The organism is Celeribacter sp. PS-C1 (genome assembly GCF_019429625.1).
GTDB lineage: Bacteria > Pseudomonadota > Alphaproteobacteria > Rhodobacterales > Rhodobacteraceae > Celeribacter.
Genome location: NZ_JAHXRW010000004.1, coordinates 170,277 through 285,619, shown reverse-complemented (window position 1 = coordinate 285,619; position 115,343 = coordinate 170,277). Strand labels below are relative to the sequence as shown.

General features: G+C 59.9%; 102 protein-coding genes, 1 tRNA gene and 1 pseudogene (2 of these 104 cut by a window edge). 53 read left to right on the top strand and 51 right to left on the bottom strand.

Annotation, left to right across the window (positions count from 1 at the left end):
• The 4 genes from J5Y17_RS08150 to J5Y17_RS08135 form a co-directional block, all read left to right on the top strand.
• Positions 1-57, top strand: the end of a protein-coding gene (locus J5Y17_RS08150) for a homocysteine S-methyltransferase family protein (protein ID WP_219784738.1). It extends 909 nt beyond the left edge of the window; only the last 57 of its 966 coding nucleotides appear in the window; its start codon lies off the left edge, out of view; the stop codon is at positions 55-57.
• 127 nt (positions 58-184) lie between these two features.
• Positions 185-853 carry a phosphoribosylformylglycinamidine synthase subunit PurQ gene (gene purQ, locus J5Y17_RS08145; protein WP_219784737.1) on the top strand — a complete coding sequence of 223 codons (669 nt, stop codon included), beginning with the start codon at positions 185-187 and terminating at the stop codon, positions 851-853.
• Positions 854-1,014: 161 nt separating this feature from the next.
• Positions 1,015-2,742, top strand: a complete 1,728-nt coding sequence (locus J5Y17_RS08140; RefSeq protein WP_219784736.1) for an ATP-binding protein — start codon at positions 1,015-1,017, stop codon at positions 2,740-2,742.
• Positions 2,743-2,818: 76 nt separating this feature from the next.
• Complete coding sequence (locus J5Y17_RS08135; protein WP_219784735.1) at positions 2,819-4,153, top strand: sigma-54 dependent transcriptional regulator; 1,335 nt, start codon at positions 2,819-2,821, stop codon at positions 4,151-4,153.
• A gap of 84 nt (positions 4,154-4,237) precedes the next feature.
• Here J5Y17_RS08135 and J5Y17_RS08130 read toward each other — a convergent pair whose 3' ends face one another.
• Positions 4,238-4,786, bottom strand: a complete 549-nt coding sequence (locus J5Y17_RS08130) for an NADPH-dependent FMN reductase (RefSeq protein WP_219784734.1) — start codon at positions 4,784-4,786, stop codon at positions 4,238-4,240.
• Between the two features lie 707 nt (positions 4,787-5,493).
• Between J5Y17_RS08130 and J5Y17_RS08125 the strand changes: the two genes are divergently transcribed.
• The 8 genes from J5Y17_RS08125 to J5Y17_RS08090 all read left to right on the top strand — a co-directional run bounded on the left by J5Y17_RS08125 (position 5,494) and on the right by J5Y17_RS08090 (position 16,698).
• Positions 5,494-8,496, top strand: a complete 3,003-nt coding sequence (locus J5Y17_RS08125; RefSeq protein WP_219784733.1) for a ribonuclease E/G — start codon at positions 5,494-5,496, stop codon at positions 8,494-8,496.
• A 165-nt stretch (positions 8,497-8,661) separates the two neighbouring features.
• Entirely contained in the window at positions 8,662-9,414 is a 753-nt protein-coding gene (locus J5Y17_RS08120) for a cytochrome c biogenesis CcdA family protein (RefSeq protein WP_219784732.1), read from the top strand.
• A gap of 60 nt (positions 9,415-9,474) precedes the next feature.
• A complete protein-coding gene (locus J5Y17_RS08115; RefSeq protein WP_219784731.1) occupies positions 9,475-10,695 on the top strand; it encodes a hypothetical protein in 1,221 nt (406 codons plus the stop codon).
• On the top strand, positions 10,692-12,071 hold the full coding sequence (locus tag J5Y17_RS08110; RefSeq protein WP_219784730.1) for a cytochrome P450: 1,380 nt from the start codon (positions 10,692-10,694) through the stop codon (positions 12,069-12,071). The genes J5Y17_RS08115 and J5Y17_RS08110 overlap by 4 nt, the downstream gene beginning before the upstream one ends.
• 151 nt (positions 12,072-12,222) lie before the next feature.
• Positions 12,223-13,269, top strand: a complete 1,047-nt coding sequence (locus tag J5Y17_RS08105) for a cysteine synthase A (protein ID WP_219784729.1) — start codon at positions 12,223-12,225, stop codon at positions 13,267-13,269.
• Entirely contained in the window at positions 13,266-15,728 is a 2,463-nt protein-coding gene (locus J5Y17_RS08100) for a DUF3772 domain-containing protein (protein ID WP_219784728.1), read from the top strand. The genes J5Y17_RS08105 and J5Y17_RS08100 overlap by 4 nt, the downstream gene beginning before the upstream one ends.
• Positions 15,725-16,477: an alanyl-tRNA editing protein gene (locus tag J5Y17_RS08095; protein ID WP_219784727.1), complete on the top strand. Its 753-nt coding sequence runs from the start codon at positions 15,725-15,727 to the stop codon at positions 16,475-16,477. Before J5Y17_RS08100 ends, J5Y17_RS08095 begins: the two co-directional genes overlap by 4 nt.
• 131 nt (positions 16,478-16,608) lie before the next feature.
• Positions 16,609-16,698 (top strand) — tRNA-Ser (locus J5Y17_RS08090).
• A gap of 305 nt (positions 16,699-17,003) precedes the next feature.
• On the opposite strand, the gene J5Y17_RS08085 is transcribed toward J5Y17_RS08090, so the two are convergent.
• The 11 genes from J5Y17_RS08085 to atpD are packed head-to-tail and all read right to left on the bottom strand — an operon-like array spanning position 17,004 to position 25,925.
• Positions 17,004-18,383, bottom strand: a complete 1,380-nt coding sequence (locus J5Y17_RS08085; RefSeq protein WP_219784726.1) for an MBL fold metallo-hydrolase RNA specificity domain-containing protein — start codon at positions 18,381-18,383, stop codon at positions 17,004-17,006.
• A gap of 11 nt (positions 18,384-18,394) precedes the next feature.
• Positions 18,395-19,369: an LOG family protein gene (locus J5Y17_RS08080; protein WP_219784725.1), complete on the bottom strand. Its 975-nt coding sequence runs from the start codon at positions 19,367-19,369 to the stop codon at positions 18,395-18,397.
• A gap of 29 nt (positions 19,370-19,398) precedes the next feature.
• Positions 19,399-20,250, bottom strand: a complete 852-nt coding sequence (locus J5Y17_RS08075) for a F0F1 ATP synthase subunit gamma (protein ID WP_219784724.1) — start codon at positions 20,248-20,250, stop codon at positions 19,399-19,401.
• Positions 20,247-21,779 carry a F0F1 ATP synthase subunit alpha gene (locus tag J5Y17_RS08070; RefSeq protein ID WP_219784723.1) on the bottom strand — a complete coding sequence of 511 codons (1,533 nt, stop codon included), beginning with the start codon at positions 21,777-21,779 and terminating at the stop codon, positions 20,247-20,249. Before J5Y17_RS08070 ends, J5Y17_RS08075 begins: the two co-directional genes overlap by 4 nt.
• Positions 21,772-22,506 (bottom strand): F0F1 ATP synthase subunit delta, encoded by a 735-nt coding sequence (locus J5Y17_RS08065; protein ID WP_219784722.1) that lies wholly within the window; start codon positions 22,504-22,506, stop codon positions 21,772-21,774. The genes J5Y17_RS08070 and J5Y17_RS08065 overlap by 8 nt, the downstream gene beginning before the upstream one ends.
• Positions 22,507-22,519: 13 nt before the next feature.
• A complete protein-coding gene (locus J5Y17_RS08060) occupies positions 22,520-22,768 on the bottom strand; it encodes a F0F1 ATP synthase subunit C (RefSeq protein ID WP_090059553.1) in 249 nt (82 codons plus the stop codon).
• Positions 22,765-23,472, bottom strand: a complete 708-nt coding sequence (locus J5Y17_RS08055) for a F0F1 ATP synthase subunit A (protein WP_370628897.1) — start codon at positions 23,470-23,472, stop codon at positions 22,765-22,767. Before J5Y17_RS08055 ends, J5Y17_RS08060 begins: the two co-directional genes overlap by 4 nt.
• Positions 23,469-23,741, bottom strand: a complete 273-nt coding sequence (locus tag J5Y17_RS08050) for an ATP synthase subunit I (RefSeq protein WP_219784720.1) — start codon at positions 23,739-23,741, stop codon at positions 23,469-23,471. The genes J5Y17_RS08055 and J5Y17_RS08050 overlap by 4 nt, the downstream gene beginning before the upstream one ends.
• Positions 23,738-24,022: an AtpZ/AtpI family protein gene (locus tag J5Y17_RS08045; protein ID WP_219784719.1), complete on the bottom strand. Its 285-nt coding sequence runs from the start codon at positions 24,020-24,022 to the stop codon at positions 23,738-23,740. Before J5Y17_RS08045 ends, J5Y17_RS08050 begins: the two co-directional genes overlap by 4 nt.
• Positions 24,019-24,501, bottom strand: a complete 483-nt coding sequence (locus J5Y17_RS08040) for a F0F1 ATP synthase subunit epsilon (RefSeq protein ID WP_219784718.1) — start codon at positions 24,499-24,501, stop codon at positions 24,019-24,021. The genes J5Y17_RS08045 and J5Y17_RS08040 overlap by 4 nt, the downstream gene beginning before the upstream one ends.
• The gene (gene atpD / locus J5Y17_RS08035; protein WP_370628896.1) at positions 24,498-25,925 is read right to left on the bottom strand and encodes a F0F1 ATP synthase subunit beta; all 1,428 of its coding nucleotides are present in this window, start codon (positions 25,923-25,925) and stop codon (positions 24,498-24,500) included. Before atpD ends, J5Y17_RS08040 begins: the two co-directional genes overlap by 4 nt.
• A 224-nt stretch (positions 25,926-26,149) precedes the next feature.
• Here atpD and ppsA point away from each other — a divergent pair, with 224 nt between their 5' ends.
• From ppsA to J5Y17_RS08015, 4 genes are all read left to right on the top strand, one after another.
• Complete coding sequence (ppsA, locus tag J5Y17_RS08030; protein ID WP_219784717.1) at positions 26,150-28,546, top strand: phosphoenolpyruvate synthase; 2,397 nt, start codon at positions 26,150-26,152, stop codon at positions 28,544-28,546.
• Positions 28,547-28,561: 15 nt separating this feature from the next.
• Positions 28,562-28,732 carry a hypothetical protein gene (locus J5Y17_RS08025; RefSeq protein ID WP_219784716.1) on the top strand — a complete coding sequence of 57 codons (171 nt, stop codon included), beginning with the start codon at positions 28,562-28,564 and terminating at the stop codon, positions 28,730-28,732.
• 435 nt (positions 28,733-29,167) lie between these two features.
• A complete protein-coding gene (locus tag J5Y17_RS08020; protein WP_219784715.1) occupies positions 29,168-29,767 on the top strand; it encodes a rhodanese-like domain-containing protein in 600 nt (199 codons plus the stop codon).
• A gap of 92 nt (positions 29,768-29,859) precedes the next feature.
• Positions 29,860-30,102 carry a hypothetical protein gene (locus tag J5Y17_RS08015; RefSeq protein ID WP_219784714.1) on the top strand — a complete coding sequence of 81 codons (243 nt, stop codon included), beginning with the start codon at positions 29,860-29,862 and terminating at the stop codon, positions 30,100-30,102.
• Between the two features lie 246 nt (positions 30,103-30,348).
• Here J5Y17_RS08015 and J5Y17_RS08010 read toward each other — a convergent pair whose 3' ends face one another.
• The 6 genes and pseudogenes from J5Y17_RS08010 to J5Y17_RS07990 all read right to left on the bottom strand — a co-directional run bounded on the left by J5Y17_RS08010 (position 30,349) and on the right by J5Y17_RS07990 (position 35,727).
• A complete protein-coding gene (locus tag J5Y17_RS08010; protein WP_219784713.1) occupies positions 30,349-31,773 on the bottom strand; it encodes an aminotransferase class V-fold PLP-dependent enzyme in 1,425 nt (474 codons plus the stop codon).
• Positions 31,774-31,779: 6 nt separating this feature from the next.
• Positions 31,780-32,115 (bottom strand): glutaredoxin domain-containing protein, encoded by a 336-nt coding sequence (locus J5Y17_RS19185; protein ID WP_255571975.1) that lies wholly within the window; start codon positions 32,113-32,115, stop codon positions 31,780-31,782.
• 120 nt (positions 32,116-32,235) lie between these two features.
• Positions 32,236-33,288: pseudogene (locus tag J5Y17_RS08005) on the bottom strand (PLP-dependent cysteine synthase family protein); the annotation flags it as partial.
• Positions 33,289-33,320: 32 nt separating this feature from the next.
• Complete coding sequence (locus J5Y17_RS08000; protein WP_219784711.1) at positions 33,321-33,893, bottom strand: OsmC family protein; 573 nt, start codon at positions 33,891-33,893, stop codon at positions 33,321-33,323.
• Positions 33,894-33,905: 12 nt separating this feature from the next.
• A complete protein-coding gene (locus tag J5Y17_RS07995; RefSeq protein WP_219784710.1) occupies positions 33,906-35,141 on the bottom strand; it encodes an NAD(P)-binding domain-containing protein in 1,236 nt (411 codons plus the stop codon).
• A gap of 28 nt (positions 35,142-35,169) precedes the next feature.
• On the bottom strand, positions 35,170-35,727 hold the full coding sequence (locus J5Y17_RS07990) for an OsmC family protein (protein WP_219784709.1): 558 nt from the start codon (positions 35,725-35,727) through the stop codon (positions 35,170-35,172).
• 264 nt (positions 35,728-35,991) lie between these two features.
• Here J5Y17_RS07990 and J5Y17_RS07985 point away from each other — a divergent pair, with 264 nt between their 5' ends.
• The 5 genes from J5Y17_RS07985 (at position 35,992) to nadC (ending at position 42,521) form a co-directional block, all read left to right on the top strand.
• The gene (locus J5Y17_RS07985) at positions 35,992-37,590 is read left to right on the top strand and encodes a winged helix-turn-helix domain-containing protein (RefSeq protein ID WP_219784708.1); all 1,599 of its coding nucleotides are present in this window, start codon (positions 35,992-35,994) and stop codon (positions 37,588-37,590) included.
• A gap of 587 nt (positions 37,591-38,177) precedes the next feature.
• Positions 38,178-39,062, top strand: a complete 885-nt coding sequence (locus tag J5Y17_RS07980; RefSeq protein WP_370628895.1) for a hypothetical protein — start codon at positions 38,178-38,180, stop codon at positions 39,060-39,062.
• A gap of 80 nt (positions 39,063-39,142) precedes the next feature.
• Positions 39,143-40,111 (top strand): quinolinate synthase NadA, encoded by a 969-nt coding sequence (nadA, locus tag J5Y17_RS07975; RefSeq protein WP_255571961.1) that lies wholly within the window; start codon positions 39,143-39,145, stop codon positions 40,109-40,111.
• A complete protein-coding gene (locus J5Y17_RS07970) occupies positions 40,111-41,670 on the top strand; it encodes an L-aspartate oxidase (protein WP_219784706.1) in 1,560 nt (519 codons plus the stop codon). Before nadA ends, J5Y17_RS07970 begins: the two co-directional genes overlap by 1 nt.
• Complete coding sequence (gene nadC, locus J5Y17_RS07965; protein WP_370628894.1) at positions 41,667-42,521, top strand: carboxylating nicotinate-nucleotide diphosphorylase; 855 nt, start codon at positions 41,667-41,669, stop codon at positions 42,519-42,521. Before J5Y17_RS07970 ends, nadC begins: the two co-directional genes overlap by 4 nt.
• A gap of 64 nt (positions 42,522-42,585) precedes the next feature.
• Here nadC and J5Y17_RS07960 read toward each other — a convergent pair whose 3' ends face one another.
• The gene (locus J5Y17_RS07960) at positions 42,586-44,166 is read right to left on the bottom strand and encodes a GMC family oxidoreductase (protein ID WP_219784705.1); all 1,581 of its coding nucleotides are present in this window, start codon (positions 44,164-44,166) and stop codon (positions 42,586-42,588) included.
• Positions 44,156-44,863, bottom strand: coding sequence for a FadR/GntR family transcriptional regulator (locus tag J5Y17_RS07955; RefSeq protein WP_219784704.1), 708 nt, complete (start codon positions 44,861-44,863; stop codon positions 44,156-44,158). Before J5Y17_RS07955 ends, J5Y17_RS07960 begins: the two co-directional genes overlap by 11 nt.
• Before the next feature lie 190 nt (positions 44,864-45,053).
• Between J5Y17_RS07955 and ppaT the strand changes: the two genes are divergently transcribed.
• On the top strand, positions 45,054-46,247 hold the full coding sequence (gene ppaT / locus J5Y17_RS07950) for a pyridoxamine--pyruvate transaminase (protein ID WP_219784703.1): 1,194 nt from the start codon (positions 45,054-45,056) through the stop codon (positions 46,245-46,247).
• A 69-nt stretch (positions 46,248-46,316) separates the two neighbouring features.
• On the opposite strand, the gene J5Y17_RS07945 is transcribed toward ppaT, so the two are convergent.
• From J5Y17_RS07945 to J5Y17_RS07910, 8 genes are all read right to left on the bottom strand, one after another.
• The gene (locus tag J5Y17_RS07945) at positions 46,317-47,360 is read right to left on the bottom strand and encodes a 2,5-dihydroxypyridine 5,6-dioxygenase (RefSeq protein ID WP_219784702.1); all 1,044 of its coding nucleotides are present in this window, start codon (positions 47,358-47,360) and stop codon (positions 46,317-46,319) included.
• Positions 47,361-47,373: 13 nt separating this feature from the next.
• Positions 47,374-47,892, bottom strand: coding sequence for a flavin reductase family protein (locus J5Y17_RS07940; RefSeq protein WP_219784701.1), 519 nt, complete (start codon positions 47,890-47,892; stop codon positions 47,374-47,376).
• Positions 47,889-48,995: an AbrB family transcriptional regulator gene (locus tag J5Y17_RS07935; protein ID WP_219784700.1), complete on the bottom strand. Its 1,107-nt coding sequence runs from the start codon at positions 48,993-48,995 to the stop codon at positions 47,889-47,891. The genes J5Y17_RS07940 and J5Y17_RS07935 overlap by 4 nt, the downstream gene beginning before the upstream one ends.
• Entirely contained in the window at positions 48,992-50,284 is a 1,293-nt protein-coding gene (locus J5Y17_RS07930; RefSeq protein WP_219784699.1) for an amidase, read from the bottom strand. The genes J5Y17_RS07935 and J5Y17_RS07930 overlap by 4 nt, the downstream gene beginning before the upstream one ends.
• Positions 50,281-51,720, bottom strand: coding sequence for an amidase (locus tag J5Y17_RS07925; protein ID WP_219784698.1), 1,440 nt, complete (start codon positions 51,718-51,720; stop codon positions 50,281-50,283). Before J5Y17_RS07925 ends, J5Y17_RS07930 begins: the two co-directional genes overlap by 4 nt.
• Positions 51,721-51,723: 3 nt before the next feature.
• Positions 51,724-52,125 carry a nuclear transport factor 2 family protein gene (locus J5Y17_RS07920; protein ID WP_219784697.1) on the bottom strand — a complete coding sequence of 134 codons (402 nt, stop codon included), beginning with the start codon at positions 52,123-52,125 and terminating at the stop codon, positions 51,724-51,726.
• A gap of 62 nt (positions 52,126-52,187) precedes the next feature.
• Complete coding sequence (locus tag J5Y17_RS07915; RefSeq protein WP_219784696.1) at positions 52,188-53,681, bottom strand: 4-hydroxyphenylacetate 3-hydroxylase N-terminal domain-containing protein; 1,494 nt, start codon at positions 53,679-53,681, stop codon at positions 52,188-52,190.
• Positions 53,682-54,284: 603 nt separating this feature from the next.
• Entirely contained in the window at positions 54,285-54,755 is a 471-nt protein-coding gene (locus tag J5Y17_RS07910) for a hypothetical protein (RefSeq protein WP_219784695.1), read from the bottom strand.
• Positions 54,756-54,860: 105 nt separating this feature from the next.
• Between J5Y17_RS07910 and J5Y17_RS07905 the strand changes: the two genes are divergently transcribed.
• The 8 genes from J5Y17_RS07905 (at position 54,861) to J5Y17_RS07870 (ending at position 66,091) form a co-directional block, all read left to right on the top strand.
• On the top strand, positions 54,861-55,898 hold the full coding sequence (locus J5Y17_RS07905) for a BMP family protein (protein ID WP_219784694.1): 1,038 nt from the start codon (positions 54,861-54,863) through the stop codon (positions 55,896-55,898).
• A gap of 78 nt (positions 55,899-55,976) precedes the next feature.
• Positions 55,977-57,560 carry an ABC transporter ATP-binding protein gene (locus J5Y17_RS07900; protein WP_219784693.1) on the top strand — a complete coding sequence of 528 codons (1,584 nt, stop codon included), beginning with the start codon at positions 55,977-55,979 and terminating at the stop codon, positions 57,558-57,560.
• Positions 57,557-58,642 (top strand): ABC transporter permease, encoded by a 1,086-nt coding sequence (locus J5Y17_RS07895; protein WP_219784692.1) that lies wholly within the window; start codon positions 57,557-57,559, stop codon positions 58,640-58,642. The genes J5Y17_RS07900 and J5Y17_RS07895 overlap by 4 nt, the downstream gene beginning before the upstream one ends.
• 1 nt (position 58,643) lies before the next feature.
• Positions 58,644-59,576, top strand: a complete 933-nt coding sequence (locus tag J5Y17_RS07890) for an ABC transporter permease (RefSeq protein WP_219784691.1) — start codon at positions 58,644-58,646, stop codon at positions 59,574-59,576.
• 318 nt (positions 59,577-59,894) lie between these two features.
• Positions 59,895-61,940 (top strand): prolyl oligopeptidase family serine peptidase, encoded by a 2,046-nt coding sequence (locus J5Y17_RS07885; RefSeq protein WP_219784690.1) that lies wholly within the window; start codon positions 59,895-59,897, stop codon positions 61,938-61,940.
• A gap of 72 nt (positions 61,941-62,012) precedes the next feature.
• Positions 62,013-64,352 (top strand): pyridoxal-dependent decarboxylase, encoded by a 2,340-nt coding sequence (locus tag J5Y17_RS07880; RefSeq protein ID WP_219784689.1) that lies wholly within the window; start codon positions 62,013-62,015, stop codon positions 64,350-64,352.
• 33 nt (positions 64,353-64,385) lie between these two features.
• A complete protein-coding gene (locus J5Y17_RS07875; RefSeq protein WP_219784688.1) occupies positions 64,386-65,279 on the top strand; it encodes a hypothetical protein in 894 nt (297 codons plus the stop codon).
• Positions 65,276-66,091: an adenylate/guanylate cyclase domain-containing protein gene (locus tag J5Y17_RS07870; RefSeq protein WP_219784687.1), complete on the top strand. Its 816-nt coding sequence runs from the start codon at positions 65,276-65,278 to the stop codon at positions 66,089-66,091. The genes J5Y17_RS07875 and J5Y17_RS07870 overlap by 4 nt, the downstream gene beginning before the upstream one ends.
• 57 nt (positions 66,092-66,148) lie before the next feature.
• Here J5Y17_RS07870 and J5Y17_RS07865 read toward each other — a convergent pair whose 3' ends face one another.
• Both J5Y17_RS07865 and glsA read right to left on the bottom strand, forming a co-directional pair.
• Positions 66,149-68,332: a SulP family inorganic anion transporter gene (locus J5Y17_RS07865; protein ID WP_219784686.1), complete on the bottom strand. Its 2,184-nt coding sequence runs from the start codon at positions 68,330-68,332 to the stop codon at positions 66,149-66,151.
• Between the two features lie 154 nt (positions 68,333-68,486).
• On the bottom strand, positions 68,487-70,346 hold the full coding sequence (gene glsA / locus J5Y17_RS07860; RefSeq protein ID WP_219784685.1) for a glutaminase A: 1,860 nt from the start codon (positions 70,344-70,346) through the stop codon (positions 68,487-68,489).
• Between the two features lie 340 nt (positions 70,347-70,686).
• Here glsA and J5Y17_RS07855 point away from each other — a divergent pair, with 340 nt between their 5' ends.
• The 3 genes from J5Y17_RS07855 (at position 70,687) to J5Y17_RS07845 (ending at position 72,387) form a co-directional block, all read left to right on the top strand.
• On the top strand, positions 70,687-70,992 hold the full coding sequence (locus J5Y17_RS07855; RefSeq protein WP_219784684.1) for a hypothetical protein: 306 nt from the start codon (positions 70,687-70,689) through the stop codon (positions 70,990-70,992).
• A gap of 82 nt (positions 70,993-71,074) precedes the next feature.
• Positions 71,075-71,521, top strand: a complete 447-nt coding sequence (locus J5Y17_RS07850; protein ID WP_219784683.1) for a DoxX family protein — start codon at positions 71,075-71,077, stop codon at positions 71,519-71,521.
• Positions 71,521-72,387 (top strand): VOC family protein, encoded by an 867-nt coding sequence (locus J5Y17_RS07845; RefSeq protein ID WP_255571960.1) that lies wholly within the window; start codon positions 71,521-71,523, stop codon positions 72,385-72,387. The genes J5Y17_RS07850 and J5Y17_RS07845 overlap by 1 nt, the downstream gene beginning before the upstream one ends.
• Positions 72,388-72,468: 81 nt before the next feature.
• Here J5Y17_RS07845 and J5Y17_RS07840 read toward each other — a convergent pair whose 3' ends face one another.
• Both J5Y17_RS07840 and pdxA read right to left on the bottom strand, forming a co-directional pair.
• On the bottom strand, positions 72,469-73,353 hold the full coding sequence (locus J5Y17_RS07840) for a dihydrodipicolinate synthase family protein (RefSeq protein WP_219784682.1): 885 nt from the start codon (positions 73,351-73,353) through the stop codon (positions 72,469-72,471).
• 3 nt (positions 73,354-73,356) lie between these two features.
• Entirely contained in the window at positions 73,357-74,331 is a 975-nt protein-coding gene (pdxA, locus tag J5Y17_RS07835; protein ID WP_219784681.1) for a 4-hydroxythreonine-4-phosphate dehydrogenase PdxA, read from the bottom strand.
• Between the two features lie 174 nt (positions 74,332-74,505).
• Between pdxA and J5Y17_RS07830 the strand changes: the two genes are divergently transcribed.
• Positions 74,506-75,540, top strand: a complete 1,035-nt coding sequence (locus tag J5Y17_RS07830; protein ID WP_219784680.1) for a four-carbon acid sugar kinase family protein — start codon at positions 74,506-74,508, stop codon at positions 75,538-75,540.
• A 7-nt stretch (positions 75,541-75,547) separates the two neighbouring features.
• Positions 75,548-76,282 carry a FadR/GntR family transcriptional regulator gene (locus J5Y17_RS07825; protein WP_219784679.1) on the top strand — a complete coding sequence of 245 codons (735 nt, stop codon included), beginning with the start codon at positions 75,548-75,550 and terminating at the stop codon, positions 76,280-76,282.
• Positions 76,283-76,354: 72 nt separating this feature from the next.
• Here the strand turns inward: J5Y17_RS07825 and J5Y17_RS07820 are convergent, their stop codons facing one another.
• On the bottom strand, positions 76,355-77,479 hold the full coding sequence (locus J5Y17_RS07820; protein WP_219784678.1) for an iron-containing alcohol dehydrogenase: 1,125 nt from the start codon (positions 77,477-77,479) through the stop codon (positions 76,355-76,357).
• A gap of 12 nt (positions 77,480-77,491) precedes the next feature.
• Entirely contained in the window at positions 77,492-78,667 is a 1,176-nt protein-coding gene (locus J5Y17_RS07815; protein ID WP_219784677.1) for an exo-alpha-sialidase, read from the bottom strand.
• Between the two features lie 326 nt (positions 78,668-78,993).
• Between J5Y17_RS07815 and J5Y17_RS07810 the strand changes: the two genes are divergently transcribed.
• From J5Y17_RS07810 to J5Y17_RS07790, 5 genes are all read left to right on the top strand, one after another.
• Positions 78,994-80,490 (top strand): ABC transporter substrate-binding protein, encoded by a 1,497-nt coding sequence (locus tag J5Y17_RS07810; RefSeq protein WP_219784676.1) that lies wholly within the window; start codon positions 78,994-78,996, stop codon positions 80,488-80,490.
• Between the two features lie 71 nt (positions 80,491-80,561).
• Positions 80,562-81,476, top strand: a complete 915-nt coding sequence (locus J5Y17_RS07805) for an ABC transporter permease (protein WP_219784675.1) — start codon at positions 80,562-80,564, stop codon at positions 81,474-81,476.
• A gap of 10 nt (positions 81,477-81,486) precedes the next feature.
• Entirely contained in the window at positions 81,487-82,428 is a 942-nt protein-coding gene (locus J5Y17_RS07800) for an ABC transporter permease (protein ID WP_219784674.1), read from the top strand.
• Positions 82,421-84,043, top strand: a complete 1,623-nt coding sequence (locus tag J5Y17_RS07795; RefSeq protein WP_219784673.1) for an ABC transporter ATP-binding protein — start codon at positions 82,421-82,423, stop codon at positions 84,041-84,043. The genes J5Y17_RS07800 and J5Y17_RS07795 overlap by 8 nt, the downstream gene beginning before the upstream one ends.
• 22 nt (positions 84,044-84,065) lie before the next feature.
• Positions 84,066-85,103, top strand: coding sequence for a DUF475 domain-containing protein (locus tag J5Y17_RS07790; protein ID WP_219784672.1), 1,038 nt, complete (start codon positions 84,066-84,068; stop codon positions 85,101-85,103).
• Between the two features lie 11 nt (positions 85,104-85,114).
• Here J5Y17_RS07790 and J5Y17_RS07785 read toward each other — a convergent pair whose 3' ends face one another.
• Positions 85,115-85,699 carry a glutathione S-transferase family protein gene (locus J5Y17_RS07785; protein WP_219784671.1) on the bottom strand — a complete coding sequence of 195 codons (585 nt, stop codon included), beginning with the start codon at positions 85,697-85,699 and terminating at the stop codon, positions 85,115-85,117.
• 148 nt (positions 85,700-85,847) lie between these two features.
• Here J5Y17_RS07785 and J5Y17_RS07780 point away from each other — a divergent pair, with 148 nt between their 5' ends.
• Complete coding sequence (locus tag J5Y17_RS07780; RefSeq protein ID WP_219784670.1) at positions 85,848-86,405, top strand: carboxymuconolactone decarboxylase family protein; 558 nt, start codon at positions 85,848-85,850, stop codon at positions 86,403-86,405.
• Here the strand turns inward: J5Y17_RS07780 and J5Y17_RS07775 are convergent.
• From J5Y17_RS07775 to J5Y17_RS07745, 7 genes are all read right to left on the bottom strand, one after another.
• Positions 86,402-87,205 (bottom strand): DNA-binding transcriptional regulator, encoded by an 804-nt coding sequence (locus J5Y17_RS07775; protein ID WP_219784669.1) that lies wholly within the window; start codon positions 87,203-87,205, stop codon positions 86,402-86,404. The two genes, J5Y17_RS07780 and J5Y17_RS07775, sit on opposite strands and share 4 nt — an antisense overlap.
• A gap of 44 nt (positions 87,206-87,249) precedes the next feature.
• Positions 87,250-88,092, bottom strand: coding sequence for a fumarylacetoacetate hydrolase family protein (locus tag J5Y17_RS07770; protein WP_219784668.1), 843 nt, complete (start codon positions 88,090-88,092; stop codon positions 87,250-87,252).
• 3 nt (positions 88,093-88,095) lie between these two features.
• Positions 88,096-89,601: a bifunctional 3-(3-hydroxy-phenyl)propionate/3-hydroxycinnamic acid hydroxylase gene (locus tag J5Y17_RS07765; RefSeq protein WP_219784667.1), complete on the bottom strand. Its 1,506-nt coding sequence runs from the start codon at positions 89,599-89,601 to the stop codon at positions 88,096-88,098.
• The gene (locus J5Y17_RS07760) at positions 89,602-90,594 is read right to left on the bottom strand and encodes a VOC family protein (protein WP_219784666.1); all 993 of its coding nucleotides are present in this window, start codon (positions 90,592-90,594) and stop codon (positions 89,602-89,604) included. It lies immediately after the preceding gene.
• Between the two features lie 119 nt (positions 90,595-90,713).
• Positions 90,714-91,721 (bottom strand): TRAP transporter substrate-binding protein, encoded by a 1,008-nt coding sequence (locus J5Y17_RS07755; RefSeq protein ID WP_219784665.1) that lies wholly within the window; start codon positions 91,719-91,721, stop codon positions 90,714-90,716.
• 19 nt (positions 91,722-91,740) lie between these two features.
• A complete protein-coding gene (locus tag J5Y17_RS07750; RefSeq protein WP_219784664.1) occupies positions 91,741-93,042 on the bottom strand; it encodes a TRAP transporter large permease in 1,302 nt (433 codons plus the stop codon).
• A complete protein-coding gene (locus tag J5Y17_RS07745) occupies positions 93,039-93,527 on the bottom strand; it encodes a TRAP transporter small permease (protein ID WP_219784663.1) in 489 nt (162 codons plus the stop codon). Before J5Y17_RS07745 ends, J5Y17_RS07750 begins: the two co-directional genes overlap by 4 nt.
• Positions 93,528-93,939: 412 nt before the next feature.
• On the opposite strand from J5Y17_RS07745, the gene J5Y17_RS07740 reads away from it, so the two are divergent.
• The 10 genes from J5Y17_RS07740 to allE all read left to right on the top strand — a co-directional run bounded on the left by J5Y17_RS07740 (position 93,940) and on the right by allE (position 103,940).
• Positions 93,940-95,583 carry a thiamine pyrophosphate-binding protein gene (locus tag J5Y17_RS07740; protein ID WP_219784662.1) on the top strand — a complete coding sequence of 548 codons (1,644 nt, stop codon included), beginning with the start codon at positions 93,940-93,942 and terminating at the stop codon, positions 95,581-95,583.
• Between the two features lie 108 nt (positions 95,584-95,691).
• Positions 95,692-96,723, top strand: a complete 1,032-nt coding sequence (locus J5Y17_RS07735; RefSeq protein ID WP_219784842.1) for an ABC transporter substrate-binding protein — start codon at positions 95,692-95,694, stop codon at positions 96,721-96,723.
• 3 nt (positions 96,724-96,726) lie between these two features.
• The gene (locus J5Y17_RS07730; RefSeq protein ID WP_219784661.1) at positions 96,727-97,794 is read left to right on the top strand and encodes an ABC transporter ATP-binding protein; all 1,068 of its coding nucleotides are present in this window, start codon (positions 96,727-96,729) and stop codon (positions 97,792-97,794) included.
• Positions 97,791-98,648 (top strand): ABC transporter permease, encoded by an 858-nt coding sequence (locus J5Y17_RS07725; RefSeq protein WP_255571959.1) that lies wholly within the window; start codon positions 97,791-97,793, stop codon positions 98,646-98,648. The genes J5Y17_RS07730 and J5Y17_RS07725 overlap by 4 nt, the downstream gene beginning before the upstream one ends.
• Positions 98,645-99,457: an ABC transporter permease gene (locus J5Y17_RS07720; RefSeq protein WP_219784660.1), complete on the top strand. Its 813-nt coding sequence runs from the start codon at positions 98,645-98,647 to the stop codon at positions 99,455-99,457. Before J5Y17_RS07725 ends, J5Y17_RS07720 begins: the two co-directional genes overlap by 4 nt.
• 33 nt (positions 99,458-99,490) lie before the next feature.
• On the top strand, positions 99,491-100,228 hold the full coding sequence (locus J5Y17_RS07715) for an aspartate/glutamate racemase family protein (protein WP_255571958.1): 738 nt from the start codon (positions 99,491-99,493) through the stop codon (positions 100,226-100,228).
• On the top strand, positions 100,225-101,130 hold the full coding sequence (locus tag J5Y17_RS07710) for a polysaccharide deacetylase family protein (RefSeq protein WP_219784659.1): 906 nt from the start codon (positions 100,225-100,227) through the stop codon (positions 101,128-101,130). The genes J5Y17_RS07715 and J5Y17_RS07710 overlap by 4 nt, the downstream gene beginning before the upstream one ends.
• A 4-nt stretch (positions 101,131-101,134) precedes the next feature.
• Entirely contained in the window at positions 101,135-102,073 is a 939-nt protein-coding gene (locus tag J5Y17_RS07705) for a polysaccharide deacetylase family protein (protein ID WP_219784658.1), read from the top strand.
• A gap of 2 nt (positions 102,074-102,075) precedes the next feature.
• A complete protein-coding gene (locus J5Y17_RS07700) occupies positions 102,076-103,206 on the top strand; it encodes a M20 family metallopeptidase (protein WP_255571957.1) in 1,131 nt (376 codons plus the stop codon).
• A complete protein-coding gene (gene allE, locus J5Y17_RS07695) occupies positions 103,203-103,940 on the top strand; it encodes a (S)-ureidoglycine aminohydrolase (RefSeq protein ID WP_219784657.1) in 738 nt (245 codons plus the stop codon). The genes J5Y17_RS07700 and allE overlap by 4 nt, the downstream gene beginning before the upstream one ends.
• Before the next feature lie 5 nt (positions 103,941-103,945).
• On the opposite strand, the gene J5Y17_RS07690 is transcribed toward allE, so the two are convergent.
• Positions 103,946-104,866, bottom strand: a complete 921-nt coding sequence (locus J5Y17_RS07690) for a LysR family transcriptional regulator (protein WP_219784656.1) — start codon at positions 104,864-104,866, stop codon at positions 103,946-103,948.
• Positions 104,867-104,914: 48 nt separating this feature from the next.
• Here J5Y17_RS07690 and J5Y17_RS07685 point away from each other — a divergent pair, with 48 nt between their 5' ends.
• Positions 104,915-106,330 carry an FAD-binding oxidoreductase gene (locus J5Y17_RS07685; protein ID WP_219784655.1) on the top strand — a complete coding sequence of 472 codons (1,416 nt, stop codon included), beginning with the start codon at positions 104,915-104,917 and terminating at the stop codon, positions 106,328-106,330.
• Positions 106,331-106,448: 118 nt separating this feature from the next.
• Here the strand turns inward: J5Y17_RS07685 and J5Y17_RS07680 are convergent, their stop codons facing one another.
• From J5Y17_RS07680 to J5Y17_RS07645, 8 genes are all read right to left on the bottom strand, one after another.
• A complete protein-coding gene (locus tag J5Y17_RS07680) occupies positions 106,449-107,465 on the bottom strand; it encodes an ABC transporter permease (RefSeq protein WP_219784654.1) in 1,017 nt (338 codons plus the stop codon).
• Positions 107,462-108,964 (bottom strand): sugar ABC transporter ATP-binding protein, encoded by a 1,503-nt coding sequence (locus J5Y17_RS07675; RefSeq protein WP_219784653.1) that lies wholly within the window; start codon positions 108,962-108,964, stop codon positions 107,462-107,464. The genes J5Y17_RS07680 and J5Y17_RS07675 overlap by 4 nt, the downstream gene beginning before the upstream one ends.
• A 67-nt stretch (positions 108,965-109,031) precedes the next feature.
• Complete coding sequence (gene torT, locus J5Y17_RS07670) at positions 109,032-110,093, bottom strand: TMAO reductase system periplasmic protein TorT (protein WP_219784652.1); 1,062 nt, start codon at positions 110,091-110,093, stop codon at positions 109,032-109,034.
• A gap of 132 nt (positions 110,094-110,225) precedes the next feature.
• Positions 110,226-111,197 (bottom strand): biotin-dependent carboxyltransferase family protein, encoded by a 972-nt coding sequence (locus J5Y17_RS07665; protein ID WP_219784651.1) that lies wholly within the window; start codon positions 111,195-111,197, stop codon positions 110,226-110,228.
• Positions 111,187-112,062, bottom strand: coding sequence for an allophanate hydrolase subunit 1 (locus tag J5Y17_RS07660; RefSeq protein ID WP_219784650.1), 876 nt, complete (start codon positions 112,060-112,062; stop codon positions 111,187-111,189). Before J5Y17_RS07660 ends, J5Y17_RS07665 begins: the two co-directional genes overlap by 11 nt.
• Complete coding sequence (locus J5Y17_RS07655; protein WP_219784649.1) at positions 112,059-113,435, bottom strand: acetyl-CoA carboxylase biotin carboxylase subunit; 1,377 nt, start codon at positions 113,433-113,435, stop codon at positions 112,059-112,061. Before J5Y17_RS07655 ends, J5Y17_RS07660 begins: the two co-directional genes overlap by 4 nt.
• Position 113,436: 1 nt before the next feature.
• Positions 113,437-113,670 (bottom strand): acetyl-CoA carboxylase, encoded by a 234-nt coding sequence (locus J5Y17_RS07650; RefSeq protein ID WP_219784648.1) that lies wholly within the window; start codon positions 113,668-113,670, stop codon positions 113,437-113,439.
• 29 nt (positions 113,671-113,699) lie between these two features.
• On the bottom strand, positions 113,700-114,479 hold the full coding sequence (locus J5Y17_RS07645) for a 5-oxoprolinase subunit PxpA (protein ID WP_219784647.1): 780 nt from the start codon (positions 114,477-114,479) through the stop codon (positions 113,700-113,702).
• A gap of 307 nt (positions 114,480-114,786) precedes the next feature.
• Here J5Y17_RS07645 and J5Y17_RS07640 point away from each other — a divergent pair, with 307 nt between their 5' ends.
• Positions 114,787-115,343, top strand: partial view of a LysR family transcriptional regulator gene (locus tag J5Y17_RS07640; protein WP_219784646.1) — the 5' portion only. 361 nt of this gene lie beyond the right edge of the window; only the first 557 of its 918 coding nucleotides appear in the window; the start codon lies at positions 114,787-114,789; the stop codon falls past the right edge of the window.

Below are 115,343 nucleotides of genomic sequence, written 5' to 3'. Positions count from 1 at the left end.
TTCGACCGAATTGCACACTATGTCCGCGAGGCGCGACAGGATCTGCAGCCCGCGTAAGGGAGGCCGCTGGAGCGACAAATTCAGTTCGCGCGAGGTTCGGCGTCGGATCACACTTGATCCAAGCGCCACCTCGGCGTATCAGGCCCCAAGTTATCTGCCGCTCATGCTGCCAAGGAGCTCCTCGATGAAAGCCGCCGTTCTGCAATTCCCCGGTTCCAACTGTGACCGCGACATGTATATGGCGCTCAAAAATGCGGGCGCCGATGTCACCATGGTCTGGCACAAAGAGGCCGATCTTCCGGCCGGTGTCGATGTGATCGGTGTTCCGGGCGGCTTTTCCTACGGCGACTACCTGCGTTGTGGGGCAATTGCGGCCAACTCGCCGATCACCAAAGCACTCAAAGCCCACGTCGAACGTGGCGGCTACGCTTTTGGCATCTGCAACGGCTTTCAGGTGCTGACCGAGGCGCGGCTTTTGCCGGGTGCGCTGTTGCGCAACGCCGGTTTGAAATACATCTGCCGCACAGTGGATCTCTCGGTCGAAACCACCGACAGCCCCTATACCTCTGCCTACACGCAGGGCCAGCACATTGGCATTCCGATCGCGCACCATGACGGCAATTTCACCGCCGACGAGGATACGCTCGACATGCTCGAAGGCGAAGGTCGGGTGGCGTTCCGCTATGTCAACAACCCGAACGGCTCCAAGCGCGACATCGCCGGCATCGTCTCGGAAAACCGCCGCGTGCTCGGCATGATGCCGCACCCGGAGCGCGCCGCAGAGCCCGCGCATGGCAATGAAGATGGCAAGCATTTCTTCACCTCGCTGATCGATGCGGTGGTTTCCGCCTGACACCTTTGTTTTCCGGCAAGAATTTGCTCAAAACGCCCCCAATCGGGGGCGTTGCTGCTTTGTGGGCTGATGGCTTCCCCTTGCGGGCGATGCCCACGGGCGCGTAATCTCTAAGTATGAGTGACACCGGGGGAAAATCTGAAGCGGGAAGATCCCGTACCATGGGCTGGACCGGGCGTCTGGCCTTGGTCGGTTTTGTCATGGCCGCAGTGGGTGTGGTCTGGGTGTCGAACCTGTTCCTGACCGAGCGCTACACCACCGTGACCCGCAACCGCGCCGAGGTGCGTCAGGCGCTTTACGCGGGTAACCTGATGAGTGAGTTGCAGCGAAACTCCATCGTGCCGACACTTTTGTCGCGCGACCCGGTGCTGGTTGGCGCGCTCACCTCGAATGATTTTCAGCAGACCTCGCAACACCTGATCACCTATGTCGACGAGATCGGCGCGGCGGGGATCACGTTGTTGGACGAAACCGGCCGGGTGGTCGCGGCCACGGATCGCTCGCTTTTGGGTACGAACAACCGCCAAAGCCCGAATTTTGTCGATGCCCTGCGCTCGAACGACACGATTTTCAAGGCGCTGCAACTCGACAATGGCGCCTATGAATTCACCTATTCGCGCCGGATCGACGTCAACGGGTCACTCGCAGGTGTCATCGTCGTCAAGGTTGACCTCGCCAAGTTCGAGAAAAGCTGGGCGGGCATTTCGGATGCGGTGATCGTGGTTAATTCCGAGGGCAATATCATCCTCTCGACCGAACCGCGCTGGCGCTCGAAATCTGAAAGCGAGGCCTTGGCCACCCGCGATGCGCCCACCGCCATCGAACGCGCGTTTCAGCTGACGACGGATTGGTCGGCAAGCCCGGATGAGACCTATTTGGGTGGCGAGGCGGTGATGCGTCTGGAAAGCCGTATTCCGTTTCGCGGCTGGCGCATGACGTCGTTCACCACCTACGCCTCGGTGCGCGAACGGGTGAACGGCTTTCTGGCGCTTGAGATCATGGGCTTTGCCATTCTTCTCTCCGGCGCTTTCTACATGACCTCGCGTCGTGCCGTGTCGCGTGCGGGTCTGTTCCAACGCGAAAGCGCCGAGCTGCGCCAGTTGAACGCGGCCCTGCAACGCGAGATCGCCGAACGCAAACGCGCAGAGAAGAGCCTTGAAGTCGCGGAGCAGACCTTGGCGCAATCGTCGAAATTGGCGGTGTTGGGCGAGATGTCCGCAGCTGTCAGTCACGAGTTGAACCAACCACTGGCCGCGATGAAAACCTATCTTGCAGGCGCGCGGCTGTTGATCAAACGCAAGCGCTCGGAGGAGGCTTTGGCCTCTTTCGGGCGGATCGACGATCTGATCGAACGCATGGGCGCGATCACCAAACAGTTGAAATCCTACGCCCGCAAAGGCTCGGATCAATTGCAGGAGATCGACCTGCGCGATTGCGTGTCCTCGGCGCTCTCGATGATGGAGCCGCAGTTCCGTCAGGGCGCGGTGGAGATCATCAAAAGCCTGCCGCCCGAACCTGTCATGGTCGACGGCGACCGCGTGCGGTTGGAGCAGGTGCTGGTGAATCTGTTGCGCAACGCTTTTGACGCCAGCAAAGCCTCCGAGGAGCCGCAGATCGAGATCATGGTCACCGGCGGCGTTTTGGGCGGCACTCAAGCAAGTGTGACCGTGCGTGACAACGGTACAGGCATCGAAAACCTCGACGATCTCTTCGAGCCTTTCTACACCACCAAGGCGCCGGGTGACGGGGTCGGGCTGGGCCTTGCGATCTCCTCGGGGATCGTGGCCGAACTGGGCGGGCGTCTGATGGCGCGCAACCGGCCAACGGGCGGCGCGGCCTTTGAGATGGTGCTTCCGCTGTCGCGCGAGGCACAGCACGCGGCGGAATAAACGACAGAATTTTGGGAACCAATCGGCTCTCTGAGACGTTTAGCCCAACGGGCTACAAGAAAAAGGAAGAACACCCATGGCGACGGCAATGAAGATCGCGATCGTCGATGACGAACAAGATATGCGCCAATCCATCAGTCAATGGCTGGCGCTGTCGGGCTTTGACACGGAGACATTTTCCAGCGCGGAAGATGCGGTCAAATCTTTGGGCCCCGATTATCCGGGTGTGGTCATCACCGACATCAAGATGCCCGGCATGGATGGCATGCAGTTTCTCAAAAAGCTGATGAGCACCGACAGCGGGTTGCCGGTCATCATGATCACCGGCCACGGCGATGTGCCGATGGCGGTGGAGGCGATGCGGATCGGGGCGTTTGATTTCCTTGAAAAACCGTTCAACCCGGACCGGATGACGGAACTGGCAAAGAAAGCCACCAACGCCCGGCGTTTGACGCTCGACAATCGGGCCTTGCGCCGCGAATTGTCTGACGGCACCGGCATCATGAACAAACTCATCGGTGCGTCTCCGGTGATGGAGCGGCTGCGCGAGGACATTCTCGATCTCGGCCAGGCTGACGGGCATGTGTTGATCGATGGCGAGACGGGGACGGGCAAGACCTTGGTCGCCCACGCTTTGCATGCGGTCGGCACGCGGGCCTCGAAGAAATTCATCACCTTCGCCTGCGCGGGGCGCGACGAGGCCGATTTGACGCGGCGGCTCTTTGGGCCGGACCCGGACGGGCAAATTCAACCGCTCATTGAGGAAGCGCGGGGCGGGACCTTGGTGCTTGAAGACATCGAGGCCATGCCAATGACGCTTCAGGCGCGTCTCTTGAAGTGGATCGACGAACAGGGCACGCCGCCGGAGACGCGCATCATCGCGATCTGTAACCTTCAGGAACAGGGGCGGACCTGTGAGTCTGCGCTACGTCCCGACCTCTATTTCCGTCTCGCCGCGATGAAGATCACCACGCCGCCGCTGCGCTCGCGTGGAGAAGACATCCTGTTGCTGTTTACGCAGCTTTCTCAGCAATTTGCCGAGGAATACGGCTGCGACGCGCCGGAGGTCTCCGCGCAGGAGGCGGCCCAATTGTTGCAGGCGCCTTGGCCGGGCAACATCCGTCAACTGATCAATGTTGCCGAACGCTCGGTGCTGCAAAGCCGTCGCGGGTCTGGCTCGATCACCTCGCTTCTGCTGTCGGAATCTGACGCGCCGGAGCAGCAGACGATGACCACCGAGGGCAAGCCTTTGAAGGAATATGTCGAGGCCTTTGAGCGCATGTTGATCGACAACACGATGCGCCGCCACAAGGGTTCGATCGTGGCGGTGATGGACGAGCTGTGCCTGCCGCGCCGGACGCTGAATGAGAAAATGGCCAAATACGGATTGCAACGCTCGGATTATCTCTGAGCTGGGCCCTGAACATCAAAACCCGTAAACATCAAAAAAGGCGCCCCGCATGGGACGCCTTTCTTATATCTGAGCGAGGGAGCCTCAGATGTGGTCTGCCACCCATTTCGCATAGGCTTCGAGCCAGGATTTGAGGAAATCCTCGGTGCCTTCGGTGACGATCTTGCCGTCCTCGTCAAAGAGGTTCCAAAGGTTGCCGATATAGGCCTCGGGCTGTTGCATGGCGGGCATATTGAGGAACACCAGCGGCTGGCGCAGGTGGTGGTTGGCGCCGAAACCGCCGATGCCCGACGGGCTTGCGGTCACGATGCCGGCGGGTTTGCCCGTCCAGGCGCTGTCGCCATAGGGGCGAGAACCCACATCCAGCGCGTTTTTGATCGCGGCGGGCATGGAGCGGTTATATTCCGGGGTCACGAAAAGCACACCATCAGCGGCTTTGATCTCTTTGCGGAAGCGCACCCAGGAGGCGGGCGGCGTGTCGGTGTCGAGATCTTCGTTGAAAAACGGCAGGTCGCCGATCTCGACGAAATCGAATTCAAGGCCCTCAGGGGCGATTTTGGTGAGCGCTTTGGCGAGCTTAAGGGTCTGAGAGTCCTTACGGAGCGAGCCAACGAGAACAGCGATACGGGTCATGATACATCCTTTCGGGTTGCGCAGAGTTCTGCGCTTTTTTGCTAAGTGTTGATGGTCAATCTAGTTTTTTGAGCGAAAATAAACAGTGAAACTTATGTGCAGCGCAGCACCCGACCTCTGTTTGATTGCACATTGAAACCGCTTTTCGGTGCGCAGGTGAGAAGGCTTTCGTCGGGTGGTCTGGCGCTATTTTTTGCGGCGAAACGTCTTGATGCCGGGTTTCCAAGGGCGAAAATGTCGTTTCCATGAATTTGCGTGTTGTCTAAAGGCACATGCATCACTACTGATATAAGAACGCAGGTCCGGTGGCATTCCCGCCCGGAAACCGCGTGTGAAAGATTCGCTGTATGCGTGTGTTGGAGGCCCGGGGTCGCGAAAACGATCGACTGTAAGGCGCCGCCCGCAGAACAGACCGATACCGCCGCATGGAATGACAAAACCTCGGCACGAACCGTCCCGAACACTCCTTATCAGGACAAGCGGGATTTAAATGGGCGCAAGAGTGACAGAGATCACGCGATGCGCCGGAGAAGAAACGCGATGCAACGCGCACAGGCACGAAGAAACGCAGACACGGGGCCCTTTGGCCGCCGTCCGTTTGCGACCGCTGCCTCTGCCGACCCGCTCGCCCCAAAACATCACCCGGAAACCTGTGACGCTTCTTTCAGGAGGGGCGCGCCCGTTTCGGGTGCCGGAAGACAAATTCAATGGCAAAGAAAATGCTCATCGACGCCACCCACGCGGAGGAAACCCGCGTTGTGGTGGTCGACGGAAACAAGGTCGAGGAATTCGACTTTGAATCGGAAAACAAACGCCAGCTTGCTGGCAACATCTACCTCGCAAAAGTAACGCGCGTCGAGCCGTCGCTGCAGGCGGCTTTCGTCGATTACGGCGGCAACCGCCACGGCTTCTTGGCGTTCTCGGAAATCCACCCGGATTACTATCAGATCCCGGTCGCGGATCGTGAGGCCCTGTTGGCCGAAGAGCTGGCCTACGCAAAAGCTCAGGAAGAGGAAGACGAGAAGCCGAAACGCTCTCGTCGCCGCCGCTCGCGGTCGCGCTCAAAATCTGATGAAGTTCGGGCCGAAGAGGTCAAAAGCGAAGACGCCGTGGAGACCAAAGAGGTCGATCTGCCTGCAGAAGATGTGGCAGAGGCTGAAAACGCTGCGTCGGTCTCGGGCATGGATGTGATCGAACCCGAAGGCTCCGAGGCGGATGCGCTGATCGCAGACGAGCCGCAGGCGGAAGACATTTCGGAAGACACCAACGAGGCGACCGTCGAAGAGGGCACATCGCCTGCCTTCACCGTGCAGGAAACGCCGGTCGAAGAACCGGAAGATGCGCCGGAAGCCGAGGAAGCGGTCTTGGACAGCGACGATTCTGACGATGAGACCGCGCAGGAAGACGCTTCCGACGACGCGGACGACTCTGATGACGAGTCCGACGACGAAGATGGTGACGACGAAGAAACCGCCGCCGAGAAGGACGATTCCATCGAGAGCGTCGCTGACGACGACACCGACGAGGAAGTGCGCCCGAAGCGCAAGCCGCGGCCGCGCAAGTATAAGATCCAAGAAGTCGTCAAAGTGCGTCAGGTCATGCTGGTGCAGGTCGTTAAGGAAGAGCGCGGGAACAAAGGCGCGGCTCTGACCACCTACCTGTCGCTTGCTGGTCGCTACTGCGTTCTGATGCCGAACACCGCGCGTGGTGGGGGCATTTCGCGCAAGATCACCAACGCCGCAGACCGCAAGAAACTCAAAGAGATCGCAGGCGAGTTGGAAGTGCCGCAGGGCGCTGGCCTGATCATCCGCACGGCGGGCGCTCAGCGCACCAAGACGGAGATCAAACGCGATTACGACTATCTCAAACGGATGTGGGAACAGATCCGCGAACTGACTCTCAAATCTTCCGCACCGGCGAAGATTTACGAGGAAGGCGACCTGATCAAGCGTTCGATCCGCGACCTCTATAACAAGGACATCGATGAGGTCTTTGTTGAAGGCGAGATGGGCTATCGCGAGGCCAAGGACTTCATGCGCATGATCATGCCGTCCCACGCCAAGAACGTGAAACATTACGCCGACCAATTGCCGCTCTTTGCGCGCTATCAGGTCGAAAGCTACCTCGCGGGCATGTTCAACCCGGTGGTTCAGCTCAAATCCGGCGGCTACATCGTGATCGACGTGACCGAAGCCTTGGTCGCTGTGGACGTGAACTCGGGCCGCGCCACGAAAGAGGGCTCGATCGAGGACACCGCACTCAAGACCAACCTGGAGGCCGCCGAAGAGGTGGCGCGTCAGGCCCGTCTGCGCGACCTCGCCGGTCTGATCGTCATCGACTTCATTGACATGGAAGAGCGCCGCAACAACACGGCGGTCGAGAAGCGTCTGAAAGACAAGCTGAAAACCGATCGCGCGCGCATCCAGGTCGGCCGCATCTCGGGCTTTGGTCTGTTGGAAATGTCGCGTCAGCGTCTGCGCCCCGGCATGTTGGAGGCGACGACCCAGCCCTGTGCGCATTGTCACGGCACCGGTCTGATCCGTTCTGATGACAACATGGCGCTGTCCATCCTGCGTCAGTTGGAAGAAGAGGGGACGCGCAAGCGCTCCCGCGAGGTGCTGCTCAAGGCGCCGGTGGCCATCGTCAACTATCTGATGAACCAGAAACGCGAAATGATCGCCCAGATCGAAGCGCGCTATGGCATGGCGATCCGCATCGAAGCCGATCCGTTCTTGATCTCGCCGGATTTCACGATCGAGCGCTTTAAAACCGCGACCCGCGTGGTGCCGGAAGTGAGCACGACGGTGATCTCCGCTTCCGCCGATCTGATGTCGGATTACGACGAAGACGAAGCCGAGGATCAGGTCGAGGATGAGGTGAACGAGGCCGAAGAGGGCGCCGCTGAGACTGCGGAAGAGACCTCTGAGGACCAAAAGCCGAAGAAACGTCGTCGTCGTCGTCGTCGTCGCAAGTCGCGCGATGAAAATGGTGAGAACGGGTCCGAGCAGGGCGAAAACGCTGAGGGTGAAACCTCTGAAGAGGCTGCGGAGGCCCCGAAAGAGGCCGAGGCCGCTCAGGAAAGCTCTGACGACAATTCTGAGGCCAACCCGGCCGAAGAGGCACCGAAGAAACGCACCCGCAGCCGCCGCAAAAAGGCAGAGCCTGCCCAAGAGGCGGCTTCTGAGGGGAGTGCCGAAGCATCGGAAGAGGCCGCAGAAGCGCCTGTCGAAGAAAAGCCGAAGCGCACCCGCACCCGTCGCAATAAGGCCGAGGAGCCTGCTGCGGAAGCCACAGGTGAGGCCGCTGCAGAAGAGGCGCCGAAGCCCAAGCGCAAGCGTCGCACCAAGGCGGAGATCGAGGCCGATAAGGCTGCGAAAGCTGCGGCTGAGGCGGAAAAGGCTGCGGCAGAAGTTGCAGAGCAACCGGCCGTTGAGGCTTCGCCTGAGGTCACTTCGGAAGAGGTGACGGCAGAGGCTGCGCCGGAGCCAGTGGCTGAGGTTGTGGAGGCGCCGGTGGCAGAGGTGTCTGCTGAGGTCGAGACAGTTGTCGAGACTGCGGCTGAAACTGCGCCTGAACCTGTAGCAGAGAGCCCGGCAGAGCCGGAGGCCCCAGCGGTCGCAGCAGAGCCTGAGCCCGTAACAGAGGCCGCCAATGCCGAAGCCGAGCCTGAGGCCGATAAGCCGAAGCGCAGGGGCTGGTGGAGCCGCTGAGATAGCGACGGAATGATATGAAGCGGCCGGGCACAGTCCCGGCCGCTTTCATTTGCCCACCTGCCCGATATGCGAACGCGAGCCCGACAGGCGCAAACGAGAATGTGAGCCGCTGCGACAGTCACAACGCTGGTCAGAACGACTTTCCTGTGGCATGAGCAAAACATGTTCGGAATTGATCTCTTTGACGCCACGCTTCTGCCCTCCATGCTCGTCGCACTCGCGGCGGGGATGGTGTCTTTTCTGAGCCCCTGCGTCCTGCCCATCGTGCCGCCCTATCTGGCCTATATGTCCGGGATTTCCATGGGGGAACTCACGGGCGGCGGTAAAGCCTCGCGCAAGGCGATCTTGCCCGCTTTGATGTTCGTTCTGGGGCTGTCGACGGTCTTTCTGTTCATGGGCTTCACGGCCTCGGCCTTCGGTATGTTTTTTCTGAAAAATCAGGTGCTTTTCGCGCGCATCTCAGGTGTCGTGATCATCATTTTGGGCCTGCATTTTCTCTCCGTCTTTCGCATTCCGATCCTCGACCGCGAAGCGCGTCTTGACGCAGGCGACAAGGGCGGCACCGCTCTGGGCGCATACGTCCTGGGTCTCGCGTTTGCCTTTGGCTGGACACCTTGCATCGGGCCGCAACTGGGCGCGATCCTGTCGATGGCGGCCTCCGAGGGGTCGGTCTCGCGCGGCACCACGCTTTTGGCGACCTATGCGGTCGGGCTGGGGCTGCCTTTCCTTTTGTCCGCGATTTTCATCACCCGCGCAGTCGGTCTGATGAATCGCCTGAAACGCCACATGGGCCTCATTGAGAAGATCATGGGCGGGCTTCTTTTGCTCGTCGGTCTGCTGATGGTCACCGGCGCCTTCTCGCGTCTGTCTTATTGGCTTTTGGAAACCTTCCCGGCGCTCAGCCAGCTCGGCTAAAAGGGCTTAAATTCTCTTATGACCCACGCTAGTGTTCCGGAAACGTTGAAGGTTTTCGGTATGAGCGATCAGGGGCATGAGGTGAGGCGACGGCGGGTGTTCTACATCCCCGGATACGACCCCATTCCACCGCGCCGCTACCGCGAGCTGTATCGCAAGGAGGGCGCCGCGCAGGCAGAAATCTCCGGATACAGTTTGTCTCTTTCTCCGAAAAAAGGCGGTAATTTCGGTTGGACCGCCCGTGGCGAGATCGAGGGGAGCCAGACCCACAGCGAGATCGACGTGCTCGTCTGGTCTGATATTGTGCAGGACAGCATGGAGGCGGGGGTTTTCCGCACCTATCTGATCCTGTTGCGCACCACCTGGATCTACATCTCGACCGGCGCGCTGTTTCGCCTGATGAAGCTCAGGCGCGGGCCGGTGATTGCGGCGCTTTACCCGATAGGTGTGTTGCTGGCTCAGCTGGTGCTCGCGCTGTTGCTTGTCTGGGCACTCACTTGGATCGCGGGTCTCATCGGGGCGACTTGGGCGGGCTTCGCGCTCGGACTGGTTGCGGGTTATACGCTGTTGCGCTGGTTCAAGGCGAAAGACGGCAAGCTCTTCGCTTATTACCTGATGCACGATTACGGCTTTTCGGCGCGCTGGTGCGGGGCCAATCCGCCAATGCTCGACGCCCGCATGGCCAAGTTTCGCGCCGAGATCGCAGAAGCTCTCACACAAGACTGGGATGAGGTTCTGCTCGTCGGACATAGCTCCGGTGCGCATTTGGGTGTGTCGATTCTGGCCGATCTGATCCGCGCGGGCGAGGTGCCTGAGAAAGGGCCCGTTCTGTCCTTTCTCACCCTCGGTCATGTGGTCCCGATGGTGTCCTACCTGCCGGAAGCCAAGGTGCTGCGCCGCGATCTGGCCTATCTCTCGACGCGGGACGAGGTGTTCTGGCTCGATGTTACAGCGCCGGGTGATCCGTGCTCTTTCGCGCTCTGCGATCCGATCAAGGTTTCCGGTGTCGCCCCCGAAGGTCAGAAATGGCCGCTGGTGATCTCCGCCGCCTTCACTCAGACGCTCAGCCCCGAGAAACAGGCCACGATGAAGCGCCGTTTCTTCCGGCGGCATTTCCAATATCTCTGCGCTTTTGATCGGCCCGGCGACTACGACTATTTCAAAATCACCGTTGGCGGCAAAACTCTGGCCGCGAGATTTGCGGAGGCTATGCCAAGCCCCTCGCGGATCGACACACCGGCCAATAAGTTCACAGAGATGGCACCGGAGGGCGCGCGATGATCCCGCCAAAACCCACCCCGCGCCCCGAGAAAACCAGCCTGCGCAATTACGTCAAACTGTTCCGCAAGGACATTCTTTCGGCGCAACCGGCCAAGCTCTATCGCGCCTGGATGGCGGAATATAAGACGCCGTTTTTCCGCAGCTTTCTGGTCAATCAGCCCTCTTTGGTGAAACGCGTGCTCAATGAGGAGCCGATGAATTTTCCCAAATCGGGGCGTGTGGCTGAGGGGCTGCGGCCCTTGCTCGGCAATTCGGTGTTTCTGACCAACGGCGAGACTTGGCTCAAACAACGCCGCATCATCGATCCGGCGTTTGAGGGTGGGCGGCTCAAAGACACGTTTCCGGCGATGCTTGGGGCAGGGCAGGCGATGGTGGCGCGGATCAGGGATCAGGTCAGGGACCAAAAGGGTCCGCTCGATATTGAACCCTATGCCTCCGAGGGCGCGGCGGATGTGATTTTCCGCACGCTGTTCTCGATCCCGATCACCCATGACACCGCCTCGAAAGTCTTTGAGGAATTCCAAGGCTATCAACGCGCCCAGCCCATTCTCAACATCGCCGCCTTCATCCCGTTGCCTACATGGCTGCCCAGGTTTCATCGCAAGCGCACGCGCGAGGGCGCCAAGGCGATCCGCAAGCTGATCACCGATCTGACCTCGCAACGGATGGCGGAGATCGAGGCAGGAACGGCGCCGGATGATCTGGCAACGAAGATCATGACCACCGCCGACCCGCAGACTGGCGCGCGGTTCGACACCGACGAGATGGTTGATCAGGTGGCGATCTTTTTCCTCGCGGGGCATGAAACTTCGGCCACGGCGCTGGCTTGGGCGCTTTGGCTTTTGGCGGCGAATCCGAAGGTTCAGGACCGTGTTGCCGAGGAGGCACTGAGCTTGCCCGAAGCGCCGACATTCTCCGATCTCTCGAAACTGCGCTTTACCAAAGATGTGTTCCGCGAAACGCTGCGGCTCTACCCACCGGTGCCCATGATGGTGCGTGAGGCGAAATGTCCGGTGCGGCTTCGCGAACGCGACGTGCCCAAAGGCGCGCAGATCGTGCTCTCGCCTTGGCACCTTGGGCGGCATGAGATTTTTTGGGACCGCCCGGATGAATTCGACCCGGATCGGTTCAAAACCGAGAACGGTAAAATCTGTTTGCGCGATGCCTATATCCCGTTTTCTTCGGGGCCTCGGGTCTGCACCGGTGCGGGCTTTGCCATGGTCGAGGGGCCGCTTTTCCTCGCGCTCATGCTGCGTGCTTTTCGCGTCGAGACCGTTGCCGACAAGACGCCCGTGCCCGTCGCGCATCTGACGGTGCGCTCGAAAGAGGGCGTCTGGCTGAAACTGACACCACGCGACGGCGCTTTGCGAGGGTGAAAATCCGCGCGGTGCAGCAGCTTCCGGCAAACGCACGTTCCGGCATTTTGTGAAAAAACGGAACAGCCTCCCTGTCTCTCTGGCGCTGTCTTGAGTTCGCGGAATGCACGTCCTACACATTCAGGGACTGCGAGATTTAAAGGATATATCTATGTCTGCTCCTTCTGCCCTGAAACGCGATATGATCGACAGCATCGGCAACACGCCCCTGATCCGGCTCAAAGGCCCGTCGGAGGCGACCGGCTGTGAGATTTACGGCAAGGCGGAATTTATGAACCCAGGCCAGTCGGTCAAGGACCGCGCCGCTTTGTTCATCATTCAGGACGCGCTCGCGAAGGGCACGCTGAAACCCGGCGGCACGATCGTCGAAGGGACGGCGGGCAACACCGGCATCGGTCTGGCGCTTGTGGGCTCTGCTTTGGGCTTTCGCACCGTCATCGTGATTCCGGAGACGCAGTCCCAAGAGAAAAAGGATATGATCCGTCTCGCAGGTGCGGAACTCGTTCAAGTACCCGCTGCACCCTATAAGAATCCGAACAATTACGTGCGCTATTCCGAGCGTCTGGCCGCTAAACTTGCACAAAGCGAACCAAATGGCGTTATTTGGGCCAATCAGTTCGACAACGTCGCGAACCGCCAGGCGCATATCGAAACGACGGGCCCGGAGATCTGGGATCAGACCGGCGGCAAGGTCGATGGCTTTATCTGTGCGGTGGGCTCCGGCGGGACGTTTGCGGGCGTTGGCATGGCGCTTCAGCCCAAGGGCGTGAAGATCGGTCTTGCCGATCCGATGGGGGCCGCACTCTATAGCTACTACAAAACCGGCGAGTTGAAATCCGAAGGCGGCTCGATCACCGAGGGCATCGGGCAGGGGCGGATCACCGCCAACCTCGAAGGATTCACCCCGGATTTCGCCTATCAAATCCCGGACGAAGAGGCGCTTCCGGTTGTCTTTGATCTGTTGGAACACGAAGGTCTCTGTGTTGGCGGTTCCTCGGGCATCAACGTCGCGGGCGCCATGCGCATGGCGCGCGAGATGGGGCCGGGGCATACGATCGTCACCATTCTGTGCGACTATGGCACGCGCTATCAGTCCAAGCTGTTCAACCCGGAGTTCCTCAAGGAAAAACAACTTCCTGTGCCCGAATGGCTTGACCGTGGACCGCGTGATCTGCCTGACGTATACGAAGGGGTATGATCAGACAGTTCCTACGCCGCTTTATTCTGATTCTCGTTCTGGCCCTGCCGTTGTCGGCAGTGGCGCAGGACGGGTCTTCTCCCGATTACAATCAATGGGAACGCGAGGCCAGCGCCGCGGAAAAGCAGATTTCCGCAGGCGACACCTCGAACGCCGCGCTGGAGGACTTGCGGGACGCGCTCGTGACCTGGCGCGAAAGCTTTCTCTCCGCCGAGGGCGTAAATTCCACGAGAATTGAGACGCTGAAGGCTCAGATCGAGGCCCTAGGCGCAGCACCGGCCGAGGGCGAAACGGAAAGCGCGGAGATCGCTCAGCGCCGCCGGGAACTGAACAGCCAACTGGAGAGCGCGCAAGCGCCGATCAAAGCGGCCGAAGAGGCTTATACCCGCGCCAACGGGCTGATTTCGGAAATCGACAAGACCCTGACTGAGCGGCAGGCCGATGCGCTGATGAGCCTCGGTCCAAGCCCGCTCAACCCGACGCTCTGGCCCGCGGCCTTTAGTGCGCTGGCACAGACTGGCGTCACGGGCTGGACGTCGATTGTCGAGAACGCCGGCTCGCAAACCGGGCGCAGCACCTTGAAAACCAATGGCGCGATGATCGGGCTCACGCTTTTGGTGGCGCTGATTTTCATCACGCGCGGGCGGCATTGGTCGGAAAATATCACCGCATGGGTGCGCCGCCGTGTCTCGGGGGAGGCAGGCAAAGGCGTCACTGGCTTCCTGGCCTCTTTGCTACAAATTCTGATGCCGCTGATCGGTTTGGTTTCGATTTACGTTGCGGCGACGCTGACGGGCGCTTTGGGCCCACGCGCCACTGTTGTGATGTCGGCGATCCCGCAAATCGGCCTAGTGTATTTCTTCTGGCGCTGGATCGCCGGGCGTCTTTTCTACGCCACGGAGACAGAAGAACCGATCCTCGATCTGGGCGCCGTGCGCCGCGTCGAGGCGATGACCATGGGCGCTTTGGCGGGCATGATGTCGGTACTCAACGATGTGCTGATCGAGCTGGCGGATATCGACAATTACACACCTGCCACCTTGGCGGTTCTGACCTTCCCTCTGGTGGTGGTCGCGGGGTTTGCCCTGTTCCGACTGGCGCGAATTCTGGCACCATCTAAGGCAACAGCCTCCGAAGAAGAGCCATCCGAGACCCCGGTGGAGGGGCAGGGCTTTGGCTCTTTGATCCTGCAAACCATCGCCCGCATCGTGCTGATTGCCTCGGTAATTGCGGTGCTCTTGGCGGCGACGGGCTATATGGAAGCGGCGAAAAGCATCGTTTTCCCGCTCTTGCGCTCGCTCGGTCTCATGGGTTTTGTCGCGGTGCTCTCGCGGCTCGGCTACGACCTCTATGCGCTAGTGACCCGTCAAGAGGAGAGCGCAAAAGAGGCGCTTATCCCGGTTTTAACCTCCTTCCTGATTGTCGTTCTCTCCCTGCCGTTTTTCGCGCTGATCTGGGGTATGCGTGAAGATCAGCTCTTGGAACTTTGGGTGCAGATCAACGAGGGCGTGTCCTTGGGCGGTGTGACCATCTCGCCCGGCGTGTTCGTGACCTTTGTCATCGTCTTCATGATTGGCCTCGCCGCCACGCGCCTGTTCAAGGCGGCGCTCAGAAGCACCGTGCTGCCGAAAACCAAACTCGACAAGGGTGGTCAGAATGCGATCATCGCGGGCGCCGGATATCTTGGCGTCTTTCTGTCCGGCATCATTGCCATTGTTTCAGCGGGGATTGACCTTTCGGCGCTGGCGATTGTCGCCGGTGCGCTGTCTCTCGGCATCGGTTTCGGCCTTCAGAACATCGTGCAGAACTTTGTCTCCGGCATCATTCTGTTGATCGAGCGCCCGATTTCGGAAGGTGACTGGATTGATGTGGGCAACGGCCAGATGGGTTTCGTGCGTGACATTTCCGTGCGTTCGACGCGGGTCGAGACCTTTGACAAGACCGACCTGATCGTGCCGAACGCCGATCTGATTTCCAACCAAGTGACCAACTACACGCGCGGCAATCTCATCGGTCGGGTGATCGTTCCTGTGGGCGTCGCCTATGGTACCGACACGCGCAAGGTCGAGGCGATCCTGCGGGAGATCGCCGAGGACCAGCCGATGGTCGCGATGAACCCGGCGCCGCAGGTCTTGTTCCTGAATTTCGGCGCAGATGCGCTGGAGTTCGAGATCCGCGCGATCCTGCGCGATGTGACCTATATTGTGGCCGTGAAAAACGACATCAACCACGCTATCGCGAAACGCTTTGCCGAGGAAGGCATCGAAATTCCCTTTGCGCAGCGCGACATCTGGCTTCGCAACCCCGAGGTACTGTCGCCAAAACCGGCAGCAACAAATCCGGTTCAGACAACTGAGAGCGCAGCGGATGAGGCGCCCAGCAAGGTGGATTCTCGGATGCTCGAGGACAAGGATTTCAACGAGGATGCGGAGGGCGACGCGGACGGGGACAGCACATGACGGCGCTGTTGTTTCGCGAGGATGCCTATCTGCAAGAGGCCGAGGCCAAGGTGCTGCGCCACACTTCCGAGGGGGGCGTGGTGTTGGATCGCACGGTCTTTTATCCCACCGGAGGCGGCCAGCCCGGCGACAGCGGGCGGTTGGATTGGTCTGAAGGGGGCGTGAGCGGTGGTCTGACCATTGCCACGACGGTGAAAGGCGCGCCCAACAGCGCCCGCGACGAGATCGTCTTGATTCCCGCCGAACCTGCGCCTCTGCCGCCCATCGGCACCACAGTGACCCAGCGCCTCGACTGGATGCGTCGTCATCACCACATGCGAATCCACACCGCGCTGCATCTGTTGTCCGTCGTTCTGCCTTATCCCGTGACGGGCGGGGCGATTGGTGCGGAGAGGGGCCGGCTGGATTTCCAGATGCCGGAGCCCATCGCAGATAAACAGGCGCTCGAAGACGAGTTAAACGCGCTGATCGAGCGCGATCTGGTCGTCTCAGAGGATTGGATCACTGACGAAGAGCTGATCGCCAATCCGGCGATTGTGAAGACTATGTCGGTCATGCCGCCGACCGGGCAGACCCAGACGCAGGGGCGCGTGAGGCTGGTTCGGATCGGGCAGGGGCGGGATCAGATTGACCTGCAACCCTGCGGCGGCACGCATGTGGCGCGCACCTCTGAAATCGGCCGTATCCGCATTGGCAAGCTCGAGAAAAAAGGCCGCGACAATCGCCGTGTGTCGATCCTGTTGGATTGAGTTCATCTCCTTGTTTTTATGGTGAAAAGTCCCGTCTGTGCTAAGGCGGTTTTGCGGAACGTTAAAAAACATTCATTTTCTTCCAATCGGGGGGTTGCACCCCCCCCACGATCTCCACTATAGACGCCGGCGGAGAGGTGGCCGAGTGGTCGAAGGCGCACGCCTGGAAAGTGTGTAGGCGGGGAACCGTCTCGAGGGTTCGAATCCCTTCCTCTCCGCCATTACCCTAGTGTAAAATCCCCATGCAAACTTGGCTGTGATTTCCCCGGCTTTTCCGTCGCTTACGAAGCCGTGCCGGGAACTGAGACGTTTTACTTCCTAGAACTGTTTGAATATTTCCCGTCCGCGCAATCGGCTTAACGTGCCGTTTCTCGACCCGTTCTCTGCCAGATGGGAATACTTGTCCTGTCAGGGAAAGACCTTGCCGGGCGTAACGCAAGGAAGCGCCAGAACACTCAACAGTTGGCCAATCCATTTAATCTGACATAACTCCTTTCGTCTCAAAACTGCCTGTGCCTCGCTGATTTCAAAGTTCGTAAGTCGCATGATACCTCGGTGTTTCCACTGTCTTCGGATTGAGACCCTGAGCAAATTTTTGCATCGCTTTCTCTTCCCCGTGGACGAGAAATATCCGCTCTGGGTGTCCTGTACGTGCAAGCCAATGTTTGAGATCGTCTGCATCGGCATGGGCCGAAAAGCCGTTGATTGTATGAATTTTCGCCTTCACCGGTACCAGATCGCCAAAGAGTTTCACCTCTCGGGCCCCATCAATGATGATCCGGGCCAATGTGCCTTCGGCGGCATAACCAACAAAGATCACGCTACAATCCGAGTGCGGAAGGTTATGGCGCAAATGGTGACGCACCCGGCCGCCCGTACACATCCCTGACCCTGCCATAATGACGGCGCCGGAACGAATGCGGTTCAGCCCCATTGATTCTTGGGTCTCCTGAGTGAAATGCAGATCAGGAAGTTTGAAGGGATCGATCCCCTTGTCCATAAGCGCCGCCAGTTCTGGACGCATGGCTTCTTGATGGCGCGCAAAAATGCGTGTCGCGGAAATCGCCATCGGAGAATCGAGAAACACTTTGAGCGATTTACGGATTTCGCCCGACTGCATCCCCTGCCGCAAAAACCACAAAAGCTCCTGCGCCCGTTCCATCGCGAAGGTCGGGATGATCACATTCCCGCCCCGCGCATCGGCTTGTTGAATGGCCTCTAGGAACTCGGTGATTGATGCGTCCAGCGGACGGTGGTTTCGATCACCATAGGTGGTTTCCATCACGACGATATCGGCATCCGACGGCGGATCCGGATCATTCAGAAGCGGGCGGTTGTTGGGACCGATATCCCCCGAGAACAGGATTTTGCGCGTGCGTCCATTTTCCGTCAGAGAGACCAGTATCGAAGACGATCCCAAAATATGTCCCGCATCATAAAATGTCGCGGTAATGCCCGGGAAAAGGTGAATGGCTTGTTTTAACTTCGCCACGCGCCCGAACCGGTCCACGGCATCAAGTGCATCCATCGTGTCGTACAGCGCCTCATGAGGCCCGCCGTGCAAACCGTGGCGATGATGTCGGCGCGCTTCCTCTTCATGAAGATGTGCCGAGTCCATCATCACGAGCCGGGCCAAGTCCTTTGTCGCGGATGTCGCTATGATCTCTCCCCGAAAGCCGCGTTTCACCAGTAAGGGCAGTCGCCCACAATGGTCCAGATGCGCATGGGTCAATAGCACTGCGTCGATCTCGCGCGGCTCAAATCCAAAGTCCGCGGCATTGCTTTCATGCAACTCGCTGCTGCCTTGGAACATCCCGCAATCTATCAAGATCTTTCGCCCGCCGCATTCCAACAAATGGCATGATCCGGTCACCTGATGTGCCGCTCCGTGAAATGACAGTTTCATGGGCTCCTCCTTTAGGAAATTGGGTCAGCAGAGGGGGAGGCGACAAAGAGCTTCCCCGAGCGATCATACCATCTGACGATATCCTCCCAGATTTCTTCAGCGGTTTCGGCAAACCAGAACAGATTGCGATCTTCCGGATCAATGACCCCTTCGTCGACGAGAAAATCAATGTCGAAGACCCGCGACCAATAAGACTTGCCCACCAGAATGACCGGCACGGGCGCAATCTTTCGAGTCTGGATCAGTGTGAGTGTTTCGAACAATTCGTCCAGAGTTCCGAACCCGCCCGGGAACACCACGAGCGCACGAGCCCGCAACAGAAAATGCAATTTGCGCAGGGCGAAATATCGAAATTGCACACAGAGCCCGGGCGTCACATAGGGGTTCGGAAATTGTTCGTGAGGCAGGGTGATATTGAGGCCGATGGACTTGGCGCCCGCGTCATGCGCGCCCCGGTTGGCGGCTTCCATCAGGCCGGGACCGCCACCCGTTACGATCACCAACCGATTGTCCTCTTCGCCGCTATATCGTCCGACAATATTTCCAAAGTCGCGGGCGATATCATAATAGACACTTTTCGCGGCAATGCGCTTGGCGATGCTCAGGCGCTTTTTCAAGTCTTCGTTGTCTGGCTCCGCATCATGTTGCGACGTGAGGGACGCCACGTGGGCTTGCGCGGCCGCAGGTTCTGAGATGCGTGTGCCGCCAAAGACCACGATGGAATGCGCGATGCCATGTTCATGTAAAAGCGTCTCCGCCTTTTGATAGTCCAATTGTAGCCGGGTCCCGCGCATGTCGCCCCGGTTCAGGAAGTTCACGTCCTCATCGGCTTGCCGGTAATTCGGATGAGCCATGATCGCCCGTACCAGATCGGGGGCAAGCCTGTCCTCATCTTCGGATTTCGGGCGACACCACGGCAATTGCGCATCGCGACACAGCTCTGATGCGGGAAAAGGTTTGTGGTCGGTTCCATCTGAACGGGACATGTGACTTCCTTTCTCCGTGTGGGTGAGTGTCAGGCGTCCTGCGTTATGCTGCCTGTGGCGAGCTCGACGATTTCTTCGGTGATCTCCTGTTGGCGCAGTCGGCGCGATGCGGCGACAAGTGTTTCAAGCGAGGCGACCACATTGTCATGCGCCGCAATCATCGCCCGCATCCGTGCTTCGTTTTCGGCGGCAAAGGACAACATGACCGCCTCACTCACTTCCGCGAAGAGATATTCCTCGACCAAACGTTCCAAAAGCTGTTCCGGTGGCAGGGTCAAACGCGGCGGGACCAATGTGTCCGCGATCGTAAAACGGCCATAGTCAAAGGGCACCAACCGGCTCACCTTCATTTCGATCTGCCCCGCTTCGCCCGGTTCAGAATGTATGATCGACACGTGGGACACATCGCCTTTGGCAAGGCGTGCATAGATTGCATCAGTAATCCGAGTGGCAAGCCCGGAGGTCTCTGCCGGATGCGCAATCATCGAGGCAGACCAACTGACGTCGCGGCCGTGTTCGGCGCTTATCTCAAGGCCGCGGCCTCCGATCAGCAAAAGCTCATATGCGCCCTCGAACGCCGGAGCTGCCGCGGCAAACACTGCCTCACTAAAGGCGCCTGCAAACCCCTGTTCGGCGGTCAAAAGCACGACCACATGGCGCGTCTCTTCGGTGTCATTTGGCGGTTTGTCATGAAGCGGCACGAAACTCAGGGCATGACCAATGGCATCCCCAATCGTGGTGGCATAGGTGCGGATGCTTCGTGTATGCGCGTGCGCTTCCTGAACCCGGGCGGCGGCAATGCCGCGCATGGCGGCGATCACGGCTTCCAATTTGTGAACCGTTTCAATGCGGGCGGCAACATCGGAGTAGGCGGCACTCATCGAGCACCGCCTTTCTGTCCCGCAATCTCATGGACAAGTCCTGTCACAACCGCCACCAAGGCGGACCGCGCCTCATCCGGCAAAGTGCCCTCACAGGTGACCCTTTGAACGGCCACTTTCGCCCGTTCATCCAAGGCCGAGGGCAAGCGGCGGCGCAACTCAGGGATATCTTTCGGCTCACAGTCGTCAAGCGCTCCGTCCGCGAGGGCAGCCAACAGGGCCACCTGATCGACAAGGCGTAACCCCGCATAGCGCGGTTGGGTCAAAAGCGTTCTGATCCGTTCGCCTCGGGCAATTTGCTTTGTCACGCGCGGATTGGAAATGCCGCCGAAACGGGTGAACATTTCCAACTCCAGAAACTGCGCAAACGCGAGCCTGACGCGCCCCGAAACGGCGCGCAAAGCCTTTTTCTGTGCCTTGCCGCCGACACGGCTGACCGAGAGACCCACATCGACCGCTGGCCGCTGATTGGCGGCGAACAAATGAGAACTGAGCACGATCTGTCCATCGGTGATCGAAATGAGGTTGGTCGGGATATAGGCAGACAGATTGCCGCCATCTGTCTCCGCGATCGGGAGAGCGGTCAAAGATCCGCCCCCCAATTCCTTGGACAGTTTTGCCGCCCGCTCCAGAAGACGCGCATGCAGGTAGAAAATGTCCCCCGGATAAGCTTCCCGGCCCGGCGGTTCGCGGGTGAGCAAAGCCAGTTCACGGTGCGTCATCGCATGTTGGGTAAGGTCGTCGAATACGATCAGGGCGTTCTGTCCCTTGTCGCGAAAGTATTCGGCCATGGTCATCCCGGCAAAAGGGGCAATCCATTGCAGCCCCGGCGCCGACGCCGCCCCGCCGACCACAAAGAGACAGCGCGCGATGTTGCCATGTTCGCGCACCGCCGCCACGACCCGTTCGACGGCCGTCGCCCGTTGTCCCACGGCGACATAGACACAGATCACATCCGTGTCCTTTTGATTGATGATCGCATCGACCGCGAGGGCAGTTTTACCCGTCGCTCGGTCTCCCACAATCAATTCGCGTTGTCCCCGTCCAAGCGCGAAGAGACTGTCGACAACCAATGTCCCGGTTTCCAAAGGTTCAGAGACAAGATCGCGCTCGATAATCGAGGGCGCGGGCCGCTCGATCGGGTGGCGTTCTTCGGTATGGGGCGCAGGACCTCCATCAAGGGGGCGCCCCAAAGGATCAACGATGCGTCCCAACAACGCCTCGCCCACGGGCACACGCAGCACCTCACCTGTGTCGATAACCTTTTGCCCGGCCTCGACGCCTGTTGCATCATCTAAAAGTACGACATCGATGTCATCGCGCCCCAACCCATGCGCAAAACCGTAGCCGCCGCTTTCGAACCGAAACAAGGCACCAAGCGTCGCATCCGGCAGACCTGTCACTCGGGCGATTCCATCGGCCACCCGCTCGACACGCCCCACCACTTCGGTCTCCGGAGCCAGCCCGGTGCGCGCCAGTTTTCGGCGTCTCTCGTCGAGCCAATTGGCAAAAACAGGATGATCAGTCATCGGCGGTTAACTCCGCTTTGATCCGTTCAAGATCAGCCCGAAGATGGTTGCGCAGGATGGCGTGATCTGCATCGATTTCGAGACCGGCCAAAAGATCTGGATCGGTGCTCATGCTGATCTCTACGTCGCGCCCCAAAACCTCGGAGAGCCGCGCCTTGATCCGTGCCGCCTCATGCGCGCTCAGCTTCCGTGCGGCTCGCAGTGGGATCGGGCCGTTTACGCCGATCCCGTCGCGGGTGACGTCCGGCAAGTCGGCAATTGACTGGATCAAACCCTCAGTAAACCCCTCGATACGGGCTTCGTCCGGCAGGCGTGTCATCAATCGACCGGCAATGTCCGCGGCCAAGATCGTTGCCTGATGTTTCATCTCCGCATCTGCCGCTGCGCGCCGCTTCGCGATGTCTTCTTCTGCCGCGGCACGCACTTTCTCGGCATCTTGGCGGGCCAATTCAAGTTGATGCTGCATCGCCTTTTCCGCGGCATCATGGCTGTGCTTGAGCACCTTCGCCCGATCCTGGATCAGGCGCGCGGCCTCTCGTCGTGCCTCAGCCAATGCGGTTTCGGCGTCAGAACGCGCCTGTTGTGCGGCATCCAGATCGGCCTGTGCAGCAGCCTGCCGCTTGGCGATGATTTGAGACACCGGGCGAAACAGGAACCGCGCCAAAATCCAGATCAAGACAAGCGCATTGATGGTCTGAAGCCCCAAGGTCCACCAATCAATGGTCATGGCTGTGTGCCTTTCAGACGAAGGGGTTCGCGAAAAGCACCAGCAGGGCAATCACCAAGGTGTAGATCGCCATGGTTTCAATCATGGCGAGGCCGACGAAGAGCGTCCGGCTGAGCGTTCCAGCCGCCTCGGGTTGCCGGGCGATTGCGTCCATGGCTGCGGCCACGGCACGCCCCTCGGCCAAAGCTGGCCCTATGGCGCCAAAACTGACCGCAATGGCAGCTGCCAGTATCGAGACGATTTCAATGAGATTTCCGGTCATGGTGTCATGTCCTCCTTATTCTTTGGATCGCTGTCCTTCCTCGGTTGCTCCCCGACAGCGGCGCCGATGAACACCGTGGCAAGCACCGCAAAAATATAGGCCTGCACTGCGCCGGTCAGCAAGTCGAGCGCCATCAACGGAATTGGCACGAACAGCCCCGCCAGCGACAAGACGATGCCGACCACGAAAACGCCGCTCATCACATTGCCGAAAAGACGCACGATGAGTGAAAAGGTCCGGGTGATCTGTTCGATCAGATTGAGCGGGATCATCACCCAGCTCGGTTCGGCAAAGGTCGCTAGATAGCCGCGCAACCCTCGCCCGGAAATGCCATAGGCGATGGTGGCGATGAATACGACCAAGGCCAGTGCCGCGTCGGTTTCGAGATGCGCGGTTGGCGGTTCGATGCCGGGGATCAGAGAGGACCAGTTGGCAATCAGAACAAACAAAAAGATCGTCCCAATCAGCGCACGGTAAGGGGCTGGATCGCGGTTCATCGTGTCCCGCACCTGTCCGTCGATGGTCGTGACGAAACCTTCCAAAACCGTTTGCATTTTGCCGGGGTGCAATTTGAGATGGCGCGTTGCCAACAGAGAAAACAGTGCAAGAGCAACCATGATGGCCCAAGTCACCGCTACGGGTGCGGTGATCGGCACGGGACCCAGATGAAAGAGCGGATCAAGAGTGAGCGGGTTATCCATCACGCCTCCATTTTGGCTCGACGCAGGACCAGAGTGCGGGCGAGGAGGAGCCCGACAAGCGTCGCGAAAAGCGGTACGGCGCCTTGGCGCGCCATAAGGATCAAAGCAACGGCCAGGACGGCCAATCTCAGCACTTGCAATCCTATCGCGCGCCAGACCGGACCGTCAGCGAGGTAGAGCGCGGTGACGCGTTTGAGGCTGGCGAAATGGATCAGCCCCAAGACGAAGCCGACGACGATCCCAAGCGCAAAGAGTGAAACAGAAAAGCTCATTGATGATGCATCCACTTCCAGGCTGCGTGAAACCCGATCGCCGCGCCGATGAAAATCGCGGGGGCTGTAAAGAAGATGCCGGTTTCCAGATGCCGATCCGCGAAACGCCCCAGAACGATGCCCAAAAGCATCGGTGTGACGATGGCCCAGCCAAGAATGCCGATTTGTCCCAACCGCGCCCCCAAGGACGGCTCCGGGTCGTCGTGGCCCAACCGGGCTCGATCAACGGCTTGAAGGGCGGCATCTTCGACTTCGTCTTTTACGGCATGCGGCTGTGTCATTTGTCCTTGCCTTCAAGTGACTGGGCGATCGCGGGGGGATGGTCGAATGCGGACGAGGTTTGAGGTTGCAGAAAGCGCATCAGTTGCCGCACCGCGGCCGTATGAAGCCGCATCTGCTCGACCCGGGCGCGACGGTCTGCCTCGGCCTCGTCGCCGCGGGTCTGTTGGATATCCGCCCGAAGCCCCTGCAAATCAGAGCCCAAAACGCCCTCTCGACAGGCCACGGCCACGTGCGCTCCTTCCGTGACTGTCATCAGTCCGGCGCGGATCGCGCAAAATCCTTGCTGACCGGCTTGGTCGCGCCACATGATTACGGAGGCGGGCAGGGCAGTCAGAAAATCAGTGTGGCCGGGCAAGATGCCAAAGCTTCCGCTTTCATCTTCGGCACGGATTGAGGATACGGCATCCATGTCCAGCAATACTTTCATTGGTGTCGTTACCGTCAGATGAAGTCCTTTGCTGATACTGCCTTCGCTCATGCCGCCTTCTGCCCTTTGCGGGCAGCCTCCTCTTTGGCGCGGGCCTCCTCGAACGAACCGACCATGTAGAGCGAGGCCTCGTCCCATGTGTCGGTCTCACCCTCAAGTATGGCTTTGCATCCGGCGATTGTGTCCTTGATCTCAACGCTGCGCCCCTCGATGCCCGTGAACCCTTCGGTCACGGCAAAGGGCTGTGTCAGGAAGCGTTGCAAACGGCGCGCGCGTTCGACCATGCGGCGCTCCTCGCTGCCAAGTTCCTCCATTCCCAAGAGCGAAATCACATCTTGGAGTTCGCGGTAGTGTTCGATGGCTTCGCGCACACGGTTTGCGACCGAGACGTGCTCCTCCCCCATGATTTGCGGATCCAAAAGGATCGAGGAGGAGGCAATCGGATCAATCGCGGGATACATGCCGTCGGCTGCCATGGTGCGTGACAGAACGACTGTGGAGTCGACATGGCTTGCAATCGCCATCACCGCCGGATCGGTAAAATCGTCAGCGGGCACATAGACGGCCTCAATTGCCGTGACAGCGGCGTCTTTGACCGAGGCGATCCGCTCCTGCAGCTGTGCCACTTCCGTGGCCAGGGTCGGCTGATAGCCCACGCGACTTGGAAGACGCCCCAAAAGGCCTGAAACTTCGGCCCCAGCCTGAACAAAGCGGAAAACATTGTCCATCAGCAGAAGCACGTTCTTGTGTTCTTCGTCACGAAAATATTCGGAAATGGCCAGCGCGGTCATCGGCACTCGCCACCGCGCGCCCGGCGGTTCGTTCATCTGGCCGTAGATCAAAACGGTCCGGTCCAGAACGCCCGCCTCGGTCATATCCAACAGCATCTCGTGACCTTCACGCGAACGTTCGCCAACACCGGAAAATACGGAAATGCCGTTATACTCTGAGGCCATCGCATGGATCAGCTCCATCACCAAAACGGTTTTCCCGACGCCCGCGCCGCCGAACATCGCCGCTTTGCCGCCTTGGGCCAGAGGCGCAAGCAGGTCGATAACCTTGATCCCTGTGCGGAACACTTCAGAGACCGCCCCTTGCGCCTGAAGAGGCGGCGGGGCTCGATGGATGGGGCGAAGTGGAATGTCATCTGGGAGGGGAGCTTTATTGTCGCCAGGCACCCCACCGACATCGAGAAGGCGCCCCAGAACATCGGCGCCGACAGGCACTTTGATCGGTCCGCCCATGTCCTGCACTGGCACTCCGCGGGCAAGTCCGTTGGTGCTTTGTAAAGCAATCGCGCGCACCGTGGTGCCGTCCAGCTGGGCCTGAACCTCCAACACTAAGGTGCCTTGATCCGGTCGGTCGATTTCGAGGGCAGTGTTGATCGCGGGGAGGGAACCCGAGGGGAACGCAACATCCACAACTGCCCCGCGGACAGCCACGACAATTCCGAAATGAGTTGGTCCCTGTGCCACCTTCGTAGCTCCGGTTTCGATAGCCTCAGCTTATTGACCGGAAGGGGATCTGTATAGGATCCATGTCAAAATGCGCCGGATTTCCATCATCCTTCTTTGAAATGTCCCATCAGTCTTGTCCGCCCTGCAGAGCGGAAAAAACAGACTTGCGCCCACATTGACCCGGATCATTGCGCATTTTTGGGCTTTCGATACCTTCAATCATGGGAGAGAGGAGAATGGACATGGATCAAAGCAACCGTGACACCGGCCAATCACTGATTTGGCTTGAGCATTTGAAACGGGAGGATGTTGCCAAGGTCGGAGGGAAAAACTCCTCTCTCGGCGAGATGCTTCAATCTCTGACAGCCGCGGGTATTCGTGTGCCGCCGGGGTTCGCGACAACCTCTGGGGCTTATCGCAAATATCTGGAAGCCAATGATTTTGGCAGGGGAATGAAAGAGGAACTGGAGAAGCTGTCCGACGGTCGAGCGACCTTGGCAGAGGCGGGGGCTGCGATCCGAACGATCATCCGTTCCGGTGTCTGGCCCGCTGAGATTGAGGCCGACATCCGCGAGGCTTACCGCGCATTGGGGAAACGTGTCGGGCGGGAAAATCCGTCGGTGGCTGTGCGGTCGTCCGCGACGGCAGAGGATCTTCCGGATGCAAGTTTCGCGGGTCAACAGGAGACGTTTTTGAATGTCGTCGGAGAGGAGGCCCTGCTGACCGCCTGCCGTAAATGTTACGCCTCTCTCTTTACCGATCGGGCGATCACTTACCGCGAACTGAAAGGCTTCGATCATCTGGAGGTGGCCTTGTCGATCGGTGTTCAGCAGATGGTGCGCTCTGACATTGGCGGATCGGGCGTCATGTTCTCTCTCGATACTGAGAGCGGTTTCGACAAGGTCGTGTTGATCAACGCAGCTTGGGGTTTGGGAGAAAACGTCGTGCAGGGCGCGGTGAGCCCCGATGAGTATCAGGTGTACAAACCCTTCCTGAACCGACCCGAAACCACGCCCATCATCCACAAGGCGCTGGGCGCCAAAGAGATTAAGATGATTTATGGCGCCGATGACACCGTTGCCACACGCAATGTGCCCACATCGAAATCCGAGCGGGAACAGATCGTTCTGACAGATGCGGAGATCTTGGAACTGGCGCGCGCTGCGGTGTCAATTGAAACCCATTACGGCTGCCCGATGGACATGGAATGGGCGCGCGATGGGGAAGACGGGCTTTTGTACATCGTACAGGCCCGGCCTGAGACCGTGCAATCGCATGCCAACTCCGGCGCGATGAAATCCTACACGCTGGAAAATCGAGGTGAGGTCCTCGCCAAAGGCCTCAGTGTCGGAGCCGCAGTGGCCAGTGGTGAAGTTTGCATCATCGAGACGGCGGAACACATCGACCGCTTCGTCGATGGCGCAGTTCTGGTGACCTCGACCACGGACCCTGATTGGGTGCCGATCATGAAACGCGCCTCCGCGATCGTAACGGATCACGGGGGCCGGACCTCGCACGCGGCGATCATCAGCCGCGAGCTTGGCGTGCCTGCCATTGTCGGTACGGGCAATGCCACGAAAGTCCTGCATGATCATCAGATGGTCACGGTGTCCTGTGCCGAGGGGGAAGACGGCCTGATCTATGCCGGCAAGGCGGATGTGACAGTGCAGGAGGTCCCTTTGGACGACGTGCCTGTGACAAGGACCAAAGTGATGCTCAACCTTGCCAACCCGTCTGCCGCGATGCGGTGGTGGCGGCTGCCGACGGATGGCGTGGGACTTGCCCGGATGGAGTTCGTCGTGAGCAACGAGGTGAAAGTTCATCCGCTGGCTCTGACGCGCCATGACCAACTTGACGTAGAAGATCAAAAGGCGGTCGATGCGCTGACCAAAAGTTACGCGGATCGTCGGGATTATTTCGTCGATAAACTGTCTATGGGGCTGGCTCGGATCGCGGCGGTCTATTACCCGAACCCGACAATCATCCGGATGAGCGATTTCAAGACCAACGAATACGCTGATCTGATGGGCGGGCGGATGTTTGAACCCGAAGAAGCGAACCCGATGATCGGCTTCCGTGGTGCCTCGCGCTACTATTCGGACGGCTATAAAGATGGGTTTGCCTTGGAGTGCCGCGCCATCAAGAAGCTGCGCGAAGAGAAAGGCTTCGACAATGTGATCGTGATGATCCCCTTCTGCCGCACTTTGGACGAGGCGGACCGCGTCCTCGAGATCATGGCGGAGAATGGGCTCAAGCGCGGAGAGGGCGGCCTTCAAGTCTATGTCATGTGCGAGATACCTTCGAATGTGATCAGCGCCGAAGCCTTTGCCGAGCGCTTTGACGGCTTTTCAATCGGGTCGAACGACCTGACACAGCTGACCTTGGGGATCGACCGGGATTCCGAAGCGCTTGCTCCGCAATTCAACGAACGTGATCCGGCAGTGATGTGGATGATCGAAACGGTGATCGCCAAAGCCCACGCTGCGGGGCGCAAGGTGGGACTGTGCGGTCAGGCCCCCAGCAATGACCCGGATTTCGCCCGCTTGCTGGTGAAAGCTGGGATCGACACGATTTCGGTCACGCCCGACAGTTACCTTGCCGTCAAGGAGAACGTGGCGGGAGCCGAAGGCGTTTTGTAGCCTAGCGGAACCTCAATGCTGGTTTCCTCACTGCGCCGCGCCGACGGAATGCGGCCGAGCCGTTGGCAGTGGCATTTCGATCAGAGTTTTCAGGCGTTCTCCGCCGCGAACGCCTCGCTCTATAACCTTTTCAAATCGAACCTTGCCGCAGCTCTCGCAGAGTGGCGCGGTCTCTGCGCGGCATAAGGGGCAGCTATGCGGTCCATGCCCGGACTAGTTCGAATTCGTCTGGTAGCACCATTCAGCGGAATATGGCCTAGTTCCCAATATGCGATCAATCGCGTGTCTGCCTCAGGTGCAGGCATGAGGCGTCTCATCGTTTAGCCAGCATATGAGGAGCAACACTTTGATTTCTCGCACATGCTCATTTTTTATCAAGCATCTTGCTGTTCCATTTTAAAGCCGATCAATGGCATTCATGGTTGTGGCCTGAGCGTGAAATAGGGGGGGGCGGAGGATGGAAACCTTGCTCAAAACTCACGATTCTGTTACATTACCTAGCGTAAGTCTCTTGGCCTAAGACGCTTTCAATCACATCTTTGCATCCCTTTCGGACAGCGGGCACTCGTGTGCGTGGTGTGTTTTAGAGTCGTGAGTGCCCGCTGAAATGGAGACAAAGCTATGGCTTGCTCTACTGCCGCTGTCAGCGCAACGCTCGGGCTTATTGCTGGCTTTCTTGCATATCCCGTACTCGCCGACGACACTCAGAATATCCCTGACACGAAACGCACCAAAGCGGCGCTTTACCTGACGGCTTCTGAGGCATTCGAAGTTTTGAAAAACGACGACGTTCTCTTGATTGACGTTCGTAGTCGTCCGGAAGTTTCTTTTGTTGGCATTCCTGAAAGGGTGAATGTTCATATCCCTTTGATGGTGATGCCAGAGACGGCTCATTACGATCCAGAGAAGCGCAGCTATGATCTGGAGCCGAACCCTTCGTTTGAGTTCGACTTTCTTGATTATGCCGAGACACTTGACCTGCCGGATGATGCGCCAATCGTCATCATCTGTCGCTCCGGCTCTCGAAGCGCGAAAGCCGCCAACATCATCTATGAGCTTGGCTATACACAGGTTTATTCCGTCATTGACGGCTTTGAAGGTGACAAAGCGAAAGATGGCATTGAACGCGGACACCGCGCGGTGAACGGTTGGAAAAATGCGGGTCTCGATTGGAGTTATTCGATCGCGCCGGAGCAAGTCTATCCGAGCGATTTGAAGTAATCGCAAATTGCGAAGCACTCAGGTCCGGTCAAAAAGCATGCAAAAGCATATCGCCTGCCTCTGCGGGGCAAGATCAAGGAAGGAGCGTCGAAATGACAATTGTTCAGAGAACCATCTCAACCTTAACAGTCTCCGCCTTCGGTGTGCTCTTGTCATTTGCCGCATCTGAAGCCCGCTCACAAACGCCCTGCGAGGACGCTTTGAATAAAGTTTGGAGCGTTGAGGACGCAACAAGCTTTGAGGCGATTGAAAGCCAGATTTCTGTTTTGAAAATCAATGCCGAAGGCGGGACGCCGATGGATTTCAAAAACTTCCCGAATGAGGACGGCTGTTGAGAAGGGGGCCGAAGAAACGGACTTTTTTGAGCCCGCTACTATGAAGGACTGAGATTTACTTCGTTGTCGTCGTCCGCTCACTTCCATCTACAACCCGTTCAACTCGGAGCGAAGCCTCACCTCAAGACTAAGCTACAAAGTAAACCACGCCGCCGCTCTCGCCGAGTGGCACTGTTTCTGCGAGGCATAAGGGACAGCTTTGCTGTCTATGAAGAGACAGGGTTGAATTCGACAGATAGCATCTGTTTACGCGTGCGCGTCTGCCGTAACGATCTGCCATGCTGTGGCAATTTCATTCGCCAAAGAACTGGTGTGACGCGTTTCCGTGTCTTTTGAAATGATCGAGAGTCTCAGGATCGTCCGGCCTTTCCAACGTGCGGTTCTGACGAAACTGCGCTGGCGTTCATTCAACTGTGTGCTGAGTGCGGGAATGAGACGGTCTTCGAGGTTTTGGTCTTCGCAGCCGACGATGATTTGGTTGAGTGTGACTTCATTTAAGACAGAGAGGCCGTCGATCTGTTCGATACGCGAGGCGAGATTTTTTGCCGCCGCGCAATGGCGCTCGACGAGGTCTTCGATACCCTGTCGTCCCAAATGTCTCAGGACAGCCCATGCCGCAAACCCTTTTGCGCGTCTGGACAGCTCGGGCACATAGGCCGATGGGCTGCGTCCGTCATTTTCGCCACTATTGAGGTAGCCGGCATTCATGCTCATCGCGCGGCGATGTGCGTCCGGGTGCCGCACAATGGCAAAACCTGACGCATAGGGGATCTGAAGCCATTTATGTCCATCCACGGACCAGCTGTCGCCAAGTTCGGCCCCGTCAGTCAGATGTTGATGAGCGGTAGAGGCCCGTGCCCAAAGCCCGAATGCGCCATCGACATGCATCCAGGCATCATGCGTGCGGGCAATGTTTGCGATCTCCGCGAGCGGCTCAAACCCGCCCGAGTTGATATGCCCCGCCTGTGCGATGACGATTTTCGGGCCAACATGTTCCTCCATCGCCCGCGCCAGGTCACCTGCGCGCATAAGCCCAGCAGCATTTGACGGTAGCTTGTGGATGTTGACTTCGCCGAAGCCAAGCTGGCGCAGAGCCGCGTAATTGGCGACATGGGCATCGTCGCTCAAGTAGATGCGGACCAGTGGCGCCCCCTGCAATCCATTGGTTGCGTAGTCGTGGCCATGCCGCCGGAGGACCTCATCTCGTGCGGCGGCGAGGCCAACAAAAGTTGCCATTGTCGCCCCGTTGACCAACCCGACGGAACTTGCTCGGGGGAGATCAAGAAGGTCCAGAAGCCAGCTCGCCACTGCTTCTTCCGCGACGGCTGCCGCAGGCGAGGACTGATAAATAGCCGCATTCTGGCCCCAGGTGCTGGTCAACCAATCTGCCGCCACGCCGACCGGGTCGGAGCCGCCGATCACCCAGGCAAAGAAATTGGGGTCAGTGCTGCCGACCAGTCCGGGTTCCGCCGCTGCGATCAGGTCTTCGATCACGGTAGCGGCAGGCTCCCCGTGCTCGCTGAGAGGCAGACAGAAACTTTCTCTAAGCTGAGATGGTGTCACCGTCGGGTCAATCGGACGCTGGCGCGTGCGATAGGCCTGACAATAGCGGGAAGTTCGTACGAGGAGATCGTCCGAAGCATGGTCTGCGGGGCGGCGCGGCATATTCATGATGACTCACCTCGGGTACATCCAGCTCGGCAGGTAGCCGTAGGGATCGGTTGTTTTGGAAGCGTCAAAGGGAACACCGGCGGCGGCAAGGCGCTCGGTCATCGAACCGTCCTTAAAGCCATCGAAGGTATCCGTTGCGCCGCCGACATGTTCTCCGCCGACAAAGATTTGTGGGATTGTTGGTGCTCCGGCTTTGACGCCAAGGGCTGCACGCAACTCGCCACCAAGATTGTCTTTCTGCATCACGGCAGCGTCGAGTTCCACGGCGTGGTAGGGGATGCCGGCGGCGGCAAAGAGTTTGCGCACGGACCAGCTAAACTCGCACCATTCAAGTACGAACATGACGACCGGATGCTCCGCGACGATGTCATCGACCATCGCGGCCGCTTCTGGTTTGCACGACGGAGCGGGCGCTGCTGCGGCGGGTGCAGGAGCGGGGGCGGCGACATCAAAGCGAGCACCCGGCGTGGAGCGCGAAATCTCAAGTTCCTCCTCGCTCATGTCTTCGCCAACCTCATCAAAGAGGACGGTGGTCATATAGCGTTCGCCGGTGTCGGGAAGCATTGCGAGGATCTTGGACCCGGCAGGCGCGGTTTCAGCGACCTGCAAGGCGGCGGCAAAAGTTGCACCGGAGCTAATGCCGCAGAAGATCCCTTCTTTCGCGGCCAGATCACGGGCAGCCTGCAAGGCGGCGTTGCCTGAAACAGGTTGATACTGGTCGACGGCCCCCGCCATGACGGCATCTTCGGCAAGCTTCGCAATGAAATCCGGCGACCAGCCCTGCATGAGATGCGGGCGAAACGACGGATGGCTTGCGGGGCGCCCCTCTGCGTCACGAACCTGCGCGATCCCGCTTTGAAGCATCGGGACATTGTCAGGTTCGGCCACTATGATCCTTGTGTGCGGACATTCGGCGCGGAGCACGCGGCTCACGCCCTTCAAGGTCCCGCCGGTGCCAAACCCGCTCACCCAGATATCGGGGCCTGTGCCGCCGAAAGCGTCGACAATTTCGCGCGCCGTGGTACGGGAATGCATGTCCGCATTGGCTTCGTTTTCGAATTGACGGGCAAGGAACCAGCCATGTTCACGCGCCAGTTCTTCGGCCTTTGCCAGCATGCCGGTGCCTTTCTGAGCCGCAGGGGTCAGCACCACTTTGGCGCCGAGAAACCGCATCAGCTTGCGCCGTTCGACGCTAAAGCTTTCCGCCATTGTGACGACGAGCGGGTAGCCCTTGGCCGCGCAGACCAGAGCAAGGCCGATCCCGGTATTGCCCGAGGTCGCCTCGACGATCGTCTGGCCGGGTTTCAACTCTCCGCTCGCCTCTGCGGCCTCAATGGCGGCAAGAGCAAAACGATCCTTGATTGACCCTCCGGGATTAAAGGCTTCGACCTTAACGAAAAGATCGACGTGATCGGGGCCAAGCCGGTTGATGCGGATGATCGGGGTGTCGCCGATGGTATCGAGGATAGAAGCTTTCGGCTGGGCGATCTCGCGGGAAATTGTGGTGCTATGCATGGTCTTGGTATCCTTTGTGCGTTTGGAAAGCGTCACGTGGCCGAAACCTGTTCCGACGCGGGAGCGGTGAGGTGAACTTCATGTTGGACGACTTGGGCGTCGCGAAGCGCGAGGAACCAGGGGTCCATCGCGAGGGCGCGTTCGACCAGGTCATCAACGGCGGCAGGATCATCGCCGGTGTCGATTTCGATCCGAATGCGCGACATGAGCGGCGCCGCGGTGCGCGGGCTTAGTCCCATGAGCGCAGCATCATCGAAGTCGCATTCGATGGTGACCTCGAGCGAACGGAAGACGAACCCTTCGCGGGCGGCCAGCATTTTGACGCCCATTCCGACGCAGCCGACGACGGCGGCGCGGGCAAAGAAGCCGGGGCTGGGTCCAGCGGCATCACCGCCCATCCCGCGCCCCAAGTCGAGCATGGCTTCGAATTTGCCCTGGGTGACATGACAGGCGAGACCTTCTTCGATCCGTCCGGTGGTCACCAATGTGCTGCAAGCGGCCTCAAGGTCCTGAGACATCCTGTCGATAACAGCGTTCTGTGCATCGCGGATCACCTGATCCCGCTTCGGGGGCTCTTGGGATTTGATCTTTGAGAGAGTCGTCATGGAAGTCTCCTATCAGGCCGCCGAGCGACCGCGTTGAATGAGAATGTGATCGGCAAGCGTTGCGGCATCGTGACCGACACCGTCGATCAGCGCGGAATTGCGGCGGCGCATGAACGGGAGGCCGAGAATATAGAGGCCCGGTGCGACAATGCCTCGGTCGTGCATGAGCGCGCCCTTACGATCAAAGACCGGCAGGTTGAGCCAGCTGTAGTCGGGCCGAAAGCCTGTCGCCCAGAGGATCGTTTTGATCCGTCCGTCCGACAGCGGCATCATCAGACGCGAGGGGCTTGGGACTGGTGTGCTCGCAAAGCGTTCGATGGCGCCGATGTTTGGCACCGCGTTGTCCTCCGCCCACAGGTCGAGCGCGTCGAGCAGGCGGTTCATCTTCAGATCAGACAGGGCACAGTGATTGGCAAGCGCGCCGGAGAAAAGCGCCATACCATCGCGAACGCCGCCGAGCCGACCGACGATCTCGACGCCAGCGTCGGACAGGGAGGCGAGGTCACAGAACTGACGGTCGTGAGAGCCGATCAGTTGCAGCGACGGGACGCTCCGGGCGCGATTGACATCGTCGACCTCGTCGATTGGGGTCGCGTGAATGCCTCCGGCCTCCATCCACCATTGAATGTCACGACCGCGGTAATGCCGCGGCATCCGGATGTGCTCTCCGGTGGAGAGGATCACATCATGACCCGCCGCACGGATCTCAGCGGCAAGCTGGACGCCAGTCGCAGAGGCGCCGACAACGAGAACACCGCCGTCTGCCAATTGGCCGGGGTTGCGATACGCGAGCGAGGTGATCTGGTCGATTTCCTTGGAAATATCGCCTGAGAGCGCAGGAACAGAGGCTATGTTGCAGGCGCCCGTGGCGAGGATAAGTGTTTCGCAACGCCAGGTGCCACGGTCGGTTTCCACGAGATAGCCGCTGCCGGAGGGTGAGACAGCACGAACTTTGGTGTGCTCTTCGACAGGCGCCTTGCTCGCCTCGGCATAGGTTTCGAGATAACGAACGACCTCGGGCATGGACATGAAACCGTCCGGGTCGGGGCCGTCATAGGCAAAGCCGGGCAGCCGACTTTGCCAGTTGGGGGTGAGGAGCCGCAGGCTGTCCCAGCGTTCGTGGCTCCACGAATTTGCTACCTTGCCACGTTCCAGAATGACGTGACGGATGCCACGGTCCGACAAGCAGCGGCTCATCGCGAGACCGGCCTGACCGGCGCCGATGATGAGAGTTCCGATATGTTTCATTGGATTGCCTCCTGTCGGACCGGGCGGATCAGGCGACCGTCACATTGACGTTCGTCGGGTTGGTGAGGATATCGAACACGGCGGAGCGCTTTTGCGACTGGGCGACCAGCGCACGGATTTCGTCTTCGGTTGCGTCGGCGTCGATCTCAAAGGTCACGCGAATGTCCGAGAAGCCATTGCGGATATCGCCGTCCATACCAAGGATGCCGCGCACGTCGATGTCGCCTTCCACCATAGCACGCATCTTGTGCAATTGGATGCCGCGATGTTGGGCGACGGCGGCAACACCGCCGGTGAGGCAGCTGGCAAGGGCTGCGAGCACGATTTCCGGCGGGGTCGGAGCACGGTCGGCGGCGGCGAAAACCGCGGGGTGATCACTTTCGATGCGGAAAGTCTGTTTGCGCTCGTGGTTCTCACCGAGGCCAAAGTAGCCGTTGATCAGGTTAACGTTGTTGGTGCCTTCGTTCCACTCGCAGGTGCTGCGGAATTTGAAGGCGGCCGCTTCGGGCATTTGTTCGAATGCGCCGCGTGCGCCGATGAGGGCTTCGGTGTCGACGCCGTTTGAAACTGTGGTGGTGGTTTGCATTGGATGTCCTTCCTGATGGATTTTTTTGATGGGTGTTTGGTTGGGTTGGGTAAGTTGTGACGGCGATCCCGCCACTTTGTGCTGGTGCCGAACCTCGCGAATTGGCCCGTGATTCTGCACGGTGCGCTGAGCGTCGTTCGTCGGGTTTTGAGGTCTTTCTCCCTTGTTGTGATCTCGGTGTGTGTTCCGATGACCTAGCAATAGCTGGAGAATTCTCTTGTCGTCTTGAGGATGGCGTGGGTATTTTATGAGGATACTTGGGGTTTGGCTGGTGGTGACGAGGTGCACTACGCTTTCGATGACTTCGTATTGGATCTCGACCGTGGCGAGTTGCGCCACGGCGAAGAAGCCGTGTCGATGGAACCCATGGCTTACGCGGTCCTCGGTCATCTTGTGCAGAACGCCGAGCGGCTGGTCGCAAGGGATGAGCTTATCGAAAAGGTCTGGGAAGGGCGTTTCATTTCGGATGCCGCCGTCTCAACCGTCATCAAATCCCTGCGCCGTGCGCTTGGCGACGATGGCAAACAGCAGCGCTACATTCGAACCGTGCACGGGCGAGGATTTCGATTTGGGACGGAGGTGCGGGTTATCCCGACGACTCGCACGACGTTGGTCAGCGTCGAGGAACACGAGGTGGAGGGGCCGTCAGAGACGGCTGGGCCTGTTGATCGCAAACCGACGCTTGCGGTGCTGCCCTTCGATCTGATCGGTATATCCGAAGCCTTTGGCACCATCGCAGATGCGATCCCCGGTGAACTGATTTCGACGCTCTCCCGCCTGCGCTGGCTCTCGGTCATCGCGCGTGGGTCGAGTTTCCGTTTTCGACCGCCTGCACAAGATATCGACACGATCCGTGCTGCGCTTGGTGTCACCTATGTCCTGTCGGGCGAAGTGGAACTGCTCGGCCGCTCCTTAGGCATCGCGGTGGAGCTTGTGGATGCCGAGACCGCTCAAGTGGTCTGGGGGGATCGGCTGTCGGGTAAAATCGACGATGTTCATGAAATTCGGGAGAGGATCGTAGCGCTTGTTGTCTCGGCCTTGGAGCTGCATGTGCCCCAGCACGAGGCCCAGTTGGCGCATCTCCGCTCACCTTCGGACTTGGACGCTTGGTCTCTTTATCATCTGGGCCTGCAGCACGCTTACCGTTTTAACAAAGCAGACAATGCCACTGCCGCCGATTATTTTCGGCGCGCGACCGAGCTTGACCCGCATTTCGCCCGCGCCCACGCGGCCCGGTCTTTCGTTAGCTTTCAGGACGCTTTCCTGCGCTATAGCAATGATCGGCCAAAATCCATCGAGGATGCCCAGAGGCACGCGGAGCGCAGCCTTGAACTTGATCCTCTGGATCCTTTCGCCAATTTCACCTTTGGTCGCGCCAACTGGCTACGCGGAGATCCTTTGGCGGGACAGTCCTGGCTCGAGCGGTCGGTCAGCCTGAGCCCCAGCTTTGCACAGGGGTTCTATGCTCATGTGTGGGCGGACATCATGGCCGGAGATGGAGGGCAGGCGCTGGGCAATCTCAAACGGTCGGTCACGCTGAGCCCGCTTGATCCGTTCCGGTATGCGATGCTCAGCGCAAAGGGGATCGCGCATTTTCATCAAGATAATATGGAAGAGGGCGCCTATTGGGCCGAGCAGGGCGCCCGCACACCCGGCGCACACTATCTGATCAGCGCCTTTGCCGCGGCGATCCATCAGGTAGCGGGACATGAGGAGAAAGCCCTTTACTGGGCCAGTGAGACCCGGGCGCGCAGAAGCGATGCGACGATCGACGCTTTCTTCAAGGCCTTTCCAATCAAAAACCCGCGCAAGTACCAGGAATTGCATGGCGCTCTGAAATCTTTGGGATTTCCTCAGAGGTAGTGGCAAGGGCGGCGGAGATAGAGGCATTCGATTGAGCAGGTCAGCCAGTTTCTTTGCCTTCTGCCATAACCAAACGCGCCCCGAGATCATTCGCCTAGCCTTTTGCTCTAAGTGCTGTTCCGGCTTTCGCTTCGAAATGTCGAGGATCTTATGCACAAGCTGCGTGTAGATGTGAGCAATAAAACCGTTCAATCTTGTTGGAACAGATGTGGTCCGGTGCTCAGATGCTTCTTTTTCGCTACATGCGAAGTTTGAAGCAATTCTCCGTCGGACACGCTTCCATTTCCAAACTGTCCAACTCATAATTGCTTCATTTAAAGATCAAGCATCAGACGAAACTGTGATGCCGCTGTCACCGCTTGCGGCGGACCCTGCGCGGCAGAGAGGACCCCCCCCGCCAAACCTTGGGGAAGAGTAACTTCTCTAGCAACTCCCTTTTACCGAGAACCGAAGCAGGTGCGCCGCAAGAATAGACTAAAAGGTCAATTTCCGCGTCTTAGAGCTATCGGAACCAGACATGACGCGGTAAATGAAAGTCCGACAGTCCCGCAAAGACACAAGACATTCATTGACGTAGGAAAATATTCGTGTCCGAGAGCCTCGCATACGCCGAACTGATCGCTGTTCTCGTCGCCGTGACGGATAATGAACCGCGTGTCATGACGATTGATGCCGGTGAGGCCTTGCCGTCCGGGCCATTTGAGACCAGCCATCGCACGCTGCAAAGTGGTCTGCGCGCCTGGGTGGAAAGCCAGACCGGGCACCCCGTCGGATATCTGGAGCAACTCTATACCTTTGCGGATCGTGACAGGGCGCTTGATGCTGGGACCGGTGCCGCGCAAACGCGACATATTTCGATTGGCTATCTGGGTCTTGTGCGCGAACAGGTGACGCTTGGGGCAGGGCGCCCGGAGTGGCGCAGCTGGTATGAATATTTCCCTTGGGAAGACCACCGGGACGGCCGTCCTGATCTGTTGACGGGTCTCTCTGAGCGGCTTTTGGACTGGGCTGGCGATCACGAGGTCCGTAGGCAGAGGGTCGACTTTCTTTTCGGGCTCAATGGTCAGCTCTGGAACGAAGATCTGGTCTTGCAGCGCTATGAGCTGATCTATGAGGCCGAGCTTGAGAAGGAGGCGGGGTTTGGCCGTCAAATGGCGAGCGATCATCGGCGTATTCTGGCCACCGGGATCACGCGGCTCAGGGCCAAGATCAAATACTATCCGGTGGTCTTCGAGTTGATGCCCGATAGCTTTACGCTCTTGGATCTTCAGCGGATGACCGAGGCCTTGGCGGGGGTGAGACTGCATAAATCGAACTTCCGTCGGCAGGTCGATCAGCAGAACCTGATCGAGGAAACCGGCGAGATGTCGAGTGAGACGGGCGGGCGGCCTGCCAAGCTGTTCCGCTACCGGCCCGCCGTCGTCGAAGCGAGCAGCCTTTCGGGCGCGCGCCTTCCATATTCACGGCACTGACTGTCATGGTCTTGACATAAACTCAGATGGAGAATAAGTCATGCCTCGGATGTACTCAAATCGAGTACAAGGAGGACCCTATGACGACCATGCGCTTGCCTGAGCTTTACGACCGCGTTTCCAAGATCATTCCGCACCCGGACTGGATGCTGTTTGAGGATGACATCGCGGCCATTCTCGAACTGAAAAAAGAGAAAAACGCGGTCATCCTCGCGCATAATTACCAGACCCCCGAAATCTTTCACGGGGTGGCGGACATCGTGGGCGACAGTCTGGCGCTTGCTCGTAAAGCCGTGGACGTCGAGGCCGATGTCATCGTGCTGGCAGGCGTGCATTTCATGGCGGAAACGGCCAAGCTGCTGAACCCGGAAAAGACCGTTCTGATCCCGGACATGCGCGCTGGATGCTCGCTGGCGGATTCGATCACGCCGGAAGACATCGCGCTTTTGCGGGCTGCGCATCCGGATGTGCCGGTGGTGACATATGTGAACACCTCCGCCGCAGTCAAAGCCGCCTCCGATATTTGCTGCACCTCCGGCAACGCCAAGCAGGTCGTCGAATCCCTCGGTGTGCCGAAGGTCTTGATGCTGCCTGACGAATATCTGGCGCAAAACGTTGCGCGGGACACGGATGTCGAACTGATCGCGTGGAAAGGCCACTGCGAAGTCCATGAACTGTTCACCCCGCAAGATGTGCGCAGCATGCGCGAGGCCTATCCCGGCGTGACGATCCTCGCGCATCCCGAATGCCCGCCCGAAGTCGTTGCAGAAGCGGATTTTTCTGGCTCGACGGCAGTGATGTCGAATTATGTCGGGGATGAGAAGCCAGCGCGCGTGCTGCTTTTGACCGAGTGCTCGATGAGCGACAATGTGGCGGTGAACCACCCGGATGTGGAGTTCGTGCGGCCCTGTAACCTCTGTCCGCATATGAAACGGATCAGCCTGCGCAACATCCGCGAGACGCTTGAGACCGGACTGCATGAAGTGACTATCGACCCGGCCATCGCCGATGATGCGCGCCGCGCCGTCGAACGTATGCTCGCAGTGTGATGCAGTCCCTTGATCCTCTGGCGGGTCAGATCGCCGTTGTCGGGAGCGGCATTGCCGGTCTGATCACCGCGCTCGAACTGGCGCCTCGGCCCGTGGTGCTGGTCACCCGCGCCGAACTTGGCCGCGAAAGCTCAAGTCTTTGGGCGCAGGGTGGCATTGCCGCAAGCCTTGGGCCCGATGACGATCCCGACCTGCATCTTGCCGATACGCTCGCGGCCGGAGCGGGGCTTTGCGATCAGGACGTGGCGCGTGGGATTCTCTCAGACGCGCGCGATGCAATCGCGACTCTCGAACACTATGGTGTGCGGTTCGACCGCAAGCCCGATGGGACCTTTTCCCTCGGTCTCGAGGCGGCCCACGGTCGACGCCGCATCCTTCACGCAGGTGGCGACGGATCGGGTGCCGCGATCACATTGGCCTTGGCCGAAGCCGTGCGCCGGACGCCTTCGATCACGCTGTTGACCGGGGTGGAGGCGCGCCGCGTGCTCACCGAGGAAGGTCGTGTCACCGGGCTTTTGCTTCAGACGGAAACAGATGCGGGCATTCTGCCTACGACGCAGGTGGTGCTGGCGACCGGCGGTCTTGGCGGTCTCTTCGATGCCACGACAAACCCCTCCGGCAATGTCGGGCAGGGCGTCATGATGGCCGCCCGCGCAGGCGCGCTTCTCGCCGATATGGAATTTGTGCAGTTCCATCCCACCGCGCTCGATGTCCCGCGCACGCCGCTGCCCCTCGTCAGCGAAGCGGTCCGGGGTGAGGGGGCGTGGCTGCTCAATGGGGCAGGAGAGCGGTTTATGCTGGACACCGAAGGGGCGGAGTTGGCCCCGCGTGACGTGGTGGCCCGTGCGATCCATGCCCAGATCGAGCATGGGCAACGTGTTTATCTCGATGCGTCCCGCGTGCTCGGTCCGCGATTTGCCACAGCCTTTCCCACCATCGACCGACTGTGCCGTGAGGCGGGGATTGATCCCGCGCGAGACCCGATCCCGGTCCGCCCGGCAGCGCATTACCACATGGGTGGCGTGGCCACGGACGCCTTTGGGCGCACAAGTCTTGCGGGCCTCTGGGCGGTTGGAGAATGCGCCGCGACGGGGTTGCACGGCGCCAACCGGCTCGCCAGCAACTCTCTCTTGGAGGCGGTGGTCATGGCGCGCCGTGCGGCGAAGGCCTTGGACGAAACTCCGGTACACTCAACAAAAGTGTCTATTCGCACAACTCTTCCTCGACCATTGCCACGCTCCGATGTGGACGCCGTTCGACCCATCGTCTCGCGTCATCTCGGGCTGATCCGTGACAAGGCGGGGCTTGAAGAGGCGATCCGCCGTTTGCGTCCGCTCGCCTTGGGCGACGGCCCGGCGTCTGATCCCGCCCTCGTTGCGCTCGCCATTGCGGGATTTGCCGCGCTGCGTCTTGAAACGCGGGGCGGACATGCGCGGCGCGATTTCCCGAACCTTCTGAGCAATGCCATCCGCCACCGGATGACCCTTGATGACATTCTGGCTGCGACCGCTGATCTGGTTCCGGCCAAGCCCCACCTCGTTTCGGAGTATATGACGTGACCCTTTCTCCTCTGCCTCACCTGATGATCGAACCCGTTGTGCGCCGTGCGCTTGAAGAGGATCTCGGCCTTGCCGGGGACATCACGTCTATGGGTGCAATCCCCGCCGGGCATCGCTCGGTTGTGACTGCCGTGTCCCGCACGGAAGGCGTCATTGCCGGCCTTGATTGTGCCGAGATTGCCTGTCACCTCGTCGATCCCAAGATCAAGTTCACCCGCCTTGTCGAAGATGGCGAGATGGTGTCGCCCGGCACTCATGTCGCCACCTTCGAAGGTCCGTCCCGCAGCTTGCTGACTGCCGAACGCACGGCGCTTAATTTCATGGGGCATCTGTCCGGCATCGCTTCTGTCACGGCGGAGCTGGTGCGGGCGGTCGCGGGCACGAAAGCGGCGATCACCTGCACCCGCAAGACCACGCCGGGGCTGCGGGCCTTGGAGAAATATGCGGTGCGCGCGGGCGGTGGGATGAACCACCGCTACTCTCTCGCCGACGCGGTTCTGATCAAGGACAACCATATCGCGCTGGCCGGTGGTATCCGTCCGGCGCTTGAAGGCGTGCGGGCTGTGGCGGGGCATCTGGTGAAGATCGAGATCGAGGTGGACACGCTGGATCAGTTGGCCCAGGTGCTTGAGATCGGGGCGGACGCCGTGTTGCTGGATAACATGTCTTCGGAGATGTTGCGCGAGGCGGTGGCCATGGTTGACGGGCGCGCGATCACCGAAGCCTCGGGCGGGATCACGCCGAAGACGGCGGCTTCGGTGGCGGCTTCTGGCGTGGATTTGATCTCTCTGGGTTGGATCACCCATAGTGCGCCAGTGCTGGACATCGGGCTGGATTTCGTGCCGGCGTGAGGGCCGTCACGTGTTTCTCCTGCCACCAAACCGCACTTATGAGCGCAGTTTGGTGGCAAAGAGTTTAACCCAATGCTGCACGCGGCGCGTTCCCCATTCGTGACGCGGCAAAGCTCTCGGCGATGGCCATCACGGCGGCATGGATGGGGCCTGCGGTGATTTCCGGAATGATGGATGAGTCAACGATCCAGAGATTGTCGAGCCCGCGCATTTTCAGATCCGCATCGACGATGGCATCGTCATCCGCGCCCATCCGGCAGGTCGCGACCGGGTGGTGATGTGTGATCGCGGCCTTCGCGATGAAGGCATCCATGGCATCATCGTCGACCAAATCCTCGGGGCTGGGCTGAATCTCCTCCGCGATCCACGGCGCAAGCGCGTCGCTCTGGCCGATGCTGCGTGCCCGTTTGAGCGCGACGCGGAACATATGTCGGTCGTGTTCCGTGGCGAGGTAATTCGGGTCGATCTTTACAGGATCGGAGAGGTTCGGTCCGGTGATCGTCAACTCGCCCCGGCTGGTCGGATTGGTGACGCCAAAGAGCAGCGTGAAACCTTCGCCGGGAGCGGGTGCGTTGTCGAACATTTCCGAAGCACTGGGGGCCGCGACGCAGCCGACTACGATGTCAGGGCGGCCTTCGGTCCGGGTGGGGTCTTCGGCCTGATAGCTCAAGGACTCCGAGATTTGCAGTTTCGAGGGCACAATCTCGCGTTTCGCACGGTAGATATTGCCTGCGGCCAACAAATGGTCGTGCAGGTTCTTGCCGATCTCCGGCCGTTCGATCACACAGTCCACGCCCGCTGCGGCAAGGCGCGCGGGATCACCAATGCCGGAGCGCATCAAGGTGGTCGGGCTTCCGATCGCTCCGAGGCTCAGGATGATCTCATCGGCCTCGTAACGGATCGGGCCATTGGTTGAGGCGACTTCGACGGCGATAACCTTGGTGCCGTCGAGGATCAATCGCTGCACGGGGGCATTCTCGATGATCGTCAGATTCGGACGCGCGAGGACCTCCGGTGTCAGCCATGCATCTGCTGTCGTGACGCGTTTGCCGTCGCGGATCATCAGCGCGTTGGGGGCGGTGCCGATCAGGTGCTCGCCGCAGTGATCGCGCAGGCGCGGCATGCCAAGCGCGACCCATCCCTTGATATAGTCCTTCACCAGAGGATGGCTCTGCGTTTCGTCCGGTAGCATAATCGGCATCGGACCGTCGCTGGCATGAAGAGCATCTTCGGGAATGTTCCAGTTCTCGGTGGCCTTGAATGCCGGCAAAAGACCGTCGTAGCTCCAGCGGTCGTCCCCCGACACCTCAGCCCAGCGGGCGAAATCCTCGCGGTGGCCGCGCACATGGAACATAGCATGGAGGTTGCTCGATCCGCCGAGGACTCGGCCGCGCGCCCAACGATGGACCCGGTCGGCTGTGCCAGCTTGTGGTGTGGTTTCGAAATCCCAGTCGAACGCGCGGCCTTGAATAAAAGGCCACATATCCGGTTTCGCGATGTCGGGATCTTTCGCCCATCCGCCCGCTTCAAGCAGGGTCACTTTGACTTTCGGATCGGCGCTGAGGCGGTTGGCCAGAATGCAGCCTGCCGAGCCACCTCCCAAAATAAGAAGGTCGCTCGTCAGTTCGTCAGTGTTATGCGGCATCGCCCGGCCTCATTCCCAATCCCATAAGTTTTCTCTGTGTGCGCTCGAGGTGATCGAACATGGCACGTTCCGCCGTCAGCGGGTCGCGGGAGGCAATCGCCGCCGCAATTCTTTGATGTTCGAGGTCGCGCGCTTTCACGCGCTCAACCGTCGTGTGTTCATCGCTGTCCGCATCCGTAAATCGCAGGCGGGCATCGTTTTGGACCCTGTGCAAAAGGATATGAAGTTCGGACGCGAGGCTGTTGCGTGACCCTGCCGCAACCGCGCGGTGGAAGTCCTGGTCCGCCTGAGCCGGGCTCAGGTCGGCGGGGGAATGCGCGGTTTGCAAAATATGAGCGATTTCGTCGGGAGAGGCGCGCAGCGCAGCCAATCGCGCCAGTGCGGGTTCGATCATCAGGCGCATTTCCATGACTTCCAGCGGATTGGTGGATTGCACCAGTTTCGCACTGCTGGGGGCTGGGCTGCTGGTCTCGGAATGGGCGCGGCGACCGCTTTTCGCGGGCGTTAATTCACCATTGTCGCGCAGCACCTTGAGCGCCTTGCGCAGGCTGTGACGGGACACTTTGAGCGTCTCTGCAAGGATGCGCTCGGGGGGCAGGTCTTCCGAGGCCTTGAGAAGACCACGAAGGTGTTCGACCAGATCTTCCTCCCGGTCTGTGCGCTTTACACTCTGATCTGATGTCGCCTTGTCGTTCATTCTGCCCTTACCCTCCAATAAACCTTTAAACGTGTTTCCCTGAATTTGAGTGAAATAGCGGCATCATGCAACCAAAAACTGGAAAATGGTGAAACTTTGGTTGCGTGTGGTCGCGGAGCTGTGGTTGCATGAAGGAGGTTCACGCCGACTCCGTGCGATCCGGCACAGCCATAGGCGTCAGGAAACAGGAATGACCACGATGAAAGATATGATGGCGGCGGCGGACGCCCCCGCGCTCTTCACCCTTACGACCGGACCGGTCAACTGCTATCCAGAAGTTCTCTCCGCGCTCGGAAAGCCAGTATTTTATGACTATGATCCGTCATTTATGGCCTATTACGAAAAGGTCATGCGCAAACTTTCCACGGCACTCGGGACCTCTGACATCCCAATTGTTCTGCAGGGGGAACCTGTGCTGGGCCTCGAAGCGGCGGCCTATTCTCTGGTCGCGCCCGATGATGCCGTGCTCAATCTGGCGTCGGGTGTCTACGGGGCCGGATATGGGGAATGGCTCAAGCCTCGCGCGGGTCAATTCCACGAGATCCGCGTCGTCTATAACGATGTGGTTGATCCGGTTGTGGTTGATGAATTCCTAGCCAACCACCCGGAAATCAATTTGGTTGCGGTCTGTCACCACGATACGCCCTCAGGGACGATTAACCCGATCAAAGACATCGGCGAGGTGGTCCGCAAACATGGGGCGCTCTATGTGGTCGACAGCGTTTCGGCCTGGGCCGGTGTCGAGGTGGATGTTGAGGCCTGTCATATCGATCTTTTGGTCACGGGCCCCAATAAATGTCTCGGTTGCCCGCCAGCTCTCTCAATTCTGACAGTGTCCGAGCGGGCATGGGCCAAAATGGAGGCCAATCCTGTCGCCCCTCGGGCCTCAATTCTCTCCATTCTGGATTGGAAAGACGCATGGAAAGCATCCGAGGGCTTCCCCTTTACCCCCTCCGTCTCAGAAATTTACGGCCTCGAAGCAGGAATTGATCGCTACTTGGAAGAGGGGCCGGAAAATGTGTGGGCGCGTCATGCCAAGACGGCGAAAGCCATGCGCGCGGGCGTGAAAGCCATGGGGCTCGAGCTTTGGGTCGCAAGAGAAGACATCGCCTCTCCGACCTGCACCACGATCAAATTGCCCGAGGGCATCGACGAAACCGTCCTGCGAAACCTGATGAAGGCACGATATGGCGTGGTGATCTCTTCGGGGCGGGCGGAAACATTCAACAAGCTGGTGCGCGTTGGACATATGGGGCCGACGGCATTTCCGCTCTACACGGTTCTTGCTTTGACTGCACTTGGTGGCGCGATGGGGGAACTGCTCGGCAAGCCGCTTGATATTGGAGCGGCGGTCGCGGCGGCAGAAGCCGTCATCCGAGGTTAAATAACAGAAAAGAAATGAAAAAGGCGGCTCAAAGGGCCGCCTTTTTTGTATGTACTGTCGTCGAAAATCTCAGTCGTGGACGACAACGCCATCCTTGGTCATTGGCACGCCATCGAGAGAAAGCGAACAGCCGCGCAGCGGGATATCCATGTGACAGGGCGTGTCTCGGCTGCCACCGGCCTCGGTGTTCGGACCGGTCGAGAACAGGAAGTTCCCGGCGAAACAGCGCGCATCCATCGACAGGGCCGCTTCGCGGTCATAGAGCCCAAGCGTCGTCCAGCTTGCACGATTCTCAAGCCCCCAACCGACATGGGCCATGGCGAAGGCATCCGGATCGTTGAAGCTGTCCATGAAACTCTTCATGTATTCCGCAGTCCAGCCGCCTTCGATCTTGGTGACAAAGCCTTTCTCGATGGTGAGATAGATTTTGTCTGCCGCATAGCGCTTGAACGGCAAAAGGATGTCGCCTTCGTCAATGACGATGGTGCCTTCGGCAGAGCCTTCGTCGGGCCATCGGGCGATCATGCAGCTCGGCCAGTGATCCCAGCGACCCGGCTCGTCCGCCAGACCATATTGCAACAGCACCGGATATTGCCCGAGTTTGCAGCGGAAATCGGTGCCGGCCTTCGAGGTGACGTGCATCTCTTTTGCCGGTTCCATGTATTTGTTTGCCGCGATGACCTTGTTCTTCGCTTCGGGCGAGGGGATCATCCGCAGCATGGTCTCCGGCGGCTCGACCGCCAGCAACATGCGGGTGCCGGTTTTCAGGATCTCTTCCTGTTCGTGGGAAAAGAGCAGCTGAAGCGTGTCGATCACCAGATCGGAGGCCTTCAGGGCCGCAAGTGCCGCAGTGTTGACCCCAAGGCCAAGCTGGGTGGTTTGGCCGACATAGCCGGATTTGTCACGCGACAGGGCCTTGTCGCCATTGATCATCGGCAGGTTGATCATGGTGATGATGCCGCCCAAAAGACCCACGGCGGTGCGCGCGCATTCGACGATCTGCATATTGCTGTCGTCTGAGGTCAGGATGGCCACTTGTTCGCCGGGCTTGAGTTGGCATTGTTCCAACACGTTTTTCCACGCGAGGACAAAATCTGCGTTGCTGATGGACATGGGGGCTCCTGTTTTATCTGACGGCGCCGACGGCGTGGAAGCCGCGGTTGTAGTGCAATAGCGGTTGGCGGTCCGGGTTGAGTGCGGCTTCACGCACCTCCCCGATGAAGATGCTGTGTGATCCGGTTTCAATCGCCTCTTTGAGTTCACAGGCAACCGAAGCCTGAGCAAACGCATAAGCGGGGGCGCCGACGTTGGTCTCAACCCATTCGAACCCTTCGAATTGGTCGGCGCCGGTCTTGCCGGTCATTCCGGCAAAGCTTTCTGCGACGTCGAGGGCCTCTTGGCATAGGATATTCACGCAGAAATGCCCATTCTCGGTGATCGCCCGATGCGCTTCTCCATTGCGGTTGACGCAGACGAGCACGGTCGGGGGCTCCATCGTGACCGAGGTAAATGCCGTGGCCGTGAGACCGCGGCGCGCCTCACCCTTTCCGGCGGTGATGACGGTAACGCCTGCTGGGTAGGCGCGCATGGCGGCCTTGAGGCCCTCGACGGCGTCGGCTTGAGGATAAACCATTGGCATGATCATGTTTCTCTCCGTGAAGCGGTTTTTCCGGGAAAGGCCCAGATCGGCAGACGCATCAGCAGGTCTACGAGAAATGGGCCAAACAATACGACGGTGAACATCCGCACCGTTTGAAAGGCGATAACGGCGGCGACATTGGCCTTGGTGGCGATCGCCACGAGAGCAACGGTTTCGATGCTGCCGGGGGCAGAGGCCAGAAGGGCGGTCTTGATGTCGATGTCTGTGAACGCATAGAGCAGCAGTCCCAGCCCGGCGCTGATCAGGATGAGCATCACGGTCGAAACCAAGACGGCCGGGATCAGGCGGATCACGTGCCCCAGCACTTCGCGCGTGAATTTCAGCCCGACTTCGAGGCCGATGATGCCGAAAGTGGCGAGGATCATGAGGTTTGGCACATGGAGGTGCAAAAGGCCTGTCGCTTCGATCACGGCGCAAAGGATCAGCGGAATGAGCATGCCCGCCGCCGGAAGGCGTTTGATCTTGACGGCAATCAGAGAGATCGCCGCAAGCAGCGGGGCGAGGATCGGAGAGAGCGGTGAGATGTCGCGCGGCGGCAGGCTGGCTTCGGGGCTGTCTGGCAGGAGCGCGGCGAACAGGGCGACGGACAGGATCACGGCAGCGAGGCGCACATATTGCATGAGGGCCACGATCCGAGCGTCTGCACCGCGTTCGTTGGCGATGATCACCATGGCACCAGACATGCCGGGCAGGCTGCCATAGACCGCGACATCCTCGGAAATTCCGGTCGTTCGGTTCAGAACCCAGCCGATGCTAAAGGCAACAAACAACGTGGCGCAGGTCATCGCCAGCAAAAGTGGCCAGTCCTGAGCGACATCCACCAAAATGGCCGGGGACATGGAGGTGGCGATGAAGACACCCGCAGCGCCCTGAGCCAACACATAGGCGGGGCGGGGCACGCGCAGATGGCTGCCGCTGCCGCCAAACGCGATGCCCGCAATCATCGCGCCCAAAAGCGGCGCCGCAGGGAAGTGAATGAGCCCGAGCAGGGTGGCAAGCCCGATGGCCGCCGCCAGAAGCGCCGCCCATTGCAGGCTCTGGCGCACGTCTTGGCTGCTCAGGCGTTCAAGTGGGTTTTGTCCCTTCATTGAAGTTCTCGCGGTGCATCGAGGCAGGTTTCGACAAAGGCTGCCATGGCCAATGTTTTAGCGTCTTCGCCGACCCGCCCGATCACTTGAACGCCAACGGGAAGACCGTCGTGGACAATCGCCGGAACGCTCAGAGCGGGCATGTGAAGCAGCGTCCAAGGCGTGTTGAACATCGGTGCGCCGGTGCTTGCAAATCCTTCTGGGGCGGTGCCCGGCGCCGAGGGGGCCAAGAGCACATCGACGTCCGTCATGGCCTCCGCCAGTTCGGCTGCGACCTTGGGCAGCGCGGCGCAGGCGGCGTCATAGGCGGGGGCATCGACCAGCGCTTTTTCGGTCAGGAAATCGCGCGTTACGGGGGTGAGCTGATCCCAGAGCACGGTGCGCTCAAAGGACAGGGCGCGCGTGACCTCCCATCCCATGATGGCGAGATGCAGAGCGTGGGTCGTGATGAAACTCTCAGGCACGTCGATCTCGACCACGGAGCCGCCGGCGGCCTCAATCCGTTGGACCGCAAGATCAAGCGCTGCTACGGTCGCGGGATCTGCGCTGTCAAAGGGCGGGGTGCGGAACAGGCCGATTTTCGGCGCCGCAGGGAGATCTTCGGGCAATTTGAGAGACGGTCTCCCGGCAAGCACGGAGGCCGCAAGCGCCGCATCGCGCACATTGCGCGTCACCAACCCGAGCGTATCAAGAGAATGGGCCAGAACCTTGACCTCGGCCGGTTCGAGCAGTCCAAACGTGGGTTTGTAGCCGACCACGCCGCAGAAGGAGGCGGGCCGGATGATAGAACCGGCCGTTTGGGTGCCAAAAGCCATCAACGCCAAGCCCGCAGCCACGGCGGCACAGGAGCCCGACGAGGAGCCACCCGGCGTGTGCGCGAGGTTCCACGGGTTGCGGGTCTTGCCTGAACTGGCCATGGCAAATTCCGTCGAGACGGTCTTGCCCATGATCAATGCGCCAGCCGCTTTGGACTGCGCCACACAAGGCGCATCCCAATAGGGCTGCCGCCCGGCATAGGCTTCAGAGCCATATCCCGTCGGCATGTCCACCGTGTCGATCACGTCCTTCACGCCCACTGGAAGCCCCGCGAGCGGACCCGCTTCGGCCTTGTCGCGCGCATCCGCGCTTTTGCGGACGAGGTCGGGGTCGGTATGGATATAGGCTCCGATTGCACCGTCTTTCTCGGCAATCCGCTCCAGATAGGCTTCGGCCACGTCACGGTGTTTCACGGTGCCCGAGGACACCTTTGCGATGAGATCGGTGGCGTCGAGTTTGATCAGATCACTCATGAGAGAAACTCCGAAAGGTCGGGGCGCATGTCAGCCCAGGGCGCTGCGCGTTCAAATTGGCCTGCGAGCGAGAAAAGCAGGTTCTCACCGCCCAGTGCCGCACCGAAATGCACACCGATTGGCAGGCCGGATGTCGACAGTCCGAATGGCAGGCTCATGGCCGGGAAGCCGGAGGCGTTGAAGGCGCAGGTGAAGGGGCTGTGCGCCCAGAATTGGTCATAGAACGCATCGAGTCCCTGTGACTGGCTCGACATGATGCCGAGTTTCGGCGGCAATTCGGCGCTTGTCGGAGACATCAGAATGTCGAACCGCTCAAAGAACTGTCCAAGTCCGCGCGCAGTGGCGTGAAGCTGGTTGACCGAGGCAAGATAGTCCATGCCCATCAGCGTAAGCGCTTTGCGGATCCATTCCTCATTGGCGGGTTCAAGTTCGGCAATCGGGTCGCTGATTCCAAGCGCCTTGCCGCGCGCCAGAACGGCACTGGCGACATTGACGCCGGGGATGACTTGCCATGCGGTCTTGAGCGCTTGCGCATCATAGCCGGCGCTTTCAACGATCTCGACATGGTGGCCGAGGCTCTCCATGAGTTTGGCCGCCTCTTCCGTTCGCGCGAGAATCTCGGGATCGACCGGCGTGCCGAGCGGCGAGGCAAGTGTCAGCCCGATCTTGAGAGGTTTCGGATCGCGTGCAACCGAAGCGAGGTAGCTCTCGGTCTGCGCGGGCTGGGCGTAGGGGTCACCAATATCCGCGCCGCCGGAAATATCCAGTAATGCGGCGCTGTCGCGTACCGACTTGGTGAGCGCATGTGGCGTCGACATGCCTGCGATCCCTTCGACCGCAACCGGCCCCAAAGGATTGCGCATCCGGCTCGGTTTGAAGCCGAACAAGCCCGTATGCGCGGCGGGGAGGCGGGTCGATCCCGCCCCATCGGAACTGTTGGCAAAGGGCACGAGACCGGCGGCAACGGCTGCCGCTGAGCCGCCGGAGGAGCCGCCCGGTCCATGTGCGAGGTTCCAGGGGTTTCGCGTGACGCCGAATTCGCGTGGCTCGGTCGCAAAGCTCAGAGCGAATTCGGGCGTGTTGGATTTGCCCAGAATGGTGATGCCGGCGGCGCGGTAGCGCGCCACAAGCGTGCAGTCCGTCTGATCCACATGCCCCTTGAACAAACGACAACCCGTCGACATTTCCATGCCGCGCACGGCAATGCCGGTGTTTTTGACGAGAAAGGGCACGCCCTTGAATGGGCCGTCGGGAAGGCCTGCATCAATATCGGCTTCTGCCAGATCGAAATGCGGATGCACGATGGTGTTGAGATGCGGTTCGAGTTTTTCAATGCGCGCCATGGCGCTCTCGAAAACCTCTTTCGCGCTGACCTCACCGCTCTTCACCAGTTCGGCGATCGCGGTGGCGTCGAGCCTGTCGTAATTGTCTAGCATGTCTTATCCGATCTGGGCCATGAACTGGTCTTTGTCCCAGTAGTCTTGCGTCAGCACGATCTCATCGCCGTCAAATTTGAACAGATGCATTCCGTCCAGCTCCACCGCTTTGGGGGCGGGAGCGGGCTGGGCCTCTGTCGGGCGTGGCGTAAACGTGCCGGTCATTGAGTAGAAGATTGCGATGTGTTCAGCAGAGCGCACGCTCTCACGCGGGGTCCATGATACATCGGGGAGCATTCTGAAGAACCCGTTCAACCCGTCACGCAGGGCGTCGTGCCCGCTGCGCGACTTGCCCATGGCGATCTCGTCGTGACGCCCTTCGAGTGCATAAAGGGCGGTGGCGGCATCCGCATCATGGCGATTATACGCAGCGTAAAAGGCGTCTACGAGAGGGAAGTCGGTCATAAGTCTGCTCTTGCTGTTGAGGGGCGCGCCAAGAGGGGGCGAGGCGCGCCCGTGAGGACCGATTACCAGTCCATACCTGCGATGGTTTTCACCTGATCGACAAAGCTCTCGCGGCTCACCTCGTCAAAGAGGCGGGCGCGCAGGCGCGGGGCAGGCGAGGAGTTGACGTTCTCAAAGAGCGCGACGCGACCGGCCAAAGAGCCGCTAGTCATGTCCCAGATGAAGTTCATCAACAGTTCTTTCTGCATGGCGGAGACGCCGTGACCCGGAAGCAAGTCATTGAGGTAATGACCAATTTCGGGGTTCTCAAACGCGTCTTTGCCGAAGCGCATGACCAGACCCTGACCGCACATTTCTTGCAGGATGTGGATGATCCGCGGATAATGTTCGATCGAGTAGAGGCGACCCGCGGTGAGCATGGAGACATCGGGGGTTACGACACCGGACGGCAGCTGTGTTGCCTTGGCTTCAGCGGCGACGACAAAGGCGCGCAGCGTCTGGGAATACTGGATCAACTCACCGAGCATCTGCTGAACGGCCGGAATTTTGCCGGTGCCAAGGACGTCTAGGACCATTTGGCCCGCGCCCACGAACAGCTCGGATTTCACGGCCATACGGGTAAGCACATGCCAGTGGGCAAAGACCGTGGCACGGCCATACCAGGACATGCCATCCGGGTCGCCGAGGTTGAAGATGCGCTCTTTCGGGACGAAAACATTGTCGAAGACGATAAATTGGTCGGCTTCTTCGCCCATGGAAGACACAGGGTGATCAAACTTGTTGGCGCCCGGTTGCGACACCATCTCGCGGGAGATCATGGTGATGCCATCGGCGTTGATCGGGACGGCGCCCCAGACACAGGCCTCCGGCGGGGTGGTGGTCAGACCGCCGAGGTTGGTGAAGAAGATGTCATTGGCTTGCGCCGCGATCGAGCCCACGGTTTTCGCGCCCGAGACATAGATGCCGTCGGCCTGTGCCTTGGTCACGCGGAGGAAGGCCATCTCGGCCGCCTTCGGGTTTGAGCGGTCGGTTTGCGGGCCTGCGAGGCTCTCCGAGGCGGTGAGGTTGGTGCTCCGGCCAAAGTCCATATAGGCTTCGATGTTCTCGGCGAAGTCCGGATTACATCCGTCAATCATGGATTTTTTCTCTTTGAAAACATCCTGATAGGCCATGAGGCCTGCGACGATGGCTGGGGAAAGATCCGGCGGACGCCCAAAGGTGCCAGCGGTCTTGAGGCTGGTGTATTCGATCATCTTACGGCGATCGGCGAGTTCTTCGACCGTGGTCGGCAATTGCCAGGCGCGGCTCACGACTTCCCCGGTTTTGGGATCGAGATATGTGGTCGCGTCTTCGAATTCCGGCTTGAACTGGTCATCGAACATCTCAGCCAGCAGTTCGACACCTGCGCCGAGCGCCGGTTCATCTGTCACTTTGTCGAGTTTGCGTTTGCCGATCCAGATGTTGCGACCGTCGTCGAGCGAGGCTTTGAACTCGGCGCCGGTTTTGAGCCGGTGCGCGGGTTTGCTCGCGGTCTTGGATGTTTCTTGCACTGTCATAGCTTCTCCTGAAGTCCCTGTTGCGGGTGGCGTGGTTATCCGAGACGCGGTGCATGTCGGATCGCCGAGTGATGAGTCACGCTAGATCGGTCAACCAAGAGAGTGCAACCAAAAAAAATGGTTGAGACAAAGTTTTCGAATTCACGATGGAAGATTGCTCAGAATAGCGGCAGGTTTGGCGCCGGGTTTTTCTCAAAACGATGAAAAAGCACTCTAAATCAAGGGAAAAGTTCACCATCTGTCTGAATTTTGTGCTTTTGCTCTGGTGGTTGAAGGGGTGTGCTAAAAACAACCAATAAAACGGTTGAGATTTGTTGACGGTAATTTGGTTGCCGGTATGGTTGAGTCGAAATCGGTTGATTTGGTCGGGATCGCCCGGCGGCTGATCGCTCCTTAGAGAGATGGCAGACAGGTCAACAGGCACACGCACATCAGGGCGCGCGCTGCGCGTTCGATATTTTCAGGGAAGACAATGGTGAACCAGAGAGTGCTGGACCCGAGACACGCGCAAAACCGGCCAATGGCCGGAGATGCTGTCGTCTTGTTGCCATCCTCCTCGTTGGGCAAGGCGCCCGGAGAGGAATATGGGGGCGCTGACCTGCGTCAGCGTGTGGTGCACCGTGTTTCGGTGACGTCTTCGGGAACGGCGCCTTTCGGCTGTGCCGCGCAGTCAAAGATGAGATCTGTCTCAGATTGGCCGACGGTCCGGGCCAAGGGCATTTCGAAACGCGTCTCCCAGCTTCGGCCGCTCACGCCGCACCAGAGGCGTTCGACCGGCATCTGGTCGCCGATCGGATTGAGCAGAAAAAATTCACCCGTCTCGGGGTTCGACCAGAAGGTGGCGGACAGCGAAACGCCATGTGCGGCGCGACCGAGTTCCAAAGAATACCAATGCGCCAATTTCGCCGTGCAGGACAATTCCACCTCACCGGTGTTGGCGACATCAAAGACCACAGGAGCGAGCCCCTCGGTGCCGCGCTTGGGTGTCGGACCGTGCCCTTGTGCCATGGCGGAAGCGCCAATGAGCGACAGGCAGAGGGTGGCGGGCACAAGCGAGCGGATGAGATGGGACACGATGGAATCCTCGATTGGGGGAAAGAAATTCGCCGGGCGAAAGCAGGGCGAGTGCGACGGAAACGGAAAGCTAAAAACAAAATTTGTCAACAGATGGAGCGAAATATGATGATGACAAAGACCACGAAGGGCGCATTGCGGTTGATGACCGCGCTTGCCTTTACGACCGGGATGAGCACGGCTGTGCTGGCCGAGGAGATCACCTCTCTGGCCATTCTGACGCCAGAGACGGGCACAGATTTCGGCTGGAACCAACAAGGGATCGACGGCGCTGTGGCGGCCGGTGAGGCGCTTGGTGTCGAAGTGATCGTGGCCGAAAACCTTGGCTACGGCGATGTGCGTCCGACCCTGCGTGAACTGGCCGAAGAAGAGCCGGGGCTGATCGTCGCCCATGCCAGCGGCTACAACACGGCCGCTCCCGAGATTGGGGCAGAGGCGGGTGTCAAAGTGGCAATCGTCGACAGTCCGAGTGCGCTGACCGAAGGGTCCGTCGTGGATTACACCGCTTCCGGTCACGAGGGGGCTTATCTGGCCGGTGTTCTGGCCGCGAAGATGACCCGTTCGGGCACAGTCGGCATCGTAACCTCCGGTGAGCCGCCGTCGTGGAACTCGCAGTCCGCAGCCTTTGCCGAGGGTGTGAAGGCGACGAATCCTGAACTGGTCATCCGCTATGCGGTGATCGGGCCGGCTGCCTATTCCGATGCGGCTGGTGGCAAACGCGTCACCGAATCGCTGATCGCTGCTGGTGCCGACATCATCTTTGGCCAGGGGAACGGCTCGTCCTTCGGGATGCTTCAGGCGGTTGAGACGACCCCGGCTGCTGACGGTGGCAAGGTCATGTTCATCGACGTCATCGGTGACAAGACTCCGATCGACAAGGGGTATCTCCTGTCCTCCGTGCTCTGGAATCTGACCCCGGTCTACGAGGCGATGATCGAAGATATACGCGCTGACAAATTCGGCACGCGCAACTATGGCATCAACCTTGAGGACGGTTCCGTTGCTCTGTTGAAATCCCCGCATATCCCCGAAGACATCTGGGGCGAAGTCATGGCCGTGAAAGATCAGATCGTGTCCGGCGAGGTCGTGGTTGAGCCGCATTTCGACGCGGAGTCTGTACATGCCTTGGTGACAGGCGAGTAACGCCAGGCGGACGTTCCTCCGCGAAAGAAAACGGGCGGGCCCTGCCTTCGGGGCCCGTCCTCAACACTGGAGACTAACATGTTAGACGCACATCCCCGCGCAACCGATATTCCCTCCGGCACGGAGGCCCCGCCGATTGTCACCTTTGAAGGGGTGACCAAGCGCTATCCGGGCATCATTGCCAATGACAGCATCGACATGGAGTTCCGCGCTGGCGAGGTGCATGTGCTTCTCGGGGAAAATGGCGCCGGAAAATCGACCTTGGTCTCCATGCTCTCCGGGCTGCAACAGCCCGATGACGGACGTATTTTGATCGACGGGGTTGAGAAGCCGATCGGTTCGCCGGGGGAGGCGCTTGAGATCGGGATTTCCACGGTGTTCCAGCACTCAATGTTGGTGCCGAGTCTGACGTTGGTTGAAAATGCGACGCTCGGACGGAAGTGGTGGCAGAAGCCGGATCGCGAAGGCACCGCCCAGGTGATGAACGCAGCCGCCGAGCGGATTGGTGTGCGCCTTGATCCCATGGCGCTGACCGGGGATCTCTCGCTTGGCGAACGCCAGCAAGCGGAAATCACCCGTGCCTTGATGCGCGGCGCGCGCTTTCTGATCCTCGACGAGGCGACAGCGATGCTCACGCCCGATGATGCGGCACGTCTTGGCGAGTTGATGCGTCGTCTGGCGGCCGAAGGGATGGCGGTGGTCTTTATCACCCACAAGCTCAACGAGGCCGTGGCCTACGGGGACCGGGTTTCGGTTCTGCGTCTGGGCAAGAAGGTTGGCGGGCTTTCCCCCGAGGAGCTCAAATCGCTTGACCCGCAAGAGGCGACGAATGCGGTGGTGCAGCTCATGTTCGGCACCCGCGAGGCCTCGACTGGCGAACGGGATCGTCCCGACGCGACCACGGTGGACCGATCCGCGAAGCCGACGCTCGAATTGTTGGCGCTCTATGCCAAATCGGGCCGTGTGCCGCTTGAGAATATCGAGTTCAAGGTCTGGCCGGGGGAGATTCTCGGCATCGCCGGAATTGATGGCAACGGTCAAAAGCAACTGGCCTCGACGATTGCCGGACAGGCGCCGGTCTCTGATGGTCGGATCATTCTGGATGGCGCTTACATTGACAAAATGACCATCGGGCAACGCCGGGAAAAGGGCCTCAGATACGTCACCGACGATCGGCTCGGCGAAGGGACGGTCGGGACATTTCCGATGTCGATCAATCTCTTGCTGAAAGAAATCGGCCAGACGCCTTATTGGCGTGGCGGGATCGAACAACCCGAGGCGATCCGCGAAAATGCGCGCCAGAAGGTCAAGGAATTCGACATTCGCACGCCATCGATCGACACGCCCGTTGGAAAACTTTCGGGCGGCAATATCCAGAAGGTGCTTCTGGCGCGTGAGCTTGCGGGCGCCGCGCGTGTGGTGATTTTCGAGAAGCCGACCTATGGGCTTGATCTCGCAAATATTGCGGCGACCAAGATGCGCATTCGCGAGGCGGCGCAGAGCGGGGCTGCCGTGATCCTGATTTCCACCGAACTCGATGAACTTCTGGAGCTCAGTCACCGCATCGCGGTGATGGATCAGGGCCGGGTCGCCGGCATTGTCGAGAATGAAGACGGCGCACGCCATAAAATTGGGGCGCTGATGAGCGGGGCAGAAAAATGAACACTCAAACCATGACAGATGACACGGTTCAAACCACCGAGATGCGTCAGAAACTGCGCAGCATCGCGGGGGTCTTGTTGATGAGCCTCGGTCCGGTGCTGATGGCCTTCATCCTCTCGGGCGTGATCCTTTTGATCCTCAAAGTGAATCCGTTCTCCTACTACGGATATGTCTTCGGGCGCGGACTTTTGTCGCCGACCGGCGTGCAGGCGACGCTGACCCGAATGGGGCCTTTGTTGCTGATCGCCGCCTCTCTGATTGTCGCCTTTCGGGCGGGGATCTGGAACTTGGGCGGCGACGCGCAATTTCTTGTCGGGGCGGTGTTTTGTGCCGCAGCGACACCTTTGATGGCACCACATGTGCCGGTCTGGCTCGGACTTTTGGCGGGGGCGGCCATCTCGGCCATCTTCGGGGGGCTTTGGGCGCTATTGCCTGCGTTTCTGCGGGCCTATCAGGGGCTCAACGAGATCATCACAACGCTGATGATGAATTTCCTCGGAATTTCGCTCGCCTCGGTTCTGGTGAAACTCGTCTTTCTGGACCCGAGCACCACGGTGCCACAGACCCGGACGCTGGCGGTCGAGGACCGTTTGCCAACGCTCTTCGGCACGACGATTTCCAGCGGGCTGATCATTGGTTTGGTCGCCATTCTGGCGGTGCATTTCGTGATGACCCGCACGGCCTTCGGGCTCCGTCTTAGGGTGGTCGGCGGCAATGCGAGCGCCGCGGTGCACGCGGGCCTCGCGGTGCCGCTTCTGACCGTCATGGTTTTTGCAATCTCGGGCGGTCTCGCAGGGCTCTCGGGCGGCGTAGCGATCCTCGGCCAATATGGCAACGTGCGGGCCGATTGGAATCCGGCCTATTCGCTCTCCATCGTGCCTTTGGTGTTCCTTGCGCGCTTCAACGGTTTTGCGGCGATCGGATTTGTCGGGCTGTTCTCAATCCTCTCGATCGGGGCCGAAAGTGCGGCACGGCGCACAGGTGTGCCAAACTACTTTACTCTTGTGACCATCGGCATCCTGCTCGTGATGCTCGCGGTCTCCGAATACTACAGCGCCAAGCGCCAGAAAGCGGGAGCCTGATATGACCCTGTTCACGGATACTTTCCTGATCGCCCTGATCGCAGGGATTGCCGCCGCCGGCGTGCCTCTCTTGCTCGCGGGTCTCGGCGAACAACTCTCGGAAAAGGCTGGCGTGCTCAACGTTGGCATTGAGGGGATGATGCTCGGCGGCGCCTATCTCGGCTTCTACATCGCTTGGGCCACCGAAAGCACGGGGCTTGGGTTTCTGGGCGGCATTTTAGGGGGCCTCTTGGTCTCGTCCTTGATGGTGCTGTTTTGCGTCCGTATGGGCCTCAACCAGATTGTCATCGGGATCGCTTTGACGCTCGGGGCCGAAGGTGCCACGGCGCTTTTGCATCATGTGCAGTTCAGCCGTCTTTATCCGCGGCTGTCGGATGTCGCCACATGGCGCATCCCCGGTTTGGCCGATATTCCGATCATCGGGCCGGCGCTGTTTGACCGCGAACCCGTGGTCTATCTCGCCGTCGCTCTCGTGCCGATCCTCGTCTATGTCTACCGCCGCACCCATCTTGGACTTGCTGTGCAGGCGGCAGGGGACAAACCTGCGGCGCTGGATTCCGCCGGGCAAAACGTGCTGGCAATCCGGAGCTTTGCCGTTCTGGCCTGTGGCGGCATGGTCGGTCTCGGCGGGGCCTTTATGTCCATCGTTGGCGCGGGTGTCTTTGTGCCTTTCATGACGCATGGCAACGGCTTCATCGGTATCGTCTTGGCGATGTTGGCGCGCGGGCGTCCGCTTTGGGTTCTGTTTGGCGCGGTCCTGTTCGGGGCCTGCCTGTCGGCGGCGACGGCGCTTCAGGTTGCAGGTGTCGCGATCCCGACCGATGTGGTCCAGATGCTGCCCTTTGTCGCCGTGATGCTTGTCCTGCTGATTGCCGGACGTAATGCGAAGTTGCCGGCGGCGCTTGGCGCGGCCTATGTGCGGGGCGAGCGCTAAAGAGCGCGCCTCCGTCATTAAAGCGAAACAGGGGAGGGCGCTTTTCGGAGCGTCCTTTCCTGTTTAAACATTCCCATCCGTCCGGTTTCCGCAGCCGTTGCGCTTGATGGGTGGTTGTATGACCGGCCAAGTCACGGCGGGTTTAATGCGTCTGATGTCATAAAAGTCAGGTCACAAACGGCACATTTTTTAACGTATTTAAAAAAACACCCCTCAAAAGCGCGGCTTTCGGGGCTTGGTCTTGCTCGAAAGCACCTCTGTCTGTAGCGTTTTGCATATCAATCAGGTGGTTGCGATTGGAGCTCGGGGGGAGGGACTATGCGCACTGGTGTTGAACATTGCCCATACGGCGCATGGGAGTCCCCGATTTCTGCTCAAATGCTGGTCGAGGATAGCCGGAAAATCGAACAGGTCTGTGTGGATCGCGATACGATCTACTGGATTGAGACGCGCCCGGATCAGGGGGGGCGCAGTGCGATCATGTGTCAGACTCCTGATGGCGCTCAGAAGGATATTCTGCCACGCTGGTTCAATGCGCGCGCGCTGGTGAACTCTTATGGCGGCGCGGCCATGGGGGTGCGCAACGGCACCGTCGTGTTTACGCACTTCTCACCCGAGACCTTTCCAAAGACCTCTGATCAAAGAGTCCACAAAATGGACGTGGGCGAGGTGCCTGTCCCGATCACGCCACCAGCGGCGGCGAGTTATGCGGATTACGAAATCGATCCGGATCGTCGCGTCGTCTATTGCGTCATGGAAGAGCAGACGGTGCTGACAAACGGGCAACCGCGTCAGAGTCTCGTCGCGCTGGATCTTGATGGGATTAAGGCGCCGCGCATTCTGGCGGAGGGCGAAGACTTTTACGCCGCGCCGCGCCTGTCTCCCGATGGAACTGAGCTTGCTTGGGTGTCGTGGTCCTATCCGTCGATGCCATGGGAGGGCACGCGGCTTTGGTGTGCCAAGGTCGACCCATCTGGCGAACTTCGGGACGTCACCCATGTGGCCGGAGCGCCGGCCCATGAGATCGACGCGACCCTCAATCCGGTTCTGAAAAAGCTGATGCGCTATTCGGACGATGCGATCGGACAGCCGACATGGTCCCCCGAAGGCACTTTGTGCGCGCTCTCGGATCAGGTCGAAATCGAGGGCGAGCGCTGGCTCAATATCTGTGAGCTGCGCTCGGGAACGCTTCAGCCCATCACGGAACGTCCTGCGGAGTTCGGGGCCCCGCCTTGGCGTCTCGGCGGCTCCAGTTTCGATTTTCTTCCGGATGGTCGGATCATCGCCGCGATGACTGAGGCGGGAATTTGGTCACTGATGTGCATTGACCCGGAGACCGGAGAGACGGAAAAGGTCGATTGCCCTTTCACAGACATCGCTTATCTGCATGTTGTTCAGGATCGCGTCGTCTTTCTCGGCGGGTCTTTTCAGGAGCCAGCAGCCCTTATTCTGCTCGACCCGAAAACCGGCGAATTTGAGCGTCTACGCGAAACGGCACCTGCGTTGGAAGAGACTGTTCAAGCCTGCATTTCGATCCCTAAGTCTAAGACATTCCCGACTGGACCCGATGGGGATGCGACCGCACATGCGTTTTACTACGCCCCTTGCAATAGTCGCTATGACGGCATGCAAGACGAGGCGCCGCCTCTGATCCTCTTGGTCCATGGCGGTCCAACAGCGGCGGCCTCCGCCAGTCTCAATCTGACCATTCAGTTCTTCACCAGCCGAGGCTTTGCGGTCGCCGATCTCAATTATCGCGGAAGCACCGGCTTTGGGCGAAGCTATCGCCGCGACATGTATGGACGTTGGGGCGAGGTCGATGTCGAGGATTGCGTCGCGGTTGTCAAAGCCCTTGCGCAAGAGGGTGCGATTGACCCGCACCGGATCATCTCGCGCGGCGGCAGTTCGGGCGGATATACGACCTTGGCTCTGGCCGCTTTCACGGATTTGCTAAGTGTTGCCGCGAGTTATTACGGGATTTCTAATCTCGAAATGATTGCCCGGATCACCGACAAACTCGAAGCGCATTACGCGGAGCTTTTGGTGGGCCCATACCCGGAGGCATCAAAGCTCTTTCGCGCCCGATCACCGCTGTTCCATGCGAGTGATATCGCGTGCCCGATCATTCTCTTTCAGGGGTTGAACGATCCGGTGGTGCCGCCGGAGCAGGCACATGTGTTGATCGACGAGATGAACGCGCGCAAGCTGCCCTTGGCCTATGAGTTCTACGAGGGGGAAAGTCACGGCTTTCGCAAAGCCGACACGATACGACAATCCTTGGAGGAAGAACTGTCTTTCTACGGGACATTTTTAGGGTTCACGCCCGCAGGGAGCCTCAGAGCGCCGAAGATAGAGAATTTTTGATCCCGCGACAGAGGGTTTCAGCAATCAGATTTGTCTCCCCGGCTGGAGACGACGCGAACGGGAGACGAGTGAATGTCAGATGGTCATAGAAGCGAAGCACTGTTCAAATCCATGGATCGGTTTCGGAAATACAATCGGGACAGTTTGAGCCTTGACCGGTTCTCGCCCGTGGGGTCGCCGCTCGCATGGTTCGTTGGTCCGAAAGGCGAGAACGAAGACGCGCTCCGCCGTCTGATCGGACAGGCGATTTCCTCGAACATCGAAGCCCGTCGGGATTTCCAGCCGGACGATCCGAGAATGGCCCCGCCGGAGGCCTTCGCTACCGATCAGGACAGTCACTACAGCCGCGGCATCGCGTTGATTGAGGACAGGCTGGGAGAGATGCTCGCACACATGCAGGGCTCTATCCCGCTGTCGAGTTATCGCAATCAGTCGCATATGTATTGGGACACCACCTTGCCCGCCGTGGTGGGGCATTTTGCAGGTCTGCTCTACAACCAAAACAATGTCGCGACCGAGGCCTCGCCGGTGACGACCCTCTTGGAAATGGCGGTGTCCGACGACATTTGCCGGATGCTGGGCTTTCGTGATCCCGAAGAAGTCTCCGATCTGCCGCGTCCTTGGGGGCATATCACATGCGATGGGAGTGTCGCCAATGGGGAATCTCTTTGGGCCGCGCGCAACCTGAAGTTTCTGCCCCTCGCGCTGGTCGCGGCGATCCGTCAGGACAAAACTCTTGCGGCGGCGAAATCCTTGACGGTGACGACTTTGGATGGTCGACGGCGCCGTTTGCTGGATCTCGACACTTGGGATCTTCTGAACCTGCCTGTGGACGAGGCTGTGGGTCTGTCGTCCAGAATGACGACGGCGGCGGGCATCGAGGCGAGCGCGATTGAAACGGCGATCAAAGGGCGGACCGTTCAGGATCTGGGGCTGATCGACTTCTACCGTCAATATCTGCCGGATATGCCGGCCCCGGTCGTCTTCGCGCCGGCGACGGCGCATTATTCATGGCCAAAAGGGGCGTCTTTGGTGGGGTTGGGCCGGTCTTCGGTTCTTCCGATCCCGGTCGATCTCGACGGTCGTATGGATGTGATCGAACTTCGGCGGCATCTCGACCGATGCCTCGACGAAAAGCGGCCGGTTCTGGAGGTCGTGGCGGTCATCGGGACGACCGAGGAAAGCGCCGTCGATCCCTTGAGCGAGATCGCCGATATTCGCGATGAATATCGCCAGATGGGTCTCGAATTCACACTCCATGCAGATGCCGCATGGGGTGGTTACTTTGCGTCGATGCTTCGGCCCTCGAAACTCGATCGGTACATCGAAGACAACGGCTTGTCGGGGAGTGACGAAGAGGCGCGGCTCTATGCGAAATACATTGGCGTTTTTGAGGCGCCCGATGGCGAAAACGAGAACCCGAACGCGAGTGACCCGAATTTTGCCCATGATATCGGCCTCGGGCCGGGCATGCAGTTGAACGCTTATGTGACGCGCCAATACGAAGCCTTGGGCCGGTGCGACACGGTGACGGTCGATCCGCATAAGGCCGGTTTCATTCCCTATGCCGCTGGCGCCCTGTGCTACCGCAATGGTGCGATGCGCGATGTGATCGCCTTCGCGGCCCCCGTTGTGTTCCATGGCGGCACGGTGCCGAGTGTCGGGGTGTACGGCATCGAAGGTTCCAAACCCGGCGCTGCCGCCGCCGCTGTCTATCTGTCGCACAGCGTCATCCCGACGGATTGCACCGGATATGGCCGCTTGCTCGCCAAATGCATGTTCAACTCCAAACGGTTTTACGCAGCCCTCCTTGCGGGATTTTCGCGGGATGACGAGGTCACGGTTACACCGTTCCAAAGGCTTCCGTCGGAGCGTGCTGGCGGCACAAAGGCGGAGATCGAAGCGGAGCGCGCGCTCATTGCCAATCAAATCGTGCCTGTGAGTGATGACGCCTTGGTCGAAAAACTCATTGCGGACCCCGAGTTGCGCGATCTGTTCCGCCAACTTGGATCGGACCAGACGATCATTGCCTACACGCTGAATTTCAAGACGGCGGAAGGTCTTAATCGTGACGTGGACTTGCTCAACGCGTTCAACGATGCGCTGTTTCAAAAGCTCAGCGTGCAAAAGTTCGGCGGCGATCAGGTTCCGCAGGCCCCGCTGTTTGTGACGGCCTCACAATTCGATCCGGGCACTTACGGCCAAGCCTTTGTCGAACACTATGCCACGCGCATCGGTGTCGAGACGGTCCCGGATGTTCCGATCAAGTTTCTCATTTCGACCCAGCAAAACCCGTTCATGACCTCGACCGCCGAAGGGGACATGACGCCGCGGCTGATCTCGGAACTCAAAGACATGGCACATTCCGTCGCGGCGGACTTGCGCAAGAAATACGGGCTGACGGCGCCCTGAGCCGGCAAACGCACAGTAAGAGGTAATCGTAAAATGGATCACAAAACCATCGATCATTGCGGGCCAGCGCCGCAATTCATCTCCAACCACCCGCACCAGCACGCATTCCTGCTGGTCGGGGATGACGCCCATTTCGGCGTTCACATGACCCAATACCACCACGAGGAACACAAATACCAACTGGTGATGAAAGTGACGCTTCCCGTCGAGGCGCAGCTGAAGCTGGAAAAGACGCGGGCGCAATATCCGCTCGACTCCTTCGTGCTTTGCAACGACGATTCAGACCACTTCATGGTGCCTGAATTGCCTGCCCGGCGTCGGGTCACGTTTAAGGGCAACATCTTTCAGGGGCTCCCGGATCTCAGCGGCGTGGATATGGAAGCGCCGCACTTTTTCCCGTGGGATTTGAAACGCACCACGCCGCTCGTCGCCGATATCGAAGTGACGGTCGAGCGGATTGTGACCTTTCGGCCCTTTGCACATCACATGATCCAGCCGGAATTCGCCACCTATCTGCTCTTCGGGGAGGGGGAGGAGGCGCATATGACCAACCTGCAAACCGCACGCCTTGCGACCGGGCCATTTGAAGCGCCGCTCTTTGGGCCGGATTATGACAATGTCATGAGCCTGAAGGCGGCGCCTGAATGGCTTGATAAGCCGCTGCTTGAGGCCGGTGTCGTCGTCACTGTGCCCAGCATGCGTTTGAACGATCCGGAGACTGGGGAGCATTTTCTGCCGGATGAGAAACCGTTCAAAGACGGAGAAAACCTGACGATGCTCTACCGCGGCATGGGGACGCCTCTCACCGTGACGGTCAAGAATACCGTGCTCGCGGCGACCGCTGTCTGCAACAGTGCCGAACTTGATCTCTCGCCCCACACCCCCTCGCTGATCATGAGCCAAACACCGAAAGCCCTGATGAAATGACCCAGACCGCTTCAAACATTGATTTCAATCGCCAGGATGGCAACGAAGAGCTGTGGTATCAGGTGTTCCAGGTGGGACATCCGGTTCTGGCCAAGAAACAGAAACGCTATCAGATGCTCCCCGGAAGCCCGCGTTGCCATCTGTGCTATGCGCCGATGGGCGGCCTTGGGGGGTGGGTGATGCGCTTTGCCAAACTTCATCCTTCGGCACGCAATCCGAATTACTGCAACGCCTGCGACGGTTTCCTCGAAGCCTTTCCTGGCGGCGCAGACGTCGAACTGAGTATGTTGTTCTGTGATCTGAGGGGGTCCGTTGAGCTGTCGTCAAAGATGACACCACGCGATTTCACGCAGCTGATCATGAGAATGCGGGCCATCGTTTTGGAGAAGCTCTGGAAGCACGACGGTTTTGTGCTTCAGTTTCAGGGGGATTCCGTGATCGGCGTCTGGCCGCCGGGCTTTGCGGGGCCGGATCATGCGCAAAAGGCGGTGGCGGCGGCGAAAGATATCGCACATGCACTTGCCGAGGAACGAGCCAAAGAACAAGAGATCCCGGCGGGGATCGGCGTTCACACGGACACGGTCTACCTCTGTACCGTGGCCTCGGCGAACGGCGCGCTTCAGGAAATCAGTGCCTTCGGGGAGGGCGTTAATCTCGCCGCGCGGCTCTCTGCGGTGGCGGGCGCGGGCGAGGTGTTTCTGAGCGAAGCCGTCATCGCCGCTGCGGGTCTCGTCGAGCAAGGTATTTCGGTTCAGGACTACACCCTCAAAGGCATCGACCGGCATGTCCGTGCGGCGCGTTTGAACAAATAAAGTCGGAGAAAAGGTGAGGGAGAGTTGGACCGCGCGTAAGGCCCGGCTCTCCGAACCTTAGAAACGCGCGTCGCGTAGCATGCGGTTCATGCGCGTCAGGCGGTGGGCCAGATGGCGCGCCGCGTCCCGGTGGAATTCGCTGGCAAGAGCGGCGAGGTCCGGTTTGGTGCTCAAGATGTCCAGATCGATGCGAAGCAGCACGGTGTCCGTCTCGGCAAGCAGGGAGGCCGTACGGGGGATTTCGGCGTAATAGGCGATTTCGCCCACAATCGAACCGGGAAGAAAGCGGGCCACGACAAGGGGCGGCGCATTGCGTCGCGCGATTTCGGCCTGCAATCGACCGGAGACAAGTTGGAACATTTCCTTCGATTGCGCGCCTTGCAAGAACAGGGTGTCGCCGGGCGCCAAATGAATGACCTTGGTAAAACTTGAAATGTCGGCGTGCGGATGCCGCTTTGCCAGTTCTGCCAGAATGTCATCGACATCTTTGCCCGGTTTTTCGGGTCCGAGGATGTCATTTTCAACTTCGATCAGGATTTCGTCCAGCGTGTCGCGCAGCTGTGTGGTCTCGCTAAAACTGGCAGCTTTGACAATTTGTCGCCGGACACGGTCGGACAAACCGGTTAGGACGAGACGAATGCCGTTTTGGTCCAGAACGCGCGAGATCCGGGACAAGGCGAAGATCGCGGAGGTGTCGAGACCTTTGACCTGCGCAAAGTCCAGAACGACCATGCGAAAATGCGCGGGAGGTTCGATTTCACGCCGCAGCTTGTCGAGCAGGCTATTGGCTGACCCGAAGAAGAGATACCCCGTCAGGTCATAAATCAGGACGTCATCGCCTTTCAGTTCGAGCTGGGCAAGATCCTCCGGGCTGCGCTCGACGGAGGACCTACGGTAGGCGGCATCGGACCGCAAGCGCACCACATTGATGCTGGCGTAGGATACCACGAATTGCACGGTGGCCAGCAACAGGCCGACGCTGAACGCCGTCAGGAACCCGACGGTGCCCGCAAGCGCGACGATCAAAAGCATGATGAGGCGATCAGAGGTCGGTAGCTTTCTTCGTTTCGACCAGAGCCATTCATAGAGAAAATCAAAGCCAAGATAGGCGACAATCGCGCCGATGAGGCCCACCGGCACAGAGGCGATTGGAGCGGCACCCAGGAAGAGGACCAAGGCGCTGCTCAGGGCGGCGGCGAGGCCTGCGGTCAATCCGGTGACCCCCATGCGGCTGGCCAGCGCGGTTTCGCCCAAAAGGTGATACCCGACGATGCCGCCGGTGGCCCCTGCCGCGACATTGGCCACGCCAACCGCCTTCAACTCGCGTTCAGGGTCGAGATCGCGCCCTGTCGCCATTTCGATGCCATTGGTGTTCAACAGCAACCCAAGCCCGACCATCGCGGCGACGGTCAACATGCCGCCCGTCTCTCTGGGGATCGCCGCCCAGTCGGCCTCGAATACGATAGATGGTGTGAGGCCGTCGAGGAAACCGCTGTTGCTGAAGGGGCCGAGGAGCAGCCCGAGATCTCGCGCCGTGTCCAGATCGACCCCTAGCACCGCAAGCGTGCCGTAGAAGGCCGCACAGCCAAAGACGATGAGCCCGGGCAAAACAAGCGGATGCGAGATCAAGCGGGTTATCACGACGAGCAAAATGGCAAAACCGAGCCATGGCAGCCATTTGATCGCTTCGCCGGAATGGAAGAGATGGCCAAGGTGGGCGAGGGACATCTCGCTTTTGGTCATCATGCCAAGGGCGGCCAGCACCAAGAGAAGCCCGGTGGCCGCGAGAAAGCCCCCGATCACGGAGTAGGGGACGAAGCGCGCCAGATACCCGAGACGCAATGCGCCCGCGAGATAGAGAATACCGCCCGTCACAAGAGAGGACAGGCCGACAAAAACGGCGACCGTTGCAAAGGCGGTCTCGCCGCTGCTCGCCGATGCCGCAAGCGATGCCGCAGAAATCGAAAGAATGATCGCGGGAACTTCTTGAAGGTGACAGACGACCCCACGGTAAGACCCGAGGAGCGCCGCAATGATCGGCATCGCGATCCCGCCGAGAAGTGCCAGCCCGATCCCACGGTTCGCATAGGGCGCAAGCGGGCCCGAATAGATCAGCGTTGCGGCCGCAATGGCAAAGGTGACCGTCAGAATGGAAATCACCCCGATGGCGACGATCGCGCCGACGATTGCATCCTGCTTTGACGGTGTGGGGACCGTCTGAGGCCGATTTGTATGTGTCATGTTTGCGCTCATCCTCCTGCCGGACGAACTTGGACAAAGCGGGAATGATTTACAACTCTTGAAGTTTTTATGCGCCCGGAAACGTCATTTTCCGGTTGAATAAGTTATTGGGATACACGCCTATTGCCGTCTGATCGGCGGGCCGCGCGTGAGGCTATTTCAAAGCAAAGATCACATCATTCGCTGCACGCAGCCGGTTCGAGAGCGATCGGACTATATTGGCCAAGATCATCTCCAGAATGCGGGGATGTTTCTCCGCGAGCTTACGCACCTCATCCACGACAAAGCCATAGGCGAGCACCGATGTTTCGGCGAACGCATTGGCCGAGCGCAGTCCGCCGTCCAGCAACGCCATTTCCCCAAAACTCTGGCCCGGGCCAATTCCGGCAATCCGGTGCGACAGATCCTCCGATGTACCGAGGTGAATTCCCACGGAGCCCCGCGCGACGACGAAGATCACCTGACCCACGTCGCCAGCGGTCAAAATGGTCTCGCCCTCCTTGAACTCGAAGGTCAGGATCAAAGGCTCAAGTGCGGCGATTTCTGCGGCGTCGAGCCCTTGGAACAGATCAAGTTCGGCAAGAGACAGCTTTTCTTCGGCATGATGCACACCATGTTTTTCGAGGCAGGCATTTTCGGCCTCTTCCAGCGCATCATCGAAATGCGAGACGAAGGACAGCTGACCAGACAAGACCTCGGGCTCAAAGGCCTGAAGAAAAGTGCCGAGGTTGGGATTGTTTTGTGCCTCAACGAAGACGATTTTGGTGCCGCGTTCGGCCTGCGCGTTCACAAATTGCTTGAGCAGCATTCGCGCGCCGCGATCCGCATAGGCGACACGCCGGAAATCGATGAGCAGGGTCTCGCACTCGCTATCCGACATATTCGCCTGACGGATCAAACGCTCAGTCGTGCCAAAATGCAGCGGGCCCTGGGCTTCGATGACGCGGATGGTGCCGCCCATCTCTTTCAAAAGGTCGGCCTCGCGTTTGGAACGCACTCGGTTCGAGGTCACGGCATCGCCATGATACACTCGGCGCACCACGGCGCGGGTGTCGCTGCGGTCGGCATAGGCATGCAGGCCGAAATCTTTGGTGAAGCGTTTACACAGCTCGATGCCTCGCACGGAGTTGCCGACGCTGTCGAGACGCGGGGAATAGACGGCAATCCCGAATTGCCCCGGCAAAACGGCGATGATCCCCCCGGAGACGCCACTCTTGGCGGGCAGTCCGACATCGAACATCCACTGTCCGGCGTAGTCATACATGCCGCAGGTCGCCATGACCGAGAGCACATCTCTGACATCGCCGGGCGAGATCACACGCGTGTCGGTGAGCGGATTGCGCCCATGCGCGGCAAGCGTTCCGGCCATGACCGCCAAATCCTTGGTGGAGACGAGGATCGAACATTGCCGGAAGTAGAGATCGAGAACTTCTTCCGTGGGGCCGTCGATCATACCGGCATTGAGCATCATGTAGGCGATGGCACGGTTTCGGTGTCCGGTGTCGCTTTCGGATTGGTACACCTTTTCGTCGATTGTGAGATCGCGCCCGGCGAAGCGACTGAAAAACTCGAGCTGCGATTTTTCGCGCTCCGCATGGGTTTCGCCGACAAGAAGCTCCGACATCGCGATGGCGCCTGCGTTCACCATCGGGTTGAATGGCCGATTGTTCATGTCGTCCAGCGTGATGGAGTTAAAGGGATCGCCCGTTGGCTCCACCCCCACCTTGCGCAAAACGCGGTCGATGCCGTGGTTTTGAAGCGCGTAGCCGAACATGAAAGGTTTCGAGACGGATTGAATCGTAAAGGTCTGGTCGAAGTTGCCCGCAGAATAAATCTTGCCGTCGACAGTCACGACAACGGCGGCCAAATCGTTAGGGTCGGCCTTGGCCAGTTCCGGAATATAGTCCGCAACTTCGCCGTCATGATGGTCTGCAAGCTCTGACAGGAGGGTGCGGAGGTAACCTTCGACGGGGGAGACGGCATGAGGTTGAAGGTCGCGAGGTGTCGTATTCATGACGTCCGTATTCCTGTTTCTGCAGTGTAGTCAGGGACCATTTGGCATCAAACAGGGCGTCAGCACGCAATGTTTCTATGATCTTTCTTCTCTCGACGCGTCGTTTTGAGACCTTTCGCCCTATATTTATGCAGGCGCAGGGGGCGCTGTTCGCTCGGCGGCTCGGTTTTATAAGCATCCATTTATGCGGATAGGGATGCGCGGCGTCAGCTTCGTGCGTTTGAAACGTCATTGCTTCGTTTCATCTCATAACATCTGCGTTACCAACGCGGGGTAAACTTGCGGTGGAAATTCCTGCAGGGCTAGAAGTCTCGAAGCGAGTTTTCACCGAGGAGCGCCAATGCTGCGTTACCTTTGCCTTTGTCTGACTGCTGCGGCCATTCTCATGTCCGCACTTCTGCCCGCCTCGGCGGCGCGGAGAACTGTGTGTCCAAGCACAGTGGTCGTCACAGACGTGTGCTACGCCCCCGGCGTGGGCATGACTGTCCAGGCTCCGGCAGAGAAACCCTGTTTTACCTGCACCATCACCGAGGCCCGCGATCCTGCGTCGCCGCGTGATGCTGGCTCCAAACTTGCACTCTCTCAGAAAGAACTCGACCTCTCGGATCGGAGTGTTCCGCCCGACTTCCGACCTCCGAGAGCCTGATCTCCATTCCCCTATCGCGGCGCTTCGGCGCCTGACTTTTCGCGTCGCCTTTGTGGTGGACGCATTCTATGGAGATACACTTATGACTAACGAAACCGACCGCACCGCTCTCATTATTCCGGCACTCGCCCCCGTCTATGCCGCCACCGCACCGCTCGCACAGCTTTGGTTGCGTGTGATCTGTGGCGTGGCCCTGATGGTCCATGGCTGGCCGAAAATTCAAAACCCGACTGGCGCCGCAGATATGGTCGCCGGCATGGGCTTTGCACCGGGCTGGTTCTGGTCCATCCTGCTCTCTGTGACCGAATTCGGGGGCGGCTTGCTTCTCGCGCTTGGCCTTCTGACGCGTCTTGCTGCTGCTGGAACCACGGTGATCCTGCTGGTCACCATCTACTTCCACTGGATCAAGCTCGATCAGGGCTATAAGGGCGCAGAACTCTCGCTGATCTGGTCTGCTGTGACCCTGAGCTTTGTGACCAAAGGTGGCGGCCGCTTCTCGCTGGATCGGCTGATCAAGAAAGAGCTGTGATGCAACGAAGAACGCTTTTGAAAGCAATGGGGGGTGCGGCCTGTGCCGCCTCCCTTCCGATGATCGCGCAGGCGTCCAACAGCCTGCCGCTCTCGGCGCCTATTCATGTTGGCGCCGTGGGCCTCAAGGCGCGTGACGCGGAGGCGCTGTCTGCCTGGTATCAATGGGCCGTCGGCCTTGAAGAACTGAGCCGTGAGGGATCGACCATCTGGCTTGGTGTCGGGGGCAATCGTCTGTTGGCTCTGACGCAGGAGGAGGGGCTTCGCCTCCCTAACGATCGTCAGTCCGGCCTGTTTCACACCGCGTTTCTTTTGCCATCGCGGCGCGATCTTGCAAATTGGATCGCCATGGCCATCGAACAGCAATTGCCCGTCACGGGCACGGCCGATCACCGTGTCAGCGAGGCCATCTATCTCACCGACCCGGAGGGCAATGGCGTCGAGATTTACGCCGACACACCGGAAGAGAGCTGGCAATGGGTCGCGGGTGAGGTGCAGATGGGCAGCTTTGCGCTGGATGTCGATGGGATCATGGGCACCCTGGGTCTGCTCCCGCCGCGCTGGGCAGGCGCCCCTGTCGGAACGAGTGTTGGCCATGTGCATCTGAAGGTTGGCAACGCCACTCGCGCCGGGAACTGGTGGAGCGATGTGCTTGGCTTCGATGCAGTGAGCACGCGAAATGATGCCGTGTTCCTGTCGACAGGTGGTTATCACCACCACGTCGCGGTCAACGAGTGGTTCAGCGCGCGATCCGGGCGTCGATCCGACCGTGACGCGGGGCTGGACTATGTCGAACTTGTGCGTCGCGATGGGGGAGAGCCGCTTTCCTATGAGGATGACTGGGGCACACGCATCCGGTTTGTCTGAGATGGGTATGAGAAAATCCGGGGCGATGGTATGTCGCCCCGGATTTATGCGGTCTTAAAGGTCGGCCTTGGATCGTCGGCGTTATCGACCGTACTTTTTCAGAATGGCGTCGATCTCTGCGTCCTGTTGGGGGTCGGGCAAAAGCGCCGGTTGGCGTGAGGCGCCGACAGATGGATCGCGCAGATAGAGCGCGCGTTTCACGAGAGCCGGCGGGAAACCGAGCTTGTAAAGATCCGTGCGGAACGCCGTGTAGGTTTCCTGAGCCGCCGCTGCGCCAGCCTCGTCGCCAGCATTCACACAGGACACAATCTCCGCGAGCACATCCGGCAACACGTTGCCGAGGCCGGAGATACAGCCCTTTGCGCCATTGCCCAGAGACCAGTGCGCGAGATGGTCCGGCCCGGAGTAGACGTCGAACCCTTCGATCTCTTTGCCGACCGTCAGATAGGCCTCGAGCGTGTCTTGAGCCCCGCCGGAATCCTTAATGCCCGCGATGTTCCCGTGCTCGGCCAGCACGCGGGCCGTGTCCGGTTCGATGTGGTTCTGGGTGCGCGCCGGAATGTCATAGAGATAGACCGGCGTCTCGACCGCATCCGCGACCGAGGTGAAATGGCGGATGAGACCGTCTTGCGTGCAGGCGATGAAAAACGGTGTGATCACCGCGATGCCATCGACGCCGATCCGGTCGAATTCGCGGGCGAGAAGTTTGGTTTCGAAAGTGGCGGGCATGCCCGCATTGACGATCACCTTGGCTTTGCCACCGACTTCGTCCACGACCTCGCCACAGAGGCGGACTTTCTCGTCAAAGGTCAGCGCGGAGAAATCACCGTTTGTGCCGGCGCACATGATGTTGTTGCCCGCTTCGATCTGACGGCGCACCTGGGCGCGCGTTGCCTCATAATTGATGGTCTCGTCATCGTTGAAGCAGGTGACAAGCGCGACGAAGGCTTCTTTGTGCTCACTCATGGATCAGGTCCTTTTGGCTGCGGACATTTTGGCCGCGTAATCGAGGGCGCAGAGCATGTTGTCGTGTTTTGCGATGCCGGTGCCTGCGATGTCGAAGGCGGTCCCGTGGTCGACGGAGCACCGGTCAATCGGCAGGCCGAGCGACACATTGACCGCCGTATCGAAGGCAACGAGCTTGATCGGGATGTGTCCCTGATCGTGATATTGCGCGATGACCAGATCAAAGGCGCCCTGATAGGCCCGATGATAGACCGTATCCGCCGAGATTGGGCCCTCTACGTTGATCCCCTCGGCGCGGGCGGCTTCGACCGCGGGCGCGATGTAAAGATCATCCTCATTGCCGAACAACCCGTTCTCGCCGCAATGCGGATTGATCCCGGCAACCGCAATGCGCGGCGCCTCAAGTCCCATGCGTTTCAGATGCTTGTGGCCGGTGCGGATGGTTTCCAGCACTCGTTCGGTGGTGGCGCGGGCGATGGCGTCTTTGAGCGAAACATGGGTCGAGACATGCACGACGTTCAGGCGCTCCGACGCGAGCAGCATCCAAGAGGATTTCGAGCCGGTCAGATGCGCCAACATCCCCGTGTGGCCGTCGTAATGATGCCCCGCCGCGTTCAACGCTTCTTTGTTGATAGGGGCGGTGACAATACAGGCTGCTTTGCCAGACATTGTCATCTCGACGGCGCGCTCGATGTAGCGAAATGAGGCCTCGCCGCAGGCCGGTGACAGAACGCCGAATTCGCCGGGAAGCCCCTCGATCGGAACATGCGCGACACGGATGCCGTCACCGTCGTCTTCGGGCGAGAGGATCGGGAGAGAGACGCCACAAACCTTTGCTGCGCGTTCCATCGTGTCCCGGTCGCCGATGACGATGGTTTGGGCGCGCATGGCCGCATCGCGATCCGCGAGCGCTTTGACGGTCACCTCTGCTCCGACGCCGGAGGGGTCTCCCATGGTGATCACAACTGGTTCGCTCATTTTGGCCTCCTCGGGATGGCGATCTTGCGACAAGGGATAACTTATAGGTAAAGATGTTTCAACAATTTGGCGCCATCTCGGCGAAAATATAATTTATACGCATAAAAACAGTATATTATTTTGTGTTTTCTCGTGTATGGTTGAAGTCAATATCTGTAAAATTGGTAAAATATCATGACGGAAGTGCTTATCATAGCTGATGATTTGACGGGTGCGCTCGACTCGGCGGTCGGCTTTGCGGGGCGTCACCGCAAGGTTGTCGTGGCGCGGAGCCCCGAGGCGGTGCCGGAGGCGCTTGCCCTTAATCCGGATGTTTTGGCTGTGAACACGTCCAGTCGTGAGATTTCGCCAGAAGAGGCGGCAACACGTGTGTCTGTGGCGCTTGAGCTGGTGAGGCCTTCGGCGTTTCAGGTTGTGATGAAAAAAGTCGACTCGCGGTTGAAGGGCAATATTGCCGCTGAGACCGCTGCGATGGCGCGTTGGTACGGGGCGGCGCCTGCGATCGCCTGTCCGGCCATCCCTGAAATGGGGCGCAGGGTCGAGGCGGGCGCGCTGGTCGGGGAGGGGGTTCAGGCCCCCATCGATGTGGCGGCTTGTTTCGCGGACCCTGTGGAGGTGCCGGACTGTGCGGAGGATGCCGATCTTGATCAACTGGTGGCTGAGGCCGGGGCGCGCGCGCTCTGGATTGGCGCGCGGGGGCTGTCTTTCGCGCTGGCCCGTCGCGCAGGTGTTGAGATGCCTGATCGCGCGCGCTTGCGGGCGCCTCTGATGATCGCCAATGGATCGCGAGATCCTGTGACGCGGGCGCAAATTTCGGCGTTGCCGAACGGGGTTGCGGTGCGTGACGCGCCCGATGGGGTGGCTCCGGATGAGCAGATTTCCGAAGGGCCTCTGGTTCTTTCGATTTCCGAGGGTGGCGGCAACATCACAGGACAAGAGGCCGCGCGTCGCTTTGCGGAAACTGTGGCACGTTACGCGGGGCGCACTTGTCCCGCAGCTTTGCTGATTTGTGGGGGTGAAAGTGCGCAGGCGATACTGGACCGGCTGGGGGTAAACAGTTTACAAGTGACCGCCGAGTTGCGGCCGGGCCTGCCGCTTTTTGAGGTACAGGTGAGCTGGGGTAGACTGCAGATCGTCACGAAGTCGGGCGGTTTCGGTGCGCCGGAGCTTTTGGCAGAACTTGTAAAAGAAACGATGGAACGCCGGTGAGGGCAGCATGGACCAACAAAACGTAGAAAAGGGGGCGTCGCGGAGTTCCCGTCCGTCTCTCTCGGAAAAGGTCTATATCGCCTTGAAAAATCGCATCACCCGTGGGGATTACGGTGCGAATGAAAAGCTTCCGGCGGAAAAGGATCTCTCTGGTCAGTTCGGCGTCTCGCGCCCGGTTCTGCGCGTGGCGCTAGAGCAGTTGCGCGAGGAGGGGTTGATCGTGTCGCGCCAAGGCGCCGGGAATTTCGTGCGGGTCAAGCGTGAGCCGGCTCTGGGCTACACGCCGGTCGAAACCTTTGCCGATATTCAGCGCTGCTATGAATTCCGGCTGACCGTCGAAGTTGATGCGGCTGGGCTTGCCGCGCAGAGGCGCAATGATGAGAGTCTCGACGAGATGCTTCGCGCGCTCGATCTTTTGTCTGATGCGACCGGATCGCGCCTGCACCGTGAGGACGCGGATTTCACCTTTCATCTCGCAATCGCGCGGGCGTCAAACAACCAGTATTACGCTGAAACACTCAAGGCTCTGCGGGACCATATTTACGTTGGGATGAAGATGCACGGCGATGCGCTGATGTCCGATGGGGCGGCGGCGCTTGAGCATGTTTTGGGGGAGCATCGCGGGATTTATGAGGCGATCCGGACCCGTGATGCGGAGCGCGCCCGTGAGACCATGCGCACGCATATCATCCATTCGCGTGAGCGGTTGTTTGGTGGCGGGATGCTTGATCTGTCGATGTAAGCTACAGAAATGTTTGCATGAAAAAGGCGCGCTCCTTGGTGGGGCGCGCCTTTTTCATGTCGTGTGTCGCGATCAGAATGCGTCGCGGTAGATCGCATGCACCTGATCGACGCTCATATCGCGCGGATTGTTGTCCATCAGGCGGCGGATCGCGTGGGCTTCCTCGGCCCAGGCGCCAAGGTCCGCTTCGTTTGCCCCAAGCGATTTGAGGTGCATTTCGATCCCGAGATCGCGGCAGAATTCAAAAGCCGCCGCTTTCAGCGCGTCCTGGCTTCCGGCATTGCGGAGGCCGAGGGCCTCGGCGACTTCGGCGGTTTTCGCAGTGGCGACCGGTTGGTTGAAGGCCAGCACATGTGGGAAAATGATGGCGTTGGCCAGTCCGTGCGGCAAGGACAGTCGTGTCCCGAGCGGATAGGCCAGCGCATGCCCCGCCGCCGTGTTCACAGGGCCAAGGCAGATGCCGCCATAATAGGAGGCCAGCATCATCCCGGCGCGCGCTTCGCTGTCGGTGCCGTCCTCGACGGCGCGTTTGAGGTATTTCCCGACAAGCCCAAACCCCATGCGGGCATAGCTGTCAATCAGGTCGTGGGATTTGATGTTGGTAAAGGCCTCGACGCAATGCGCCATGGCGTCCACGCCGGTCGCCGCCGTCACGGCGGGCGGGACGGAATAGGTGAGTTCAGGGTCAAGGACGGCCAGATCTGCAATCAGATGCGGGCTCTCCACGGCCAGCTTCGACTTTGACACCGGGTCGGTGATCAGGGCGCGAATACCGGCCTCGGAGCCTGTTCCTGCGGTCGTTGCGACCTGCACAAGCGGTGTGTCACGGCCTGCGACCTTATTCGGTCCAACCACATCGGTGAGCGTCTGGGGGCTGTTCCAAAGTGCTGCGACAAGTTTGGCGATGTCCAAAACCGATCCGCCACCAAGTCCGACAATGAGGTCGGGGTTGTGCGCGCGCGCCTCATCCAGAACCGCCTCGAAGGCGGGCAGGTCCGGTTCGGGCGGCACATTCTCGATGACTTTGATCTCGCCAGCGAGGCCGAGCCGATCGACGTATTGTGCGGTCGGGCCGGAGGCGATGATCAGGGGGCGTTGAGCGAAATGGGCCCAATCCCCGACCTTTGCGGCCGCGCCGACGCCGATTTCAAGGCGTTTGGGCTGATGAATGGTGATGAGGCGATCCATGGTGGGCATGATGCGCTCCTTTCAGGCGGTTTGGGCGATGAGGTCGGCCACGGTTTCTGCACTCAGGCGCACATGCCGGATGGCGCGGCGGTAGAGTGTATAGGCGATGTCCAATCCGCCATCCGCACGGGGCAGGAGGACGGGATAGGACAGCTCTTTGTTGTGGCCGTCGATCGAGTTGTTCGACAGGCATGTGCCTGCGCTTGTTTCGACGGTGTAGCGAATAGGAAAACTTTTGCCGCCATCGGAGGACAGGCAAAGCGAGAGAGGCGCGCGCTCGACACCCCAAATCGGCTGACAGCCTTCGCCCTCGGGGCGGTCGTCCTCCTCTTCGAGTTCGTCATAGAGCGAGGCGCGGCGAGACGAGGACTCCGCGGCCGAGATCGGATTGCACACCATGCCCAGAACCGTGTCGCTCAGAGGGGCGACCCCGATTGAGCTGTTGTTGTTCGGGACGTCTGTCGGGGCAGGGGCGCTCCAGCTTCGCCCGCCGTCATGGCTTTCGGAGCGATGCACGAAATCCGATTGGCGGCGGCGGTAGAAGGCGGCCATGTCGTCTCCGCCAAGAGACACAGGGGTCATGTGAACCGCGCCCGGCGAGTCGGGAACATCCGTCACAGACCAGCTTGCGCCGTCATCCGTGCTGACCGCGATTGCCGCAGTGTCGAAGGCCCCGGTCCAGCGGATGCCGTCGCGCGGGTTACAGCAGAACAGGGGAAGCACCCATGCACCATCGTCGCGGACAAAGGGGCGCGCGCGGATGAATGTGCCGTTCGGAAGTCCGATGTCGCGTTTCGCGCCCGATGTGAGGTGATCGCCTTCGCGGATCACGGGGCGGATGAAAACGCGAGATTCATCTTGGTTTCCAGCGGGTTGCGCGGTGTTGAAAAGCCAGATTTTGCCATCGGGTGCGGTAAAGAGAATGGGGTTCTGCTCCGAGCGGTCGGGGTCGTCCGTCAGTCGTGCGAACGGGCCCCATTCTGTGGCGCCTTCGTCCAGTATGGTCGCGTAGATCGAGATGTCCGACTTGCCCTCGAGTGTGCCGCCAAACCAGGCGCAGGCAAGCGCCCCGTCAGGCAGGCGGGCGAGAAAGGCAGCATGATTCTGAATCGTCTCCGCCGGAAGAATCGCCCAGTGGCCGTCAGGACGCGGCGTGAGCTTTCCATCCATGTTTTCAGCGATTTCGGTCGGCGTCATGCGGGTCTCCTCCCCTGGTGGTCTGGCTAACAAGTGAGCAGATTAGTGAACAACTTGTCAAGTTGAGAAGGATATCCGTGGCGCATCGGAGGGAGGTTTGGGAAATCAATGTCATTTAAAATCGTTTAAAAACAGTTATTAAATTCAAATAAAGGGGGTAAATAATTTCTGGGTTTGACTTTAGTTTTCAACTTTACCAATATTGAAGGTGCGCAGAATCCGCAGGGAGGCGGTGGCGCATCTGAGGTGCTCATAAGCACCCGGACGAAAATGGGCGCACAAGCGTTCAAAAGTTTTGGAAAGCGATCTGCTTTCAGGGAGGAAACATGAAACAGACTACATTTCTCGCGGGGGCGCTTCTGGCGACGTCGGCTCTGAGCCCGGCGTTTGCGCAGGATGCCAGTGTAACCATCGTGCTTGGCGAAGAGCCTGATCTCGTCGAACCCTGTATGGCGACACGCTCGAACATCGGCCGTATTGTTCTTGGCAATATCAGCGAAACCCTCACCGAACTTGATGTGCGTGGCGACGAAGGCCTGAAGCCGCGTCTGGCCGAAAGCTGGGAGCTTGTGGATGACACCACCTGGCGTTTCCATCTGCGCGAGGGTGTGACCTTCTCCGACGGTTCCGCATTTGACGCCGCCGATGTGAAGCACTCCTTTGAGCGCGCGGGCAGCGATCAGATCACCTGCGAAATCTCGCGCTATTACGAAGGCATCTCGATCACGCCGAGCGTGGTGGACGATCTGACCATCGACTTTAAAACCGATCCGGCCCAGCCGATCCTGCCGCTTTTGTTGTCCTTGCTGACCATCGTGCCGTCCGAAACGCCGATCGAATTCACGCGTGAGCCGGTGGGGACGGGCCCCTATGTCCTGTCCAACTGGGAGCCGGGCCAAAGCATCACGCTTGAGCGTCGTGACGATTACTGGGGCGAGCAGCCCGCGGTGACCAAAGCCACCTATGCCTTCCGCTCTGATCCGTCCGTGCGTGCGGCGATGGTGGAAACCGGTGAGGCCGATATCGCGCCGTCGATTTCCGCGATTGATGCGACCACGGAGATGGACCGGTCCTATCCGAACTCGGAAACCACCTATCTGCGGATCGACCACGGCGTGGCGCCTCTCAATGACAAGCGCGTGCGCGAAGCACTGAACCTTGGCATCGATCGTGAAGCCTTCGTCGGAACCATTCTGGCCGACGGGACCCAGATCGCAACGGCGATCAACGTGCCGACAACGCTCGGTTGGAACCCGGAGACCAAGGCCTGGGCCTATGATCCGGACCGCGCAAAGGCGCTGTTGGAAGAGGCCAAGGCGGATGGCGTTCCGGTGGACACCGAGATCCTTTTGGTGGGCCGCACCGCGAACTTCCCGGGCGCGACCGAAACCTATGAGGCGATCCAGTCCATGCTGTCCGAGGTCGGGTTCAACGTCCGTCTGCAGATGGTCGAAGTGGCCGAGCATGAACAGTATTACTCGAAGCCCTATGTTCAGGATCAGCCGATCCTTGTGGGCGCCCAGCACGACAACTCGCGCGGCGATCCGGTCTTCTCGATGTATTTCAAATACCATTCGGACGGCCGTCAGGCGGGCATCGCAGATGCCAAGGCTGATGATTTGATCGAACGCGCAACGGCCGCCACCGGTGACGAACGTGTCGCGCTCTGGTCCGAGCTGTTCGGCTACCTGCATGACGAAGTCGTCGCCGACGTCCTGTTGTTCCACATGGTGGGCCATGCCCGCGTGGGTGAAAATGTCGACTTCACCCCGACCATCGCGACCAACAGCCAGCTTCAACTGTCCGAAATCGGTCTGAAGTAAGTCCTGCCTCCCGGGACACGCACGGGGCAAACCTCCCCCGTGCGTGTTTCGATTTGATGACGGAGAGCCCTATGAAAAAGATGCTGGGAAAACGGGCCTTGTCGAGTTTCGTCTCGCTGATGGTCCTGATCGTCCTCGTGTTCTTCCTCTCGCGCCTGACGGGCGATCCTGCCGCGCTTTATCTGCCGGTGGATGCCTCTGAAGCGATGCGAGAAAATTTCCGAGAAATCCATGGCTTGAACGACCCGGTTCTGGTCCAGTTCGGTCGCTATCTCTCCGATCTTGCCCAACTCGATTTCGGGGACAGCCTGCGCAAAGCACGGCCTGCTATTGATGTGGTCCTCGAGTCCTTTGTCTGGACGCTTCAGCTTGCTCTGATCACTATGGCGCTTGTGACCGTTGCGGCGATCATCGTGGGCTCCATCGCGGCTTTCAATGTCGGGCGTCCCTTTGACCGCTTCGCCTCTGTGCTGTCCCTGATCGGGGCCTCCGCGCCGGATTTCTGGATCGCCATTGTGGGCATCGTTCTGTTCTCCGTGAACTTCGGGTGGTTGCCGACCTCTGGCACGGGAACCGTCTGGCACTGGATCTTGCCGATCTGTGTGCTGTTCATCCGCCCGTTCGGTTTGATCCTCCAGATCGTGCGCGGCTCCATGATCAACGCGCTGGGTTCGCCCTATGTGAAGACTGCGCGCGCCAAAGGCGTCAAAAACCGCCCTGTCATCTTTGTCCACACGCTGCGCAACGCCATGCTGCCGGTGATCACCGTGATCGGGGATCAGGCGGCGGCGCTCTTGAATGGCGCGGTGGTGGTGGAGACGATTTTCGGGTTCCCCGGTGTGGGCAAACTGATGATCGACTCGATCCTTCAGCGTGACTTCAACGTGATCCTGGCGGCCATCATGGTCACAGCTATCGCGATCTTTATCATGAATATTCTGATCGACATCGCCTATGCGCTGCTCGATCCGCGTATCCGGGCTTGAGGAGGGACGCATGAGCGAGACCACCACCGATACCGCCACCACCACGCCCGTCATCGCGCCCAAAGGGTCGACCGGCCTGCGCCGCGTTCTGCGCATGCTTTGGGCTGACAAACTGGCCTTTGTCGCGATCCTGTTTTTGTTGGTCGTGTTGTTGTCTGCCATCTTCGGACCGATGTTTCTCGAAGAGATGGCCGCGAAAACCAACCTGCGGGCGCGCAATGCGCCGCCGTTTGAGCTGACGCGCGGGTTTTTCTACATTCTCGGCGGGGATGCATTGGGGCGGCCGTTGCTGGCCCGGATCATTGTCGCCTCGCAGAACACCATGGTGATCGCGGCGGGCGCGGTGCTTGGGTCTCTCGTGGTCGGGTCAACCCTCGGGTTAATCGCGGGCTATGCCGGGCGCTGGACGGGCGAGGTGATCATGCGTCTGGCTGACGTGATCATGTCCTTTCCCTCGCTGCTTTTGGCCGTGATCGTGCTCTATATGCTGGAGCCGTCGATCGGAAACCTCGTGCTCGTGCTCGCGATCACGCGCATCCCGATCTACCTGCGGACAACGCGTGCCGAAGTTTTGGAGGTCCGTGAGCGGATGTTCGTTCAGGCCGCCAAGGTCATGGGGGCCTCGCACCGCCGGATCGTGTTCAAACATATTCTGCCGGTGATCCTGCCCACGCTCTTGACCATCGCGACGCTCGATTTCGCCTTTGTCATGCTGGCTGAATCCGCTCTGTCTTTCCTCGGGATCGGCATTCAGGCCCCTGAGATCACCTGGGGTCTCATGGTGAGCCAGGGGCGGCAGTATCTCACCAACGCGTGGTGGCTGGCGTTCTGGCCGGGTCTGGCGATCATCCTGACCACCATGTCCCTCAATCTGCTGTCAAGCTGGATGCGTGTCGCGCTCAATCCGACGCAACGCTGGCGCCTCGAAGTCGGAGGAAAAAAGAATGGCTGATCATCTTCTCGAAGTCCGTGATCTTTCCGTCCGGTTTCACACCGTCAACGGCATGGTTAACGCGGTGAACGGCATTTCCTGGCATCTGGACCGTGGCGAAACCCTCGCGATCCTCGGCGAAAGCGGATCAGGCAAATCGGTGTCGGCCTCTGCGATCATGAACTTGATCGACATGCCGCCCGGCGAGATCACCAGCGGGGAAATCCTGTTCGACGGGATGGACCTGTTGAAAGCCTCAGAAGAGGACCGGCGTCGCCTCAACGGAAAACGCATTTCGATGATTTTCCAAGACCCGCTGGGCCATCTCAACCCGGTCTATCCGGTCGGTTGGCAGATCGCGGAAACGGCGATGGCGCATGGGCGCTCCAAAACCGAGGCCTACGAGCGTGCGCTGCAGTTGATGGAACGTGTCGGCATCCCGAATGCCAAGGACTCGATGGGCAAGTATCCGCATGAGTTCTCGGGCGGTCAGCGCCAACGCCTGATGATTGCCATGGCGCTGGTGCTCAAGCCTGATATTCTCATCGCGGATGAGCCTACCACAGCACTTGATGTGACGGTGCAGGCCGAGGTTCTGTCTCTGCTGGAGGAATTGCAGGAAGAGACGGGCATGGGGCTTTTGCTGATCACCCATGATCTGGGCGTCGTCGCAGAGTCCGCCGACCGCGCGGTGGTGATGGAAGGCGGACGGATCGTCGAAAGTGGCACTCCGCGCGAGCTTTATCACAACGCACAGCACCCCTATACGCGCAAGCTTTTGGCCGCTGCCCCCGGAAAGGGCGAGATGCGCGATGGCACGCAGCGCGAGGCGCCGATCCTTGAAGTCAGGGGGCTGAAAAAGAACTACGGCCAATTTCACGCGCTCAAGGATGCGAATTTCGATCTCTACGCCGGCGAAACGCTAGCCGTTGTGGGGGAATCCGGCTCCGGAAAATCCACGATTGCGCGGCTCATGCTGCGCTTGGAGGAGGCCTCGGGCGGCACTGTCGCGTGGAAGGGCGAGGATATTCTCACGAAATCTCCGAAAGAGATGGGCAAGCTGCGGCGTCAGTTGCAGATGGTGTTCCAAGACCCGACCCAATCCCTCAATCCGCATATGTCGGTTTACGACATCATTTCCGAGGCTTGGGTGATCCATCCCGACATTCTGCCGAAGGCGAAATGGCGCGGCCGCGTCGAGGAATTGCTCGAACAGGTCGGGCTTCAGCCAGAGCACGCGCTGCGCTATCCGCATCAATTCTCCGGCGGGCAACGTCAGCGGATCGCGATTGCGCGGGCCTTGGCGCTCGAACCTGATCTGATCATCTGTGACGAGGCGGTCTCCGCGCTTGATGTGTCCATTCAGGCGCAGGTGATCGCGCTGTTGGGCGAACTGCGGGACCGTCTTGGCATCGCGTTTATCTTCATCGCCCATGACCTGCCGGTGGTGCGCGATTTCGCGGATCGCGTGCTTGTCATGAAGCGTGGCGAGATCGTGGAACAGGGGGCGGTGCGCCAGATTTTCGAAGACCCCAAACAGGGATACACGCAACGGCTTCTGGCCGCGGGGCTCGATTCCGATCCCGATGTTCAGGCCGAACGCCGCCGCGCGCGTCTGGCTCTTGCTGGCGCCTGAGACGATTTTCCGAGAGGACGATATGAAAACGCTACTTCACTATTTCAAATGGGCGATCCTCGTGACCGTCTTGGGCCTCATGGCGACCTTTTGGCTTGGCTACCGGTTCGACGGCACGCTCAGCGCGGCCCTGTCATTTCTGTTGATCGGGACCGTTCTTGCCGTTTTGGAGATTTCGTTGTCCTTCGACAACGCCATCGTCAACGCGAACAAGCTCAAGACCATGACGCCCGTCTGGCGGCAAAGGTTTCTGACTTGGGGTATCCTGATTGCCGTCTTTGGCATGCGGATCATTTTTCCTTTGGCCATCGTGGCGATCGCGGCGCGGGTTGGACCGATTGAGGCCTTGCGCCTGTCGGTTAGTGAGCCGCAGGAATACGCCCGCATCATGTCAGAGAGTCACCTCTCCATCGCGGCCTTCGGTGGCGCGTTCCTCGGCATGGTGGCTTTGTCGTTCTTTATGGACGAGGCCAAGGAAATCGACTGGATTCACCGCATCGAACGCAAGCTGCGCTCGATGGGCACGATCAAGGGCGTCACCTATGGCACGGTGCTTTTGTTGGTGCTTGGCTTCGGGCTGTTTTTGGGCACGGAAGATCAGGCAACCTTTTTCAAAGCGGCGATCATGGGGCTGGTGGTGTTTATGTGCGTCGAGACGCTCAGCCATGTTCTGGACGCAGAATCTGAGATTCAAAGCGCTGCACGGGCAGGGGGGCTGGGTGCCTTTCTCTATCTCGAAGTGCTCGACGCCTCGTTCAGCTTCGATGGCGTGATTGGCGCTTTTGCCCTCACCAACAACCTGTTCCTGATCGCCATAGGCCTTGGGATCGGCGCGATGTATGTGCGTTCCATGACGATCATGCTGGTAGAGAAAGAAACCCTCAACCAGTTCCGCTTTCTCGAGCATGGGGCCTTCTATTCCATCCTCGCGCTTGCGATCATCATGTTTGCGCAAAGCGTGGTGCATATTTCGGAGGTCGTGACTGGCCTGCTCGGTGCCACGATCATTGCGCTGTCATTTTTCTCATCCCTGCGTTTCAACACGCGCTCGGAGACCTGAACCGACATCGATCAGATCGGAGAAATGGACGTGAGCCGCTGGTGGTAGCTTTCGAGCACCGCCGGCGGCTCGATCCCGATCCGCTCTTTCCATGAGATGAGATAATATGCGGCGGCATCGGCGATAGAGAACGCGCCAAAGAGGTGCTCCTTGTCGCCAAGCTGCTCGGCCAACACGTCGAAGCCCTCACGCACGATCTCTTGCCCATAGCGCCGCAATTCGGCTTGTGCCGTCATGTCGGGCAGGAATTTCTGTGGCATCATGGCAAACACCGAGCCCCTCATGTGGAGGCCCGAGACGATATGTTCGGTCAGCGCCATGACCTTCACCTCTTCCGCCAAACCTGACGGCAACAGCCCGGCGTCCGGATAGGCTTTGGCCAGCCAATAGGCGATGACGGGCCATTCGGTGAGCACCGTGCCGTCAGTGAGCCCGAGCGCGGGGACTTTGCCTTTCGGATTAATCGCGAGGTAGGCCGGATCGCGATGCGCGCCGGACTTGAGATCAGTGACGATCAACTCGTATTCGGCGCCGCAGGCCGCGAGCAAAAGCAGAATTCCCTCGGAACATGAGCCGGGTGAGTGATAGAATTTCATGACGCCCTCCTGCGAGTGTCGCCATCAGACCAGAATGGGTCTGCGCGCGCATCTCCTGCGTGGGTGGCGTCCATTGTGCGGACATTTGAGAAAAGACATTTGGTCTAAAGACGTTTCCAAGGCTTTCTCGCAACAAAAGGAAGAGCAGATGACACGCACCGCGCCCGATAAAACTCCCGAGCCCATCGCGCCTCTGACGGATGACGTCTGGCCTGAAGAGATCGCAGAGTTGCGCGCGGGGTTTGCGGGCGCGCTCAACGTCTATCGCACCATGGCGCATCACCCGGAGCTCCTGCGGGCTTGGGCGCCGTTGCGCCAGCATCTCGTCAAGGACAGCACGCTCGGGGCCCAGAATTCGGAGATCGTGATCCTGCGCACCGGTGTGCGGCTTGGCTCGTCTTATGAATGGGCGCATCACGTGTCTCGTGCGCGCGCGCTTGGCATGGGGGATGACCGGATCAAGGCGGTTCTGGCCACGCCCGAAGGCGAGGATGCGCTTTTGGTGCAGGCGGTGGATGCCATCATTGACCACCAGAAACTTCCCCCCGCGCTGGAGCGTCGGCTGGCGGAGGTCTTCGGGCAAAAGGCCGTCTTCGACATCATCGCCACGGTCGGGTTTTATACCGTATTGGGCACGATCCTGATGACCTATGAGGTGCCACTGGATGACCGGATTGCTCGCGAGATGGAGGACAACCCGCTCTAGTCGGGAAGCGACGCGGCGATTTTCTCGGCGATTTCCCGAAGCGGCGCGCCGTAGTCTTCGGCGGCCCGCCGAGTGGTCATGGCGCTGCGGATCCAGATCAGGGAAATACAGCCCAGCACCACGCCACGCGACAGGATCGGCACAGCGATGGAGGCGGTCTCCTGTCGGAACTCGCCACTGTCACGGATGGCAAAACCGCGGGCGCGGGTGTCGTCCAAAAGATGCGACAGCATCGGCTCTTCGAGATAGGGTTGGTCTTCCTCGACGTTCAGACGACGCAGGTGATCGAGGATTAGGTTGCGTTCCTCGTCGGGGCAAAAGGCCATATAGGCGCGTCCCGCAGAGGTCCGCAGCACCGGCATGCGAAACCCTGTCATGCCCCGGTCGATGGACAAAGGCGAGCGGCCGTGGGTCGTTTCCTGCACCACCATGGCGGCGTTGTTGTAGACGCTGAGATCGAGAGGCCAGACCACGCGTTTGGCATACTCGCCAAAGATCGGGCCTGCGGCCTGAGTGATCTCAGAGGTCAGTGCATAACCGTCGCCAAGTGCGGCGGCAAAGCGTGTTACGCGGACATAATTCGAAGTGGCGGAAAAGGCGACATAGCCCAATTCCTCAAGCGTTTCCAAAAGGCGGTAGACGGTGGGGCGGGGAATGCCCAGAGCCTTCGCAATCTCGCCGGGACGCGCTTCGCCGACTTTGTTGACGTGGCGCAGAATGGAGAGACCCCGCGCGAGGGATCGCACGGAGCCATTGGACAGCGCCTTTCGGGGCGTCGACGTGGCGTGATCTTTGGTCATGGGAAAACCATTTCACACACCACGCCTCTGCACCAGATCGAAGCTCAGACTTCCGCCTTCACCGGGTTCGACAGGATGCCAACGCCCGACACTTCGACCTCGCAGACATCGCCGTCTTTCATGAATAGCGGCGGGGTGCGGCGCGCGCCGACGCCACCCGGCGTGCCGGAGACGATCACGTCGCCGGGCAACAAGGGCAGGATGGTCGAGCAATAGGAGATCAGACGCGGGATCGAACAGACGAGCATGTCGAGCGTGGTGTCCTGCACCGTCTCGCCATTGAGGCGCGTTTGCAGGCGCATCTTGGTGTGATCCTCAATCTCGTCGGCGGTGGTCATCCACGGGCCGAAGGCACCGGTGCCGGCAAAGGTCTTGCCCGGCATGAACTGATGCGTGTGCTTCTGCCAGTCGCGCACGGAGCCGTCGTTATAGGGCGCATAGCCCGCGACATAGTCCATCGCGTCCGCTTCCGAGATACGGCGGCCTTCCTTGCCGATGATCACGGCGACCTCGCCCTCATAGTCGAACATGTCGGATTCGAGCGGCTTGATCAGCGCCTCATTGTGACCGATCTGCGAGCCTTGGTAACGCGCGAAGAGCACCGGGTTCGGGGTCTCTTCGCGGCCGGTCTCTTTGATATGCGCGTGATAGTTCAGGCCGACACAGATGATCTTGTCTGGGTTGGTGATGACCGGTTCGTGATTGACGTCGTCAAAGGCGTAATCGGCCTCGGCGGAGACGAATTTCTCGGCAGAGGCCAGATCCTCCGTCGTCAGAAAATCGCGAAGCGTCGGTGCGTCAAAGCGTTTGCCGAGATCGACGATACCAGCGTCCGTGACGAGCCCGTAGGAGGACACGCCGTCTTTGGTGAAAGAGCAAAGTTTCATGGGTTAAGCCATTTCCGGTTGTTGCGTTTCAGAAGAGGGTTCAAGCGGGTTGGGAAGGATGAGGGCAATGAGCGTCTCAAGCTCCGCTTTTGTGTCGGCCCCGCCCAAGGTGTGACGGTCGGGGCGCAGAACGGTGGCCTTCGCACCGAGACGGGCGAGGTGTTCGGCGGCGTTGGAATTCTCAGTCGTCACGAGACCCACGCCTTTCGGAAGCGCGAGACCTCCGGCCAGCTCGGTCTCGGCCACGACGACGAAAGCATGCGGGAAGACATCGTCCATGCGGCTCCCATCCGACATGCGCGGCTGACCGAACAGACGCCCAGCCTTGTCGCCGATACCCAGCCCCGGCCCGATCGGCGGCGCGATGCTTTCCATGCGTGCCGAGCCATCGGCGGAGGGCAGGGCGGCGCGCAGCGCCTCCTCGGTGCCGACCGTGTTGATCAGCCCGCCCAGCCGCACGGCGGTTTTGATGTATTCTGCGGCATTGGGTTTGCGCTCGCTTTCATAGGTGTCGAGCAGCGCCTCCGCCGCATCGCCCGTGACCAGACCTTTGCAGATCAGCGCGAGTTTCCAATAGAGATTCACCACATCGCGGGTGCCCGCGCACATGCCCTGCCCCATAAAGGGCGGGGTCTGGTGGCACGCATCGCCCGCCAGCAAAAGGCGCCCCTCGCGCCAGTCTGCGGCGACGAGCGAATGGAAGGTGTAAACGGCGGTGCGTTCCAGTTCAGCCTCTTCGGGTTTGAGCCAATCGGACAGCAATTCCCAGACGCGTTCCGGCTTGGCGATCTCGTGGCTGGCCTCCTCGGGTAGCACGGTGATCTCCCACCGCCGCCGCATCCCCGGCGTGCGCACATAGGTCGCGGGACGTTCCGGTACGCAATATTGGATCGAATGATCGCCCAGTTCCGGCTTGTCCTCATTGAGGATCACATCGACCACGAGCCAGCGTTCGTGAAACCCGTAATCCTCCATGTCGCTCTCGATGTAGCGGCGCACGAGAGAGCGCGCGCCATCGCAGCCGACGACGTAGTTGGCGGTGACGTGATGCACCTTGCCCTTGGTCATATCCTCGTAGCGTAGCGCGACCTTGTCGCCCTGATCGTCGATGTTGAACACTTCACAGCGCGACCGCACGGTCACGTCGGAGCGCTCCGCCATATGGTTGCGCAAAAGCTCTTCAAGATCGGGCTGATGGAAGCGGTAGTTGGCGTTCCAGGCCTGCGGTCCTTCGCCTTGCGGACGCGGCCAATCGAGGAGCATCTTGCCGTCCCGGTCGACGAATTGCATGCCGGGGTGACGATGGGTTTTGGGCGCCATCTCGTCCGCGATGCCGATCCATTGAAAGGCGCGCATGACTTCGGCGTCGAAATGCACCGCGCGCGGCAGGTGGTAATGTGCGCTCTCGCGTTCCAGCACGAGGGTTTTCACCCCGCAGGCCCCCAAGAGATGCGCCAGCGTGGCGCCCGCAGGACCGTAGCCCACGATGACGACGTCAAAATGCTCCATTTATGTTCTCCCTGCTGCATTCTTTTTGGCAAGCTCGCCGTAAAGCCACGGACACTCCGCGACCGGCGGGCTGCGGCGACCGCGTTCGGCGGCATCCAAGCGCATGTCGCGCAAACGTTTGCGCCCTTGGTCTTCTTCGAGATAAAGCCGCTCGTGGCCCCAGAAGCTCGGCCCGTCATGGGTCTGATGCGGCTCCCATGTTTCCGGGTCGATCAACCGCCCGCCCCAGCCGTTTTCGACAAAAAAGCCCGACGGCGAATGGGCGTAATAGGACGTCATGTAATCGTTGGTGTGCCGCCCGAGCGTATAGGCGACGCGGCCCTCGTCCATCTGGGCGAGGTCATAGCCCTGGCCCAGATCGTCGAGGTTCTGAAACTCGACCATGAAGTGATGGAACCCGAGCTGACCGGAGCCGACCATGGCAAAGCTGTGGTGCCGGTCGTTCAGGTGGAAGAAATAGAGGCCGTAGGGTTCGAGACCGTAATCGGATACGTGAAAGTCCAAGAGGTCGCGGTAAAACGGCATCATCACGTCGATGTCTTTGACGTGCAAAACCGCGTGACCCATGCCCAGAGGGCCGGTGTTGAACCCATCAATCGGACGGCCCGGCACGAAGGGATCAGAGGCGATCATCGGGTTGTAGAAAAGCTCGACGCGGTTGCCGCCCGGGTCTTCGAACCAGATCAGCCCCTCGACAAAGCGCCGGTCGCACAGCTCTTTGGACCCCAGCGTGACCTTGACGCCTGCTGCGTCCAAACGCCCGGCGTAGAGTTGCAGATCGTCTTTCGCGGCTACTTCAAAGCCCAGAAACGCCAGCGTTTCGCCGGGTTCATCGGACACCAGAAGCCGCTGCACCTTGTCGTCCATGCGGAAGGCAACGGCCTTGCCGCCGCGGTCGATTTTCTGCATGCCCAAAAGCTTGCCGGCAAAATCGGACCAGTCGTCGAGCTTGTCGGAGCGCACACCGAGATAGCCCAGAGCAATGATCGCCATGGTTGTCTCCATTGGTTGAATTCGGAATGCCTCAGTTTAAACGGCCAGCGCACTGACCCCGAGGCGGGATCCCTGTCCGTCCGAAGAGCGGACAAGGCCAGTGGTGAAAGGGGGGAGGGTTACTGTCCCGCCACCTCATGCGCCCGGTCCAAGGCCGCCTGCGCCGCCGCCGGGTCGGGTTGATCGGAGACCCAAAGCTGAGGCGCGGTTGCAAAGGCCTCGGCCCAAGTGTCCATGCCGGCCTCATCCGGGTCGATAAAGGTCACCTCGCCCTCAGCGCGAAACGCCGCTTCGATTTCCGCATCGGTCTCATCGACGATGGAGGCGATCCATTCGGCGGTGGCACGCCCTGACATCTCGTCGATCACCGCCTTGTCCGCGTCAGACAGTCCGTCATAGGTGCGTTTGTTCATAAGGATGGACATGGGCGAGGACATGAAGCCCGTGGTCGAGATGTTCGGCGCGACCTCGTTGAGGCGGAAGGTGCGGTAGGCGTCCATCACCCAGACGGCGCCGGAGACGACACCACGCTCAAGGTTCTCGTAAACTTGCGGGGCAGGGATGCCGACACCGGAGGCACCCACCATGTCGAAGAGTTCCGAGCCGAATTTCGACGGCGAGCGCAGTTTCAACCCGTCGAGATCGGCGGGCGTCTCTGCGGCTTTGTCGGTCATGAAAAACCGGTAGGCGGGCGTGGTGAAGAGCGCGATCACCTTGTAGTCTTCATATTCCGCATCAAGCGCGCCATCCTCGGCCAGCGTGTTGAGAATATCGGCGCCGGTTGTGCTTGTGTCGACCAGACCCGGCAGTTCGACCACACCCGTCAGAGGGAAAAGGCCCGGCGTGTAGTTCGGCACCACCAGCGCGATGTCGGCGACACCGGCCTTGACCAATTCGGCCTGCGCGGGCGGCGCGCCGAGGATGGAGCCGGGATAGAGCTTCAGACTGGTCTTGTCTGAGAGATTCGCGTTCAGCTCGTCGATCCAGGGTTGCAGGATTTTCGCGGAGTAGAACCCCTGCGCCGGTTCGAAAGACGAGACGCGCAGCTCGCGGGCCTCGGAGGCGGCGGTCAGCGCCGTCGTCATAGCCAAGGCCACAGCGGTGGATTTCAGCAGTCGGTTGAACATGGTTTCCTCCCTTATGTTCTTAAAAGGCGTTGTAGGGCAGCCAGATCACGATGGCCGGAAGCGCGATGATGATGGCGACGCGGATGAAATCGGCGATCACGAAAGGCGTCGCGCCCTTCCAAAGCTCGGTGAGTTTTACGTCGGCCTGCACGGTCTTGAGGACAAAGAGGTTCATGCCCACGGGCGGCGTGATCAGCCCCATTTCCACGACCATCACCGCGAAGATACCGAACCAGACAAGGTCGATCCCGGCGGCCTGTGCGATGGGCACAAAGAGCGGCACGGTCAGCAAAAGCATGGCGAGACTGTCCATCAGCGTGCCAAGAGCCAGATAGATCACCAGCATCAGAAGGATCACCAACATGGGTTGATCGAGGATGCCGGAGAACATGCCGGTCAATGAGAACGGAAGGCCGGAAAGCGCCAGAAAGAAGTTGAACAGGTTTGCGCCGATCAGCACGAGATAGAGCGCGCCACAGGTCATCGCCGTGTCCATCAGCGCCGACATCATCCCTGAAAGCGACAGGCGCCGCGACAGGAAGCCGTAGAGCAGCACGACAAAGGCCCCGATGGCGGCGGTCTCATTGGCGGTGAAGACGCCAGTATAGAGCCCGCCCATGATCAGGCCGAAAATTCCGACGGGAGGCAAAAGCTCCTTGAGCGCTGCGTTGCGTTCCTGCGCGGTCGCGCGGTCGCGTTGCGGCGCGGTGGACCAGCCGAACCAGATCGGCACCCAGATCGCCATGCAATAGAGCAGCACGGCGAGGAAGATCGGACCAGCGGTGGCCAAAAGCAGATCGCGAATGGATTGCTCCGCGATGAAGGCGTAGATCACCAAAACCGTCGAAGGCGGGATCAGGATGCCCAGCGTGCCACCGGCGGCGACTGACCCTGCGGAGAGCGAGCGTGAATAGCCCGCCTCTTGCATCTCCGGCATGGCGATCCGGCCCATGGTGGCGGTGGTCGCCAGAGAAGACCCGGAAATCATGCCAAAGCCCGCAGAGGCGCCGATGGTGGCCAAAGCCAGCCCGCCACGGCGATGACCGATCAGTACCGACATAGATTGATAGAGCCGCGAGGACAGACCCGAACGCGCCGCGATATTGCCCATGAGCACAAAGAGCGGCAGCATGGTCAAAGTGTAGTTCGTCAGGCTGTCCCAGGTGGTTGTGGCCCCGATGGCCATAGAGCCGTCAAAGCCGATGATCAGCGCGGACCCAAGGATGCCGACAAGGCCCAAGGCAACCGCCACCGGCACTTCGAGAAAGATCATGACGATGGCCGCAGCAAAGCCGAGGCCGCCCAAAAGAAGTCCGCTCATCCCCAATCCCTCTCATTGCGCAGCGCAAAGCGCAGCCCGGCCAGTGCTGCGACCAGACTGGCCGCCAAGGCCAATGCGACAATCGTGATCAACACCGGAATCGGCAGGCCGAGATCCGCGGTGGTTTCCGGCGATCCGAGTTTCTCAATCGCATTTTCGGCGACGATCCAGACCAGAATCGCCGCGAAAACGGCGGAGGCCAGCGCGCCAACCAGTCCCAGCGGGTAGGTGAAGCGATTGGGGGATAGTTCGGACAAAAGTTTCGCGGTGACATGGGTGCGCTTGGCGTAGCACACCGGCATCGACAAGAGCGCGCCAAGGCCGATGGAGAGCGAGGTCATTTCAATCGCGCCGGGGATGTTTTTATTGACGATGGCGCGCAGGGCGACATCGCCCACGGTTACGCCCGTGCCAAACAGGAAACAGGCCCCGGCACCCGCCAGGAAACCATGCGATATGAGTGTCTTGAACGTCAGTTGCGGCATGGATGCCATCCTTTCGCAGTCACGGTTCGGGATGATCTCATGCCCGCAATCAAGCAGGTCTGGTGCGTTTTCATTGCGTTCCTCCCAAACGCTTTTGAACCGAAAATAGGGAGCGCGCTGGGCGAAAGGATATGCGGAAGACTGATGTGTCCGCCTGGCGGACATGCGCGGGAGGAGGTGGTCGGCGACAATGAAGAGGCCGGAGGCGCAGAGCCCTTTGGCACAAGGGACTTAGGTCGTTTGTCGGTGGGGCAGCGGCAAAGCGCCGGACAATCGTCTTTGTGGCGTTGCTTTCATAAAGTTCCATTTTGGAACTATTGGCGGGAGTAAAATGAACTTTTTACCATATGTGTTCGGACGTATAGTCGATTCAGAAATCAAATAGACCCATCGAATAGACCAGCGACGAGACATGAGAGATACGGCCACAGACATCAAATTGCACGAGGGATTGGCCAAGGCGCTGAAGACCCATGGTGCCACGCATCTTTACGGTCTCGTCGGAGACGCGAACCTCTTTATGGTCAAGGCCTATATCGATGCCAATATCGGTCGCTATATCGCCTGCACCCATGAAGCAAATGTCGTTTTGGCGGCCATCGGCTATGCTCAGACCACGGGGCAAACCGGTGTTGCGACGATCACGCACGGCCCGGCGCTGACCAATGTGGTGACCGCGCTTGCCGAGGCGGCGCGCGGTGGCATCCCGCTTGTTGTGCTTTGCGGCGACACGGCGCCCGGCGATCTGCAACACCTGCAAAAGATCAATCAAAGAGAAGTTGTGGCAAGCGCAGGCGCCGTGTTTGTCGACATGCGCAGCCCTGCGACAGCTCTCGACGATCTTGATCGGGCCTTCCGCATCGCGGCGCATCGCCGCTGTCCTGTCGTGTTCAACATGCGCGTCGATTTGATGTGGGAAGACCTTCCGGCCCGCGCCTCTACCCCACCGCTGCCGGCCTATGTGGCGGCACCTGCGTCGGGGGAGCTTCTCGAAGAAGCCGCTGGCATGCTGGCCTCCGCCCGCCGTCCTTTGATCCTTGCCGGTCGGGGCGCATGTTCGCCAGAGGCGCGCGACGCCCTTGTCGCGCTGGCCAAGCGGATCGAGGCGCCCTTGGCGACCACGCTCAAAGCGCAGGGCCTGTTCGAGGGCGAGACATTCAACATCGGCATTTGCGGCGGGCTGAGCCATCCGACGGCGACCGATGTGATTATGAAATCTGACTGTATCCTCGCCTTCGGGGCCAGCCTCAGCAAGCACACCACCGAAGAACGCGCCTATACCAACGGCAAGCGTGTCGTCCAAATCCTGCCTGACGCAGAAGAAAACCCGCGCCTCGACACGCCGACCCTGCGATTGATCGGCGATATTGCCGGAACGGCGCGCGCGTTTACGGAGCTTCTGGACCTCGCGGAAATCCCCGGGTCCGGCGCAACGGATGATCTTTTCGAGCCTCTGGCGCAAGAGGCCGAAACATTCGCGCGCATCCCAGATGCCTCTGACGTGGCCCCCGGCTGTGTCGATATGGTTCCGGCCTTGCGCCGCCTACATCAAGCGCTACCCAAGGAGCGCGTGCTCGTCACCGATCTCGGGCGTTTCGTCACCTCCGCGTGGCGCAACCTGCCGGTGACGCGCCCCGCAGATTTGGTCTACACCTCGCATTTCGGCGCTATTGGCTGCGGTCTTGGCGAAACCATTGGTGCCGCGACCGCGGTCACGGATCGTCCGACAGTTTTCGTCGCGGGCGATGGCGGGTTTTCCCTCTCCGGGCTGAGCGAACTCGTCACCCTCGTGCGTGAAAAGGCGGATGTGATCATCATCCTGTGCAACGACGGCAGCTATGGCGCCGAGCATGTTCAGTTCACCAATCGCAATATGGACCCCCAGCTCTCGATGATCGCCCCCATAGACTTTGCGGCGACCTGCGCGACGCTCGGGTTTGCCGCGGTGGGTGTTACCGACGCGGACAGTCTCGACGAGGCTTGTGCCGCAATTGTTAACCGCACCGGTCCCGTTTTGATCGATCTGCACCTCGACCCCGACAACATCGAGATGTAGCTCACCCCAGAATCCCGCTCTCAAAAATGCGGGGATATACGGTCGGCAGCGGTTTCTTCCCCGTGCTGCTGTCGGCCGACAACAAAGAAACCCAACAGGAGACCTCCTATGAGTCTAACGCGACGCAATTTCCTCAAAACCTCCGCCGGGGCCGCCGCCCTTGGCGCCATCGGCCTTCCGGCCTTTGCGCAGTCCGACACCTTCATCGTGAACATGTTTGGCGGTCGCTGGGAAAACGACTGGCGCCAATATGTGATGCCGAAATTCGCTGAGCAGATCGGCAAGGATTTCGATCTCGACATCGGTCTCGGCATGGCTTGGATTTCGAACTTCCGCGCAGCCGGTCCCGAGAATCCGCCGTTCCCGGCCGTGATGCTCAACGAAAAATACACCGCGATGATCCGCAACGACGATTATTTCGAGGAGCTGACCCCGGAACTCGTGCCGAACATGGCCAACGTGATTGATCCTGCGGTTCTCAAAGGCAACACCGCCGTGACCGGCATGCTGGCACCGCTGGTTCTAGCCTATCGCACCGATATGATTTCCGAGCCGCCCAAAGGCTGGGCCGATCTCTGGGACGAACGCTTCCGCGGCCTTCTGGGGCTCTACAAAATCACCAACTCCGCAGCGACCATGATGGCGCTCTGGGCCGGTGAGCACTTTGGTTCCGGTCGCGACGATATCGAAACCGCTGTCGCGAAATTCAAAGAGCTCGGCCCGTTCCCGCAGATCGGTTACTCCGCACAGCTGACGCCGCTTCTGACGCAGGGCCAGATCGCAGTTGCTCCGATCGACCTCGGGGAAATCAAGGCGATGCAGGAACAGGGCGTGCCGATCGACTACGTTGTGCCGGAAGAGGGCATGATGGTGTTCGACCACTCCTTCTCCGTGTTCAAAAACAGCCCCGACAAACAGCTTGGTCTGGACTACGTGAACTTCGTGCTCAGCCCCGAAATTCAGCTTTGGATGGCAGAGAACTGGCTCATCGCGCCGACGAACAAAACCGTCGAGCTGCCTGAAGAGTTGCAAAAATGGCCGCTTCAGCCTGAGGTGGTGTCACAAGCGATCCGGTTCGATTGGGATGAGACCCTGTCCATCATGCCGGCTCTGAACGACCTCTGGGAACGGACGATCTAAGAAATGACGACGGTTGAAGTCAAAAACCTGCGCAAGTCCTACAATGATTTTCTTGCGCTTGATGGTGTCTCTCTCACCGCCGAATCCGGGCAGCTCGTGACGCTGCTCGGCCCCTCCGGCTGTGGCAAAAGCACGACGCTTCGGTGTCTTGCCGGATTTCACGAGCCGAATGGGGGTGACATTCTGGTGGATGGCGAGAGCATCCTCAATGTGCCTTCCAACCGTCGCAAATTCGGCGTGGTCTTTCAGAACTACGCCTTGTTTCCGCACATGACCGTAGCCGAGAACATCGGCTACGGGCTCCGCCTGCAAAAATGTTCGAAGAGCGAGATCGAGACCCGTGTCTTCGATGTGATGAAACTGGTGCGGCTTACCGGCCTCGAAGATCGGCTGCCGCGCGAGATTTCCGGAGGGCAACAGCAACGTGTCGCCTTGGCCCGCGCGCTCGTGCTCAAACCGCGCCTGTTGTTGCTCGACGAGCCTTTGGCCAACCTTGATGCCCGTCTGCGCGACGAAGTGCGTTGGCTCATTCGGGATTTGCAGCAGCAATCCGGCATCACGGCCTTTTACGTTACGCACGACCAATCCGAGGCCATGGCCATGTCGGATATGGTTGCGGTGATGAAAGCGGGACGTGTGGCGCAATTCGCCACCCCGCGTGAGATTTATCAAAAGCCGACCGAACGCTATGTCGCGGATTTCACCGGCGAAGCGAATTTCTTGACCGCCAATAGCGTCAAGCCGATTGGTGAAGGGCGCTACGCGGTGCATGTCGCGGGCGCGGATATCGAGGTGGATGGCGTCCCCGGCTTGCCGGACAGCGCCGCCGCGGAATTGCTTTTGCGCCCCGAGAGCCTGAGCCTTGTGACCACCGGAGAGGCGGCGACTTTTGAGGGTGAGGTGATCAAATGCGCTTTCTTGGGCGCGTCGCTTCACTGTGAGATCGCGCTGCCCGAAGGCGGTCGGCTGAAACTGACCGCGCCGCCGAACCATGCGGTTTCGGTGGGGGATCGGGTCGGCGTTGCCATTGATCTGTCGCATGTCTGGCTGATGCCGGAGGTCGCGCCATGATGCGCTCGAAGAAATTGACCTGGGCGCTGGCTCTGCCAGCGCTGGCTCTCATCTTTATCTTCATGATCTTGCCGATCACGAATATGGTCGAGATGAGCTTTCGCACGCCCGGCAGCTCAGAGCCTTTCGGCGATGACTATACGTTTATGCACTACACCCGTATCTTGGGCGACGGGTACTACTGGGGCGTGCTGTGGCGCTCGCTGTCGACTGCCGGGATCGTAACGCTGCTGTGCCTGATCGTGAGCTATCCGATTGCCTGGCACCTGTCGCGGGCCAAAGGGTTTAAAGCCGTTTTCCTCTACGCCTGTATCGCCTCACCGCTGATGACCGGTGTCTTGGTGCGCAACTTCGGTTGGATGATCGTCGCCGCCCTCAATGGCCCGCTCAACGAGAGCCTTATGGCGCTGGGGATCATCGAACGCCCGTTGCGTCTGCTCTTTACCCAGTCGCTCGTGATCCTCGCCCTTGTGCACGTTTTTGTGCCCTTCATGGTGCTGCCGATCAACAATGCGCTGCGCAACATCCCACAGAGCCTGACCGAAGCCTCTGCCTCGATGGGGGCGAGCCGCTATCAGGTGTTTCGCGACATCATCCTGCCTCTGAGCTTTCCGGGCATCCAGCCCGGCGTGATCCTCGTCTACGTTCTCGCCGTCGCGGCCTATGTGACCCCGGCGCTTCTGGGCGGACAAATGGTCAGCTACATGCCGACTTTGATCATCGGCGAGTTGACCGGAACCTTCCAATGGCCCTTTGGCTCGGCGCTGGCGATTGTCCTGTCGGTCTCAACGGTGCTGATCGTGGTGCTCTTCACGCGCCTCACCTGGAAACTTAACGAGAGGGCGCGCGCATGAGCATGGCTGCGAAAACCTTTGGCGGGCAACGCCACGTGAACCTTGGCTTTGCCGTCCTGATCATCGCGCTCTACGTCTTTCTTCTGGTGCCGGTTGTCACCATCGTGGGCGCCTCCCTGACCAATGGGCTGATGATCGAATTCCCGCCGCAAGGCCTGTCCCTGCGCTGGTATCAGGAATTCTTCGCGCGTCAGGATCTTGTCGATGGTCTTCTGATGTCGCTTCGGATCGGGGCCATCACGGCCGTCGTGACGAGCGCGATCGCGATGATGGCCGCTTTGGCGGGGCAGGCGCTTTCGGGTAAACTGTCGGGCGTGTTCCAGCTGGGCATGACCTTGCCGCTGCTGGTGCCCGAACTGCTCACCGCCGTCGGTTTGCTGTTCTTTCTCTACAAGATCGAACTGGGCAAAACCGTCGCCGGGCTGCAATTCGGCCACATCCTGATGTCCTTTCCCTACGCCTATGTTTCGATCTCGGCTGCGCTGCGGCAGGTGCCGTCTTCGCTGGAAGAGGCCTCCGCCTCTCTGGGCGCTACGGGCTGGCAGACCTTCCGGCTGGTGATCCTTCCGCTGGTCATGCCGGGGTTGGCGATGGGGGCGATCTTTGCCTTTATCAACAGTTTCGATCTCTACACGATCTCGCTTCTGCTCAAACCGCTGGGGGGCAACACCCTGCCACTCGCACTGTTCGACTTCCTGACCTACGAGTTCAAACCCACTGCAGCCGCGGCGGCGACGATCTCGATCATTCTGTCGATTGCAGGCGTGGGCCTCGTTCAAAAACTCGTCGGATTGCAACGCGCGTTCTGATCCGACGCCCATCACTCAAAGAAAGACACCGCCATGGGACACATGCCGGACGCCCCCCGTCTGCTCTATCAACTGGTGAGCCCGCTGCATCAAACCGCAGGGCCACAAGAGGTGCAGCGCCGACTGGAGATGCTCCGGGCCTGGGCCCCTGCCTGCAGGATCGAGATCGCGTCCCCTGAGACTGGTCCTGCCGCTGTCCAATCCGCAGCCGACATCGCACTGGTTTTCCCTGCGTTGCGAGAGGCGGCTGCGGATTGGCAAACAGAGGGCTATGATGCGGTGGTTCTTGGGTGCTTCAGCGATCCCGCGGCCGAGGCCCTGTCGGAAGTCTCCGGCGTGCCTGTGATCGGCCCCGGAGAGGCGGGCATTCTTGCCGCAATCCCCTTGGGCGAGCGTTTTTCTGTGCTCTCCTCTGACCCGACACCACCGGGTCTGCGCCGCCGCATCAGGGGGATCGGGGTTGAGGCCATGTTCGTCTCTGAAATTCTGGTCAGCGGATCGGTGGCGCAACTCGTCGCCGATCCCGACCGCCACATCGCCGATGTTGTGGCCCAAGGTAAGCGCGCTGTTGCGGAGGGCGCTGATGTGCTCGTCCTAGGCTGTCTGGCGATGTCCTTTGCCAAGGGGCTTCCCGAACGGCTGGCCGATGAAGTCGGCGTTCCGGTGATCAATCCCGTCATTTCCGGTCTCCAGGCCGCTCAGGCCGCCGTGGCCTTCCGCCCAGCGGCGACCGTCTCTAATTCAAAGTCTTCACGGAGCATTAAACCATGAGCCAGACCAGCCAAACCGACCCGTCCCGCTACGACAGTTTGGTCGCCGCCGCAGGGTTTCAGGCGCAGAGGCGACTGGATATTCCCGACATCCAGTATCCCGAGGGTGTGAAACTCGCGGTCAACTTCACCCTCGATTTCGACGCGATGCTGCTGCGCCGTCTCCTCAACGAGACTTGGGGCCAAAAGGCCAAGGGCGAATTCGGCGGCCGTGTCGGTATCTGGCGGATCATGGAGATGTTCGACCGCAACGATGTGGGGGTGACGCTGTTCACCCCGGGTCGGATCGCGGAACTTTACCCCGAAGTACTCAAACACGTTGTCGCCAAAGGTCACGAGCTGGCCGACCACATGTGGGAGCACGACGTGCCGAGCGATCCGGCGATTGAAGACGCGCATCTGACCCGCGCCATTGCCGCGCTCGAAGCGATCTCCGGCACGCCTGTCACCGGCACGCGGTCGAGCCATACGCCGAAACTCCTCCGTGAAAAGGGCGTGGTCTACAATTCCTTCACCTCCGCCACCTATCGCCCATTCTATGAATATGACGCGAAGGGCGAAAACCCGATCCTGCAACTGCCGTTCCACTATGCCCTCGATGACGCGATGTATTTCAGCTTTGGCTGGCTTGATACGCCCAATGAGGCGCAGCGGATTATGGATGTCGATGAGGTCTTCGACATCTGGTGGGCGGCCTTCGAGCAGCAGTACAAAGTCGGCGGTTACGTCAATTTCCTGCTGCATCCCTTCGTGTCCGGCCACGCCATGCGGGTTGATATGCTGGAACGTCTCATTCAGCGGATGAAGACCCTGCCGGGCGTCTGGTTCCCGACCTGTGACGCGCTGGCGCAGCACATCATCGCCGCGCATCCCTGTCCTTCGCAATCCCTTTCTCAGGAGTAAGCCCATGCCGTGGAAAGACAATTACACCACCAGCGACGAGATCGGCATCTTCGACGAGGCCATCCAGTGGCCCGCAGGGCAGCAGATGGGGTTCGGCCTCACGCTCAACCTGAACCCGGCTGCAACCGCCAAGGGGATCACTGAGAAAGATATCGCCTATCCGACCTGGCACTTCGGCATGACCGAGGGTCTGACGGCCTTTCTCGACCTTTTTGCGCGCACGGGCGTCAAAGCCACTTTCGCCGTGCCCGCCGTGATCGCGGAGGCCTATCCCGACGCGATGAAACGCATTCTGGACGGCGGTCACGAAATCGCGGCGCAGGGGCTGTTTGGCGAAGATCCCAACACGCTTGAGGCAGGTCAAGAGGCGGCGCATATCGCGCAGGCCACCGACATTCTCACCCGCGTGTGCGGCGATGCGCCGAAAGGCTGGTTCTCCCTGTCCCGTCCGGATGATCGCTTTGCCACCGGTGCCGTCACCGATGAGACGATCTCGCTTTTGAAAGCTCAGGGCTACACGTACTTCGGCAACGGTCTGGCTGATGACGCGCCCTATTGGTGGGTCACGGATGTCGAGAAATCCGAGGCGTTTTTGACGCTGCCGTATTACTACCACTTCGACGACACGTTCTTTTTGATGTTCCCGCGCGCAGGTGTCGGGCTTGAACGCCTCGAACCGCTCAAACGCAACTGGCGGCGGGAGTTTCAGGCGCAATACCGCCGGGGGCGCTACTTCAACATGTGCGTCTCTCCGGCGCGCGCAGGGTGGGGGCATCGCTTCTCCGCGCTTTCCGAGTTCCTCACAGAGGCCGTGAGCCACCCGGGCGTCTGGGCCGAAACCGGAAGCACGCTGGCGGCGCATTGGCAGGCAAACTATCCCTCCAGCGAAACACTCAAACTCGCGCCCTCGATCTGGGTCGATTACGAAGACAGCCTGAGCTGATCATGACGATGCAAAGCGAAGACATTCTTGCGGGCCTCATGGAGTGGGTTCGGATCGACACCCCCACGGGCGATGTTGCGGGCATTTCCCGCCTCGTCGATCTGATCGAAGCACAGCTCACGCCTTTGGGCGCTGAGATCGAGCGTATTTCTGGACGCGACGACATGGGCGATCATCTGATTGCGCGGTTCAAAGGCGGTGATGGCCCCGGTGTTCTGGTGACGAGCCACATCGACACGGTCTGCGCCCCCGGCACGGTTGAGATCCGGCGCGATGGCGACCGTCAATACGGACCCGGCATCGCGGATATGAAAGGCGGCGGCTATCTCGCGCTCAGTGCGATGCGCGACATCGTGGAGAGCGGTGTGGCTCTGCCCGGTCCCGTCACCTTGATCTACAATTCCGACGAGGAAATCGGTTCGCCCACCTCGTATGCGCTTATTCAGGCGGAGGCGCGCAAATGTGGCGCGGCGCTCATTCCTGAACCCGCGCGCGGCGATGAGGCGATCACCTTCCGCAAGGGGCGCGCGAAATACACCCTCGATTTCCATGGTGTCGAAAGCCACGCGGGGTCTGCCTTTGCCGATGGCCGCTCCGCGATCCTGCAACTGGCCCGCACCATCGGTCAGATTGAGGCCATGACGGATCTCGAAACCGAGACCACGGTCAATGTGGGCCGTGTTCGTGGCGGCACCGAGCCCAATGTGGTTGCAGGGCATGCCGCCTGCGATCTCGATGTCCGCTTCGCCGACGATAGCCTCGGCCATGAGATCGAACGCCAGCTTGGAAGCCTGCGCTCCGATGATCCGGATGTGAGTATCCGTCTCTCGGGCGAAATCGAAAAGCCCTGTCTGGCCCGCACGCCCGAGACACTCGCCATGTTCGCCCGCGCGACTGAGATCAACGCCGAGCTTGGCGCGCCGATGATCGAAACCCGTTCCGGGGGCGGCAGCGACGGCAATTTCACCTGTGCAGCCGGGGTTCCGACCCTCGACGGCCTCGGCGCGATCGGCAACAATTGGCATTCGCCGCAAGAACACATCCTCATTTCGCCGTTGGCGCGCCGCATGGCGTTGTTGCGCGGCCTGATCCTGACCTATGCGGGCCAGCGCCCGACCGGAGAGACCCAATGAAACCCAGCTTTGGATACACCCGTTCCGACATCCGCCGCAACCACGCGCTTTTGACTCCCGAGAGCCATGAATGGATCACTCAGCCGGAGTGGCCGGGCGCTGAGATCGCCTTTCTTATCAGCCCGGACATGGGCGCGAAATTCGCGATGGGATTGGTGCGGACGGCGGAAGGTCTAAGTGACATCGCGCCTGCGCCCGCCGGGAACGCACGCTTTCTCTTTGTGCTGGAGGGCGAAGTGGTTCTGTCCGGGAAGGGCACGCTTGGGGCAGAGGGCTATGCCTTTCTGCCACCGCAGGATGGCGCGACATTGAGCGCCTCGGCGGGGGCCTCTTTCGTCTTCTTCGAATGGGTGTTCCTCGCACGCGGGGAGGTGCCTGCACCCGTCCTCGGTTCGGTGGCAGAGGTCGAGGGCACGCCGCTGCGTGGTGACGACTGGCTGATGGTGCAAAAACTGCTCCCGACGGATGCGGGTTTTGACGGCGAATTCAATGTCATGAACTTTCACCCAGGGTCCTCGCTCGCCTATGTCGAGACGCATTTCATGGAGCACGGGCTTTTGATGCTCGATGGCGGCGGCGTCTATCGTCTGGATGATCAATGGTATCCGGTGGGCGCAGGGGACGCGATCTGGATGGGTCCGCATGTGCCGCAATGGTTCGGCGCACTCGGACGCGAGACCTCCCGCTATCTCATCTACAAGAACTACAATCGTTCCCCGCTGGCCAAGAGATGACGGGCTCAGCCGCCGTAATTGTTGAACAGCGTTTTGATCGCGGCGGCGAAGGCGACCGAAGAGGCCGTCGGCGTGCGCCCGGCCATGCGGCAACAGGCGACCGGCGGGCTGTCGAACGGCAGGTCGGTCAGCTCGACAAAGGCGATCTGTTCGCGGCGGATTTGCAGGAAACGGCCGAAGACGATGCCGATGCCCATGCCGCTCTCGACCATTTGCCGCAAGAGGGTGAAGCTGTTGGTGCTCATGACTTCATGCAGGCTCACACCGCTCTGCACCAGGGCGTCCTCGAGCAATTGCCGCATCGGAACGGAGTGGTCGGGGAAAATGATCCGCTCGCCGTCGATATCCGACAGTCGCACAGAGCGCAGCCGCGCGATCGGGTGATTGAGCGAGGTGACCACATAGGTGCGGCGTTTCAGGGTGGCGAGCGTCTCGATCTCTGCCGAGGGCGGGAAGTTGTAGCCCAGGGCGATGTCGATGTCGCCGTCCTGCATCCGGTCGACAATCTCGCGTGTGTTCTCCACATAGATGGAGAATTTAAGGCCGGGATGGTTGTAACTCATATCCCGCAGCAGACCGGGCAAAAGATCGGAAGCCAGCACTTCGTTGACGCCGAGCCTGAGATGTCCGCGCTGCAAGCCTTGCAACTGGTCGATTTCGTCCTGTGCGATGGTCAACTCGTTGATCACCGAGGCGCAGCGGAACAAAAGAATTTCACCCGCTTCGGTCAGCTCAAGTCCGCCGCGGCCACGGTCGCGTCGAAACAGCTCGATGTCGAGAGCGATCTCGAGGTTCTTGATTTGCTTGCTGACCGCGGAGGGCGCAACATGCAGCCTGTCCGCCGCGGCGCGAAAGGACCCAAGCTGGGCCACTTCGATAAAATGCCGCAAACCGGGCAGTCGCCCAAGAATTTTGCTGGGGGGCATAGGGGTCTCCAGAGAACGAACACGTCAGCGTCAAGGAGCGTATCATAGATGGACAGCACCGGCATTCAACAGAACTCTGCGCATCAGGATGCAATTGTCGCTTTGAGTGAAGTCCTTGGTCCCAAGGGGATTTTGACGCGGGCGGAGGATTGTGCGCGCTATGCCACAGATCAATCCGGTCTGGCCGGCACGGCCCCTATGGCCGTGCTGCGTCCGGGCACGACCGAAGAGGTGGGGTCGCTGATGGCCATCTGCAATCGGCATGGTCTTGGGGTGGTGCCGCAGGGCGGGCGCACCGGGCTGTCCGGTGGCGCGAGCTGTCCGCCGAATGTGGTTGTCATCTCGACCGAGCGCCTCAGCGGGATCATTGAGGTCGACGAAGAGGCGATGACCCTGACGACTTGGGCGGGAACGCCGCTTGAGACGGTGCAGGAAGCCGCGCGTGCGGTCGGTCTCGAATATTGCGTCGATATCGGCGCGCGGGGCTCCGCGACCATCGGCGGCACGATTGCCACCAACGCGGGCGGGATCCGCGTGCTCCAGCGCGGCATGACGCGTGACAATGTGTTGGGGCTTGAGGCGGTTCTGGCCGACGGCACCATCATTTCACGTCTTGGCAAAACCGTGAAGGACAACTCGGGCTTTGATCTGAAACATATGTTCATCGGCTCCGAAGGGGTGCTTGGATTTGTGACGCGCGCGGTGCTCAAACTACACCGGCATGTGCCGGGCACGGCGACGGCTCTCTTGGCGCTGCCGGATCATGCGGCGGCTTTGCGCTGCCTCAATGTCACGCGGGAGCGGTTCGGATCGCGCATCGTCGCCTTCGAAGGCATGTGGCCCGACTATTGGGATTTTGTCTGTGACACCGCTGCGCTTGCGGTGTCGCCGCTCGCGGACAAATACGGCTTTTACGTTCTGATCGAGGTCGATTCAGAAACGGGCAGGGCCGAAGAGGAATTCGAAGAGCTGTTCGCAGATTTGTTCGACCGCGAGATCGCCGTGGACGGGGTTCTGGCAAAATCTGTGGCCGAAGCACAGTCGCTTTGGGCCCTGCGCGAGGCGGTGGGCGAGGTGGATGACGCCTTCGGGCATCACATCAACTTCGACATCGGTGTCTCGCCCTCCGCGTTGGGGGCGTTTTGTGAGGCGGCTGACGCGCGACTTGCAACGCTGAAGGAGGCGGGCGGCGTGATCAAGGTTGGTCACATCGGCGACGGCAATGTGCATTTGCTGGTCGCGCATGACGGCAGTACGGCGGCGGAACATCGGATCGAGGCGGAAATTTACGCGTTCTTACGCGACTGGAATGGCGCGGTTACCGCGGAACACGGTATTGGCCGGATCAAGGCGCCTTGGATCGGGTGTAGCCGCAGTCCAGAGGAGCTGGCCATGATGCGGGCGCTGAAAACCCAACTGGACCCGCGCGGCATCCTCAATCCCGGCGCGCTGTTTCTGGATTAGAAATCGGATGAGATTTTGTTCGCAAGTCTCAGATTTGGATTGAGTTTATGGATTATGGAAATAGCCGCGCCACTTTAGGAGTGGCGCGGTTTTTGTGCTTCGTTCATGACACGCGCGGTCACGCGCCGCGCATGATCATCCGGTAGCGCATCTGGTCAAAGATCACCGCAAGGATCAGCAGGCTGCCCAGCAGTACCATCTGCATGTAGGAGCTCACCCGCGCGATGTTCATGCCGTTTTGCACCATGACGATAAAAAACGCGCCCAAGACCACGTTCTGCACCCGCCCGATGCCGCCTCTCAGAGACACGCCCGCGATGACACAGGCGGCGATCGACTCAAGTGCCATGGTGCCACCGAGATTGGCCTCGCCGCTTTCCACGCGGGCGGTCAAAAGCACGCCGGTCAGCGCGGCGATCAGTGAACAGAGCACATAGGCCAGAACCAGCGTCTTCTTGGTGTCGATGGCTGACAAATGCGCCGCCTTGATGTTGCCGCCCACCGCATAGATGCGGGTGCCAAGCGTGGTGCGCGGCATCATCAGCCACATCACGACGATACAGATCACCGCAATGAACACCGGCACGGGCACACCGAACCATTTTCCGAAGCCGAAGGTGTCGCCAAAGGCAATGGGCAGGCCGGAGATCGGGATGCCGCCGGTCATGAAAAGCGCAAGCCCTGCGCCCACTGAGGACACACCCAGCGTCATGATGAAAGGTGAGACCTCGAAATAGGCCACGCCCACGCCGTTGATCAGCCCGACGATCAGCGCGACGCAGCCGCCCGCGAGGATGCCGATGGCGATGATCAGGAACACGCTGTCAAAGACACCTGCGGCCCATGTCATCGACAGGGCGGAGGCCACAGAGGTCAGCGCAATCGCGGTGCCGACCGAAAGGTCGAACCCGCCGGAGACCAGGACCAGCATCTGCCCCAAGGAGACGAGCACCAGATAGACCGACTGGCGCGCGACATTCATCAGGTTCTGCCCGGTCAGGAATTTGTCGGACATAAAGGAGAACACCACCAGCGCAATGCCCAGAAAGAACGGCAACACGCCCACGCGGATGAACAGGGTTTTGATCGGGTTGGCGCGCGGTGTGACCTGCGCCGGTGCGGTTGCATCGCTCATTGGACGGGCTCGCTTTCGGTGAAGAAATATCTCAGGACGGTGTCTTCGCTGGCCTCAGCGCGCGGCAGCTCTGCCGAGACCTGGCCATTGGCGAAGACAAGAATGCGGTGGGACAGGTTGATTGCTTCGGGCAGATCGGAGGAGATCACGACCACCGCCTTGCCCGCTTCGGCCAGAGCCTTGATTTTAAGGTAAAGCGCCGCGCGGGTGCCCATATCGACGCCTACGGTGGGTTCGTCGAAAATATAGACATCGGCCTTCTGGCCAAAGGCCTTGCCGAAGAGCACCTTTTGCTGGTTGCCGCCGGAGAGTTGCGACACACGCCGGGCGCGGTAATCTTCGGGCAGCTCGACCCGCGTGGCGATCTCGGCCACCGTATCACGCACCGTGCGCCAGTCGATCCAGCCGCGTTTGACGGGCGCACCGGAGGTCACGACATTAAGCGCAAGGTTCTCGTTCGAGGTCTTGGCCAGATCCAGCCCCTCGTGTTTGCGATCGGGCGACAGGTAATAGAGACCTGCGCGGATGATCTCGCGCGTTGGCAGTCCGGTGATGTCGTGCCCGTTCAAGTGGACCGTGCCGGAACGTCGGGGGCCAAGCCCCATCATGGCGCGGAAGAACCGCGATTTGCCACAGCCGACCAAGCCCGCCACACCCAGAACCTCGCCTCGGCGCAGGCTGAGCGAAGAGCGGGCCACACCGGGGGTGGCGAGATCCGCGACCTCAAGCACCACATCGCCGGGTTCCGTCGCGATGGTCGGATAGATGTCGGCAATCTGGCGTCCGGTCATCATCTCGACCAAAGCGGCCTCATCGGTGCCCGCCATCTCGACCGTGCCAATCTTGGCCCCGTCGCGCAGCACGGTGATGCGGTCGGCGATGCGTTTGAACTCCTGCATCCGGTGCGAAATATAGATGATGCCAACGCCTTTGGCCTTTTGCCGCTCGATGAAATGGAACAGGTGATCCACCTCGCGTTCGGTCAGGGAGGCGGTGGGTTCATCGAGGATCAGCACCTTCAGATCGCCGTGAAACGCTTTGGAAATCTCCAGCATCTGCTGCTGCGCGCGCGACAGGGTCGAGACCTGCGCGGTGGGGGAGATCGGGAATCCCAGCTCGTCGAAAATTTCCTGCGCCCGGCGGCGCATCTCGGCATGATCGATCAAAATCCCCATGCGCGGCTCCTGTCCGAGAAACATGTTCTCGGCCACGGTGAGCGTGGGGATGAGGGAGAATTCCTGAAACACGGTGTAGACGCCATGCGCCTTGGCGCGGGCCACGGAGTCGAAGGCCACCTCGTGATGATCGAGGTAAATCTTGCCTTCGGAGGGCGTGTTGGCGCCTGCGAGCATGGAGATCAGCGTGGATTTCCCCGCGCCGTTTTCACCAAACAAAACATGCACTTCGCCCGCCATGAGATCAAAATCCACGGCATCGAGGGCACGCACGCCGGGGTAGGTCTTGGTGAGGTTGTGGGTCGTGAGTAGAGGAAGAGTCATGGGGCCTCCTATCGGGTGAGACGGCAAGGCCTCACCCGAGTCTTCGGATCAAAGAGGGATCAGGCGATCACTCGACGGAGAAGACGGGGCGGAAGCCTTCCGGCGGCAGGATCGCATCGCGGGACAGATCGCCGATGGTGTCGCTGTCGACAACAAAGATCTTCGGCCCGACGTGTTTGACGTAGTCCTTGCCTTCGATGATCCGCACGGCCTGATCCATGGCGATCCGGCCCTGAATGACCATGGAATCCGCCGGTGCCGCCGCGATCATGCCGCGCTGGATGCCGGTGTAGACGCCGGGGGTCATGTAAAAGGCCAAAAGGCCGATCTCATCTGTCAGACCGCGTTCGCGCAAAAGACCCTGTGCGGCTTCGGCGGTCACCGCAGTGCCCGCGAGGTAGCTCACATCCGGATCGGATTGCAGCACGTCTTCGACCAGCTTGAGCTGGGCTTCCTTGCCGGTGTCGCCATAGCGCGGTTCCAGAACTTCAACGGCGGAGCCTTCAATCGCGGCCATGAAGCCGGAGTTCGCGGCCTCGACCCAACCTGCGCCTGCCGGACCGGGGAACCAGCCGACTTTCGCCGGATCGCTGCCCGCCGGGTGTTTTTCGGCCAGATATTTGCCGGTCTCAAAGCCCATCGTGTAGAAGGACACGAGAGATTTGGCGGAGATATCAGGCGAGGAGACGCCGTTGATCACGTCGATCACCGGAATGCCCTTGGCGGCGGTTTCCGCGATCACGTTGTTCAAGCCATCGTAAGAAATCGCGCCGATGATCACCGCGTCGGCCCCTGCGGCGACGCAATCCTCGATCTGGCTCACCTGTTTGGCGAGCTCGGTGTAGCCGCCCGCCTCGACGAGGTTCATCTTGACGCCGAGGCGCTTGGCCTCCTCTGCGACGCCATAGTCCACACCGAGCCAATAGGCGTCTTTCATATGCGGGAAGGACACGCAGATGTCATAGGCCGCATCGGCTTTCTCGAGCGGCGTGTAGGTGACGGCGCTGGCGGTCCCGTCGGTCGAGAAGGCGGGGGTCACCTCTTCGGCCTCATAGGGATACCAGTCTTCGGCAAAGCCGGCGGTGGCCAGCGCAGCGAGGGCCGCGCCTGTCATCAGGGCGAGTTTCATGGTTCTGACTCCTTGTTGGTTCATCAGGGACGGCGGCTTTGTGCCGCTTTTTGTGTGTTCTGACTTACGAGCTGGGGCGGACGCCCCAATGGTGGTTTGGAGGCGCATGCCCCCGGTAAGGACGTCGGCCCCTCAGGAGAGGGACTGACGCATGTCTGCGATCATGGCTTTGCGCTCCGCGCGGGCGGCCAGCGCCTCATCCATGTCGACGCGTTTGAATTTGACCGGCGTGTTGGGCTGCAATTGCCCGATCAGGTCCATATCGGCGGAGATCACAGCGCCGAGGGTAAAATACCCGCCGCCCGACACCGCATCGCGGTGCAACACGATGGGCTCAAGCCCGCCCGGAACCTGAATGGAGCCGTAGGAATAGCAGCCGTCGACGATGTTCGACGGATCGGAACCTGCGCCGAAGGGCTGCGGACGGTCGACGAATTCCATCGGCTGGCCGCCACGGAAACGGTAGCCCATGCGGTCGGCCTCGGGCGCGACCACCCAATCGTCGTCAAAGAACGCCTTTTGGCTTTTTTCGGTCAAACGGTGCCAATAAAGGCCCGTCAGGACGCGCAATTCGGCCGGGGTGCCGGGGCGGCGGCGGAGCGCGTCGGGGACCACGCGCCCTTCTGCCACCACCGGTCGGTCGCCGACAGGGATCACATCGCCTGCGGCAATGGCGCGGCCTTCAAAGCCACCCAGCGCGCCAATCGGATAGGTCGACCGCGAGCCAAGTGCGGGGGGCGTGTCGATGCCGCCGGAGACGGCGATATAGATGCGCGCGCCGGTTTTCAGAAAGCCGAAGGACAGCACTTGACCGGGTTTCACCGTAAAAGAGGTCCATGTTTCGCGCGGCTCACCATCAAGGAACATGGGCATCTCTGCGCCTGTCACGGCCACGCTCATCTCGGCGCCGAATTTGATCTCCGGCCCCATGAAGACGGCTTCCAATCCCGCGGCCCCTTCGTCATTACCGACGAGCATATTCGCGGCCCGGAACGCGAGGCGATCCATCGCGCCGCCTTCGGGAATGCCGAGGTGGAAATAGCCGGGGCGGCCAAGGTCCTGAATGGTTGTTGCAAGCCCGGGTTTGATGATCTCAAGCGTCATTGAGGGCCTCCATTAGCTTGGCGTTAAAGCCGGTCATGTCGTCGTTGAACGCGTCGAGATCAAAAGCGACCTCGGCGATGCGCGGCGTGTAGGTGCCATCCTCGACCGCCTGCGTGATGCGGTCGTATTCGGCGCGATCAATGGGTTTCCATTTCACGATGTCGCCGGGTTTAAAGAAGACCATGAAGTCTTTGAGATAGCTAATCTTTTGCTCCGGATCGTAGATCGGCATCGGCGTGATGCCGAACATCTGGTAACCGCCCGCGCCACGCACGGAATAGATGCAGGAGAAACAGCCACCATAGCCCACCGTCAGCTTCGGCGTGTCGGTGCGGGGGCGCAGGTATTTCGGCACTTCGAGCTGTTTGTCGCGCTCGACGAGTTGGTAGAGAAACGGCAGGCCGGAGACAAAGCCGACCATGGAGACGAACCACGGCTGGCTGTGATGCGCCTCGATGAAATCGGCGACCGTATCATAGCCGTTGATCCGCGCGGCGTAATCGAGATCGCTGCCGGTCGGGTCTTGGTGGCGCTCACGGAACCGCATCAGGGTCTCGTGGGTCCAGGGGTCCTCGTAATAGACCGGGATTTCGATGATCCGGGTATCGAGGCGCTTTTCCTGCGCTTCAGCCTGATGTTCGAAGGCTTTAATCTTCTCCATCATCGCGTCAGGCGCGATCACGTCCGGATCAAAACGCACTTCGAAAGAGGCATTGGCGGGCAGGATCTCGGTCACGCCGGGGATATTCGCCTCGCGCACCATGTTCGACAAAGAGAGCGCGATGAAGAAGGCGTCGAGCGACATTTCATCGTCGATCTCGACATAGATATGTTCGTCCCCGCCATATGTGTAACGCGTTTTCATGCGGCGTCTCCTTTGGTTGCGGACAGGTTGCCAGCCTCAAGCCAGGGCTCGAGCCATTGCGTGTGGAAGGCGCCTTTGCGCACCTCCGGGTCGGAGGCCAAGGCCAGATGCAGCGGCGCGGTGGTTTTCGTGCCGCCGATTTCCATGCTTTCGAGTGCCTCCACCAGCTTGTCGATGGCGGCCTCGCGTGACTCGGCGTGGACGATGACCTTGCCCAGCAGGGAGTCATAGAAGGGCGGGATTTGATAGCCCTCGGAGAGGAAGTGATCAAAGCGCACGCCGTCGCCGGTGGGTTCCTTGAGCGTCGAGACCACACCAGGCCAAGGCATGAAGTTCAGGAACGGGTCCTCGGCGCAGAGGCGCACTTCGATGGCGTGACCGGTCTTTTTGATCTCATCTTGCGTCATCGACAGTGCCGCCCCGCCGCAAACCTTGATCATTTCGGCCACAAGATCGACGCCGGTGACCATTTCGGTCACGGGGTGTTCGACTTGAATGCGGGTGTTCATTTCGATGAAGTAGAACTCATTCGCCGCCTCATCGTAGAGATACTCAAGCGTCCCCGCGCCGCGATAGTTCACCGCTTTGGCCAGTGCCACGGCTGAGGCGCAGAGGTTTTCGCGGGTCTCGTCGTCGAGGCACATCGCACCTGCTTCTTCCCAGACTTTCTGACGGCGGCGTTGCAGCGAGCATTCGCGCTCATAGCAATGCACGGCTGTTTCGCCATCACCCAGGATTTGCACCTCGATATGGCGCGGCGAGAGGATCGCGCGTTCGATATAAAGCCCCCCGTCGCCAAAGGCGGCTTCGGCTTCGGCCTTAGCTTGTGGGGCCAGCGTTTTCAGTTCGGCTTCGTTTTTCGCGATGCGGATGCCGCGCCCACCGCCACCGGCGGCAGCTTTGATCATCACCGGATAGCCGATCTTTTCGGCGACAGTTAACGCCTCTGAGACGTCGATGCGCCCGTCGGACCCGGGGACAACCGGCACGCCAGCGGCCTCCGCAGCCTGACGGGCAGCAACTTTGTCGCCCATGCGTTCGATCGTGTCGGCGGAGGGGCCGACGAAAATCAGACCCGCCTCTTCGACGGCGCGGGCGAAGGCGGGGCTTTCGGACAAAAAGCCATAGCCCGGATGGATCGCGTCCGCTTTGGTGGATTTCGCGGCCTCCAAGATCGCGGGGATGTTGAGGTAGCTGTCTTTCGATTGTGCGGGGCCGACGCAGATGGCCTCATCGGCAAGTTTGACAGCCAACATCTCTGTGTCCGCTTCGGAATGCGCCTGAATCGTGTGGATGCCGAGGGCTTTCGCGGCTTTCACCACGCGGACGGCGATCTCACCACGGTTGGCGATGAACAGTCGTTGGATCGCCATGTCAGTCAAGCTCCGCCAAGACGGCGCCTGCGGTGACGGGGGTGGCGTCGTCGACGTTGTAGCCTTTGAAGGTGCCCGCGATGTCTGCGGTCACTGCGATGAAGGTTTTCATCACTTCGATCAGACCGATCTGGTCGCCGACGGCCACCGCATCCCCCGGCGCCTTGAAGGGCGGCTCTTCAGGAGAGGGCTTGTGGTAGAAGGTGCCGGGGAGGGGGGATTGGATGTCGCTCATGTTTTGTTTTCCCTGTTGTTTGGACCGGTTCAGGCGGTCTCGAGCACGGCGGAGGCCGGTGCGATGTTGATCCCGTTCTCGGTGAGAGCAGCGCGTATGGCGCGCCCGATCTCAACCGCGCCGGGGGTGTCGGAATGGAAACAGATGGACTCGAACGCGATGTCGATATCTTTGCCGGTGACAGTGGTCACCTTGCCTTCGACGCAGGCACGCAAACATTTCTGGGCGATCTCGTCGGGATCGGGCCGCGACACGCGGCGGGTGAAGACGATGGAGCCGTCGTCGCCATAGTCGCGGTCGGCATAGAATTCCCGGATCACCGGCTGGCCCAGACGTTTGGCCACCTCGTAGGTTTTCGAGCCCCCCATGCAAAAGATCAAGAGATCGCCGCTGATCGCCGCCAGACTTTCGATCATGTGGCGCGACAGGTCTTCGTTGACGGCGGCCTCCATGTAGAGCGCGCCGTGGGGTTTGACGTGCTGCAGGCGAATGCCGTGACGGCGCCCGAATTCGCGCACCGCGCCGACCTGATAGATGATGTCATTCACCAGCTCTTCGGGGGTGGTCTTGATGTAGCGGCGGCCAAAGCCCTGAAGATCGCGGTAGCCGGGATGCGCGCCAAGGCCCACACCGTAGGCCTGTGCAAGTTTGATCACCCGATCCATAGAATTCGGATCGCCGGCATGAAACCCGGCCGCGATGTTGGCCGAGGAGATCAGAGCCATCAGCTCTTCATCGGGGGCTTCGCTCAGAACCCAATGTCCGAAGCCCTCTCCCATGTCGCAATTCAAATCGATGATCTTTCGCATGTCTGGTCCTTAATCTTGTTGGACCCATCCTCTGAAAAAAATCTTCATGTTGTAAAATTCAAAATATTGTTCGTGCATTATCGAAAAAACAGAATGATGTTTTGGGCGATGGATGATCAGAAGATCACTTTAAACAGGGGTTTGATGCGATATTGAGCGAAATTGAAATAAAATCCCCTCAAGGTTGTTTGGATTTATTGATAATGCATATCAGTAAATTCGAAATTTACGTTTTCGGCGTCCTGCGACAGGATGTTTCGGAATAAAACTCCGCCAGTCATCGGAGAATCCGAACGGGGACAGCATCATGAATCTGCGCCAACTGAAATATTTCATCGCCACCGCCGAGCTCGGTCAGGTCAGCCGCGCCGCCAGCGAACTTAGAATTTCGCAAAGTTCGATCACCACCGCCGTCCGCGAGTTGGAGCAGGATCTCGATGCCATCCTGTTTGTCCGCACCGCGCATGGCATGGAATTGACGCCCCCGGGGCGCGAACTTTTGGGCGCGGCGCGCGAGATCATGGAAAAGGTCGAAATGGCGCGCAATGTGGTTCAGGGGCATTCCGAGATCGAAGGCACGATCAACATCGCCGCGACCTATACGGTGATCGGATATTTCCTGCCTTTCCACCTCGACCGTCTCAAGCACCGGTTCCCCAAACTCGACATTCGTCTGAGCGAGTTGAACCGCGAGAGCATCGAAGAGGGGCTGATCACCAATCGCTTCGATATGGCGGTGCTCTTGACCTCGAACACGCAAAGTCCCGAATTGGACACGCAAACCCTGTTGCGCTCACCGCGAAGGCTCTGGGTGCCGCAAAACCATCCGCTGCAAATCCAGGGTCAGGCGAATTTCGAGGAGAT

Bases quoted from the DNA above. Each gene is read 5' to 3' on its own strand.
- J5Y17_RS07755 (WP_219784665.1), bottom strand. From the start codon at position 91,721: ATGTTCAACCGACTGCTGAAATCCACCGCTGTGGCCTTGGCTATGACG.
- J5Y17_RS07655 (WP_219784649.1), bottom strand. From the start codon at position 113,435: ATGGCGATCCAACGACTGTTCATCGCCAACCGTGGTGAGATCGCCGTC.
- J5Y17_RS07905 (WP_219784694.1), top strand. From the start codon at position 54,861: ATGATGATGACAAAGACCACGAAGGGCGCATTGCGGTTGATGACCGCG.
- J5Y17_RS07995 (WP_219784710.1), bottom strand. From the start codon at position 35,141: ATGAAACATATCGGAACTCTCATCATCGGCGCCGGTCAGGCCGGTCTC.
- J5Y17_RS07810 (WP_219784676.1), top strand. From the start codon at position 78,994: ATGAAACAGACTACATTTCTCGCGGGGGCGCTTCTGGCGACGTCGGCT.
- J5Y17_RS07830 (WP_219784680.1), top strand. From the start codon at position 74,506: ATGACGGAAGTGCTTATCATAGCTGATGATTTGACGGGTGCGCTCGAC.
- J5Y17_RS08085 (WP_219784726.1), bottom strand. From the start codon at position 18,383: ATGAAACTGTCATTTCACGGAGCGGCACATCAGGTGACCGGATCATGC.
- J5Y17_RS07845 (WP_255571960.1), top strand. From the start codon at position 71,521: ATGCAACGAAGAACGCTTTTGAAAGCAATGGGGGGTGCGGCCTGTGCC.
- J5Y17_RS08025 (WP_219784716.1), top strand. From the start codon at position 28,562: ATGCTGGTTTCCTCACTGCGCCGCGCCGACGGAATGCGGCCGAGCCGT.
- J5Y17_RS08065 (WP_219784722.1), bottom strand. From the start codon at position 22,506: ATGACCATTGATTGGTGGACCTTGGGGCTTCAGACCATCAATGCGCTT.
- nadA (WP_255571961.1), top strand. From the start codon at position 39,143: ATGACGACCATGCGCTTGCCTGAGCTTTACGACCGCGTTTCCAAGATC.
- J5Y17_RS07760 (WP_219784666.1), bottom strand. From the start codon at position 90,594: ATGGCGATCATTGCTCTGGGCTATCTCGGTGTGCGCTCCGACAAGCTC.
- J5Y17_RS08120 (WP_219784732.1), top strand. From the start codon at position 8,662: ATGTTCGGAATTGATCTCTTTGACGCCACGCTTCTGCCCTCCATGCTC.
- J5Y17_RS08100 (WP_219784728.1), top strand. From the start codon at position 13,266: ATGATCAGACAGTTCCTACGCCGCTTTATTCTGATTCTCGTTCTGGCC.
- J5Y17_RS07780 (WP_219784670.1), top strand. From the start codon at position 85,848: ATGACACGCACCGCGCCCGATAAAACTCCCGAGCCCATCGCGCCTCTG.
- J5Y17_RS07990 (WP_219784709.1), bottom strand. From the start codon at position 35,727: ATGCAAACCACCACCACAGTTTCAAACGGCGTCGACACCGAAGCCCTC.
- J5Y17_RS08105 (WP_219784729.1), top strand. From the start codon at position 12,223: ATGTCTGCTCCTTCTGCCCTGAAACGCGATATGATCGACAGCATCGGC.
- J5Y17_RS08070 (WP_219784723.1), bottom strand. From the start codon at position 21,779: ATGACTGATCATCCTGTTTTTGCCAATTGGCTCGACGAGAGACGCCGA.
- J5Y17_RS08125 (WP_219784733.1), top strand. From the start codon at position 5,494: ATGGCAAAGAAAATGCTCATCGACGCCACCCACGCGGAGGAAACCCGC.
- purQ (WP_219784737.1), top strand. From the start codon at position 185: ATGAAAGCCGCCGTTCTGCAATTCCCCGGTTCCAACTGTGACCGCGAC.
- J5Y17_RS07805 (WP_219784675.1), top strand. From the start codon at position 80,562: ATGAAAAAGATGCTGGGAAAACGGGCCTTGTCGAGTTTCGTCTCGCTG.
- torT (WP_219784652.1), bottom strand. From the start codon at position 110,093: ATGAAACTCGCCCTGATGACAGGCGCGGCCCTCGCTGCGCTGGCCACC.
- J5Y17_RS07970 (WP_219784706.1), top strand. From the start codon at position 40,111: ATGCAGTCCCTTGATCCTCTGGCGGGTCAGATCGCCGTTGTCGGGAGC.
- J5Y17_RS07935 (WP_219784700.1), bottom strand. From the start codon at position 48,995: ATGAAGGGACAAAACCCACTTGAACGCCTGAGCAGCCAAGACGTGCGC.
- J5Y17_RS07795 (WP_219784673.1), top strand. From the start codon at position 82,421: ATGGCTGATCATCTTCTCGAAGTCCGTGATCTTTCCGTCCGGTTTCAC.
- J5Y17_RS08060 (WP_090059553.1), bottom strand. From the start codon at position 22,768: ATGACCGGAAATCTCATTGAAATCGTCTCGATACTGGCAGCTGCCATT.
- allE (WP_219784657.1), top strand. From the start codon at position 103,203: ATGAAACCCAGCTTTGGATACACCCGTTCCGACATCCGCCGCAACCAC.
- J5Y17_RS07940 (WP_219784701.1), bottom strand. From the start codon at position 47,892: ATGATCATGCCAATGGTTTATCCTCAAGCCGACGCCGTCGAGGGCCTC.
- J5Y17_RS07870 (WP_219784687.1), top strand. From the start codon at position 65,276: ATGACCCAGACCGCTTCAAACATTGATTTCAATCGCCAGGATGGCAAC.
- glsA (WP_219784685.1), bottom strand. From the start codon at position 70,346: ATGAATACGACACCTCGCGACCTTCAACCTCATGCCGTCTCCCCCGTC.
- J5Y17_RS07900 (WP_219784693.1), top strand. From the start codon at position 55,977: ATGTTAGACGCACATCCCCGCGCAACCGATATTCCCTCCGGCACGGAG.
- J5Y17_RS07745 (WP_219784663.1), bottom strand. From the start codon at position 93,527: ATGCCGCAACTGACGTTCAAGACACTCATATCGCATGGTTTCCTGGCG.
- J5Y17_RS08020 (WP_219784715.1), top strand. From the start codon at position 29,168: ATGGCTTGCTCTACTGCCGCTGTCAGCGCAACGCTCGGGCTTATTGCT.
- J5Y17_RS07645 (WP_219784647.1), bottom strand. From the start codon at position 114,479: ATGCGAAAGATCATCGATTTGAATTGCGACATGGGAGAGGGCTTCGGA.
- J5Y17_RS07715 (WP_255571958.1), top strand. From the start codon at position 99,491: ATGGGACACATGCCGGACGCCCCCCGTCTGCTCTATCAACTGGTGAGC.
- J5Y17_RS07765 (WP_219784667.1), bottom strand. From the start codon at position 89,601: ATGGAGCATTTTGACGTCGTCATCGTGGGCTACGGTCCTGCGGGCGCC.
- J5Y17_RS08140 (WP_219784736.1), top strand. From the start codon at position 1,015: ATGGGCTGGACCGGGCGTCTGGCCTTGGTCGGTTTTGTCATGGCCGCA.
- J5Y17_RS08075 (WP_219784724.1), bottom strand. From the start codon at position 20,250: ATGAGTGCCGCCTACTCCGATGTTGCCGCCCGCATTGAAACGGTTCAC.
- J5Y17_RS07740 (WP_219784662.1), top strand. From the start codon at position 93,940: ATGAGAGATACGGCCACAGACATCAAATTGCACGAGGGATTGGCCAAG.
- J5Y17_RS07725 (WP_255571959.1), top strand. From the start codon at position 97,791: ATGATGCGCTCGAAGAAATTGACCTGGGCGCTGGCTCTGCCAGCGCTG.
- J5Y17_RS07790 (WP_219784672.1), top strand. From the start codon at position 84,066: ATGAAAACGCTACTTCACTATTTCAAATGGGCGATCCTCGTGACCGTC.
- J5Y17_RS07915 (WP_219784696.1), bottom strand. From the start codon at position 53,681: ATGACAGTGCAAGAAACATCCAAGACCGCGAGCAAACCCGCGCACCGG.
- J5Y17_RS07865 (WP_219784686.1), bottom strand. From the start codon at position 68,332: ATGACACATACAAATCGGCCTCAGACGGTCCCCACACCGTCAAAGCAG.
- J5Y17_RS07660 (WP_219784650.1), bottom strand. From the start codon at position 112,062: ATGAAAACGCGTTACACATATGGCGGGGACGAACATATCTATGTCGAG.
- J5Y17_RS08080 (WP_219784725.1), bottom strand. From the start codon at position 19,369: ATGTCCCGTTCAGATGGAACCGACCACAAACCTTTTCCCGCATCAGAG.
- J5Y17_RS08130 (WP_219784734.1), bottom strand. From the start codon at position 4,786: ATGACCCGTATCGCTGTTCTCGTTGGCTCGCTCCGTAAGGACTCTCAG.
- ppsA (WP_219784717.1), top strand. From the start codon at position 26,150: ATGGATCAAAGCAACCGTGACACCGGCCAATCACTGATTTGGCTTGAG.
- J5Y17_RS08135 (WP_219784735.1), top strand. From the start codon at position 2,819: ATGGCGACGGCAATGAAGATCGCGATCGTCGATGACGAACAAGATATG.
- J5Y17_RS07665 (WP_219784651.1), bottom strand. From the start codon at position 111,197: ATGACGCTTGAGATCATCAAACCCGGGCTTGCAACAACCATTCAGGAC.
- J5Y17_RS07775 (WP_219784669.1), bottom strand. From the start codon at position 87,205: ATGACCAAAGATCACGCCACGTCGACGCCCCGAAAGGCGCTGTCCAAT.
- J5Y17_RS07785 (WP_219784671.1), bottom strand. From the start codon at position 85,699: ATGAAATTCTATCACTCACCCGGCTCATGTTCCGAGGGAATTCTGCTT.
- J5Y17_RS07750 (WP_219784664.1), bottom strand. From the start codon at position 93,042: ATGAGCGGACTTCTTTTGGGCGGCCTCGGCTTTGCTGCGGCCATCGTC.
- J5Y17_RS07960 (WP_219784705.1), bottom strand. From the start codon at position 44,166: ATGCCGCATAACACTGACGAACTGACGAGCGACCTTCTTATTTTGGGA.
- J5Y17_RS08095 (WP_219784727.1), top strand. From the start codon at position 15,725: ATGACGGCGCTGTTGTTTCGCGAGGATGCCTATCTGCAAGAGGCCGAG.
- J5Y17_RS07930 (WP_219784699.1), bottom strand. From the start codon at position 50,284: ATGAGTGATCTGATCAAACTCGACGCCACCGATCTCATCGCAAAGGTG.
- J5Y17_RS07820 (WP_219784678.1), bottom strand. From the start codon at position 77,479: ATGCCCACCATGGATCGCCTCATCACCATTCATCAGCCCAAACGCCTT.
- J5Y17_RS08015 (WP_219784714.1), top strand. From the start codon at position 29,860: ATGACAATTGTTCAGAGAACCATCTCAACCTTAACAGTCTCCGCCTTC.
- J5Y17_RS07770 (WP_219784668.1), bottom strand. From the start codon at position 88,092: ATGAAACTTTGCTCTTTCACCAAAGACGGCGTGTCCTCCTACGGGCTC.
- J5Y17_RS07840 (WP_219784682.1), bottom strand. From the start codon at position 73,353: ATGAGTGAGCACAAAGAAGCCTTCGTCGCGCTTGTCACCTGCTTCAAC.
- J5Y17_RS07800 (WP_219784674.1), top strand. From the start codon at position 81,487: ATGAGCGAGACCACCACCGATACCGCCACCACCACGCCCGTCATCGCG.
- J5Y17_RS07920 (WP_219784697.1), bottom strand. From the start codon at position 52,125: ATGACCGACTTCCCTCTCGTAGACGCCTTTTACGCTGCGTATAATCGC.
- J5Y17_RS08110 (WP_219784730.1), top strand. From the start codon at position 10,692: ATGATCCCGCCAAAACCCACCCCGCGCCCCGAGAAAACCAGCCTGCGC.
- J5Y17_RS19185 (WP_255571975.1), bottom strand. From the start codon at position 32,115: ATGTTCGTACTTGAATGGTGCGAGTTTAGCTGGTCCGTGCGCAAACTC.
- J5Y17_RS07880 (WP_219784689.1), top strand. From the start codon at position 62,013: ATGTCAGATGGTCATAGAAGCGAAGCACTGTTCAAATCCATGGATCGG.
- J5Y17_RS07885 (WP_219784690.1), top strand. From the start codon at position 59,895: ATGCGCACTGGTGTTGAACATTGCCCATACGGCGCATGGGAGTCCCCG.
- J5Y17_RS07925 (WP_219784698.1), bottom strand. From the start codon at position 51,720: ATGCTAGACAATTACGACAGGCTCGACGCCACCGCGATCGCCGAACTG.
- J5Y17_RS07875 (WP_219784688.1), top strand. From the start codon at position 64,386: ATGGATCACAAAACCATCGATCATTGCGGGCCAGCGCCGCAATTCATC.
- J5Y17_RS07945 (WP_219784702.1), bottom strand. From the start codon at position 47,360: ATGTCCATCAGCAACGCAGATTTTGTCCTCGCGTGGAAAAACGTGTTG.
- J5Y17_RS07650 (WP_219784648.1), bottom strand. From the start codon at position 113,670: ATGAGCGACATCCAATCCCCCCTCCCCGGCACCTTCTACCACAAGCCC.
- J5Y17_RS07700 (WP_255571957.1), top strand. From the start codon at position 102,076: ATGACGATGCAAAGCGAAGACATTCTTGCGGGCCTCATGGAGTGGGTT.
- J5Y17_RS07815 (WP_219784677.1), bottom strand. From the start codon at position 78,667: ATGACGCCGACCGAAATCGCTGAAAACATGGATGGAAAGCTCACGCCG.
- J5Y17_RS07735 (WP_219784842.1), top strand. From the start codon at position 95,692: ATGAGTCTAACGCGACGCAATTTCCTCAAAACCTCCGCCGGGGCCGCC.
- J5Y17_RS07690 (WP_219784656.1), bottom strand. From the start codon at position 104,866: ATGCCCCCCAGCAAAATTCTTGGGCGACTGCCCGGTTTGCGGCATTTT.
- J5Y17_RS07685 (WP_219784655.1), top strand. From the start codon at position 104,915: ATGGACAGCACCGGCATTCAACAGAACTCTGCGCATCAGGATGCAATT.
- J5Y17_RS08050 (WP_219784720.1), bottom strand. From the start codon at position 23,741: ATGAGCTTTTCTGTTTCACTCTTTGCGCTTGGGATCGTCGTCGGCTTC.
- J5Y17_RS07710 (WP_219784659.1), top strand. From the start codon at position 100,225: ATGAGCCAGACCAGCCAAACCGACCCGTCCCGCTACGACAGTTTGGTC.
- J5Y17_RS07720 (WP_219784660.1), top strand. From the start codon at position 98,645: ATGAGCATGGCTGCGAAAACCTTTGGCGGGCAACGCCACGTGAACCTT.
- J5Y17_RS08010 (WP_219784713.1), bottom strand. From the start codon at position 31,773: ATGAATATGCCGCGCCGCCCCGCAGACCATGCTTCGGACGATCTCCTC.
- pdxA (WP_219784681.1), bottom strand. From the start codon at position 74,331: ATGAGCGAACCAGTTGTGATCACCATGGGAGACCCCTCCGGCGTCGGA.
- J5Y17_RS07675 (WP_219784653.1), bottom strand. From the start codon at position 108,964: ATGACTCTTCCTCTACTCACGACCCACAACCTCACCAAGACCTACCCC.
- J5Y17_RS07680 (WP_219784654.1), bottom strand. From the start codon at position 107,465: ATGAGCGATGCAACCGCACCGGCGCAGGTCACACCGCGCGCCAACCCG.
- J5Y17_RS07855 (WP_219784684.1), top strand. From the start codon at position 70,687: ATGCTGCGTTACCTTTGCCTTTGTCTGACTGCTGCGGCCATTCTCATG.
- J5Y17_RS07850 (WP_219784683.1), top strand. From the start codon at position 71,075: ATGACTAACGAAACCGACCGCACCGCTCTCATTATTCCGGCACTCGCC.
- J5Y17_RS07955 (WP_219784704.1), bottom strand. From the start codon at position 44,863: ATGAACGACAAGGCGACATCAGATCAGAGTGTAAAGCGCACAGACCGG.
- J5Y17_RS08000 (WP_219784711.1), bottom strand. From the start codon at position 33,893: ATGACGACTCTCTCAAAGATCAAATCCCAAGAGCCCCCGAAGCGGGAT.
- J5Y17_RS08040 (WP_219784718.1), bottom strand. From the start codon at position 24,501: ATGAGCGAAGGCAGTATCAGCAAAGGACTTCATCTGACGGTAACGACA.
- J5Y17_RS07890 (WP_219784691.1), top strand. From the start codon at position 58,644: ATGACCCTGTTCACGGATACTTTCCTGATCGCCCTGATCGCAGGGATT.
- J5Y17_RS08115 (WP_219784731.1), top strand. From the start codon at position 9,475: ATGAGCGATCAGGGGCATGAGGTGAGGCGACGGCGGGTGTTCTACATC.
- J5Y17_RS07705 (WP_219784658.1), top strand. From the start codon at position 101,135: ATGCCGTGGAAAGACAATTACACCACCAGCGACGAGATCGGCATCTTC.
- J5Y17_RS07825 (WP_219784679.1), top strand. From the start codon at position 75,548: ATGGACCAACAAAACGTAGAAAAGGGGGCGTCGCGGAGTTCCCGTCCG.
- J5Y17_RS07730 (WP_219784661.1), top strand. From the start codon at position 96,727: ATGACGACGGTTGAAGTCAAAAACCTGCGCAAGTCCTACAATGATTTT.
- J5Y17_RS08045 (WP_219784719.1), bottom strand. From the start codon at position 24,022: ATGACACAGCCGCATGCCGTAAAAGACGAAGTCGAAGATGCCGCCCTT.
- ppaT (WP_219784703.1), top strand. From the start codon at position 45,054: ATGACCACGATGAAAGATATGATGGCGGCGGCGGACGCCCCCGCGCTC.
- J5Y17_RS07895 (WP_219784692.1), top strand. From the start codon at position 57,557: ATGAACACTCAAACCATGACAGATGACACGGTTCAAACCACCGAGATG.